General features: G+C 52.3%; 80 protein-coding genes. 41 read left to right on the top strand and 39 right to left on the bottom strand.

Translation table 11 applies throughout. The features are described 5' to 3' along the window. Positions 1 to 183 (bottom strand): transposase (locus K9N21_10000; protein ID MCF8144241.1); only part of this gene is annotated, 183 nt, incomplete at its 3' end. Positions 184 to 687: 504 nt separating this feature from the next. Here K9N21_10000 and K9N21_09995 point away from each other — a divergent pair. Both K9N21_09995 and K9N21_09990 read left to right on the top strand, forming a co-directional pair. Beyond that, on the top strand, positions 688 to 2,601 hold the full coding sequence (locus tag K9N21_09995) for a lysophospholipid acyltransferase family protein (GenBank protein MCF8144240.1): 1,914 nt from the start codon (positions 688 to 690) through the stop codon (positions 2,599 to 2,601). A gap of 94 nt (positions 2,602 to 2,695) precedes the next feature. Beyond that, positions 2,696 to 5,152 carry a glycosyltransferase gene (locus K9N21_09990; GenBank protein ID MCF8144239.1) on the top strand — a complete coding sequence of 819 codons (2,457 nt, stop codon included), beginning with the start codon at positions 2,696 to 2,698 and terminating at the stop codon, positions 5,150 to 5,152. A 46-nt stretch (positions 5,153 to 5,198) separates the two neighbouring features. Here K9N21_09990 and K9N21_09985 read toward each other — a convergent pair whose 3' ends face one another. Together K9N21_09985 and K9N21_09980 are read right to left on the bottom strand one after the other, a co-directional pair. Then, positions 5,199 to 5,483, bottom strand: a complete 285-nt coding sequence (locus tag K9N21_09985; protein MCF8144238.1) for a hypothetical protein — start codon at positions 5,481 to 5,483, stop codon at positions 5,199 to 5,201. A gap of 121 nt (positions 5,484 to 5,604) precedes the next feature. Then, the gene (locus tag K9N21_09980) at positions 5,605 to 5,796 is read right to left on the bottom strand and encodes a hypothetical protein (protein MCF8144237.1); all 192 of its coding nucleotides are present in this window, start codon (positions 5,794 to 5,796) and stop codon (positions 5,605 to 5,607) included. 503 nt (positions 5,797 to 6,299) lie between these two features. Between K9N21_09980 and K9N21_09975 the strand changes: the two genes are divergently transcribed. After that, positions 6,300 to 6,764 (top strand): arsenate reductase ArsC, encoded by a 465-nt coding sequence (locus K9N21_09975; GenBank protein ID MCF8144236.1) that lies wholly within the window; start codon positions 6,300 to 6,302, stop codon positions 6,762 to 6,764. 142 nt (positions 6,765 to 6,906) lie between these two features. Then, positions 6,907 to 7,743 (top strand): phosphate ABC transporter substrate-binding protein, encoded by an 837-nt coding sequence (locus K9N21_09970; protein MCF8144235.1) that lies wholly within the window; start codon positions 6,907 to 6,909, stop codon positions 7,741 to 7,743. A gap of 142 nt (positions 7,744 to 7,885) precedes the next feature. On the opposite strand, the gene K9N21_09965 is transcribed toward K9N21_09970, so the two are convergent. Next, positions 7,886 to 8,365: a DUF2057 domain-containing protein gene (locus tag K9N21_09965; GenBank protein MCF8144234.1), complete on the bottom strand. Its 480-nt coding sequence runs from the start codon at positions 8,363 to 8,365 to the stop codon at positions 7,886 to 7,888. A 389-nt stretch (positions 8,366 to 8,754) separates the two neighbouring features. Next, on the bottom strand, positions 8,755 to 10,221 hold the full coding sequence (locus K9N21_09960) for a DegQ family serine endoprotease (protein ID MCF8144233.1): 1,467 nt from the start codon (positions 10,219 to 10,221) through the stop codon (positions 8,755 to 8,757). A gap of 308 nt (positions 10,222 to 10,529) precedes the next feature. Between K9N21_09960 and K9N21_09955 the strand changes: the two genes are divergently transcribed. Then, entirely contained in the window at positions 10,530 to 12,941 is a 2,412-nt protein-coding gene (locus tag K9N21_09955) for a penicillin-binding protein 1A (GenBank protein ID MCF8144232.1), read from the top strand. An 82-nt stretch (positions 12,942 to 13,023) separates the two neighbouring features. On the opposite strand, the gene K9N21_09950 is transcribed toward K9N21_09955, so the two are convergent. Then, positions 13,024 to 13,848 (bottom strand): alpha/beta hydrolase, encoded by an 825-nt coding sequence (locus K9N21_09950; protein ID MCF8144231.1) that lies wholly within the window; start codon positions 13,846 to 13,848, stop codon positions 13,024 to 13,026. Between the two features lie 243 nt (positions 13,849 to 14,091). Here K9N21_09950 and K9N21_09945 point away from each other — a divergent pair, with 243 nt between their 5' ends. Next, the gene (locus tag K9N21_09945) at positions 14,092 to 15,825 is read left to right on the top strand and encodes a DUF6178 family protein (protein MCF8144230.1); all 1,734 of its coding nucleotides are present in this window, start codon (positions 14,092 to 14,094) and stop codon (positions 15,823 to 15,825) included. On the opposite strand, the gene K9N21_09940 is transcribed toward K9N21_09945, so the two are convergent. From K9N21_09940 to cysS, 6 genes are all read right to left on the bottom strand, one after another. After that, the gene (locus K9N21_09940) at positions 15,794 to 16,000 is read right to left on the bottom strand and encodes a hypothetical protein (GenBank protein MCF8144229.1); all 207 of its coding nucleotides are present in this window, start codon (positions 15,998 to 16,000) and stop codon (positions 15,794 to 15,796) included. The genes K9N21_09945 and K9N21_09940 overlap by 32 nt on opposite strands. Before the next feature lie 331 nt (positions 16,001 to 16,331). Beyond that, entirely contained in the window at positions 16,332 to 17,291 is a 960-nt protein-coding gene (locus K9N21_09935; GenBank protein ID MCF8144228.1) for an ABC transporter permease, read from the bottom strand. A 1-nt stretch (position 17,292) separates the two neighbouring features. Continuing rightward, positions 17,293 to 18,033, bottom strand: a complete 741-nt coding sequence (locus K9N21_09930; protein MCF8144227.1) for an ABC transporter ATP-binding protein — start codon at positions 18,031 to 18,033, stop codon at positions 17,293 to 17,295. A 66-nt stretch (positions 18,034 to 18,099) separates the two neighbouring features. Beyond that, positions 18,100 to 19,326, bottom strand: coding sequence for a hypothetical protein (locus tag K9N21_09925; protein ID MCF8144226.1), 1,227 nt, complete (start codon positions 19,324 to 19,326; stop codon positions 18,100 to 18,102). Positions 19,327 to 19,330: 4 nt separating this feature from the next. Then, a complete protein-coding gene (locus K9N21_09920; GenBank protein ID MCF8144225.1) occupies positions 19,331 to 19,714 on the bottom strand; it encodes a zinc ribbon domain-containing protein in 384 nt (127 codons plus the stop codon). Positions 19,715 to 19,849: 135 nt separating this feature from the next. Beyond that, positions 19,850 to 22,162: a cysteine--tRNA ligase gene (gene cysS / locus K9N21_09915; protein MCF8144224.1), complete on the bottom strand. Its 2,313-nt coding sequence runs from the start codon at positions 22,160 to 22,162 to the stop codon at positions 19,850 to 19,852. A 357-nt stretch (positions 22,163 to 22,519) separates the two neighbouring features. Between cysS and K9N21_09910 the strand changes: the two genes are divergently transcribed. From K9N21_09910 to K9N21_09895, 4 genes are all read left to right on the top strand, one after another. Beyond that, positions 22,520 to 23,476, top strand: coding sequence for an NAD-dependent epimerase/dehydratase family protein (locus K9N21_09910; GenBank protein MCF8144223.1), 957 nt, complete (start codon positions 22,520 to 22,522; stop codon positions 23,474 to 23,476). 393 nt (positions 23,477 to 23,869) lie between these two features. Then, positions 23,870 to 24,157 (top strand): co-chaperone GroES, encoded by a 288-nt coding sequence (gene groES / locus K9N21_09905; protein MCF8144222.1) that lies wholly within the window; start codon positions 23,870 to 23,872, stop codon positions 24,155 to 24,157. 63 nt (positions 24,158 to 24,220) lie between these two features. Further along, complete coding sequence (gene groL / locus K9N21_09900; protein ID MCF8144221.1) at positions 24,221 to 25,876, top strand: chaperonin GroEL; 1,656 nt, start codon at positions 24,221 to 24,223, stop codon at positions 25,874 to 25,876. Between the two features lie 267 nt (positions 25,877 to 26,143). After that, positions 26,144 to 27,112, top strand: coding sequence for an NAD-dependent epimerase/dehydratase family protein (locus K9N21_09895; GenBank protein ID MCF8144220.1), 969 nt, complete (start codon positions 26,144 to 26,146; stop codon positions 27,110 to 27,112). A 9-nt stretch (positions 27,113 to 27,121) separates the two neighbouring features. Here K9N21_09895 and K9N21_09890 read toward each other — a convergent pair whose 3' ends face one another. Beyond that, positions 27,122 to 28,282: a TraB/GumN family protein gene (locus tag K9N21_09890; protein MCF8144219.1), complete on the bottom strand. Its 1,161-nt coding sequence runs from the start codon at positions 28,280 to 28,282 to the stop codon at positions 27,122 to 27,124. 219 nt (positions 28,283 to 28,501) lie between these two features. Here K9N21_09890 and K9N21_09885 point away from each other — a divergent pair, with 219 nt between their 5' ends. From K9N21_09885 to K9N21_09855, 7 genes are all read left to right on the top strand, one after another. Next, positions 28,502 to 29,770, top strand: a complete 1,269-nt coding sequence (locus K9N21_09885; protein MCF8144218.1) for a trypsin-like peptidase domain-containing protein — start codon at positions 28,502 to 28,504, stop codon at positions 29,768 to 29,770. A gap of 123 nt (positions 29,771 to 29,893) precedes the next feature. Next, complete coding sequence (locus K9N21_09880; protein MCF8144217.1) at positions 29,894 to 31,684, top strand: thioredoxin family protein; 1,791 nt, start codon at positions 29,894 to 29,896, stop codon at positions 31,682 to 31,684. 80 nt (positions 31,685 to 31,764) lie between these two features. Beyond that, a complete protein-coding gene (locus K9N21_09875; GenBank protein ID MCF8144216.1) occupies positions 31,765 to 32,106 on the top strand; it encodes a carboxymuconolactone decarboxylase family protein in 342 nt (113 codons plus the stop codon). Between the two features lie 609 nt (positions 32,107 to 32,715). Beyond that, on the top strand, positions 32,716 to 33,198 hold the full coding sequence (nuoE, locus tag K9N21_09870) for an NADH-quinone oxidoreductase subunit NuoE (GenBank protein ID MCF8144215.1): 483 nt from the start codon (positions 32,716 to 32,718) through the stop codon (positions 33,196 to 33,198). After that, positions 33,188 to 35,032, top strand: a complete 1,845-nt coding sequence (nuoF, locus tag K9N21_09865; GenBank protein MCF8144214.1) for an NADH-quinone oxidoreductase subunit NuoF — start codon at positions 33,188 to 33,190, stop codon at positions 35,030 to 35,032. Before nuoE ends, nuoF begins: the two co-directional genes overlap by 11 nt. A 72-nt stretch (positions 35,033 to 35,104) precedes the next feature. Continuing rightward, on the top strand, positions 35,105 to 37,837 hold the full coding sequence (gene fdhF, locus K9N21_09860) for a formate dehydrogenase subunit alpha (GenBank protein ID MCF8144213.1): 2,733 nt from the start codon (positions 35,105 to 35,107) through the stop codon (positions 37,835 to 37,837). A 719-nt stretch (positions 37,838 to 38,556) separates the two neighbouring features. Beyond that, positions 38,557 to 39,801: a DEAD/DEAH box helicase gene (locus K9N21_09855; protein ID MCF8144212.1), complete on the top strand. Its 1,245-nt coding sequence runs from the start codon at positions 38,557 to 38,559 to the stop codon at positions 39,799 to 39,801. A gap of 209 nt (positions 39,802 to 40,010) precedes the next feature. On the opposite strand, the gene K9N21_09850 is transcribed toward K9N21_09855, so the two are convergent. After that, positions 40,011 to 40,493, bottom strand: a complete 483-nt coding sequence (locus tag K9N21_09850) for a C-GCAxxG-C-C family protein (protein MCF8144211.1) — start codon at positions 40,491 to 40,493, stop codon at positions 40,011 to 40,013. Positions 40,494 to 40,538: 45 nt separating this feature from the next. Next, on the bottom strand, positions 40,539 to 41,861 hold the full coding sequence (gene rmuC / locus K9N21_09845; GenBank protein ID MCF8144210.1) for a DNA recombination protein RmuC: 1,323 nt from the start codon (positions 41,859 to 41,861) through the stop codon (positions 40,539 to 40,541). Between the two features lie 325 nt (positions 41,862 to 42,186). Here rmuC and K9N21_09840 point away from each other — a divergent pair, with 325 nt between their 5' ends. Further along, entirely contained in the window at positions 42,187 to 43,914 is a 1,728-nt protein-coding gene (locus K9N21_09840) for a hypothetical protein (protein MCF8144209.1), read from the top strand. Positions 43,915 to 43,934: 20 nt separating this feature from the next. On the opposite strand, the gene K9N21_09835 is transcribed toward K9N21_09840, so the two are convergent. After that, the gene (locus K9N21_09835) at positions 43,935 to 44,717 is read right to left on the bottom strand and encodes an EcsC family protein (protein MCF8144208.1); all 783 of its coding nucleotides are present in this window, start codon (positions 44,715 to 44,717) and stop codon (positions 43,935 to 43,937) included. 411 nt (positions 44,718 to 45,128) lie between these two features. Here K9N21_09835 and K9N21_09830 point away from each other — a divergent pair, with 411 nt between their 5' ends. The 4 genes from K9N21_09830 (at position 45,129) to K9N21_09815 (ending at position 48,815) form a co-directional block, all read left to right on the top strand. Then, a complete protein-coding gene (locus K9N21_09830) occupies positions 45,129 to 46,328 on the top strand; it encodes a PLP-dependent aminotransferase family protein (protein MCF8144207.1) in 1,200 nt (399 codons plus the stop codon). A gap of 258 nt (positions 46,329 to 46,586) precedes the next feature. Further along, positions 46,587 to 47,144: a DNA-3-methyladenine glycosylase I gene (locus K9N21_09825; protein MCF8144206.1), complete on the top strand. Its 558-nt coding sequence runs from the start codon at positions 46,587 to 46,589 to the stop codon at positions 47,142 to 47,144. Positions 47,145 to 47,167: 23 nt separating this feature from the next. Continuing rightward, positions 47,168 to 48,409, top strand: coding sequence for an alpha/beta hydrolase (locus K9N21_09820; protein MCF8144205.1), 1,242 nt, complete (start codon positions 47,168 to 47,170; stop codon positions 48,407 to 48,409). 208 nt (positions 48,410 to 48,617) lie between these two features. Then, positions 48,618 to 48,815 carry a rubredoxin gene (locus tag K9N21_09815; protein MCF8144204.1) on the top strand — a complete coding sequence of 66 codons (198 nt, stop codon included), beginning with the start codon at positions 48,618 to 48,620 and terminating at the stop codon, positions 48,813 to 48,815. A 236-nt stretch (positions 48,816 to 49,051) separates the two neighbouring features. Here the strand turns inward: K9N21_09815 and K9N21_09810 are convergent, their stop codons facing one another. Next, positions 49,052 to 50,164 (bottom strand): NADH:flavin oxidoreductase, encoded by a 1,113-nt coding sequence (locus tag K9N21_09810; protein ID MCF8144203.1) that lies wholly within the window; start codon positions 50,162 to 50,164, stop codon positions 49,052 to 49,054. Between the two features lie 701 nt (positions 50,165 to 50,865). Here K9N21_09810 and K9N21_09805 point away from each other — a divergent pair. The 8 genes from K9N21_09805 to K9N21_09770 all read left to right on the top strand — a co-directional run bounded on the left by K9N21_09805 (position 50,866) and on the right by K9N21_09770 (position 55,885). Continuing rightward, complete coding sequence (locus K9N21_09805) at positions 50,866 to 51,378, top strand: SET domain-containing protein-lysine N-methyltransferase (GenBank protein MCF8144202.1); 513 nt, start codon at positions 50,866 to 50,868, stop codon at positions 51,376 to 51,378. A 26-nt stretch (positions 51,379 to 51,404) separates the two neighbouring features. Then, entirely contained in the window at positions 51,405 to 51,914 is a 510-nt protein-coding gene (locus K9N21_09800) for a hypothetical protein (GenBank protein MCF8144201.1), read from the top strand. 146 nt (positions 51,915 to 52,060) lie between these two features. After that, entirely contained in the window at positions 52,061 to 52,609 is a 549-nt protein-coding gene (locus K9N21_09795; protein MCF8144200.1) for an SRPBCC family protein, read from the top strand. Between the two features lie 390 nt (positions 52,610 to 52,999). After that, positions 53,000 to 54,046, top strand: coding sequence for a hypothetical protein (locus K9N21_09790; protein ID MCF8144199.1), 1,047 nt, complete (start codon positions 53,000 to 53,002; stop codon positions 54,044 to 54,046). Between the two features lie 61 nt (positions 54,047 to 54,107). Further along, positions 54,108 to 54,392, top strand: a complete 285-nt coding sequence (locus K9N21_09785) for a hypothetical protein (GenBank protein MCF8144198.1) — start codon at positions 54,108 to 54,110, stop codon at positions 54,390 to 54,392. 39 nt (positions 54,393 to 54,431) lie between these two features. After that, entirely contained in the window at positions 54,432 to 54,632 is a 201-nt protein-coding gene (locus tag K9N21_09780; GenBank protein ID MCF8144197.1) for a hypothetical protein, read from the top strand. Between the two features lie 273 nt (positions 54,633 to 54,905). Continuing rightward, positions 54,906 to 55,199, top strand: coding sequence for a penicillin acylase family protein (locus tag K9N21_09775; protein ID MCF8144196.1), 294 nt, complete (start codon positions 54,906 to 54,908; stop codon positions 55,197 to 55,199). 5 nt (positions 55,200 to 55,204) lie between these two features. Next, positions 55,205 to 55,885 (top strand): PAS domain S-box protein, encoded by a 681-nt coding sequence (locus K9N21_09770; protein MCF8144195.1) that lies wholly within the window; start codon positions 55,205 to 55,207, stop codon positions 55,883 to 55,885. Positions 55,886 to 55,929: 44 nt separating this feature from the next. On the opposite strand, the gene K9N21_09765 is transcribed toward K9N21_09770, so the two are convergent. The 3 genes from K9N21_09765 to K9N21_09755 form a co-directional block, all read right to left on the bottom strand. Beyond that, positions 55,930 to 56,298: a cyclic nucleotide-binding domain-containing protein gene (locus tag K9N21_09765; protein ID MCF8144194.1), complete on the bottom strand. Its 369-nt coding sequence runs from the start codon at positions 56,296 to 56,298 to the stop codon at positions 55,930 to 55,932. 128 nt (positions 56,299 to 56,426) lie between these two features. After that, on the bottom strand, positions 56,427 to 57,128 hold the full coding sequence (locus tag K9N21_09760; protein ID MCF8144193.1) for a response regulator: 702 nt from the start codon (positions 57,126 to 57,128) through the stop codon (positions 56,427 to 56,429). A gap of 63 nt (positions 57,129 to 57,191) precedes the next feature. After that, positions 57,192 to 58,187, bottom strand: coding sequence for a sigma-54 dependent transcriptional regulator (locus K9N21_09755; GenBank protein MCF8144192.1), 996 nt, complete (start codon positions 58,185 to 58,187; stop codon positions 57,192 to 57,194). A 612-nt stretch (positions 58,188 to 58,799) separates the two neighbouring features. Between K9N21_09755 and K9N21_09750 the strand changes: the two genes are divergently transcribed. Both K9N21_09750 and K9N21_09745 read left to right on the top strand, forming a co-directional pair. Continuing rightward, positions 58,800 to 59,579, top strand: a complete 780-nt coding sequence (locus K9N21_09750; GenBank protein MCF8144191.1) for a chemotaxis protein CheR — start codon at positions 58,800 to 58,802, stop codon at positions 59,577 to 59,579. Between the two features lie 27 nt (positions 59,580 to 59,606). Continuing rightward, entirely contained in the window at positions 59,607 to 60,656 is a 1,050-nt protein-coding gene (locus tag K9N21_09745; protein ID MCF8144190.1) for a chemotaxis response regulator protein-glutamate methylesterase, read from the top strand. Positions 60,657 to 60,669: 13 nt separating this feature from the next. Here K9N21_09745 and K9N21_09740 read toward each other — a convergent pair whose 3' ends face one another. The 4 genes from K9N21_09740 to K9N21_09725 form a co-directional block, all read right to left on the bottom strand. Continuing rightward, positions 60,670 to 62,631: a PAS domain S-box protein gene (locus K9N21_09740; protein ID MCF8144189.1), complete on the bottom strand. Its 1,962-nt coding sequence runs from the start codon at positions 62,629 to 62,631 to the stop codon at positions 60,670 to 60,672. Between the two features lie 342 nt (positions 62,632 to 62,973). Next, a complete protein-coding gene (locus tag K9N21_09735) occupies positions 62,974 to 65,229 on the bottom strand; it encodes an ATP-binding protein (protein ID MCF8144188.1) in 2,256 nt (751 codons plus the stop codon). After that, on the bottom strand, positions 65,219 to 66,424 hold the full coding sequence (locus K9N21_09730; GenBank protein MCF8144187.1) for a hypothetical protein: 1,206 nt from the start codon (positions 66,422 to 66,424) through the stop codon (positions 65,219 to 65,221). The genes K9N21_09735 and K9N21_09730 overlap by 11 nt, the downstream gene beginning before the upstream one ends. 291 nt (positions 66,425 to 66,715) lie before the next feature. Continuing rightward, positions 66,716 to 67,678: a LuxR C-terminal-related transcriptional regulator gene (locus K9N21_09725; GenBank protein ID MCF8144186.1), complete on the bottom strand. Its 963-nt coding sequence runs from the start codon at positions 67,676 to 67,678 to the stop codon at positions 66,716 to 66,718. Between the two features lie 76 nt (positions 67,679 to 67,754). Here K9N21_09725 and K9N21_09720 point away from each other — a divergent pair, with 76 nt between their 5' ends. Together K9N21_09720 and K9N21_09715 are read left to right on the top strand one after the other, a co-directional pair. Continuing rightward, positions 67,755 to 68,096, top strand: a complete 342-nt coding sequence (locus K9N21_09720) for a hypothetical protein (GenBank protein ID MCF8144185.1) — start codon at positions 67,755 to 67,757, stop codon at positions 68,094 to 68,096. A 49-nt stretch (positions 68,097 to 68,145) separates the two neighbouring features. Further along, positions 68,146 to 68,349: a hypothetical protein gene (locus tag K9N21_09715; protein MCF8144184.1), complete on the top strand. Its 204-nt coding sequence runs from the start codon at positions 68,146 to 68,148 to the stop codon at positions 68,347 to 68,349. 256 nt (positions 68,350 to 68,605) lie between these two features. Here K9N21_09715 and K9N21_09710 read toward each other — a convergent pair whose 3' ends face one another. The 6 genes from K9N21_09710 to K9N21_09685 form a co-directional block, all read right to left on the bottom strand. Beyond that, complete coding sequence (locus tag K9N21_09710) at positions 68,606 to 69,352, bottom strand: J domain-containing protein (protein MCF8144183.1); 747 nt, start codon at positions 69,350 to 69,352, stop codon at positions 68,606 to 68,608. A gap of 249 nt (positions 69,353 to 69,601) precedes the next feature. Continuing rightward, the gene (locus tag K9N21_09705; GenBank protein MCF8144182.1) at positions 69,602 to 70,321 is read right to left on the bottom strand and encodes a DnaJ domain-containing protein; all 720 of its coding nucleotides are present in this window, start codon (positions 70,319 to 70,321) and stop codon (positions 69,602 to 69,604) included. A gap of 51 nt (positions 70,322 to 70,372) precedes the next feature. Beyond that, positions 70,373 to 70,636, bottom strand: coding sequence for an EscU/YscU/HrcU family type III secretion system export apparatus switch protein (locus tag K9N21_09700; GenBank protein MCF8144181.1), 264 nt, complete (start codon positions 70,634 to 70,636; stop codon positions 70,373 to 70,375). A 1-nt stretch (position 70,637) separates the two neighbouring features. Then, positions 70,638 to 71,801, bottom strand: coding sequence for a hypothetical protein (locus K9N21_09695; GenBank protein MCF8144180.1), 1,164 nt, complete (start codon positions 71,799 to 71,801; stop codon positions 70,638 to 70,640). Positions 71,802 to 72,340: 539 nt separating this feature from the next. Next, on the bottom strand, positions 72,341 to 73,270 hold the full coding sequence (locus K9N21_09690; protein MCF8144179.1) for an HD domain-containing protein: 930 nt from the start codon (positions 73,268 to 73,270) through the stop codon (positions 72,341 to 72,343). A 30-nt stretch (positions 73,271 to 73,300) separates the two neighbouring features. Next, the gene (locus K9N21_09685; protein MCF8144178.1) at positions 73,301 to 74,254 is read right to left on the bottom strand and encodes an HDOD domain-containing protein; all 954 of its coding nucleotides are present in this window, start codon (positions 74,252 to 74,254) and stop codon (positions 73,301 to 73,303) included. 429 nt (positions 74,255 to 74,683) lie between these two features. On the opposite strand from K9N21_09685, the gene K9N21_09680 reads away from it, so the two are divergent. Beyond that, positions 74,684 to 75,925, top strand: a complete 1,242-nt coding sequence (locus K9N21_09680; GenBank protein MCF8144177.1) for a tetratricopeptide repeat protein — start codon at positions 74,684 to 74,686, stop codon at positions 75,923 to 75,925. 203 nt (positions 75,926 to 76,128) lie between these two features. Here K9N21_09680 and K9N21_09675 read toward each other — a convergent pair whose 3' ends face one another. Beyond that, the gene (locus K9N21_09675) at positions 76,129 to 77,097 is read right to left on the bottom strand and encodes an SH3 domain-containing protein (protein ID MCF8144176.1); all 969 of its coding nucleotides are present in this window, start codon (positions 77,095 to 77,097) and stop codon (positions 76,129 to 76,131) included. 452 nt (positions 77,098 to 77,549) lie between these two features. On the opposite strand from K9N21_09675, the gene K9N21_09670 reads away from it, so the two are divergent. After that, positions 77,550 to 77,711 carry a hypothetical protein gene (locus tag K9N21_09670; protein MCF8144175.1) on the top strand — a complete coding sequence of 54 codons (162 nt, stop codon included), beginning with the start codon at positions 77,550 to 77,552 and terminating at the stop codon, positions 77,709 to 77,711. A 50-nt stretch (positions 77,712 to 77,761) separates the two neighbouring features. Here K9N21_09670 and K9N21_09665 read toward each other — a convergent pair whose 3' ends face one another. Continuing rightward, on the bottom strand, positions 77,762 to 78,223 hold the full coding sequence (locus tag K9N21_09665) for a hypothetical protein (GenBank protein ID MCF8144174.1): 462 nt from the start codon (positions 78,221 to 78,223) through the stop codon (positions 77,762 to 77,764). Positions 78,224 to 78,855: 632 nt separating this feature from the next. Here K9N21_09665 and K9N21_09660 point away from each other — a divergent pair. Then, positions 78,856 to 79,182 carry a hypothetical protein gene (locus K9N21_09660; protein ID MCF8144173.1) on the top strand — a complete coding sequence of 109 codons (327 nt, stop codon included), beginning with the start codon at positions 78,856 to 78,858 and terminating at the stop codon, positions 79,180 to 79,182. A 138-nt stretch (positions 79,183 to 79,320) separates the two neighbouring features. On the opposite strand, the gene K9N21_09655 is transcribed toward K9N21_09660, so the two are convergent. Together K9N21_09655 and K9N21_09650 are read right to left on the bottom strand one after the other, a co-directional pair. Further along, complete coding sequence (locus K9N21_09655) at positions 79,321 to 80,061, bottom strand: response regulator (GenBank protein MCF8144172.1); 741 nt, start codon at positions 80,059 to 80,061, stop codon at positions 79,321 to 79,323. Positions 80,062 to 80,089: 28 nt separating this feature from the next. After that, a complete protein-coding gene (locus tag K9N21_09650; GenBank protein MCF8144171.1) occupies positions 80,090 to 80,572 on the bottom strand; it encodes a chemotaxis protein CheX in 483 nt (160 codons plus the stop codon). 552 nt (positions 80,573 to 81,124) lie between these two features. Between K9N21_09650 and K9N21_09645 the strand changes: the two genes are divergently transcribed. The 4 genes from K9N21_09645 (at position 81,125) to flaF (ending at position 84,483) form a co-directional block, all read left to right on the top strand. Then, the gene (locus K9N21_09645; GenBank protein ID MCF8144170.1) at positions 81,125 to 81,949 is read left to right on the top strand and encodes a flagellin; all 825 of its coding nucleotides are present in this window, start codon (positions 81,125 to 81,127) and stop codon (positions 81,947 to 81,949) included. Positions 81,950 to 82,764: 815 nt separating this feature from the next. Then, positions 82,765 to 83,595 carry a flagellin gene (locus K9N21_09640; GenBank protein ID MCF8144169.1) on the top strand — a complete coding sequence of 277 codons (831 nt, stop codon included), beginning with the start codon at positions 82,765 to 82,767 and terminating at the stop codon, positions 83,593 to 83,595. Positions 83,596 to 83,714: 119 nt separating this feature from the next. After that, on the top strand, positions 83,715 to 84,122 hold the full coding sequence (locus K9N21_09635) for a flagellar biosynthesis repressor FlbT (protein MCF8144168.1): 408 nt from the start codon (positions 83,715 to 83,717) through the stop codon (positions 84,120 to 84,122). Further along, positions 84,094 to 84,483 (top strand): flagellar biosynthesis regulator FlaF, encoded by a 390-nt coding sequence (flaF, locus tag K9N21_09630; GenBank protein ID MCF8144167.1) that lies wholly within the window; start codon positions 84,094 to 84,096, stop codon positions 84,481 to 84,483. The genes K9N21_09635 and flaF overlap by 29 nt, the downstream gene beginning before the upstream one ends. Positions 84,484 to 84,613: 130 nt before the next feature. On the opposite strand, the gene K9N21_09625 is transcribed toward flaF, so the two are convergent. The 5 genes from K9N21_09625 to K9N21_09605 all read right to left on the bottom strand — a co-directional run bounded on the left by K9N21_09625 (position 84,614) and on the right by K9N21_09605 (position 95,907). Beyond that, positions 84,614 to 84,829, bottom strand: coding sequence for a hypothetical protein (locus K9N21_09625; GenBank protein ID MCF8144166.1), 216 nt, complete (start codon positions 84,827 to 84,829; stop codon positions 84,614 to 84,616). Between the two features lie 280 nt (positions 84,830 to 85,109). Next, positions 85,110 to 89,564 carry a glycosyltransferase gene (locus K9N21_09620; GenBank protein ID MCF8144165.1) on the bottom strand — a complete coding sequence of 1,485 codons (4,455 nt, stop codon included), beginning with the start codon at positions 89,562 to 89,564 and terminating at the stop codon, positions 85,110 to 85,112. A 67-nt stretch (positions 89,565 to 89,631) separates the two neighbouring features. Continuing rightward, complete coding sequence (locus K9N21_09615; GenBank protein ID MCF8144164.1) at positions 89,632 to 90,645, bottom strand: tetratricopeptide repeat protein; 1,014 nt, start codon at positions 90,643 to 90,645, stop codon at positions 89,632 to 89,634. 287 nt (positions 90,646 to 90,932) lie between these two features. Beyond that, on the bottom strand, positions 90,933 to 94,031 hold the full coding sequence (locus K9N21_09610; GenBank protein MCF8144163.1) for a glycosyltransferase: 3,099 nt from the start codon (positions 94,029 to 94,031) through the stop codon (positions 90,933 to 90,935). A 1-nt stretch (position 94,032) separates the two neighbouring features. Continuing rightward, positions 94,033 to 95,907, bottom strand: a complete 1,875-nt coding sequence (locus K9N21_09605; protein ID MCF8144162.1) for a methyltransferase domain-containing protein — start codon at positions 95,905 to 95,907, stop codon at positions 94,033 to 94,035. Between the last annotated feature and the right edge of the window lie 359 nt (positions 95,908 to 96,266).

Raw genomic sequence — 96,266 nt, 5'->3', positions numbered from 1 at the left:
CCACCATATAGCCCTGAACCAAACGACCAGGGGTTTTCGTGTTCCCTCGAAGATGGTTCCCGCTGTGACCGACGTCTGATACCCACAGGTAGAGCATTGATAAAGAAGCCGCCTAACAGGCCAAGCTGTTGTCCCATTGCAACGAGGACACCGAAACCCGTCAGGCCATCGCAGATTAACCAAATATCTACGGCATTCCTCCTCGGAGGAAAAACGCGCTTCAAGTTCCGCCAGGGTACGGGGATAATCTTCCATGCCCTGAAATACTATATGTTGGGGTTACCTGAGTCAAGTGGATACCCCCAAAGGAGAATATCCCCTTGGTTTTGAAGTCTGAGGATCAAAGAACAGACTTTGAATGTCCTCCTGCGATTTTCGATCTTCGTCCGGGCTGAATTTTATGGCCAGGGTTCGAACGATGCCAAGGCACGTCACCACAAACCCAGGGCAACTCCTTTCATTCATGTGGGATTCTGTCGGAACATAGCCAGGAAAGACTGCTGTCGTATTAAGGGCATGTGAGAAAACGATTAGTCTCAGGGGACCCGGCGCCTGCTCTTTAGATTTTCCAACCTCTTCATTTCTTAATTCCACCTTAATCATCCTCTAACTCAACTATCCTACAAGTTCTCTCCATATCCTGATCAACAGGCTGAAAGCTCAAACAACCAGCAACGGAGGTTCGCAATGCCCCAAAGAGAAAGTCTGAAAACACTGATCCCATTGGAAAGACTGAGCGACCGACCTGTGAGGCGCGGCATCATGACCGGCTTCAACGGTTTGTTGGAGCGGGTTCTTTCGGTGGACAAGATCAGAAGCATTTACGATACGATCCCTGAATGCAGCGACCCCTTTCAATTTCTGAAATATACCCTGGATAGGCTTCATATCGATCATGCCCTCGATGAGGAGGGACGTCGGGCGATTCCTTTATCAGGCCCGGCCATTGTGGTCTCAAACCATCCCTTCGGCGGCATCGATGGAATGATCCTCGCGTCAGCGCTTTCCTCTGTTCGAAGGGACATCAAGATATTGGTCAACTACTTTCTTGAAAGCATTGAGGAGTTGAATCCGCTCTTTTTTCCTGTAGACCCCTTTAACCGGAAGGGCTCAGCCTCCAGAAACATGGGGGCCATCAGAAAGGCCATCCACTGGGTGAAGGCAGGGGGCCTCCTGGTGGTCCTGCCGGCCGGTGAGGTCTCCCATTTTTCCTTTAAACGGAGAAAGATCGAAGACCCCGCGTGGAATGTCACTGTCGGGCGACTTGTTCAATTGACGAAGGCCCCGGTGTTGCCTGTGTACTTCAGAGGCAGAAACAGTGCGCTGTTCCAGATAGCAGGCCTCGCCCATCCCCGCCTCCGCACGGCCATGCTACCCCGCGAGACGCTCAAGAAGGGGGGATCGCTGGTAGAATTCAAGATAGGCCGTGCCATCCCATTTAAAAGCCTCAGCCGATTTCAAGATGCAACCAGGCTGACCGAATATTTGAGCTTTCGCACCTATCTCCTGGGCACTGCCGAAGAGAAGGAAAGATCCGAAGCCCATGCAAAAGGGCGACCGATCCGGTTGAGAAAGATGGATCCCATCGCCCGTCCCGTCGATCCCGGGCTGGTGGCGAAGGAGGTGAACGATCTCCCGCCCGATCAGCAACTCCTCACAAGTAGTAACTTTTCCGTATATTATGCGCGCTCCAGCCAGATACCCCTGACCCTTCATGAGATCGGACGACTGCGGGAAGAGACCTTCAGAACGATCGGTGAAGGGACCGGGAATGCCATTGATCTGGACCGGTTCGATAACATCTACATCCACCTGTTCGTATGGAACAACCAACAGGAGGAACTGGTAGGCGCATACCGTCTCGGGCCAACCGCTGAGATCCTCCCACGACATGGAAAGAAGGGATTATACACCTATACACTCTTCAACTATCAGAGTCGATTGCTGGACAAAATCGGACCGGCCCTTGAACTGGGGCGGACATTCGTAAGAAGCGACTATCAGAGGGATTATTCCCCCCTCCTTCTTCTCTGGAAGGGGATTGGTCAATATATCGCACTCCATCCGTCTTATAAGACCCTCTTTGGTGCTGTCAGTATGTCTAACGATTACCGGCACTTTTCGCGCCAGCTACTGGCGGCCTTTCTCAGAGTGACCAACTTCTCATCGGATCTCTCGCGAATGATTAGACCCCGAAGGCCGCTTGGCCGGAACCGGGCGATTTCACTTATCCATGAAAAAGAAGACCTCCACCAAAATGATCTGAATGAGATCTCGTCTTGGATTTCCGACATTGAAGACGATGGAAAGGGGGTGCCGATTCTGCTGAAGCAGTATCTGAAGCTTGGCGGAAAGGTCCTCTGTTTTAATGTGGATGGAAAGTTCGGCGATACGCTGGACGGCTTGATCGTCGTGGATTTGACCCAGACGGACCATAAGGTCCTTAAACGGTACCTTGGGGAGGAAGGCCTTCAGAAATTTTCTGATTATCACGCAAGCACAACCCTTGATCCTCTAGTTATTAAAAGCAGGCCCTTTCCATCTTATGCGGATCCCTTTGAACGAAAATCTCTGAAAAGAGCAGGTCAGGGTCTGCTTTGATAGTAATCGAACGAAATTAAAACCCCGTCTTTTTAAAAGCGATTTCCTCTTAATGCTCTTTAATACTCCCATCATATACTATGAAAGGATTCATATGAAAATTGATCTCCACGTCCACTCCAAATTTTCCACCAGGCCATCGCAGTGGGTTCTCCAGAAGATCGGTTGTCCCGAGAGCTTCACTGATCCGTTGGAACTCCGCCGCATAGCCCTTGAGAAAGGCATGTCCATGGTCACCATAACCGACCATAACACCATCGAGGGGGCCTTAAAGATCGCCCATTCACCGGACACGTTTATCAGCGAGGAGGTGACCACCTATTTCCCCGAGGATGGGTGTAAGGTCCATGTGCTGGCTTTCAACATATCTGAGGGCCAGCACAGCGAAATCCAGAAGGTTAGGTCCAGCATTTTCGATCTTGCGGGGTTTTTGAAGACGGAAGGGATCGTCCATGTCATCGCCCATCCGCTCTACTCCACCAATGACCGCATGAACGCCGACCATTTTGAGCAACTCCTCCTCCTCTTTAAGAACTTTGAGCTGAACGGGGCCCGGGATGAAAGCCAGAACAGAATCCTCAAGGCCATCGTAACCGGGCTTCAGCCCAGGGACATTGAAAGACTTGTGGATAAGCACGGAATCGAACCGGGCTTTTCAGAGCCCTGGCGAAAGAACCTTACCGGGGGCTCCGACGATCACAGCTCTCTCAATATTGCACGCAGATATACGGAAGTCGAGGCCGTCCAAACCCTCGATGAGTTCCTGAAGGGGGTTTGCAGTGGCCAATGCCTCTCTCATGGGAGTGAAGCAACTCCCCTGACCCTTTCGTACATGCTCTACAGCATCGCCTACCAGTTTTACAGAAAAAAGTTCAGTCTGGATCGCTACGTTCATAAAGACATCCTGATGCGCCTTCTGGACGGCTTTCTGAGCAATAATCGTCACAGATCGGGATTCAAGTCCCGGCTCTATTTCTTTATAGGATCGCACAGACACCCTAAGGTTCCCCAGGGGGCCGCAGGCATCAAACACCTCCTGCGTCACGAAACGCAGAAACTCCTCTTGAGCGACCCGGCTCTCTTGAACATCGCCAAACTGGGAAACGGGAAACGGAACCACCTCGATGAAAAATGGTTTGAGTTTGTTCATCGCATCTCCGATGAGATGTTGCTCCATTCTTTGAATCGCTTCATGGATCATCTTTCAGGGGCCAACGTCTTCGATATTTTCAGTTCTCTCGGTTCTGCCGGGGCCTTGTATTCATTGCTGGCGCCCTATTTCCTCTCCTTTTCGCTCTTTGCAAGGGACAGGGAGGTGGCAGAAGAGATCGGCGCCCGGTTCCTCTCAATGAGGGTCCGGCGGCTGAAAGAGAGTCCCTTATTGAATGTCGGCCACTTTACAGATACTTTTTACGAAATCAACGGCGTCGCAACTACGCTGCAACAGCAGGTCCGGCTTGCAAAAAGGACAGGGAAACGCTTGACGATTATGACCTGTGAGGAGGAGAGGCATAGTGATGTGGACTGTGTAGAAAATTTTATACCCATCGGGGTCCACAGCCTTTCCGAATACCCCGAGCAAAAACTGTTTTATCCCCCGTTTCTGGAGATGCTCCGGTTCTGCTATGAAAAACGTTTCACCCATCTTCACACGGCCACACCCGGACCGATCGGACTGGCTGCCCTGGCCATCGCCCATATCCTCAAGCTACCGATCGTCGGCACCTATCACACGTCGCTTCCCCAATATGCCGGCTATCTCACGGACGACAGCGCCATTGAAGAGCTGACGTGGAAATACGTTCTCTGGTATTATAACCAGATGGACCTTGTTTACGTCCCCTCACAGAGCACGGGAGATGAGCTGGCCCATAAGGGGGTGTCGCCTTCCAAAATCCGCCTCTTCCCTCGTGGCGTGGACACAGAGCGGTTTCATCCAGCCAAACGAAATCTCAAATTCATGCAGCAATATACGGCCGCGGATGCCTTCAGTCTACTCTATGTGGGAAGGGTATCCAGAGAAAAGGACCTGCCCCTCCTGGCCGAGGTATTTAAACGAGTCTCTCACCCCATTCCCCGCATTTCCCTCGTAGTGGCGGGGGACGGCCCTTACTTGGAGGAGATGAAAAGAGAACTTCGGGGAACACGCGCCTGTTTTACCGGGTATTTGACCGGAGAGGCATTGTCCAAGCTATACGCCTCATGCGATCTATTCGTCTTCCCCAGCGCAACCGATACCTTCGGCAATGTGGTGCTGGAGGCGCAGGCCTCACAACTCCCCGTCATTGTTACGGACTCAGGAGGGCCTCACGAAAACGTGATACCGGGAAAGACGGGCGTGGTGGTCCCTGCCCACGATGGACCTTCACTGGCCGCAGCCATACGATCTTTGTTCAATGACCCTGAAAGGTTACGTCAGATGGGCAAGGCAGCCCGCCTGTATGCGGAAGGCCGTTCTTTTGAGAACGCATTTGAACAGACCTGGAAGATGTATGAAAAGTGGGATATGGAACCCTCGCCGCGTCAAACTATTTTGGCCAAGGCAGTCTGATGTCACCCTTTTATTCATCGGAAATATATCCCGGCAAGATGAGGCGTCAATTCAGGGATCGGGGATACGTCGCTAAGGAATGGTTGACTCTACAGACCGGCTGGCCTCTCTCTCGAAGCCGCCGGATCTGTCCCTGGCGCTTTTGAAGTTCCTTGTAGAGGGCCGCTTCATAGGCAACACTCCATTGATCGTAGTGTCCTGCGATCTTGTGTGCCGTGCAGATGGCACTCCGGTGGATCTCGTCCATGCGTTCGCGCGCCTCTTCAGTCAGATTGGAGCCGGGTATTGCATTCCTGACAAGCGCCTCGACCTTCTCTTTTCTTGATAACATGTGACCCTCCGAAAAAGCATGCCGATGACATGATCCCATCCGTAACGTAAAGCAGTCTCCTTTGCGAAAAGGGCGTAGCCCATTAGTTTGCACAGGGCAGTTCGTTGCGGCGCGATTAGATTCAATCTCCCAGGGCGACGGTTCTTCTAACACAGGAATCTGTCTCATTTCCAACCGTGACATGCATGGAAGAAAGCCCATCGCCAGTTTCTTTGATGATCTGAACCCAACATTCAGGAAATACGGTCCTAATCAAGGCGATCAACTGCTTATGGTTCTCAGGTTCTCGGGATACTACAACGATTTTTTTCATCGGAACCCCTCCGCCGGCTATCTCACCCCCTGCTTCAATTTAAAAATGCAGGAAGTCTCACCCGGCCTTTCCAATTTTCACCCAAAATTCATAATCAGAACTCCCCATCAGTTATGAAACCAATACAGCAGATTTGTTAAGTCTTCATTTGAAAAACATTATGAATCAGTTAAAATTAAGAATACTTCTCGAACAAAAAACCAGAGAAAAGATGGTTCGGATTTCCGTCCAGATATCGATCCGCATTCAAATCCTAATAATTCTCTAACAAAGCGTCCCTAATATGAAGACGCAGACTCCATACACAGCAATTCTCATTATGAAATCGATGGCGCCACATATCCCGTTCGTAGTGTCGCCGTCAGGGGATTTTTAGGGTCTAACGGCCCCACTACAAACGGATCGCATCAGTGCCAAAGGCAAAATGAGAATTGCTGCTCCATACACCGAATTGAGATAGCCAACGCATCAACAATCCATCATGAAGCACAGGGGGATAAGGGATGACCAATCAACATTCGGAAAAGATCAGGGTCCTTTTTATCTGCGTGCATAACAGCGGCCGGAGCCAGATGGCGGAGGCCTTCTTGAATACCTTGGCCGGAGATCGGTTCCAGGCGGAAAGCGCCGGCTTCGATCCAACCCGCATTTATCCCTTGGTCATCAAGGCGATGCAAGAGATCGGCATGGATCTTTCCAAGAAACAGACCCAAAGCGTCTTTAAACTGTATCAGGAGGGGAAGCTGTTTGATTACGTGATTACCGTCTGCGAGGAATCGGCCGAGGACCAGTGCCCGATGTTTCCAGGGGTTACCCGGAGACTGAACTGGCCCTTTGATAATCCCGAGGCGTTTGAAGGGTCCCATGAAGAAAAGTTGAACCATGTCAAGAGGGTAAGGGATGAGGTCAGGGCCAGGATTGAGTCCTGGGTTCAGCAATCAGATAGGGGGGAGGAATCGGTCGGTTGAAACGGCTCCTGTGGCTCAATTCTGCTTTCCTTGGAACGCAATTCCTGATAAAACAGGGTCAAGAAGTTGGAAAGTACCGTCAGAAGCTCAACATCACACCTGTCTGACCTGAAAGGCGTCAAAAAAACAAGGCGGAATATATATGTGCATTTTGAAAAGCGTGGTATCCACGATCCTCGTGATCTCTTTGTGCCTTGCCCCTTCGGGGTGCTTCAAAAAGGAGCAGCCCAAGATAAGGATCGCCGGATCAACCACCATCCACCCTTTTATGATCCGGGTTTCACAGCTTTATTCAGGGCAGGGGGAGGTTGAGATCCAGGTGGATTCATGCGGGTCTCTGAAGGGTGTGGAAGCCCTCCTTAATGGGGCGTGCGATGTGGCCATGTGTTCGTCCCCCATTCCGGCCGACATGCTGGCGAATGCCGCATCCAAGGGGATGCAGATCAAAGGGTTTTCCTTTGCCTACGACCTGATCGTCCCGATAGGTCATCCGTCCAACCCGATCAACAACCTGTCCCTGGATCAACTGGCGGGCATCTATCAAGGGACGATTGACTCTTGGGCCGCTGTGGGAGGCAACCCTGGCAAGATCGACGTAGTGGCCAGGGCCCCATCGTCAGGCACGCGCGAGGTGTGGAATCAGGTGGTCCTGAAATCGGCCAGAGGGAGAGAGGACTGGGTGATTCGGGATTCCAACAGCGGCGTTCTGGCCTACGTGGCAGAGCACCCGGAGGCCATCGGTTATGTCAGCCTCGCCATCGTGAATCACGAGATCAAGGTCCTCTCAGTCGGCGGCGTTGCGCCCACCATGGGCACTGCAAAAGCCAGGAAATATCCTGTATCCAGGCAGTTATATCTTTATGTAGATGAAAAGACCCTTTCCTATCCTGTAAAATCCCTAATTGTATTTGTCCTCAGCGACAAGGGGCAGCAGATCGTCACAGAAACCGGTTTTATCCCGCAAAATGCGCTGAAATAGCCAGATATGCATATCCCCGCTTATAAGCCTTACATGGTTTTCCATGTTTCTGGCACCCTTGATGGAGATCCACCCCCTGGTTCTCCACTCAGGGCGGCCCTCTACCCCCTTTGAGATGGAAATGCCCATGAAAAGCCAAATTCTAATTTGTTGTCGGGCCTTCGGCTAAGCGAGAGACTATTTTCTTTGTCCGCACATCAATGATCGCAGCCTTGAAATGGGAGGCCAGCGCATGGGCGCTTTGCCGGTCCTTGGGCCTGTCGACGCTGATCTCGTAGGCATTGCCGGGTCCGGCATCAAATTGAAGGGTGACATAGGGGGAGACGATGTTTTCGTGATCGTCGTCATCGATATCCCAGATATCCTTGTATCGCAGCTCCACAATATGGGTCCCGGCAGCGAAAACCAGTTCCTTTTTCCCTTCGTAGAGGATTCGGGTGAATATGTTTTCCACGCTGTCTCCGTCAAACCTGCCGATCTCAATGAAGTTGGGAAAGGTCAGACTCGCGGTCTGATCTCCAGGTTTGCCCACTGTGTAGGTCTTCTTCTGCGTACAGGCCAACAGTGTGAACAGGACGCTAAAAAACAAAGCAAAACCGATATTGATGCGTCTGTATTTCATAATTTCCCCTCATACAAGGCTTCTTTGGGTTATAGTATTCGCCTTCCGGTGTGTCGTGACGCCGTAAGGCATTATGTCAGGTCCCCGTGGCCTCATGGACACACCGCAAACCGAGATGATAATTGAAGCCTTCATCTCGATTTGACTGGCCGCCCGGAAGCAATGTTCGCTCAAACGCACATCAAGAAATCTATTATCTCAATGCGTCGCAGAAAAAACAGCCGTTTCGCAAAAATCAATTTGGCAATTTTCTGTTAAGATATTGTTAAGGCGAGATGAGTTTTCTATTATGTTAGCAGAAATACCGGAATAAGAACAGCCCGGACTCCGGCAGATCTTTAACGTCTCTCCTGCCGGAGACAGCCGGGCTTTCTTTTTTATGCGGGCGCTTACTTGGTGAATTTGATGACCATGAAACCTCTGTTAGGTCTCAGGATGTAGAGATAGACCGTTTCACCGGATTTGATCTTTCCGATTTCCGCTTCATACCCCTTTACATCATCCACTGATTTATGGTTGATCTCCCGGATGATGTCTCCCTCAAGAATGCCGGCCTTTTGCCCCTTGCTGTCCGGTTCCACGCCCACCACCAGAACTCCTCCGGCATCCTTCAGGTTGAACTGACGGGCGGTCTCGGGCGTGATATCGGCGACGACAATTCCGAAGTCATGCGTCTTATCGGGGGTGGCGCCGGCATCCGCACGTTCCGTGTCTTCTCTTTTGGAAAGCGCGACATTAAAGGTCTGGCTGCTCCCCTTGCGCAGAATCAGGATCTCCACCCCCCGGCCCACGGGGGTCTCGGCGATCATCCGGCTCAACTCCCTGCTGCTGTCAACCTTCTGGCCGTTCACCTTTTGGATGATATCCCCTACCTTCAGACCCGCCTTATCGGCCGGATCGCCCGGAAAGACCTGGGTGACCAGGACGCCCTCTCCATCCTTGATGCCGTAATATTCCTTCAGTTCCTGGGAGAGGTCCTGGATCCCTACCCCCAACCAGCCCCGGGTCACCTCGCCCTTGGTTTTGAGCTGGGTGATGATTCCCTTGGCCAGGTTCACGGGGATGGCGAAGCCGATCCCCTGTCCGCCGGCGATGATGGCGGTATTGATGCCCACCACCTTCCCCTCCATATTGATCAGCGGGCCGCCGCTGTTTCCGGGATTAATGGAGGCATCGGTCTGGATGAAATCGTCATATGGTCCCGATCCGATTACCCGTCCCTTGGCGCTGATGATGCCGGATGTTACCGTGTGCTCCAGACCGAAGGGATTGCCGATGGCCAGGACCCACTCCCCTATCTTCAGGGCATCCGAGTCACCCAACTGGATTACGGGGAGATCGTTGTCCGACGTTATCCTGATCAGGGCCAGATCCGTATTGGCATCACGGCCCTTTACCTCGGCGTCAAATTCCCTTCCATCCTTGAGAATCACCTTGATCTTGTCCGCCCCTTGCACCACATGGTTGTTGGTGACGATAAAACCCTCCTTATCGATAATGAACCCGGACCCGAGACTCCTCTGCCTGTATTCCCTTTGCGGAGCCCCGCCGAAAAATTTTTCGAAGAAGTCGTGCAGGGGATCCTGACCCTCGGGCATCGGCCCCCTTTTAAAATGCGGAATCATGGGGTTTCCGCCCTTACCGTTTCTCTCCGCCCGGATGTTTACCACGGCCGGGCTGTTTTTCTCGGCCAGGCTGGTGAAACTCTCCGGCGCAGCCCCTAAGTCCCTGGCCGCGGCCTGGGTCTCCGGCACCGTGTAAATGCCGGAAATAGTAAAAACCCCTGCCGTGAGAATAATAAGCGCCGCTGCCGCCTTTCCCAATAAAAATCGTCTGAACGTGTTTCTTGTTTTCATTCTGTGCCCTCCTTGAGAATCTCTCGTGTGAAATCCATGGACCTCAACAACACGCGCCGCTGAGGTTGAGAGGAACGTAACATGCAACCCTTGCCTCAACCTTTCCATATGATTACAAGTTGGTAATGAGGCTGAATTTACAGGATAATGAATCATGACTGACGGCTCATGAATGCCGCCATGATCCTTCCGCAGCACACCACACGCCTTGCGCCTCCCGATTATTTCCTTGATCCAGGACTGAAAGACAGCTATGTTTTAAATGTTCAAGAGTTATTTATGTGAAAGTGTCTATAAGGAAATGGCGGATGAAAACGTTTTTTAAAGCCCTGGGGTGGGGCCTTTTTGGAGTGGTCTTTGTCGCCCTCTGTACCGGGGCCTATTTTTGGTACATCTGGTCCAGTAACCTTCCGTACATCGGCTCGGTGAAAGAATACCGGCCCCCGATCATTACGGAGATCTTCAGCGATGACGGCGAGGTCATCGGCAGACTGTGGGAAGAAAAACGGACGGTTATCTCCCTGGACCAGGTGCCCGAACACCTGATCCAGGCCTTTGTAGCGGCAGAGGACTCCCGGTTTTTTCAACACGAAGGGGTAGACATCAAGGGCATTTTCAGGGCCTTTGTTAAGAACCTGACCAGCGGCAGGATTACGCAGGGGGGGAGCACCATAACCCAGCAGGTTACCAAGTCCCTCCTCCTCAAGAATGTGGAGCGGACCTACCGAAGAAAGGTCAGGGAGGCTATTTTGTCTCTCCAGGTGGAAAAGGAGTTTTCCAAGTCTCACATCCTGTATCTGTATCTCAACCAGATCTACCTGGGTCAGGGGGCATATGGCGTGGAGGCCGCTGCAAGGACCTATTTCGACAAGCCGGCCAAAGACCTGACCCTCGCTGAATCGGCACTCTTGGCCGGCCTGCCTCAAGCCCCTGCCAGATACTCGCCTGTTGCCCATTTTGAACGTGCCAAGGCCCGGCAGAATTATGTGCTGGAGAGAATGCAGGAGGACGGTCTGATCACCCGAGAAGAATGCGACAGGGCCTTACACACCCCTCTCGACATCCGTTCGGGAGGCGAAAACGTCTTCGAACGGGCCCCCTATTTTACCGAGCACGTCAGACAGTATCTTCTTGAAAAATATGGGAAAGACGCCCTCTACAGAGGGGGGCTGAAGGTGTATACCGCTCTGGACCTGAATATGCAGACCCAGGCCAGGGACGCCCTCAACAAGGGGCTGGCCGAGTTAGACAAGAGGGAAGGATACCGGGGACCGTTGCGGCATCTTTCGGACCAGGAGGCAGCAGACTTCAGACTACAGGCCGCCACGGAATTTCGATCGGCCCCCCCGGAAACAGGGAGTGTGGTCGAGGCGCTCGTGGGTAAGGTGGAGGACGAAAAAGGGACCGTGACCCTCCATATCGGTGAAGAAATGGCGCGGCTGTCCCTGAAAGAGATGAAATGGGCCAGGAAGCCTGACAAGGAGGTCCCTTATTATGAGGCCAGGGCCAGAAAGCCCTCTCAAGTGTTGACTCCCGGGGATGTTGTTCTGGTTCGCCTCTTGAAAAAGATTGGCGGAACCCCAGCCGACCTCAAGGTCAAAAAAGGAGAGCCAGGGCCTGCCGGACAGGAAGATTTTTCCTGGGAGGTTGCATTGGAGCAGGTCCCCCTTGCGCAGGGGGCAATCGTCTGCATGGCGCCTGAGACCGGGGAGGTGAAGACCCTGGTGGGCGGCCGGGACTTCAGCGCCAGCCAGTTCAACCGGGCGGTCCAGGCCCGGCGGCAGCCCGGATCCGCCTTCAAACCCTTGATCTACGCAGCGGCCCTCGATAAGGGGATGACGCCGGCCACCATTATCATGGATGCACCCTATATTTCTAAGCGAAACCCGGAAGGGGAAGCGTGGAAACCCAAAAATTACAAGGAGAAATTCTACGGGCCCACGCTGGTCAGGACCGGCCTTGCCAAATCCCGAAACGTCATTACCGTCAAGATCCTGAATAAAATCGGGATAGACTATGCCATCGACTATGCAAAGAACATGGGGATTGAGTCTGAACTGGCGCCCGATCTCTCCCTGGCCTTGGGATCTTCCGGCCTTTCTCTGCTGGAAATCACCCGGGCATATGCCGTATTTGCCAATGCCGGCATGCTGGTGAGGCCGATCTTTGTCAAGCGGGTAGTGGACCGTAACGGTTTGGTCCTGGAAGAGAATCAGCCTGAAACCCGACAGGTCATCTCCAGGGAGACCTCTTTTGTGATGACCGACCTCTTGAGGGCCGTTATCACCGAAGGGACGGGCTGGAGAATCCGGGCACTCAAGCGACCGGCTGCCGGAAAAACCGGGACCACCAATGATCTCAGAGACGCCTGGTTCCTGGGATATACGCCCGACCTTGTCACCGGCGTCTGGGTCGGTTATGACGATTCACGGGAGATGGGCGACGGTGAGACCGGTTCGAGGGCGGCAAGCCCCATATGGCTCGATTTCATGTCCGCCGTCCTTGAGGGAAAACCGGTCAGGGATTTTGAGGTCCCCGATGGGGTTGTTTTTGCCAAGATCGACACAGAGACGGGCCTGTTGGCCGGACGGCATTCCCGGAAGACCGTATTTCAATCCTTTGTCGAAGGGACGCAGCCGGAGGCCTATTCTCCAAAACCCGCGTCTGCCAGTCTGGGATCATTTTCACAATTTGACATGGACCTGGAGGCGAGAAATTAGTGACCGGGATTCAGGGATTGAGGGGATTGGGATAAATGGGTGGGGGACTGGCTGGGAAAAGGTGAGATGATGTCTATTCAGTCTAAAGACCTCTGATTCCTGTTTCAGGCGTGACCTTCCGGATGAGCGCGCCGATTGCGGCCATGTAGTCGGAAAGCCCCCGCATAAGGATATCATTATGATTCGCGCCGGCAATCTTGAGCAGGGTCTTGTCCTGCGCAGGGGAGGCGTCGAAGAGGGCCTGCCCGTCTGAAAAGGGAATGATGTGGTCCAGCTCTGCATGGATAATCAGGGTGGGTTTGTCAACCCTCCGGATCTTCTCTATATTCCCGAGACCGGCCTCTTCTTCAAAACCGATGGCCCTCAGGTCAACGCCCAGGAGCTGGAGAAGGGGCCCGGAAAAGGCGAACCCGCTCTCGACAATGAGGCCGTCGATCCGGTCTCTGTAATGGGAGGCAAGCTCAAGGGCGGATGCGCTGCCCAGGGACCTGCCCATTATAATGAACGGCCCGTGACAGCCTTTTTCCCGAAGCCAATTCTTTGCGAAATCAAAGATGATATGGCAGTCCCTCATCATGGCGGTAATGGTGGGCCGGCCGGTTGAGCGACCATATCCCCGATAATCGACCGGCAGGAAATTGACCCCGATCCGGTTGTAAACCGGGCCCATGTCGTTATAATCTGCCACGATTTCACCGTTTCCATGGAAAAAGAGGATAGTGGGCGCCCCCTTCTCACCCATATGGAACCGAGCGCCCACCGAAACATCCCCTTCAACCGGGATCACCAGGTCCTCTCCGCGGCGTCGGGTCCGGGAATCATCCCCTTCAGGCCGGGGATGAAACAGAAACATGAGGATCTCAGGCCGGTCCAGGACCGAGTAATCGATCGTCGAAATATCTATCATGGTGGGTGCCTCCAGCTTCATTATCCTTGCGGGTATTCTTGAATCTGATCCATAGCCTTGACACCCTCCTCCCTTTTTGTCAAGAATATAACAGAGGTGTGAGGCGCAAGGAGCAGGAAGTATGGAGTAAGCCGTAAGGCATGAAGCATCGAGTTTCTCTCCGCTCTACCCAACCCCATTACGGGGAATTTACGACTGCGGAGGAGGCAATAGTCAAATCAGAATACAGGTGAGGTTCATCCATTGACAAAATCGAAAAACAAGGCCCCATCAGATGCGGGCACGACGGGGAATAAAAGCATCCAGGCTTATGCCGGTTCCATCTTAAAGGATCTTCATACCCTTCCGGATAAAGTGGTCATTAACAGTATCCTGGAACACCCGGCCCCCCGGCAATTGATTCACCGCCTGCCGAGCGAGGATTTCTTCTGGCTGATAAAGAAGATGGGCGAAGAGGGGGCCCTCCAGTTATTGCGGCTGGCCTCCATTGAGCAGTGGCAGTACCTCCTGGATCTGGAATTATGGGACAGAGATCGTCTCGACATGGAAGAGACCTCTGAATGGCTCCGTCGCCTTCAGTTGGCCGATCCCGAGAGGTTAACCGGATGGCTCTTTACGGATGGCCAGTCCCTTGCCTATTACTATCTCTTCCGAAACATCCAGGTGGCGATCAGGGACGAAGATGAGGACAATGACTTCGAAGAGGGATTCGTCACCCTGGATGGGCTTTTTTACATAAGGGTAGCTGACCCGGACCGGATGGAAACCATCCAGGCCATGCTCCGGACCATGGCGGATGCGGATTTACTCAAGTACCAGGCTTTCCTTTCGGGACTGGCAGGGATCCTCCCCGCGGAACTGGAGGAGGATATGTACCGGATGAAAAATATCCGCCTGGCCGAACATGGGTTTCTTCCTCAAGAAGAGGCCATGGCCGTATACGCCCCGTTGCAGCCGGATGACTTGACGTCGGATACGCAGATAGCGCAAAGGGTCGGCCATGTGGATGAAGATGTCCTTGATATGGCGCCCTATTTGCCTTTGTTCTTTGTGGAGGGCCGGAGCCTCCTGACAAAAACCCTGTCCGGGATTACGGATGCCCGCTTTATCGACCGGGTCCGGCTGGAATTTGCCGGGCTCTGCAATCAGGTTCTCTCTGCAGACGGACTCCCGATCCATGACATGGATGTTCTCAAAAAGACCTGCAGGAAGTCTGCAGGATATATGAATGTCATTCTCGAAAGGATGTGTGGTGAGGACCTCGGGGCCGCAGAGGCCCTCCTGAGACACAACGCCTTGATGTCTCTTTTCAGGGCCGGGTTCGGGTTGGCTCAGGGAATGAAGTGGGAGGCGGAGCGCTGGCTCAAGAAAAGCTGGTTCAGACAAAAGGGGTTGGGCTTTGATTTCTGGGGAGAAGCGTGGGGCTACCCCCTCTCAGGTCTGGTGGCGAAGCGGCCCTTGTATTATGACATACAACAAAGGGATGGCGAGTACAGGGACTTTGAACACGATGCCGAATTGGCAGAGGTCGGCACCCTCCTTCACCGGGTGATGGCGATCGACGCATTGCTGGCGGACTTGACCACCCGATATTCCTTCAGTCAGGAGGCCGGCGGTCCCCCTGAGTTGATATTCCACTCCCTTCTCTTTACCCTATGGGCCAGGTGGATTCTCGACCTGACCCCCTCTTTTGAAGGCATCTCCCTGGATGAGGCGAAACAGTTCTTCCGGTTTCTCCGGTCAGGAGATGACCACGCCCCCTACCGGATGGCCGCTTTTGAAGACGTATTCGTAAATGACTTCATGGCCGTCGCCTCGGGATGGGATTCCGAGGCCGCTGCCATCCTCAAAGAGACGCTCCCAGTAATCTGGGAGGGGTTCTGCCGGGAATATGAACGGATGCAGGCGAATGCCCTGGATCGGCGGTTCAGCACCTACATCATCATCAGCCCCGATCCAGCACCTCCTGCTCGCTGAAACAGCCGGTGCAGGTCTTTCCCCACATGGAAAAGGTATGTTCCGATTCATAGGGTTTGATGTGAAGGTAACCGTCCCTGACGAATTTTTTCAGGGCAGAGACAGGGAGCGAGACTTTCCCCACAGGAACCTTTTCGCCATCGCCTTTTCCTGAAATCAGCTCTTCGATGTTCATACGCAAACCTCCCCGAAAAGTAAGTGTATATAAATAAGGTGCCTAACGCGGATAACCGCAACCAAAACGCCTGTGTGCTGTCCCGTCATTCCGGCATGCCCTTAGCCCGAATCCAGTCCGCCGTATTTCTGGATTCCGGCTGCAATCTTGCCGGAATGACGGAAGGGTAAGCGTGCAGTGCAAGGATGGCCATATTTTCTTGTTTTTCATGACAGAAGACCAGGTACTAACGCGGGCTGCGCCCGCAACCCAATGGGTCGCCAGGTTTGGGGTTCAGAGGTTCAGAGTTTTTTCAGCCACTTCAGACCTTAGCTCACTTTAGGCACTGCCCTTATGTCCTGACCTCCTGCAACATGAATACGGTGTATGAAATGGCAAAACAGATAACCGTGATGGCAATCAATGCAATAATATGGGGAAAGACAACCAGGAGACTCTGCCCTAAAGCCAGGGGATTCTGAAAACGGGCAGAGAGGAGTTCCTCCATCGGGCCCATGAGTATGATGGATCGGGTCGTTTTTCGCATAGGGTCGATAATGGTGGCCGTGGCATTGGAGTAGAGGATCATTGGAGAAAAGAGGGACACCGCTTCCTGGATATGGGCATGTTTCAGCACCGCCTCAGGCGACGACTCGTTCTGGCGATCGATCGGCGCAACCGTATTGGCAACGACCTCAGCCCCCAGGGATATGAAAAAAGAGAGGAAAATCCAGAGGGCAACAGAGGCCAGGGCCGAGGTGGCGATGCTCTTGAAGAGGATGGAGAAAAGGATGGAAAGGCCGAGCCAGAATGCAATGTAGAAGATGCTGATGAGGAGGTATATAATGAGCCGCCATATTTCTTCAATCCCGGGGACTACCCCGACCAGGGCCAGGCCGAATCCGGATATAACCAAGAGAATGGCCGTGAACATAATGGCGATGGTGGCCACGCCGGCCAGGAATTTACCGTTGATCACGGCATCGCGGTAGACAGGTTGGGATATAACCTTTATCAGGGTCCCCTGTGCCCTTTCCCGGTTAATGGCATCGAAGCCCGACACCAGGCCGATGAGAGGGCCGAAAAATGCCACGAACTGGACCATGGAAAACATGACGCCGGGGGTGCTGAAGAGCATCAGAAACGGAAATTGCGTGGTAGCCAGGGCCTCCAGATTTTCTCTCATGTGAACGGCCGCCATGTAGCTGGTGATGAAGCTCACCATGGCGATGAGCCCAAAGAGGATCACAAACCGGTAACTGCTCAGCTGATCCTGAAGCTCTTTCCTGAACACCGCATACAGACCCTGCATATCATACCTCCTGGAAGTACTTCAGATAGACCTCTTCCAAGGAATACTCCCTTTCACCGACCCCGAACGACTCCTTTGCCAGGGCGTCAATCGACCCCTCGGCGATCAGGCTGCCGGAGATCATGATCCCGACGCGATGGGATATCCGTTGTACCTGGCTGAGGTTGTGTGATGAAAGGAGCACGGTGATGTTTCTGGTCTGGTTTAATGACTGGATCAGGCCGACCATCTGAATGGCCCCTTCCGGATCCAAACCCAGGGTCGGCTCGTCAAGGAAGAGGACCGTCGGATCCTTCATAAGGACCTCTGCAATGCCCAGCCGCTGCTTCATTCCCCGGGAAAATGCCCCGGTCTTTTTGCGTGCATTTCCCTTGAGACCCACCAACTCCAACAGATCGTCGATCTTCTCACTTGCCTCCCTGCTTCCGATGCCGTTCAGGGCAGCCACATATTCAAGACTCTGCACCGCATCCATATCCCCGTAAAAACCGACATTCTCCGGGAGATATCCCACATGGCGCTTGACCTCCCTGGCCATCCTGAAGGGGCTGAGGCCGCATACCGTTGCAGAACCGCCCGAGGGGCGGGTCAGGCCCAGGAGCATCAGGAGGGTGGTGGTCTTACCTGCGCCGTTAGGCCCCAGGAATCCAAAGATCTCCCCATCCCTGATCCTGAGAGAGAGACGGTCCACGGCTGTCTGACGTCCGTATCGCTTGGTGAGGTCGATGGTCTCGATAATCATTTTACAGTCCAAACTAAACCACGGAGGTTTGGGAAGGCGACGTGGCGCCTTCCGTCCCTTCCCGATTTAGCGCCTTCCCAGACGGGTGAACAGAAATACAAGTCCGGCCATAACAAAGACAATGAGCCCGACGCCGATCCATCCCCATGCGGCGGAGGCAGTCACGCTCACCCGCATCTCGATGGTCTTGTCCGCCTTCGGTGGGCTCCCCGACTCCACACGGAGTCCGACCGAATAATCGCCCACCAGGGCCTGTCCCGCCGGGGTGATGGAGACCTCCACCTGCTTGAGTTCCTGAGGTGCCAGGGTGTCGATGGACTCGGGCGCAAAGGCCACCTTCCAGTTTTCGGGTTGAAAAGAGATAAACCTGACATTATTCAAGGGAGCGGATCCGGTATTCTTGACATAAAATGAGACCAGGGAAGTCTCTCCCCTGACAGCAGGGAGGGAGAGCAGCCCGTTGGCCGTGCCCGCATCCATTTTGAAGGTGCCAGTCAATATGACGGTGAGCGCCACCTGGCCCTCGGCCTCAGGGGAACTGATCTTGAGCAACACAGGGTATTCCCCCGGTTCTGACCAGGGGTTGGGGGTTGCTTCCACCGCCATGGTCTGGCTTTGACCCGCTTTCAATCTCAGGCTGGAGATAAATTTATCTTCGTAGGCCGGCTTGAAGTTGACCGTCCAGTTTTCAGGGGCCTGAGCGGCCAGATTAAAAATGCCCTCCTTGTCTGATTTGTTTTCCACCTCAACGGAAAACTCAAACTTGGCATCCGTCGGTCCGGTCAACACCGGATACGACGTGACGATATTCACCCCTTCAGGCCGCTTCTCTTCTTTTTTCTCCTGAACCGTGATCACCACCCGGCCCGTAGACGACAATTGGCGGTCCTCGGTCTGTCCCTGGACTTCCAATGCATAATCGCCCGGAGCCGCATCCTTGTCCGGCTGGACCCGGAGCGTCAGATTCTTCTCGGTATCGCTCTTGACATGAACCCCTGTGACACCGAACTCATAGGTCTTGATCCAGGCCTTCCACCCCTCCGGGATCGCGCTCAGGTGGAGATCGATATTTTCATCCTTCTGTCCCCCGTTGGACACCATAAGATTGATGCTCACGTCGTCCCCGCCGGGAACCACCACCCCTGTGAACTCGGGAGATACGGAGACGGCCCGTGGGGGAAGGTCTTTTTTTGCGGTCTCTCCAAATGTCGAGGTGGGGAGGGGGGACAACACAAATAGGGCAGCCACGAAACATCCCATGATAAGGGGCGAATGGTTGCGTTTCACTCTCATCACATCAATCCTCCTTCAAATCGCTTTTTGTCTGGGCGTGTTTTTCCAGGGTGCCGAGATCATACCCGGCCTTCTTGTAGTCATCAAGGGCCCTTATTTTCAAATCGTGGTTCCCGACCTTTTCCGAATGGGTATCTGCCAATTCGGCGGCATGGCTCCACATCCCGGCTTTTTCGTATTCAGAGATGCTCTTGTTTACCCGGCCATGCTCGTCAGACGTCTCGACGATCGCCGCACGACACCACGATATGACTTTCTTGACCCTTCGTCCGCAGGAAGGGCAGGTGGTAAGGGGGGGCTCATCCATCCCCTGGATGATCTCAAAGGGACCCGCACATGTCCGGCAGGCCTTCCGGGGGTCTACGGCCTCGTATTCGTAAATGGGCATTTTACCTTTGATCTAAAGTTTGACATCGGGTCTCGCGGTACGGGAGCCGGTGCGCGATGGTTGCTTTTGAAATTCCCGGTTCACGGAGCTTATTCAGAAACAAATAATAAATATTCAGCTGTCAATCGTCAATGGTCAATCCTTGCGCCAAACCGGCCCCTCCTTGGTGTCGATGACTTCCACGCCCATCCCCTTGAGTTGTTGTCTCAGGTCATCGGCCAGGGCCCATTCTTTTTTGGCTCTGGCGGCCTCGCGCCGCTGCACCAGTTCCTCCACTGCGGCGTCCTCTGCAGGAGGCTTTAATCTCATGATCCCCAGGACGGAATTGACACGCCCCAGGGCGGTCAGGACTTTCTCCCGGTCAGAAGGATCAAGGCCGCTCCGGTCCATCTTCTTATTGACCGTCCGGGTGAACTGAAACAGAGAGGCCAGTGCAGGCGCAACATTGAAATCATCATCCATCGACTCGATGAATTTTTGTCGCAGGGCATAGATCGTCTGATCCATTTCCGGATCGATTGGGCCGGGCCTGGCGGAATGAAGTTTCTGAACAAAGGTGTCGAGGTGGGACAGGGTATTCCTGACCCCATCGAGCTTGGCCCGGGAAAAAAATATCGGCTTGCGATAATGCCTGCTGAGAAGCCAGTATCGCACTTCCCTCCCTGAATAGCCCCGGGCCATGAGATCCCTCAGTGTCACACGCCCGTTTTCCGTGGCCTCTGCCGGACGGCTGTTGTCGTCCATTACCGGTTCGTTATGGAGCCAGTAATTGGCAAGGGGCTTGTCCGTGACGGCCTGGCTGATGGCGATGGAGTTCTCGTGATGGGGAAATATCAGGGCAACGCCGCTGGTATGGATATCGTGGGTGGGCCCGAGGTGTTTCAGGGCCATGGCCGCGCATTCAATGTGCCACCCCGGCCGGACATTTCCCCAGATTGTCTTGAAGAAAATTCCCCGCTTCAGCTCATTCAGTGTAGAGCGCTTCAACAGGGTGAAGTCCCGAGGGTTTTCCTTTTCGTATTGGTCCAGGTCAACGGTCTTACCTAACCTGATCTTGTCAAGGTCGATCCGCGACAGTTTGCCGTAGTCCTTGAACCGGGAGATGTCAAAGTAGATGGAGCGCAGCTTTTCATAGGCATATCCCTTTTCAAGGAGTTTCTGGGTGAAGGCGATCATGTCGTCCACATGTTCGCTGGGCCTGGGGTAGGCTGTCGCACGCTTGATGCCGAGGCTGTCAATGTCCGCCATCAGTACATCATAGAACCCGTCTGTAAATTCTCTCAAAGAAATACCGGCCTTTTCAGCCCCCTCGATAGTCCGGTCATCCAGGTCTGTGACATTCATGACCAAGGTCACATCATAGCCCTTCAGTTCCATATACCGCCGGATCAGGTCTGAGAAAAGAAGACGCCTGCAGTGGTTGAGATCGATCATCTGGCAGAGGGTCGGACCGCAGGCATATATGGAGACCCGATTCTCTTCCTGGGGAACAAACGACTCCTTTCTGCGGGTCAGGGTATTGTATAGACGCAGCCCGGACTTCTTCCTGGCGGTGAAGAGGGGAGTGCTCAGGTATTTATCGCCCCCGTCCGGCAGAATCACGACGATACGGCCCGAATCCATTTCGCCTGCGACCTTAAGTGCAACGGCGACGGCCGCGCCCGAGCTCATCCCCACAAAAAGCCCCTCTTTTCTGGCCAACAGGCGTGCGGTTTCAAATGCCTCTTCATCATCGATATTGATAATCCGGTCTGCCCGGGCCTTTTCAAAGATGCCGGGCCGGTATGACTCCTTCATATTCTTGAGGCCCTGGATCTTGTGGCCCAGATATGGTTCAACCCCGATGATCTGGATCCGGGGATTCATTTCGCGAAAGCGTCTGGATATTCCCATGAGGGTGCCGGTCGTTCCCATGGTTGCGATCACGGCATTGAAATCGCCCCCGGTCTGCTCCCAGATTTCCGTGGCCGTGCCATAATAATGGGCCATCCAGTTGGCCTCATTGTTGAATTGATCGGCGAGCCAGTAGGTTCCCGGATGTTCACGCAGCAACTGGTATCCATGCTCTATGGCCCCGTCCGTTCCCAGGTGAGCGGGCGTAAACGCGACTTCGGCCCCCAGGGCCTTGAGAATCTTTACCCGCTCTTCGCTCACGGCCTCGGACATGGTCAAAAGGATGCGATATCCTTTAACGGCAGCCACCAGGGCCAGGCCGATCCCCGTATTGCCGCTGGTAGCCTCCAGTATGATTTTATCCCTGGTCAACTCCCTGGATTTCTCGGCAGCTTCAATCATATAGAGGGCAGGCCGGTCTTTGATGGACCCCCCGGGGTTGAAACTCTCAAGCTTGGCCAGTATCTGGACATTCCTGTTTCGGTTCAGGGCGGTGATCGGAACCAGCGGTGTGCCGCCGATCTGGTCAAGGATATTTTTGGTTCCTTCAGTCATTCGCTTCTCATTCCGGTCCCATCTCTTCTGGACCGCATGAATATAATAAAAGGCGTCCCCTAATACAACAAATCGTTATCCGGTTTCAATGGGAACATCGGGACGGGACCTCTTTCAAGGGTTGACCTTTGACCGGACCCCTGGTATATCTTGCGCCTGCGGTTGACAATCAACTATGTTTGTCGAAAATCCGGGACTTGAAACCGGCAACCCGTGTCCAACCTGTCACTGGTTGCCGGTCATTTGTTGTTCGTTGCTGGATGAAATCCCTGGGCCCGACGCCTTGTGCACCGTGTCAGCGGCTGGGGTGGATTCATGGTCATCTGTTTCTCTAATTCTTTTATTTAAGGAGTTCCGGTGAAAATAATGGTAACCGGCGGGGCCGGATTCATCGGGTCCAATGTGGTGGACGGTTTCATCGATGCCGGACACCGGGTCGTGGTCGTGGACAATCTTTACACTGGAAAGCGATCCAACGTCAACCCCCAAGCGCAGTTTTATGAGCTGGATATCCGTTCGCCTCAAGTGGCGGAGGTGATGGAAAGGGAAAGACCGGATGTCCTGAATCATCATGCAGCCCAGATGAGCGTTCCGGATTCGGTCGCAGACCCCCTTTTCGACGCGGATGTGAATATCAAAGGCCTTCTCAATCTGCTGGAGGCCGCCAGAAAGCACGGGGTCGGCAAAGTGGTTTTTATCTCTTCGGGCGGAGCCATATATGGGGAGGCATCAGAATATCCCACGTCCGAGGCGTATCCGCCCAGGCCCCTTTCCCCCTATGCGGTCTCCAAATTTTCTTCGGAACACTATCTGGAATATTACCGCCATCAATACGGGCTCGATTACACCACCTTGCGCTATGCCAATATCTACGGCCCCCGCCAGGTTCCCCATGGCGAGGCCGGGGTTGTGGCCATCTTCATGAATAACCTCCTTCAGGGGAAACGTTCCGTCCTGAATCATTTTGCAGAGGACCAGGCCGGGATGGTGCGGGATTATTGTTATGTGAAAGATGTGGTCAGGGCCAATCTGGCCGCCCTGGAAAAAGGCTCGGGAGATTGTTTCAATATCGGGACAGGCGTCGGCACCCGGACCCTGGATCTCTATCAAACCATATTTGAGATCTTTCAGGGACATTCTTCCGACATGTCCGGAACACTCGCCGTACTGGATCGCCAGCTTGCCAGGCCAGGGGATTTGACAAAGAGCTGTCTGGTCATAGAAAAGGCCCGCCGCATCCTGGGCTGGGTTCCGGAGACCGGTCTGCGGGAAGGCATCCGCGAGACCGTGGAATGGCGCTTGCACCAAACGTAACGCGTGAACATAACAAACTTTTATTCTGAGTCAGGCGCAAACGTTTTTTGATCTCGCCCCTTGACAATTTATCCGTCGATCTTATTTTTTCTCAGATTAAAGTCGTGCGCGCTTGGATATTCTTGTGTTTTTAGGATGACATCAAGGACTTGCATTCATCCTCAAAACCCGGGTCTGATAAATAACCTGCCGCCGCATTTATTACGAAACGTATGTTTAAAACCGCGTTTCTCCATCACGACCTGCCGGTCATCAGCTGCCGGGCCGGGGCGACGGACAGGGGGACACACGTTGTTGAACTGATTCTTTTTAAGGGGAGGTGAGGCGCAGGTATTTTGAAGGCAATTTTGGATTTATGCAACAACTATACTATTTCGGGAGGAAGAAGACAAAATGAAAGTAAGACCATTGCATGATCGCGTAATCGTAAAAAGGGTGGAAGAGGAAGCAAAGACAAAGGGCGGCATTATCATCCCTGACACAGCCAAGGAAAAGCCGGTCGAGGGAAAAGTCATTGCAGTCGGAGACGGCAAGGTGGCGGATGACGGAAAGAAGATCGCTCTCGAGGTCAAGGCCGGGGACAAAATCCTCTTTGGAAAATATGCCGGAACTGAAATCCAAATCGATGGTGAAGAGCATCTCATCATGAGAGAAGATGATATCATCGCCATTATCGAATAGCTGCCTTTTTGAATCGCAATTTTCTGTTGACCAGGTCAAATAACCGTAAGGAGGAGATATAGAATGGCTAAAGAGATCAAGTATAATGTAAAGGCCAGGGAATCGATTCTCTTGGGAATCGACACCCTTGCCAATGCGGTAAAGGTTACATTGGGACCCAAGGGAAGAAATGTTATCCTGGACAAATCGTTCGGTGCGCCCAATATCACCAAAGACGGCGTCACGGTTGCCAAAGAGATTGAATTGGAAGATAAATTTGAAAATATGGGCGCCCAGATGGTGAAAGAGGTGGCCTCCAAGACCTCGGATATCGCCGGTGACGGCACCACCACGGCGACGGTGCTGGCCCAGTCCATATACAGAGAAGGATCCAAACTGGTCGCCGCAGGCGTCAACCCGATGGCCATCAAGCGGGGAATTGAAAAGGCCGTGGAGCGCGCGGTACAGGAATTGAAGAAGCTTTCCAAGCCGACCAAGGACCAGGATGAGATCTCCCAGGTGGGAACCATCTCAGCCAACAACGACAGCACCATCGGAAGCATCATTGCCGAGGCAATGAACAAGGTCGGAAAAGAAGGCGTCATTACCGTGGAAGAGGCCAAGAGTATGGACACCACCCTTGAGGTGGTTGAGGGCATGCAGTTTGATCGTGGATATCTCTCCCCTTACTTTGTCACCGATGCGGAAAAGATGGAGGTCTCTTTGAGTGAGGCCTATATCCTGTTGAACGAAAAAAAGGTCAGTTCCATGAAAGACCTCATCCCCATTCTGGAACAGATCGCCAAGATGGGAAAACCCCTTCTGATCATTGCCGAAGATGTGGAAGGTGAAGCCCTGGCCACGCTGGTAGTCAACCGGTTGAGAGGAACACTTCAGGTTGCCGCTGTCAAAGCCCCTGGGTTCGGCGACAGAAGGAAGGCCATGCTGGAAGATATCGCCATCCTGAGCGGCGGCAGGGTGATCTCGGAAGACCTGGGCCTGAAACTGGAAAATGTTACCCTTAATGACCTCGGAACGGCCAAGACGATCCGCATCGACAAGGATAACACGACCATCGTGGACGGCGGCGGAAAGCGGAGTGACCTGGAAGGGAGGGTCAAGCAGATCCGTGCCCAGATTGATGAGACCACATCTGATTATGATCGTGAAAAACTTCAGGAAAGGTTGGCCAAGCTGATCGGCGGCGTGGCCGTGATCAACGTGGGCGCTGCCACCGAGATCGAGATGAAAGAGAAAAAGGCCAGGGTAGAGGATGCACTGAACGCCACAAGGGCTGCCGTGGAAGAAGGCATCGTCCCCGGTGGTGGTGTTGCCCTGCTTCGCGCCATCCCTGCCCTCGCCGAGATGAAGCTGGAAGGCGAAGAGCAGACCGGCGTCAACTTGGTCATGCGGGCACTGGAAGAACCGATTCGCCAGATTGTAAATAATGCCGGGGCCGAGGGCTCGGTCGTGGTCGAAAAGGTCAAGAGCAAGAAGGGCAGCTTTGGCTACAATGCCGAGACCAATGAGTATGAAGACCTGATGAAGGCGGGCATCATCGATCCCACCAAGGTGACCCGGTTCGCCCTGCAGAATGCGGCATCTGTCTCTTCATTGCTTCTGACCACCGAAGCAATGATTGCTGAAAAGCCGGAAGAAAAATCAGACATGCCGGCCATGCCTCCTGGAGGCGGAATGGGCGGAATGGGTGGAATGGGCGGAATGGGCGGCATGATGTAATCAGGCCGTTTCAAACCTGAATAGGAGCGGGATTAATCCCGCTTGAGACACCCCTGGAAGAGATCGTATCGCGGAGCATGATGCACCGGGATGCGATCTCTTTTTTTGTGTCCCGCATGGATGCTCCGGGAAAGGCGGTCGGACGGCCGCAACTATGGGGAGTTCGCGAGGGTCCGAGCGCACAGGTCGAACAAATCAATGGATCTTCCCCCTCTTTTCTGGTAAAAACCAGCCGGACAGGCATTTCACTGACAGGGAGGCAACAAGGTGACGGATCATCAAGAAAGCATCCTGGTAACAGGATCAGCAGGCTTTATCGGATTTCATCTGACCAGAACCCTTCTGGAAAAGGGGTATGCGGTGACGGGGGTGGATAACCTGAATCCCTATTATGATGTAAACCTGAAACGGGCGCGACTGGGGGTTCTGAAACCCTATGAAAGTTTCAGTTTTTATCAGGCAGATATCCAGGACCTCGGGACATTGAAAACAATCTTCGAGGAACGCCGAATCACAAAAATCTGCAATCTGGCGGCCCAGGCCGGTGTCCGGCATTCGCTGAAAGATCCGTTCTCCTATCAGAAAAGCAACCTGGAGGGCTTCCTGAACCTCCTGGAACTGGCGCGTGAATACCGGATTCAAAATTTTGTGTATGCCTCATCTTCCTCTGTCTATGGGAACAACACCAAAAGCCCCTACAGCGTGGAAGACAGGGTGGATCATCCCATCTCTTTATATGCGGCGACAAAAAAGGCCAATGAACTCATGGCCCATGCCTACAGCCACCTCTTTCAGATCCCCTGCACCGGGCTAAGATATTTCACGGTGTATGGGCCGTGGGGCCGTCCGGACATGGCCCTCTTTCTGTTCACCGATGCGATTTTGAAAAAACGACCAATAAAGGTATATAATTACGGAAAAATGCGGCGGGATTTCACCTATATTGATGACATTGTCGATGGAACCGTCAGGGCCATTGAAAGACCCGTCCCTTATGATCTCTTCAATTTGGGCAACTCCGATTCCGTCGGTCTGATGGAGTTTATCCGGGTCATCGAAGAGGAACTGGGACAGGAAGCGGAAAAAGAGATGATGCCGCTTCAACCGGGAGATGTGCCCGAGACAGTGGCCGACATCGAACGGTCGCGGGAATGCCTGGGATTCAGCCCCCGGATGCCCCTGCGAGAGGGCATCCGGTTATTTCTGACGTGGTATCGGGAATACTATGGGATCTAGGATCGGCAACTAAAACGCCTTGGCCATGAGAGGGAGGGCGACAAACGCCCCGAGGGAACTCCCCATATTGGTGAGGACCACGATCAGCAGGACCCGGGTGATCTTGTTTTTCCAGAATCCCTTGAGAGATCCGATATCTTCAGGGAGCCGTTCAAAATCCTTCACTTTCGGCTTGCGCAGAAAAACTTCCACCAGCCCGGCCACCCAGCCTGCGGCGATCATCGGATTCAGGGAGGTGACGGGAGATGCCGCAATGGCCGTCAGGATCGTCAGGGGATGCGCCAGTGCCGCTGCCGCCCCGATGCCTGCAAAGATCCCGTTGGCCAGGACCCACCATTTGATCATGTGAGATCCCGCCTCAGCCCCTGCCAAAAAAAAGCCGACAATGATCAAACCGATAACGAACGTCGGAATCCCCCACTTCAAGAACCCCATGAGCTTCCCCTTGGGCGGAAGAACCTCCAGGGCCGCAATGTCCACCGGATCGCTCCAGCGCTTCCGGATTCCCGGCACATGGCCCGCCCCCACCACTGCAACGATCCGTTTTCCGGGAGCGGTTCGAAGCTTGGCCGTCAGATACAGATCTCTTTCGTCAATCAGGACCCGCCGCAGTTCGGGGAGGAGATCTCCGATCTCCGCAAGTAGGGCCTCGAGCACATCTTTTTCTTTCATTTTTTCGATATCTTCTTTTTCAATGCGCTCCACATCGCCCATGGAGGTAATCAACTGGAACAGCAGCTTCATCTTTGTCCAGAAACCCATCAACCGCCATGCCCTGGAAAGGGTAATGCGGATATCCCGGTCTGCAAGGAATATTTCGGCGCCTGCACTCTCTGCGGCCTGAATTGCACGCAGCATTTCCGCTCCCGGTTTGATCCCCAGTTTCTTTCCGATCTTTTTCTGGAATGACGCCAGCATCAGGTTGGAGAGGAGGAGAAAGGCCTTCTTTTCCCGGATAACCTTGATGAGGTCGGTCTCCTTCCAGCGATTCTCCTGGGTCAAGGCCTGGTATCTGGATTCACAGAGCTCCATACAGACCGTGTCGGGCCGCTCCTCTTCTATTACCGCTGCCACCAGTTCAGCGCTTTCTTCGGAGATGTGGGCGGTGCCCAGAAGTATGATCTCTTTGTCATCAACGGTCAATGAATGCCGGTTATCGCTTTGGATCATCATGGTCCCTCAATTCGAATGCTCGGTACACAGGTCTTGGCTCATACCACAAATCCCCCCGGTTTCCAAGGAGTTTGATTTCGGCCTGATCTAAAAGGCCCATCTGTGATGAAAATATGGTATATTCAGAAATGGAATTTGTTTGAGGTGCTGTTAAGCTGTTGAGAGGATCAGCCCACGGGCTCATCGGCTTATCAGCCTCTAAATGATGAGGCCCCTATGAAAACCATATTATTACCGCCATCCTGTGCATCCTGTTTCCTGAAAAGAATCGTCTTGACCCTCGTGATGGTCCTGGGTATCGGTTGCACCATCACCCCTAAATCCGGAAACATGGAAAAGGCTCTGGTCAGCAGTGAAGATCCGGTTTTTGATAAGCGCTTCCGGGACCTCTCTTTCCAGGATATTGATTTGGCGGGACTGTGGATTGAAAGGGATCAGGAGGGAGAGCGTGAAAACATACCGATTCATAACAATACCTTTGCCGAGATCACGGAGGCCACCCGGTACGGGGTCGTCAACATCTATACCAACCGTGTGGAAGAAAAGGAGGCAAGGTTCGGACTCTCTCCCAATGATATTCTGCCGTTCAGGATCCCGGGCATTTCAAACCTTTTTGACATCATTCCCTTCAAGGTTCCTGTCCCTTACAGGGATGAGGGCTTCAGCCTGGGTTCAGGATTCATTATCAGCGAGCAGGGATATATCCTGACCAATGCCCACGTCATCCACAACGCCACCGATATACGGGTAGTTCTCTCCGCCGCCAAAAAGGAATATCCGGCCAAAATCATCGGCGCGGACCGCGTTACCGATACGGCCCTCATCAAGATCGAGCCGGATCGCCTGCTGCCGGTCCTTCCTTTGGGAGACTCCGATGCCTTGCGGGTCGGTGAAATGGTCCTTGCCATCGGAAACCCCCTCGGGCTGAGGCACTCGGTTACCTTCGGGATCGTGAGCGCAAAGGAGAGGGTGTCTCCGGTGCTGAGTGAGGAATTCGTGGATTTCATTCAGACGGATTCGGCCATTAACCCGGGAAGCAGCGGCGGTCCCCTGATCGATTTTTACGGGGGAGTGGTCGGCATCAATACGGCCCTTGTCTCCCAGGCGCAGTCCATCGGGTTTGCCATCCCCATTAATACGGTAAAAGAGGTGATGCCGATGCTGGTCCTGGGCAAAACAGAACGGGGATGGTTCGGCGTGAGGGCCGTGCCTCTCACAGCAGCGACTGCCGCTGAGCTGGGGTATCCGACCGACGCGGGAGCGATCGTTACGGAGGTGGAAAAGGGAAGCCCGGCCGAGGCCGCGGGCATCCAGACGGATGATATCATCACGGCATTAAACGGGCAGCCACTGGAGAGTTTCCTCCTCTTCAGGCGAAAGCTCTTGACCCTGGCGCCCGGCCAGGAAATTCATCTCACCATTTTCAGGAGAGGCGAGACAAAGGACATATGGAGCACCTTAGGCAAGAAAGCGGCAGGCAAATAGAATTTGAAGCAGGGGTTCGGTGAATTGATTATTTCGCAATATTTTTTTGAGACCTTTTGCCCTCTGGACGGTTCTTAATAAGTTGGAGCTACGCCTGAAAAACGCCGGGAGGCAATGCGGACTGTGACGTCCAAGAATAATTCGAGGGCAATAAGAGGGTTGCGGGTCTTCTCCATTCTGCTGATCCTCTTTCTTTCCGGGTCTTTTCCCTCCTGGGCCGCAACGGTCAAGGTGGAGACGCTCCGGTCTATGGACGAATACCCTGCCGGCGGATCTTATCCTGTCCGTTTTCGGATCCGGGTCGCGCCCCCATGGTATATCCATGGTGCCGGATCGGGCCACGATGGGCTCATCCCCTCAAGGCTTTCCTTTCCCGATTCCTCTCAGTTTAAGGTAACAGACCTGGAGTTTCCGGCCCCTGAAAAAAAACAGTTTCCTTATGCAAAAGGGCCGATTGAGGTCCTTTCCGGGGAGTTCGAGGTTGCGGCGAGGGTCGTCATCAGCCCGGACGCGCCGGCCGGTCCGCAGGAGATAACAGGCAGGTTTTCATATCAGGCATGTTCCGCCATATCATGTCTCCCGCCCGAAACCGTGCCGGTCAGTCTCTCCCTGACCGTTGTGCCGCACGATGCAGGCACCGACATTGGAAGCGGGCGTCTTCCGGGTCCCGCAGGACAGGAAGCCGCTCCAGGCGAATTGCCTGCCGGTGGAACCGGGGCCGGTCTGTGGCTGACCCTGATCGGGCTTTTCTTAGGCGGCCTGGCCCTCAACCTGACCCCCTGCATCTATCCCCTGATCCCGATCACGGTCTCTTATTTCGGGGGGAGAAACCGGGAAGCCGGAAGCGGGATCGTTATTCAAGGAATCATCTATATCTGCGGGCTCGCCGTTACCAACTCCATCCTGGGTGTCACGGCCAGCCTTTCCGGGGCCATGTTGGGTTCGGTCCTCCAGAACCCGATCGTCCTGATCGCGGTGGCCGCAATACTTGTCGTCCTGGCCACGAGTTTTTTCGGTCTCTGGGAAATACGGATGCCGTCCGGGTTGACCCGTCTGGCATCGAGAAATTTCGGAGGATATTTCGGAACCTTTTTCATGGGCATGACCCTGGGCATTGTGGCGGCCCCGTGCCTCGGTCCCTTTATCCTGGGCCTCCTGACCTATGTGGGACAGAAGGGAGATCCTTTTCTGGGGTTTCTCTACTTCTTTGTCCTCAGCATCGGCATGGGGCTCCCGCTTGCCGTGCTCGCGGTGTTTTCAGGCGCACTGAAACGGCTCCCCATGGCCGGAGGATGGCTGGAATGGATCCGGAAAATCTTTGGGTGGGTCCTGGTGGGGATGGCAGGGTATCTCCTTCAACCCTTGATCCCTGATCCTTCGGCACGGATCATCCTCTTTGTTGCCATTGCCGTGGCCGCCGGCATCCATTTAGGCTGGCTCGACAGGACCCGCCACACATCCCCGACTTTTTCAAAGGTCAAGAAGGGCTTGGGCGTCGTCCTGATCGCCGGCGCAGTCGCCTTTTTCCTTCTCACCCCCCGGCACCTCGAAGGGGTTCCCTGGATTCCCTATACAAAGGGGGTTCTGGCTGACGCGGCCCGGGACAACAGGCCGGTGATCCTGGATTTCTATGCGGACTGGTGCGGCCCCTGTAAGGCGATGGAGAGAAATGTCTTCACCGCCCCAAAGGTTGTAGAACTGAGCAGGCATTTTCTGCCCATCCGGGTGGATCTGACCCAGCGGCATCCGCACCATGAGGCCCTTCTCAGAAAATATCAGATCCGGGGGGTTCCCACCATTTTATTTCTGAACCGCCTGGGCACGGAACAAAAGGAGTTGAGGATTGAATCCTATGTCAGTATAAATGAGGTGTTAACCAGGATGACCCAGGCGATGATCCCCGCGTCGCAATAAGTGAGGGACGCCCCTCTTGGTACACACAATCACAAACAAAGGGTTTCTAAATGTGAATCTTCGTTTAAAAGGAGGACATCATGGCGGAAAGTCAGAAGGACCTCAATGCAAATCGAGTGAAGAATCTGGGGAGGTTTGCGGAACTGCTCCCCGATGTACTGAAGGCGGTCAGGGATCAGGGTGCGATTACATACAAGGATGGGGCGCTCGATTCGAAGACAAAAAGGCTCATGGCGATGGCAATCGCCCTCGGGGCAGGATGCCGCAACTGCGTGCTGGGACAGGCCACATATGCCCTGGAGGGCGGGGCCACCAGGGAGGAGATCCTGGAAACCATTTCCGTCGTCGTGAGCATGCGGGGAACGACCGGGATCGCCGAGTCCCTGAGGGTCATACAGCTCCTGGATGAGCTGGAAAAGTAGTACAGTCAGGGCTGACACGCACCGATTTTGAAATCAGCCGGGGAGTTGACTTGAAACGTTTCCTGTTATTGCTGATTGTTTTCAGAGGCCACCGCAAGGACCGTTTGCCCGATGCAGCAAAGCAGTCGTATTGCCTCCATCGGTTTATTCTTGATGTGCGTAGCGTAGGAATAATGACTGTCATAAATCACGAAGACGCAGTCACGTAGCGGTAGCAAAAAGCAGATCAATACTTATATTGAATCATTTGGTTGTAACTCCTCTGCACCATGCGGAGAAGTCGGCGCCATATCGGTAAGCGCCCGGAAGACTTCCGGGAGTTTCACCCATACATTTTTGGTTGCGGCCGTCAGGCCGTCTTAGTACCTTATTTCCAATAACCCTGTAACAAAAAACAAGAAAATCTGTTTGTATCTCAGTACGCCTTATTTCATTGACTCACACGGAGCCACAAAGAACACAGAGAAAAGGGCATGTTCCCGTTTATTTACAAAAAAGACCTTTGTGTGCTTTGTGTCTCTGTGTGAGTCCCGCCTGGGCGGGATTGGTTGCGGGTATCCGCTTTAGATATTTTATCACATCGCGTAAATTCAATATCGGAGTTGTTATATGGAAAAGCAGTTGTCTGCGATTTTTTCCGGATTCCGGGGAACGGCAGGCGAAATCATTCCCCTGCTTCAGAAGACCCAGGAAGAACTCGGGTTCCTTCCCGAGGAGGCGTTGCGGAAGATCGGGGAGTTTGCAGGGGTCCCCTTCTCAAAGGTCTACGGCGTGGCCACCTTCTATACCATGTTCCGGTTTACGCCGGTGGGAAAATACCATGTGTGTGTTTGCCGGGGAACGGCCTGCCATGTACGGGGGGCCGACCAGATCCTCGAAAACGTCGAACGGGAACTGGGCATCTCGGAAAACGAGACCACAAGAGACGGTGAGTTTTCCCTGGAGACAGTGGCGTGCATCGGTTGCTGTGCCCTGGCCCCCTGCATCACTGTGAACTCCGATGTGCACGGCCGGCTCACGCCCAAAAAGGCGTCAAAGGTATTGAAAAAGGCGCGAGGCGCTTCTTTAAAGGAGGAGGCCGATGGGAAATAGAGAGCCGAAAACCATCATCGTATGCCAGGGGACCGGGTGCGTGTCATCAGGCGCCATTCCCACCTATAATGCGCTTGCGGCAGAGATCGAAAAGGCCGGTCTCACCGGCGTGCACATGAAACGTACCGGATGTCACGGTTTCTGCCAGCGCGGTCCCATCGTCATCATAGAGCCGGAAGGCATCTTCTACTCCGGGGTCCAAGAAACGGATTGTTCGGAGATCGTCGAATCCCATCTCAAAAACGGGCAGCCGGTGGAGCGACTCTTCTACAGGGACCCGGCAACGGACGCGCCCATCGCCACCTATGCGGAAATCCCGTTTTATGCAAACCAGGAGCGCATTATACTGGCACGGTGCGGCCACATCAATCCGGAAGTGATTGAGGATTCCATCCGCTCCGGTGTCTACATCGCGGCGCCCAAGGTCTTCGGGGGGATGTCCCCGGAGGACGTCATAGAAGAGATAAGAAAAGCCGGCCTTCGAGGACGGGGCGGCGCCGGATTTTCCACCGGGGTGAAATGGGGATTTTGCGCCCGGGTCGAGGCGGATCAGAAGTACATCATATGCAACGCGGACGAAGGCGATCCGGGCGCATTCATGGACCGCTCCATCCTGGAGGCCACTCCCCACCAGGTGATTGAGGGGATGATCATCGCAGGCTATGCCATCGGCGCCACAAAGGGATACGTCTATGCCCGCGCCGAGTACCCTCTGGCAATAAAGCGTCTCGGGATCGCCATTACACAGGCCCGTGAAAATGGATTTCTGGGCAACAGGGTGTTCGGCAGCGAGTTCGACTTCGACATCACCATCTTCCAGGGGGCCGGAGCCTTTGTCTGCGGCGAGGAGACCGCACTCATCGGCTCCATCGAAGGGGGTCGCGGCATGCCCAGGACCAGGCCCCCCTTCCCGGCGGTGAAGGGCCTATGGGGCATGCCCACCATCATCAACAACGTGAAAACCCTTGCCACGGTTCCCGAGATTATCAACCGGGGCGCCCGGTGGTTTGCCGGCATCGGCACTGAAAAGAGTCCCGGGACCGCCGTGTTTGCGCTCACCGGAAAGGTGGCCAACTGCGGCCTCATCGAAGTTCCGATGGGCACCCCGCTCAGGAAGATCATCTTCGACATCGGAGGCGGCATCATCGACGGGGGAAAGTTCAAGGCGGTGCAGACAGGGGGGCCCTCGGGAGGCTGTCTGCCCGAGGAGTTTCTGAACACCCCGGTGGATTTCGAAAACCTGGCAAAGGCGGGCTCCATCATGGGTTCGGGCGGGATGGTGGTGATGGACGAGTCCACCTGCATGGTTGACCTGGCCCGGTATTTTCTGGACTTCACCCAGAAGGAATCCTGCGGCAAGTGTACCCCCTGCCGGATGGGCACAAAACAGATGCTGGAAATCCTTGATGATATCTGCGAGGGCCGGGGCGAGCCGGACGACCTTTCAAAACTCATGGACCTGGCAGAGGCCGTCAAGGAGAGTTCCCTCTGCGGGCTCGGCCAGACAGCGCCCAATCCAGTGATAACGACCATGAAATATTTCCGTCATGAGTATGAGGCCCACGTTTACGAGAAGCGCTGCCCCGCACTCAAGTGCAAGGCACTGCTCCAATTTCATGTGGATCAGGAGGCCTGCAAACTCTGCGGGACCTGTAAGAAGAACTGCCCGGCAGATGCCATTACCGGTGACAAGAAAAAGGAGATTCCGTTCGAGATACATGGGGACAAATGCATCCGCTGCGGAATGTGCTATACGGTCTGTCCCTTCGACGCAATCGTGAAAAGCTCGCCCGGAATCGTAAATGAAGATAGGAAGGCGGCGGCCGGAACCTGATGAAAGACGGTTGGGAAAAAGAAACATCTGCAATTTCAGGAAGAGATCAGATACCCATTTTGGAGAAACACAATGGAAAATATTTCCTGCACGATTGACGGGAAAACGATAACGGCCGGCAGAGACCGGACGGTCCTGGAGCTGGCTCAAGAAAACGGGATTGAGATCCCCACACTGTGCCACACCGATGTGCTCGCGCCCACAGGGGCGTGCCGCATCTGCCTGGTGGAAGTGGAGGGCGCACGAGCGCTCATGCCGTCGTGCGCCACCCGGATCGGGGATCTTCCGGGGGAGAGGATCGTTCACACCAACAGCGAAAAAGTACGCCAGGCCAGACGCATCGTCCTGGAACTGCTCTGGTCCGCCCATCCTAACGACTGCACCGTCTGTGAAAAGTCGGGGGCATGCGATCTTCAGAAATACTCCTATGAGTACAATGTGGATATTGAAAGATACCGAAGTCGCGATCCCTACGACTTTCCGCCGGATTACAACAACCCCTACTATGTGCGCGACTACAACAAGTGCATACTCTGCGGTCGCTGTATCAGGGCATGCGCCGAACTCCAGGGCAACTACGTGTTCGACTTTGCCCGCCGGGGGTTCTCAACCATGGTATCGACCCCGATGGGCGCGGAACTCCGCGACTCCAACTGCGTGTTCTGCGGCAATTGCGTTGCCCTTTGCCCCACGGGGGCCCTCGTTGAAAGATCGCGGCTGGGCAAGGGCCGGGAATGGGAGTTTAAAAAAACGCACACCACGTGTCCCTACTGCGGATGCGGATGCACCTTCGATCTCTGCACCAGGAATAATGAGATTGTGAAGGTGGATTCCTCCGATGCGAAAAAGAATATCGTCAACCGCACAACCCTGTGTGTCAAAGGCCGTTTCGGTCTGGGCTTTGTCAATTCCGCTGATCGTCTGAACCACCCCCTGGTTCGACGGGTCCCCAAGAAGGAGGGGACCGGCACCCTGAAGGATTATGAGAGGGTGTCCTGGAAAGAGGCCCTCGACCTTGTGGAACAGCGACTTCTCAAGATCAGGTCCGAACACGGTCCGGATGCCATCGGCGGCTTCTCCTCCGCACGCACCACCAATGAAGAGAACTATCTGTTTCAGAAATTCATGCGGGCGGCCGTCGGCACCAACAATGTGGATCACTGCGCCCGCCTCTGCCATGCCTCCACCGTGGCAGGTCTGGCAAAGGCGTTCGGATCCGGTGCCATGACCAACTCCATTGACGAGATAATAGATTCGGATTGTATCCTTGTTACCGGATCTAACACCACCGAGACCCACCCCATTGTCTCCCTTGAGATCAAGAAGGCCGTGTTAAGGGGCGCCAGGCTTATGGTTATCGAACCGAGAAACATAGAACTCTGTGACATTGCTGAGATGAGCCTCCACCAGAGACCCGGAACGGACGTGGCCTGGCTGAACGGCATGATGCATGTCATCATCGCCGAAGGACTCGAAAACCGCGAATTCATCCACGAGAGATGTGAAAACTTCGAGGCCGTGAGGGAGGGGGTCAGGGAGTATACGCCGGAGAAGGTGGAGCGCATCACCGGCATCCCGGCCGATGATCTGCGCCGGGCCGCCCGTATCTATGCGAAGGCGGAACGCGCCACCATCCTGTATGCCATGGGCATCACCCAGCACACCAGCGGTACGGACAATGTGCTCTCCATAGCGAATCTTGCCATGCTCTGCGGCCAGATCGGCAGGAGATCCACGGGAGTAAATCCCCTGAGGGGTCAAAACAATGTCCAGGGGGCGTGCGATATGGGGGCGCTTCCCAATGTCTACCCCGGGTACCAAAAGGTGGACGATTTTTCGGTTCAGCAGAAGTTTGAAAAGGCATGGGGCGTCAAGCTGAATAACAGGATCGGCATGACGGTCACCCGGATGATGGAGGCGGCTCAAGAGGGCACGCTGAAGGCGCTTTACATCATGGGAGAAAACCCCATGCTCACGGATCCGGACATCAATCATGTGGAAAAGGCCCTCAAGAATCTGGATTTCCTTGTGGTACAAGACATTTTTCCCACAGAGACCGCGCTCCTTGCCGACGTCATTCTTCCGGGAGTCAGCTTTGCCGAGAAGACAGGCACGTTCACCAACACCGAGCGAAGGGTCCAGATGGTGCGAAAGGCCATTGATCCCCTTGAAGAGAGAAGACAGGATTTTCAAATTATCTGTGAGCTGTCGAGGCGCCTTGGCTATAAGATGAGTTATCGGGATCAGGCCGCCGTTATGAAGGAGATCGCAAAGCTCACGCCCAGCTACGGCGGCATCTCCCACAATCGCCTTGAAACAGGACCGGGATTACAGTGGCCCTGCATTGATTCGAGACATCCTGGAACGCTTTTCCTCCACGCGGGAGGGTTTGTCCGCGGGAAAGGCCTGTTCACCCCCTGCCAACACCGCGATCCTGCAGAGCTGCCTGATGAGGAGTTCCCGATCACGCTGACCACGGGGAGGGTATTGGAACACTATCATTCCGGCAGCATGAGCCGCAGGGCGGCACCCCTGAACGAGCACGTGCCCACCGCATGGGTGGAGATCAGCCCGGATCTGGCGCAAAAACTGGGCGTGGAACACGGCGACAGCGTCGCCGTTACATCTCGCCGGGGCAGGATTGAAACCGTTGCCCGCGTCACCGGAAAAGTCAACGGCGACGTGGTATTCATCCCCTTTCATTTTGCCGAGGCGGCCGCCAACCGGCTCACCAATTCGGCACTGGATCCCGTGGCCCAGATTCCCGAGTACAAGGTCTGTGCCGTCAGAATCGATAAAATCTGACGGGAATCGGAAAATTCGCGATATTTGAGGCTGTGATAGAGACCATACCATAAGGGGAAGTCCGGGGGGTCTCATTTAAAGAGTTCCAACCCCAAAGGGCCGTAACGCTCGACGACCGCCCCGCTGCCCCTGCCGGACCGTGCGCAATATTTATAACGCCGATATATTTCCGGGTTTCAGAATCCGGATTTTCCTGAATCACGTCGCCCGTGACCCTTGTTCAGGCCCCGGATGGGTATACCGGCCCCGGCCTGTTTCGTTTTTGCTTGACAACGGTGTACCCGATGGGATAGAAGGGATAAAGTAATTGCTGTTCCTGGATAAAAAGATGAAAAAGACGATATCGTAAGCTCCGGAATATGTTCGGGGCTTTTTAATTGAACAGATAGCCGATCTCAACACCTCCTTATCGATCCTATTCATTTTGCTCCTCTATTGAGGGGTTTGATCCTGCCACTCCCCCGCAACCCGCGGGACCAGCGAAAGTACAGGTTTCCAGTTTCAGAGAAGTGCCGTCGGAATATTCACCAAGAGAGGAATAAGGCTTCTCAGCAGGGTGACGTATATTCCCGAGGCCCAAACCAGCATCTGCCACGGCGGAATCCACTCCTTGAACCGATGCATCCCGAGGCCCAGCCTATGGCGATGTCTTTCGGGTCCTAAAGGAAAGGGGTAATCCAACCGGGCGTCTGAGATCGGCTCAACACAAGAGAGGAATTATGGATTTTAAAGAATTTAATCTGAACCCCAGCATCGCGGCAGGTGTTGCCGCCGCCGGGTTTGTTACACCGACACCCATCCAGACCGAGGCCATTCCTTCGGTCATGGAGGGACGAGACATCATGGGACTGGCCCAGACCGGTACCGGTAAGACGGCGGTCTTTGCACTGCCGATTTTACACCGGCTCATGAAGGGAAAACGGGGGGTTGTCAGGGCCCTGATTATCGCTCCCACTCGCGAACTGGCTGAACAGATTCATGAGGCGGTTATCAGCCTGGGAAGAGAGACCCGCATGAGAAGTGTTACCGTCTACGGCGGGGTGAACATCAACACTCAAATCAGAAATCTGAAACAGGGGGCGGAAATCGTGGTTGCCTGCCCCGGTCGGCTCCTTGATCACATGAACCGGGGAACCATAGATCTTTCCCGGGTAGAGGTGCTGGTCATTGACGAAGCGGATCATATGTTTGACATGGGATTTCTTCCGGATATCCGGCGAATACTGAAACATCTCCCGGCCGGGCGGCAGACGCTTCTGTTTTCAGCCACCATGCCCAATGAGATTCATCGGCTGGCCAAAGACATCCTCCTGGATCCGATCACCATAAAGGCGGGGGAAACCGCACCGGCAGAAACCGTCAGCCACGCCCACTACCCGGTGGCGCAGCACTTGAAAACAGCGTTCCTGCTGAGACTTCTGGCGCATATCAACTCCCGGTCCGTACTGGTGTTCACGCGCACCAAACACCGCGCCAAGCGCCTGGGAGAACAACTGACCAGGGCCGGATTCAATTCCGCCTCCCTGCAGGGAAATCTTTCCCAGGGACGTCGCCAGGCCGCGCTGGACGGATTCCGCAACGGAAAATTTCATGTACTGGTAGCCACGGATATTGCTGCACGCGGTATTGATATCCGTCAAATCTCTCACGTTATCAACTACGATATGCCGAACACCACGGATGCGTATATCCATCGGATCGGCCGGACCGGACGGGCCGACCACAGCGGAGATGCGTTCACGTTGATCACCAGTGATGACAAACAGATGGTCAACGCCATCGATCGTGTCATCGGCTCCAGGGTCGAGCGCCGCACCCTGGGGGACTTTGACTACAATGCGCCGGCCCCCGCAAAATATGCGCAACCCGTTCCAAAATCACATGGGCGCGGGGACACTGGAATGTTCGGTCTGAAAAAGACGAAGCATCTCCCAAAGGGCCGTATCGGGGTGAGACCCCACTAAATTCTCTTCCGCTGCAGCGACCGCCTGTGCACCCTCAGGCCTTTAGGGCCTGGCAATCTGCATCACAGATGCCATTCACTTGACGATTCTGAGGGTCATCCTATCTCACACCCCCCGGCCCACGATTCACATGCCGGATGGGTGGCTGGGAAATTCGGCGCAAGACAGACTGGATCGACCCCTGTTCTCTTCAGGTCCCTTTTGCTGTCTCAAGGCGTTGCGGCAGGGCCCGCGGCTTCATTGTGCTCGTAAATAATGCGCGCGGCGATTTCCGCTGCTTTGCCGGTGAATTCGGTGCAGCGCTGACTCAGCCCTTTTTCCTGATACATGGATTTGCCTTCCGGGGTAGCAATATCGCAGCCCAGCAGAACGTGACAATCGCGGGCCCCGAATGCCTGTTCGAACTCCCGGATAAGGCGATTCACCGCAGCGTATGACGGTTGAACAGACCTATCCGCTTCAGACCGCCCGAGAGCAAGACTTATGCCCATAATCGCGCCGGAGACTGCGCCGCAGGTGCCGCGCATTCGACCCATGCCGCTGCAAAACCCGGTGGCGATCCTGGGCAAAAGGTCGGATTCAACCCCCTGTGCCCCGGCAAGGGCAAGCACAACGCTTTCCGCACAATAGAGGCCCGAATCGAAAGAATTCTCGGCAGTCTTTCGAACATTTGAAACAAATTGTGATTCCAAAAGCGACTCCTTTACACAAGTTGGATTTTTTTGCCCGGATTCCGGTCAGACAGCCGGATCGGTTCCTTCTTTCTCTCTATCTTCCATTGCAATATCCTCGGCAGGCAGCGAAAGGAGATCCGATGCTTCGGCCTCTGGCAATTGCTCCACAGAACGGAGCTTACGTTCCATGGCCCGGCTGCGCACGCCGGTCTGTTCGATGGTACGGCTTGCGGTATTCAGCTGGCGCTTTACCGTCTCCAGTACCTCACCAAACTTTCCGAACTCGGTCTTGACCGCGCCCAGGACCCTCCACACCTCCGAGGTGCGCTGCTCAATCGCGAGGGTCTGGAACCCCATGCGAAGGCTGCTCAGAATCGCCACCAATGTTGTGGGACCGGCCAGCACGATCCGAAATCGCCGTTGCAGGTCGTCCACCAGGGCCGGTTGTCGCAAGACCTCTGCATACAATCCTTCGGTCGCGAGAAACATGATTGCAAAATCGGTGGTGCCGGGTGGATTCACATACTTGTCATGGATCTCCCTGGCAGCGGCCCGAACTGCTCGCACCAAGGCATCCGATGCCGTCTGAACCCCCTCCGGGTCGGCCCTGTCCGCAGCGTCCTGAAGGCGGATGTAATCCTCCTGAGGGAACTTCGAGTCAATCGGCAGCCACACACAGTTCTCCGGATCGTCCTTCGGACCCGGCAACCTGACAGCGTACTCGACCCTCTCGGCCGAGCGGCCGCTTACGCAGACGTTTTTCTGATACTGCTCCACTGAAAGAATTTGATCGAGTATGGCTCCGAGCTGCACCTCCGCCCATGTGCCGCGCGCCTTCACATTGGTCAACATTCGCTTGAGATCCCCCACACCCGTGGCCAGGGTCTGCATATCCCCAAGACCTTTATGGACCGCCTCAAGCCGGTCGCTCACCAGTTTGAATGACTCTCCAAGCCGTTTTTGTAGGGTGTCGTGCAATTTCTCGTCCACTGTCCTCCGCATCTCGTCGAGTTTCTTCTCATTCCCCTCCTGAAGCGCTCTTACCCGGGAGTCAAAAGTGGCACGGATACGATCCAGTCCGTTTTGGTTGGATTCGGTAATTTCCTTTAGCTGCCTGGTCATCCCTTCCAGCTGGGCATATTGGATCTGCACCATACTTTTTACTGTATGGGAAAGGGTTTCGCCGGTCGACTTGAGGCCGGCGGACACCTCTTCGCGGAGTTCCTTTCCGGCCCTTCGCGCTTCTTCCCGATCCGCACGAAACTCATCCCGAACTTCTTTTCCGGCATCCTGAAAGCCCCGGGAGAGGCGAACCAGCAACGCGATCGCCAGGACCGCAGTCAGGGAGACGACCGCCAGGACTATCCATAGAAGGGTCTCTGTCATTATTACCTCCATGCCGCATCATTGAACCTGCCGGGGCAAAGGCACACTCCAATACTTCCAGCCGATCCCCATTTTTTCAGCTGATCCGGAGTTTCAATATGGGTCCCTATATCACACTCCAAAAATGGAAGAAATGCAATTTTTCCATGGTATCCCCCCGAAGCATGTGAGACTATCCCCTTCTTTTCAAAAACACGGCGGCATGATAGACTATCTAAAAGAGATCCTCCCAACCCCACGGGGAGGGAACAAAAGGCAAATCCATGCGAAACTGCAGAACGGATAGTCCATCCGAATCATCTCCTGCGGATCCTGTTGAAAAGCCATGAGCCAAGACGCCCGGACAGACAAACTCCTCTTTGCACTGAACGAGTCCCCGCCTCTGTGGATGGCCATGATCCTGGGGGTTCAGCATGTGCTGGTCATGTACGGCGAGGTGGCCCTTTTTCCTGGGATAGCAGGGAGATTAGGGGGCGCCGCTCCGGACCATATCGCCTTTGCGACCTTCGCTGCCATAGCGGTCAGCGGACTCTGCACTCTGATTCAGGTGGTGCGCTTTGGAAAGATTGGGGCGGGGCTGGTGATCTTCATGGGGTCTTCTTCGGCCTATCTTGCCTGTACGATTCAGGCCCTGCAGCTGGGCGGGTTTGCCCTTGTGGCCACCATGGCCATTCTTTCCGCCCCCGTGGAGCTGTTGATCTCCTATTTTCTCAAATATCTGAGGCACATCATCACACCCGCGGTGGGGGGAACCATTATCCTCCTCATCGTGATCAGTTTCATGCCCGTAACCCTCGATGAATGGATGGGAGAAAAGGGGTCTTTTTATTACGGCACGGGTAAAAATCTCCTGGTGGGCCTCATCACCCTCGCCTCCCTTCTCGGGATCAATATCTTCGGCGGAAAGGCCTTAAAGATTTGGGCCCCGATCATCACCCTGGCATTCGGGTATTTCATTGCCTGGTGCTTTCAAATTCTGGAGTTTCATCACATGCATGCCTCCCCGTGGGTCGGCCTGCCAAAGGGCGCCTACCCTGGGGTTGCCCTGGATCTGGAACTGAAGCATCTTCCTGTTCTCCTGGCATTCATGGTGATCACCGTATTGAACGCGGTTCAGACCATCGGGAATTGCATGCTGGCGGAGGCCGTTTCCATCAGGAACTTCAAGAAAGTGGATTATGACCGGGTTCAAGGGGCGCTCTATGCGGACGGCGTAAGCAATATGATTGCCGGACTTGCCGGCACCCTCCCCAACGAGACCTACAGCGAGAACATCCCTGTTTTAAAGATGACGGGAGTTGCATCCAAATCCGTCGGCCTGTTCGCCGTGGCGCTGATTATGACCCTCGCGTTCATGCCCAAGGTGAGTGCCGTCATCCTGGACATGCCGGAGCCTGTGTTTGCTGGATTCCTGGTGGGGATTCTGGCCATGATGTTCCAGTCAGGACTCCAACTGATCCTGCAAAGCGGACTCAACAACCAGATAGGCCTGATGGTCGGCATCTCTGTCTGTGTGGGGATGATTGCGGAGAGCCAGGCCTTCTTTCCAGGCATTCTCCCCCCTTCCCTCTCTCCCTTGACCGACAACGGCATTGCAGCCGGGGGGTTGGCCGCGATTCTTCTCTCCACCGCCTTCCACCTGATGCCCAAGCCCCGCCTGACATTTGGCGTGCCCCCGTCAATAGCCCGGTTGCCCGTCCTTGTGGACAAGCTCAATGAGGGGGCGCAGACCCTGAAACTCACCCCGACGGAACTATCTACCCTCCACCTGGCCTGTGAGGAGGTGTTTATCCATGTTGTTTCTCATCTGGAGGGACAAGAGGATAGCGACATGGTTAAGTTCCGGGTGGTCAAGGACGACGACGGGGTCTTTGCAGAAATCCAGTCCGGAAGGAAACTGAGGGAGGTGAATGGCGCAGGTCCGCGCTTTTCATCCGGGTGGACCAAGGAGTCGGACCTGGAGACCTTAGGCCTCTATTTGCTCAGAAATATCGTTAAGGACATTAAACATATTCGCATATCGGGGTTTACCTACGTATCCTTCAGGATTTAGCCCCCGCCAGCCTTTCTGTATCAGAGCGCTTCGTACATCCGCCTCACCTCTTCCGGACCATGAAGGCGTTCCAGCCTCCGGACGATAAAGTGCCCTTTTCCCATGTCCTGGAAGTGATCGATGAACAACGTGTTGATTATGGCCCCGCCGAAGGCCCCGACAATCGGCACTGCCTGGGCTGCCGCCTTTTCAGACACCACCACGGAGAAGCGAGAGGCGATCTGGGCGATGAGTCGAACGATTGCAGGCGCCCCCCTATCGGAAAACCCCTTTTTTGTCAGATAGGCTGCGGCATCCGAGACAGCCTTGGCCATTGCGGCTCGAGCCGTAAAATATGCTGTCTCCGCCGCGTCATCGCTCTTTGAGCGACCCCCAAGGGCCAGGACCTGGATACATTGAAGCCTCGCATCCGGGGTTCCCAGATTCTCACCCTCGCTTCGGGCGATATCCGCAATCGATCTGAGCATAATGGTCGTGGACACAGGCAGCTCAATCGCGAGCGCGGCTATCCCGAAGGCGCCTCCGGCCGCTCCGGTGGTACCGGCCGCCAGTTTATGCCACCAGTTTGATGGCCGCGACTCCGGCTTGCTGTGATCCATGGTCCACAGGGCAACGTTGAGCGCCGTCTCGATTGATTTTCTTGCGGCGTCATTCACCACCAAATTCCACTTCTTGGGCAGCATTGAAAAACCCTTTTCAAGCGGTGAACCGACAATGGTGCTGATCTTCGCGGCAAGACCCGGATGTTCCAAAATATCCTTGGCTGTCTTAAGATCTTCAATTTCAGAGGATGAGAGTCCCATTTGAGTATCCCTTTGAATTAATGGAATTTACGAAATCCATATTATGTATTCTACACCAATTATTGTGACCCTGTCATATAAGAAATCTGCGCAACGCGCATAAAGGACAAATCCAGGTCTGACCCAAAGATCCACTTTCGTCCGCCCCTTTCACTTCAAAATTAAGCCTTTGACGATCAACCCGGGATCATGTAGATTTGTATTGGAAATTTACATCATAAGCGGCATTCGACCGATGATTGGCAAAGATTTCATCATCCGACCTCTGACCGCGCCGGGCAGATCAATCTTGCTGTGCGGCCCAGGTACCGATCTGACGGGATCATGGTATCAAACCGCAGGGGCTGTCCCCTTTTCATTCATCCAGTTTCCGTCCAGACCCGGCATCGGGAAAGGATTCAAGGACATATTATGGATTGGAATGCACTCTTTTCTGGCCGCATTGAATCAATGGGCCATTCAGATGTGGTTGCCATGTTGAAGCTGGCTGAACGGCCTGAGGTCATTTCCTTTGCCGGCGGACTCCCGGACCCGGATACCTTCCTCTTGGAAGAGACCCGTGAGATGTTCGAAAAGGTGCTCACCCGGATGGGCGCCGCCGCCCTCGGGTATGGGCCTACCCACGGGATCACGCCGTTGAGGGAATGGCTGGCCGGTCATATGACCCGGATGGGCAGGCCCGCCCAAACCGCGGAATGCCTGGTCACCACAGGCGGCATTGCAGCCCTGGACCTGATCTGCAGGGTCTTGCTGGATCCGGGGGACCATGTCATTGTGGGCGAACCTGCCTACTTGGCCGCGCTCCATGTCATTCGGAGTCACCAGGCGCAATTTGCCGGGGTGCCCCTGGACCATGAGGGGATGCGATCCGATCTGCTGGAAGAGCGGCTTCATGGACTCAGGCGCCGGTCCCTCAGGGCCAAATTCATCTACCTGGTGCCCTCGTTTCAGAATCCGGCCGGGGTGACGATTCCCGAAAACCGGCGAAAGGAGATCGTTGCCATAGCGGCCCGATACGGGGTCCCCATTGTGGAAGATGCAGCCTATCGCGATCTGAGATTCGAGGGCCAGGCCCCACCCTTGCTCGCCGCCCTGGACCCCCGGGTCATCCATATCAATACCCTTTCCAAGGTCTTCAACCCGGGCGTCCGCATCGGATGGGCCACAGCCCCCCGGCCTCTGATCGAGGCCATGGCCCTGGCCAAGCAGGGACAGGATCAGTGTTCCAGCACTATCGGCCAATATGTGGCGCATGCCTTTGCCTCCGAAGGCTTGATCGACCGACAGAGAGAGAGGGCCGTTGCGCTCTATCGCCGAAAGCGGGACGTGATGCTGGCCGCATTGGAACGGCATTTCCCTGCCGGCGCCCGCTGGACCCGGCCCGAGGGCGGGTTTTATACCTGGGTCACATTGTCCGAGGAAATGGATACTCAGGCACTCTTGCCCCGGGCTATTGACGAGGCGGCCGTTGCCTACGGGGCAGGCCCGGCGTTTTACCATCACCGGGGGGGAAAAAATCATATGCGCTTGAGCTACAGCTATGTATCCGAATCCCGGATCCAGGAAGGAATCCAAAGGCTGGGAGATCTCTTACGCAGATTGGACAGTTGACATCACGTGAGTTTATGGGATTGGGGTCATCTTGATTTGTGAATTGCACCGGGCATAGCCCCTCTACAGGAGTTGACAATGAGCACAGACGCATATATGGCAGCCGTGAACCGGTCACTGGCCTCTCCCAGCGTCTCAAGGAATATCTTTCGGTCGGTACCACCAGTGGATTCAGGCATCATCGGGCATAGGCAGGCAAGCTTGCCTATGCTCGATGATGGCTGATCCGCGGCGATTATGCAAAAGGGATGTATATGTATGAAGCGATGTGATTGGGCTAATTCAAACCCCTTGGAACATTATCATGATGAAGAATGGGGTGTGCCAGTACACGATGACCGAAAACATTTTGAAATGCTTATATTGGAGGGTACTCAGGCTGGATTGAGTTGGGAAACTGTTTTGCGCAAAAGGGAGGCATATCGTAAGGTATTCAAGGGATTTGATCCTGAAAAGGTCGCCCGTATGACTGATGCTGAACTCGAAGAACAGTTGAAAAATCCAGGGATTATTCGCAATCGCCTTAAGGTGTTTGCCACGAGAAAGAACGCGATTGTGTTCATAAATATACAGAAAGAATTCGGCAGTTTTGATGCTTTTGTTTGGGAGTTTGTGGGTGGAAAACCGATAAATGGCAAACGAGAGACGATCGAGGATGTTCCTGCAAAAACAGCCGAGAGCGAAGCACTTTCCAAAGACCTTAAAAAAAGAGGGATGTCCTTCGTTGGTTCAACCATCATATATGCATATATGCAGGCAGTTGGCCTTGCGAATGATCATTTAGTCTCGTGTTTTAGATACCCTGAATTCCGATAATCATGCATAAGAAGGCTTTTGCAGTGGATCGCGGCAAAAAACGACGCCCGCTGAAAGGCAGTGTTATGCCAAAAGAGAGAAATGGTATGGATAACATTAGCTCCGGCAGGTTTGAGTTCCCAGCTCAATACCACAAATTCCATAGGGATCAGGTCTTTAATTTCCAGCTCAACAGATGGTATTCCCTTGGCTACGCCAGATTTGAAGACATGCAGGAAGCTGGGCATAAAATAGCGTCCTTTGATGACTGGAAAACCGAGATGATCAGGCTTGGAGAAAAGGCGGTCACAGAAGAACGCTTTGTTAATGCCGCTTTTTATTTCAGGGCGGCTGAGTTTTATATTCTGACGGACAACGCCGAAAAAAATGCGCTGTATGATAAATTCAAAGATTGTTTCGACAGGGCCTTTGGAAAGGACGCAATCGAACGATCGAATGTTCCATACGGAGATAGCGCTCTGCCGGCAATGCGCGTACCCGCAAAAAGCCAGCCGAAAAAGGGCACAATAGTCCTCCATGGCGGATTCGATTCATTCATTGAGGAATTCTATTCAATGATGGTGGTTTTTTCGGAACACGGTTATGACGTTGTCGGCTTTGAAGGCCCAGGTCAAGGAGCGGCCCGCAGGAGGCACGGGATCGCCTTTGACTATGAATGGGAAAAGCCCGCTAAAGCCATATTGGATTATTTCAATCTCAACGCGGTGACGTGGCTCGGAATATCGATGGGAGGATACCTTTGTTTTAGAGCCGCAGCATTTGAACCGCGCATAGCCCGTGTGATCGCATCAAGCGTCGCCTTCGACTATGCCAAGTTCCATAATGTTGTTGCGGAAAAGGTGGGGAAATTTTTCTTTGCGCGCCTGAGAAAGCTATCGAACTACAAGATGAAGAGGATGATTGAGCGTGGCGGAATGCCTGCGTGGATGATCGGCAATTTGATGTATATCGCCAATGCACAGGAGCCGATAGAAGCGACCGATTTGATGCTAAATCTCAATGCAAATAACCTTCATTCCGATCTGGTGAAACAGGATGTACTGATTCTCACGGGGAAAGACGATCATTTCGTCCCGTTTAAGATGCACGACCTGCAGGTGAAAGCACTGACAAGTGCCAAGTCGGTAACCGCCAGGGTCTTCACAAAAGAGAATCAGGCCCATAATCATTGTCAGATCGGGAACATAGGTCTTGCCCTTGACGTCATGCTGAATTGGATTGAAGTAGTTTCATCGACACAAATGAAGGACGGCATAACGATGTGATTCGGCCGACTCGTTACACGCGCGGCTGATCACCGGCAGGGACATCCTTAACATTTTAAGTGTGTAAAAAAACGTTTACTGTTGCCCTTTGCCGAAATATATGGAGCCAACGGCAGATCCGATGACCGGTAGTCTTTAGGAATGTCAGAGAAGAGGTCCAAGTCTTCAGTCTGATACGCTCAATGTGTCACAGGGAGAAGGGGGAAAAATGGCCGATCAGAAATATAGGAAGGTTCACCGCTATCAGTGTCCCTGCGGTTATGAGTATGATCCTGAGAAGGGTTGCAAGGAAATAGGCTGCGATCCAGGGACCCCTTTTGAAGATCTTCGCGATCAGTTGACATGCCCTCGGTGCCAGAGGGCAAAGGTCCATTTCAGAGAGAAAAGATATTCAGTTCCCGCTTAAATGGGGAGGCAAAGCGGCATTTAGTTGTGAAATGGGCCGGACCAAGGCAACTGAAGACAACTGGCTGGCATATTGAGGCAACGCTGGTTTTAGGTTGGCTGACGACAGGGCCAACTGTAACGTTTGGGGAAATGGACAGCCGATCTCTTTTCTGATTCCTTTTCGCCGAGACGGGCGAAAACCGTGGAATCAAAATCAGCGCGCATCATGTGTGACCGTATTTACGATCAAGTGCACTAATCTTCGGATTTCGCCTTTTCCACCTCGGCAGTGACGCAGTAGATGCCCTTACCTTCCATGCCCGGTTTGAAGCAGGCGTTGTCCGACCTGCAAAGGGCCTTGCGGCGATCGCCGGACTTCCAACGGTTTACAAGGTCAGGCTCGCGAATAAAGGGACGGCTCATGGAAATAAAATCCACTGTCCCGTCATCCAATAGCTTTTCGGCCGTTTCGAAAGACCTTATGCCCCCCACCAGGATCAGAGGAATACCTAACTCCTCGCGGAAGGCCCGGGCTTCGTTCTTGAAATAGGCCTCCTGCTCCTCGCTTTTGACCACTCGGCTGGGGTTCATGCGGCCCCCCGTGAGCAGTCCGCCGCTGATCTCCAGGGCGTCCAGTCCTGCGTCCGCCAACATCCGGCCCACCTGGATCGCATCATCTGTATTCAGGCCACCCTCGACAAAGTCACCGCAATTGAGCTTTGCCAGAATCGGGAAAGCCTCGCCCACGGCGTTGCGGATGGCACGGAGCACCCCAAGAAGGAATCTGGCCCTGTTTTCGATGCTGCCGCCGTAATCATCCCTGCGTCGATTGTACAGAGGGGACAGGAATTGGCTGAGGAGGTATCCATGGGCGCTATGGATCTGCACTCCGTCGAATCCTGCCGTCTTGGCCCTCCTGGCCGCTTCGGCAAATGATAGTGTGACGCTCTGGATATCGTCGACGGTCATCTCATGGCGGGGCGTCTTTCCCAGGCCTTCGAAGTCCGAAGCCGCCCAGGCCGCGGTTCCCGTGACGCTTTGGGCGGCAAAACACCCTGCATGAGCGAGTTGCATGACGATCTTGCCCCCGTTTTCGTGGACGGCCGCGGCCATCTCTTTTAGTCCATGGATCAGTTCATCTTTGTACACACCGATCTGCCAGGGTCCGGCCTGGCCTTCCTCGCGAATGTAGGCGTGAGAGGAGATGATCATCCCCACTCGCCCCTTGACCAGCGCAACCATGGTTTGGATCAGTTTCGGGGTCACCGCACCGTCCTCGGCCGCCATGCCTTCCCAGGTGGCCGAACGGACGAATCGGTTCGACAGCACCATCCCTTGTATTGTTCCGGGTTCAAACAGCTTGCTCATGAAGAAAACGCCTCCCTTTAGCCGGTCCTTCCATTGTGGTGCGGACTGAATGCGTTATGTTAATGCTGACTTCTTTCGGGCCCGATGAGACCCACTTCGCCGGTTGTAATCAAGTCCGGATCATTCCCAATGCGCCGGACGGACCGGCGATGCCCCATTTGCCGGTCATGCCTCCGGTTGACCCTCATCCACCGTATGGCCGCCAAGCGCCTGCGCATGATCGGCGCGATCAGGACCGTTCTGCTCGACTCCTCAAATGATCATATGGCGAAGGACAAAAGGCGCATCTAAGGGTCCGTGGCGAGGCATACCTCCCGAATACCCGATTCACATAAACTTATCAACAAAGAAACGCCCTCCTCCTCACGTCAATTTTCCTTGACATCACTTAATTTTGCAATATGATACCCAGCAAATATCCTTTAACCGAAAGATATGAGCCACAAACCATGACCTCCGTCGCGAAAAACAGGGAACGCTGGTATTAGGTTGACTGCAGGGAACAGCGTCAGTTCATCATTGATAAAATGCACGAACTGATCCAAGGAGGTGAGAAGGTATATGGAACCGGAGCAACAAAGCACTGAATGGAGACGGCGCCACGGCCCTGACAGGGTATTCCCCGGCCTCGATAGCAGTCCTCGGCAGCAACCAACACAAGCAACGGCCTATGGTTGCCCTGATGGGAGTCAACTGAGGCCTTGAAAAGGATCAGGACATACCGCTCTCCCAAAAGCGAAGTCAGGACCAGCCCCTTAGGGGGACGGGGTCTGTTTGCACGCGAGGACATCCTCAAAGGGGATGTGGTAGCGGTAAAGGCGGGACACATCCTCAGGGCTGAGGAGGTGTCCGGGCTTACCAGATCTTTGGGGGACTATACGCTCCAGATCCACGATGATTTCTTTCTGGGCCCCCGAATTCTGGCGGAAGTGGAGGACATGGTGATCTTCATCAATCACTCCTGCGATCCCAATGTCGGTTTTGACGGTCAGATCACATATGTTGCCATGCGCGATATCCATGCAGGCGAGGAGCTCTGTCACGACTATGCCATGGCACGAAGCCTGAAGTATGAACTGAGGTGTCGGTGCGGGTCGCGCCTGTGCAGGGGGATCGTGACGGGAGAGGACTGGAAGATAAAAGCGCTTCAAGAAAGATACGGCGGCTATTTCAGCTCCTACCTGCTGAAAAGGATTGCAATGCGCAATTCATGACGGATTCATATCCAAAGGAGGCAATCATGATAACTTCCCGGGACCAAATGAGGACGCACTACCGTTTCAGGGACTTTCTGTACTACACATGCCTTTTGGCGGTCCCGGTCTTAACGGCAATCCTTGCGATCCTGAGACATTCCGTGTTCTGGGCTGTCCTCTTTGTGGGGGTCACTGCGGCCATGACCGTGCTCATCCTGAAATTTTATTGCACCCGCTGTCCCCATTACACGCGGGAGGATGGATACCTCAAGTGCATTTTTTTCTGGGGCCTTCCCAAGCTCTTCAGTCCAAGGCCCGGAGCGCTCAATTGGGTTGACAAGGCGGTGGTCTTCGGCGCGCCCGCGGTGCTGTTGATCTTCCCCTTATTCTGGTTATTCAGGGAACCCGGCCTCCTGATCCTCTACCTGCTGTCTCTGGCCGGGTTCGGCGCCACCATCTATCGCAATGAATGTGACCGCTGCATCTACCATGAATGCCCGGTGAACAGGGTCCCCGAGGCGGTTAAGAGCCAGTCTCAAGAACCTTTAAAATAGGCACAAAGGGAAGATCTTCGGGACTTCGGTCATTTCTTTGCGCAATAGAATGGCAGCCTTGAGGTAATTCTGGATAGCCGAACCGATCAAGTGAGGGAGAGACCCAATTGGGACGTTAAGACCGACAGACTGCTAGGATCACAACAATGAAAGTAATCAATGTTCACGAACGCGAACTCAAAGCCGGTCGCGAGCAGGTGGGGGCGCTCATTGACTCACTCGCCTCAGAGGATGACCGCCTGTGGCCGAACCATTCATGGCCCCGCATGAAACTCGATCGTCCGCTCAGCATCGGTGCAAAAGGCGGACATGGTCCCATCAAATATTATGTTGAGGAATACGACCCCGGACAATCCGTCAAATTTCGCTTCACCTACCCAAAAGGATTTAATGGATTTCACCGATACGAGGTTGTGAAGCGGACGCAACAGTCTGTGGTATTGCGGCACACCATAGAGATGTCATTGCACGGCTCCGCCTGTTTGACCTGGCCGCTATTTATCAGGTCTCTGCATGATGCATTGCTTGAGGACGCTCTTGCCACTGCTCAGGCGTCGCTTGGAATGATTCCGCAAATCCGGGCGTGGTCGCCCTGGGTAAAAGTGGTTCGATGGATAACTTCCGGTGGTAAAGCACCGTCACAGATTCCCCCCGACATCCTTTTTCACCGGAGCGCAAAATACCGCGCCCGCTGAAGATCACGGCCTGCTCTGATGGTGAGGTTTGCCGTGCCGCATTTTGTTTCGGGTATCCCAGGATACCGGCTGAAGATTTCAAAGACCATTGCAACGGCCGTGGGCACTGCAGGGTGAGATTAATCGCCTGCGTTGGAGTGATCATAGGGTGCTGAATGCAAGTCCATCCGTCTCCATATGATGCACGCCCTGGGAGAAAATGTTCTTGTATTATTCAAAGACCTCCTCTACATTATTGGTCACATCATAAAAACAGCATGCCCATCAGAGGAAACACACAAGCCGTCTGTTTCTGAGGATTGTAATGGAAGGATATGCCCGGATCCTTGATTATCAGGTACGGGAAGCGGCCGGAAACGCTGAATCATTTCATCGGAGAGGAATTGTTCCATGAAACAGGGTCTCGTATCCCAACCCATAGAGTGTGAAAGCCTTGATCACGCCATAGACATCTTTTTTCAAAAGGGATGGACAGACGGGCTCCCGGTGGTTCCTCCCACCAAAGACAAGGTGCTCCGGTTTCTTGACGCCGCCGGGCTGGAACCGGGGGACCTCCTGGGGGCCATTCCCGAGCGAAACAGGGTGTTTACTGCGGAAAAGGTCGCCATCAATGCAGTCATGGCCGGATGCCTTCCGGAGTACTTTCCCGTGGTGGTTGCGGCCGTACGCGGCATATCCCGTCCTGAATTCGGACTGCACGGGGTCACGGCGAGCACCGCCGGGGCGGGAATTCTGATGGTGGTCAATGGTCCAATCTCAGAGGAATTGGGCCTCAACAACGGTCAAAATCTCATGGCTCCCGGATATCGTGCCAACGCCACCATCGGGAGGGCCGTCAGACTCGCCCTGTACAACCTCGGAGGGAGAGAGTTCGACAGGACGACCCTTGGGCATCCGGGGAAGTACACCTTCTGTTTCAGCGAACAAGACAGCCAATGGGAACCGCTTCATGTGGTTCGGGGACTCCCGAGGGAAACGAGCGCCGTCACTGTTTTCGCTGCCGAGGGCCCCAACCAGATCCAGAACCACAGCGCATTGAAACCGGAAAACATCCTGAACACCATTGCCGACCGAATGCGGGCTCTGGGGAGTTTCAACATGGGGGGAGATGTTGAATGCGCGGTGATTATCTGTCCTGAACACTATCAAACCCTCATTAAGGGGGGCTGGACGAAAAAGGGGGTGCAGGAATATCTCTTTGAAAAGGCCTGCCGCCCCCTGGCGGACCTGAAAAGAGGGGGGCTGGATGAGACCCCCCTGACATCGGAAGATGAAGAAAAGATGGTCCGGGCCGTTTCCGCCCCGGACCGGATCCTGCTGATCATGGCCGGAGGAGTTGCTGGAAGGTTTTCAGCATGCATGTTCGGATGGTTCAACCGGAAGATGTCCAGGGCGGTTAGTGAATCGATCGGTCCGCCTTGCGCAGGCGACACCTGAACGGTCACCGGGATTCCGTTGGAATTCTTGAAACAGTGAAACAGAATAAGGGGAGATAGATATGTCCATTACAGTGCTGGATCCCACCAATGCGCCCGTCAAGACAGCCTTTGACACGGCGCCCCGGCCTGCGTCCCTGAAAGGACTTACGCTGGGGCTCATTGATAATGGGAAGCGGAATTCCGATTACCTGCTGAAAGGGATTGGGCGCCGGCTGAAACATCTGCACGGATTTGAAGGTGAGATCCTTCTCAAGAAGCCGTCCCCTTCCCATGGGGTTTCCGAGGATGCGGCACGGCAATTGGCGGAAAAGGCGCAAGTGGTGGTGGCCGGGATCGGGGACTGAGGTTCATGCAGTTCGGGCAGTGTGCTCGACGGAATCATCATGGAACAGTTTGGGATTCCGGCCGCCGTCATCTGCACGGAACCCTTCACCTCATCAGGAAAGGCCATGGCTGTAGCCCACGGGTTTCCCGATTATCCGTTTGTGGTCATTCCCCATCCCATAAACGCGACCCCCTATGAACTGCTTGATCAGTGGGTGGAAGATTGCCTGCCGCAGGTTGTCCGTCTCCTGCTCGGTTGACGCGTCGACTTGAAACTGAAACTGTCAAGAGCGTCCGGGCCGGGAGCCTGTTCTGTTGCCGGACCTTAGGCCCTTTGTCTGCAACTTCTCTGCAACGTGCGAAGAAGTTTGCCCGGGGGCGGCCGCCGGACGATACGAGCACATTTTATTGCAGCTCTTGGGCAGAGGCCCCCACGGGCGTCCTCGGGGGACTCGGGTGCAACCTGTTTGGTTGTGGCCGTGTGGCCGCCTTGGAAGAACTTGGCACCAGTGTTCCGGAAGTTGCGAGGAGGGTTGATTCGCGGAAGGGTCAAGGAGTGGGGCGGCACCACCATCAACGCCGGCATGTGGGCCCCCAAGAATCCGTTTCCTTTTGAATCCGGAGGGGTCATCCGCATGGTGGTTGATTTCCCAGACCCGGAGAATTCACCCATTATCAGCCCTCCGGGCCGGTCAGGACAATACAGGAGTCCCCATCACGGCGATCAGGCCGAGCCCTGGGCCCGGGGAAGACAGATTCCCATTCATTTTCATAAGACGGAAAAACTGGATAAACCCTTGATATTCAAGCCTGACCAAGTGAAGTGACGAAAATGCCAAAAAAGCCCACCTATGAAGAATTACAAAGGCAAGTTCTGGAGTTGCAGAGTGCTGAGCTTGATCGCCGGAGGATGGAAGCGCTCCTCAGGGATGAAGTCGTACGCTGGCGCCTTCTGTTTGACCAATCAAGAGATGGGATTGTTATCCTTGACCAAAATGGAAAGGTGTATGAGGCGAATAAGCGATATGCGGAGATCCTCGGTTACTCCTTGGAAGAAATGCATCAGCTTCATGTATGGAACTGGGACATTGTATTTACGCGGGAACAACTCATAGAAATGATCCGGGAAGTCGATGATTCAGGGGCTCACTTCGAGACGCAACAACGTCGCAAAGACGGCACCATCGTCGATATAGAACTCAGCAATAATGGGGCGGTTTACAGGGGCCGAAAGCTGGTATTCTGTATATGCAGGGACATCACGGATCGCAAACGAGCGGAGAATGAACGGATTAGACTCATTAAAGAGCTTCAGGAAGCTTTAGCAGAGATCAAAACGTTAAGAGGCATACTGCCCATTTGCTCTTATTGCAAGAAGATTAGAAATGATAAAGGGTACTGGGAGCAAATTGAAGTATATTTTAAAAAACATTCAAAAGCAGAATTCAGCCACGGCCTATGCCCGGCATGCGCTAAAAAATTTTACCCGGATTTCTTTGATCAGGAAGAATGATCGGATTCAAAGAAGATCCCCTGGGACGAGACTGACCGTATATTTCACTGAAATTCGGCAAGGGCGGAAGCGCTGTTGATCAGTTTATAGCACAGGGACTGTATCAGCTTGACGCCGAGGGTGGGGGATGCGCTGATGACCGCTTCTATCTCGATCCTGGGAAGACACAGGACCACGCAATCAGTGGCCGCCACAACCGTGGCTGTCCGGGGGGTGCCGAGGATAGCACCGATCTCGCCCACGAAATCCTGACCGGTCTTGGCCTCGATCGTGTTTATCTTCTTTCCCCGGACAAAGATATCCAAGGATCCCTTCTGAAGAAGAAAAAACCGGGTGTCAACGTCTCCTTCCCGAAGAAGGACATCCCCCTTTGCGATTTCCCGGCGGTAGTCCGCCATGTCCGGTTTGCTCATGCTCCGTCTCCCAGAAACCGATTGCAGTGGATTACCGCCCGGAAATGGGGCGATTCGCCTTTTTGGGCTGACCCCGAGCCCCTGTGTCAACACCGGGAACAGGGCAAAATACCGGAGGCCGCTTGTGGTTAGGTGTCCTGCCGAGCCGTAATTCGCTTGTTGGATGCTTCAATGATCTTATCGATCAATACATAATAAGGACTCTCAGTGGGAACAGCCTCTTTCAAGTGCTCTACATACTCCTGAATCTTTTCGAGTGCGTCCGCCTGGGCCTCTATGATGGTTTCATAATCCTTTTGGAGTCCAAACACCTGATCGATCCTCGCTCCCAGGGTTCTCAGTATCTTCTCCAGTTGATCCTCCGGAAGGTTATCCAGGTTCACCAGAGAACTCAAAAGCTGATTATGAAGTATTTTATAGGTCCGAAGGGTGTCTTCTGAATTGATGAAGCGTTTGTAATCCAATATTCTGTCGATTTTCAGTTTTACATCCTTGAGTGAGATCGGCTTTGTGATGTAATCAAATGCCCCGAGTTTCATGGCCTCCACTGCGCTTTCAACAGTGCCATACCCGGTCATCATAATGACTTCGGTCCCGGGCATATTCTCTTTGGCATATCTGAGGAGGCTCATTCCTCCTTCCTTATTATTTTTGTTGTCAGGCATATTCTTGTCGAGCAGGAAAACATCATATTCATTTTTCTTCATCAAGACCAATGCCGCGTCCACTGCGTCCGCAAAGTCCGCCTGGTACCCCAGATCCGCCATAAATTCGGCAAGCGTATCCAGAATCTCCTTTTCATCATCTACCACAAGTATTCTTGATTCCATCCAATGACCTCCTCGACAAGATTCATGCAGGTCCTTGCAGCACCCGACTCCCCGTCCGGACCCCTATCCCGCATGCCTGGTCCCCGCCAATTCATAGGAATCCAGGTGGTACCGCTTGATCTTTTCAACAAGCGTGGTCCGCTTCAGGTTCAATAGTTTGGCCGCCTCATTCTTTACCCCTTTGGCCTTCTGCAATGACTGGAGGATCAGTGCCTTTTCAAATTCGCTGACCGCCGTATTGAGGCATATCCCTTCATCTGAAATGCCGATTGGCGGTTCTTCCATCTGGATTTCAATAGACCCGCGTATCCTGCCGGGCAGATCGTATGCCTCTATTGTCCCCTCCTGCTTCAAGACCGCCAGCCTTTCGACCAGATTTTTGAGTTCCCTGACGTTTCCGGGCCACGGGTAGGCAGATAGAACATCTAAGGCCTGTTTGGAAAATCCTTCGAGCCTATATTCATTTTTTTCGTTGATGACCTGGAGAAAATGTTCGGCCAGAAGGGGAACGTCCTGCCTTCGGCACCGGAGCGGTGGCAGGGACAGCGGGATGACGCACAGTCTGTAGAAGAGATCTTCCCGAAACAGCCCTTTTTCCACCCGATCTTCAAGATTTCGATGGGTTGCGGCAATGATCCTGATGTCCACCCGCAGGGTGTCATTGCCTCCGACCCTTTCAAACTCGCTCTCTTCCAGGACCCTCAATATCTTGACCTGAAGATCAGGACTCATATCGCCGATTTCATCCAGAAAGATGGTCCCTTTGTCCGCCTGCTCGAACTTGCCGGTCTTATTCTTGAAGGCCCCGGTAAAAGCACCGCGGACGTGCCCGAACAGCTCACTTTCCAGAAGATTCGCCGGAATCGCCCCGCAATTGATGGAAACAAAGGCCTTGCGGGCCCTTTGAGAGTTTAGATGGATGGCCTTGGCCGTCAACCCTTTGCCTGTTCCGGTCTCCCCGTAAATCAAGATCGTACTGTCGCTGGCCGCCACCTTTTCAGCGACCTTTAGAACTTCCTGGATTTCGTTGCTTTCTCCAATAATCCCGTTAAGTTCCATTCAAAATACCATCTCTCTTTGTCAAAAGATCTTCCACGTTCCTGCGTTCCCGGAAAATTGACCGGAAGGATCCAGATCGTGTCAACTTCCTTTTTTTCTTTGTAAAAGACTTTAAAGAAAACAGGCGGAGGTGTCAACAGAGAATCTTCCGAAGGACACGTCCCGTATGACGCCGGTACTGGTCGAAGCGAAGCGTAGATCCCGCAGCATGCGGGAATGTGCATTAATGGATGCGTAGAAGACGCTGGAAGTCCAGCGCTAGACTCTTTATGTGTAACTTCTCTGCAACCTGCGAAGAAGTTTGCCCACGGGCGTTCAGAACGCTTCCGGGACTTGGGTGAAACCTGTTTGGTTTCGGCCGTCAGGCCGCCTTAGGAATGACAGCCCATAGCGCATCGGCCGTGGACGGATAGTGGATTTTCCGACCTCTGGCCTCCGGCCTCCATTGCGCTGGCTGTCTGGTACGAAACTTGCTTTCTCAAATTAGATCCGTCAGCTCATGGCGGCTCTCGATGCATTCGGGGGATAAACCAGGGAAATCGAGGCTGGCAAGCCGTTCCTGTCACCGGTGCTCCACACTCCCGTTAACTTCTAAGATTAAAGGCGCTGCTGTTGGGCAATAACACAGATATTACAATGAGCCAGTACAGAGAGTTGTCCCGGCTGGTATACACCGCATCAGGCATATACCTGCCGGAGAGCAAGCTTGGACTGCTCAAGGCCAGGATTGCCAAACGACTGAGAATCTTGCGTATCGATACCGCAAATGAATACATCTCGCTCGTCAGACAAGATGCTCATGAGTTTAGAAACTTCATTGACGCCATCACGACCAATCACACCTTTTTTTTCAGAGAAAACGGTCACTTCGAATTCATATTGAAGCATATTGACAAATCCAGGCACCTGAATATCTGGAGTGCGGCCTGCTCCACCGGGGAGGAGCCCTATTCACTGGCGGTTCAGCTGGTGGATAATGCATATGACTTTCATCTTTATGCCTCGGATATCTCCGACTCTGTCCTAAAGATTGCAAAAACCGGCATCTACCCTAAAGAAAGAGCACAAAGGGTCCCGCTGCCGATACTCCGCAAATATTTTCAACAGGGCCGCAATGAGTGGAAAGACTATGTGAAGGTGCGTGGTGAGGTGAAAAAATTTACAACATTCGGGAAGCATAATTTACTCAGCGATTCATCTCGCCAACAGTTCGACATCATATTCTGCAGAAACGTGATGATCTATTTTGACAATGAGACCCGGCAGAAGGTGGTGCTAAACCTTTGCCGGGCATTAAGAGCCAAAGGCTATCTTTTCGTCGGGATGTCTGAAAGCCTTCGAGGGATAGAACATGGGCTCAAACATGTGTCGCCGGGTGTTTATAGAAGCTGACGTCATCGTCGCTGGGCAGGGAAAAAGATGAAAAAAAACATCAGGGTATTGATTGTTGATGATTCAGCCGTTGTGAGAAAGGTATTATCGGAGACCCTGTCGCGCCAAAGGGGAATCGAGGTCATCGGCACGGCGCCCGATCCATATGTGGCCAGGGACAAGATTGTCACATTGAATCCGGATGTCATCACCTTAGATATCGAAATGCCGCGCATGGACGGGATCACCTTTCTCAAGAAATTAATGAAATTCTATCCGATTCCCGTCATTATCGTCAGCTCGCTTACCCCGAAAGGGGGAAGAGTGGCCATGGAGGCCCTCTCTATCGGCGCCCTTGAGGTGGTTTCAAAGCCGTCCACCGCCTATTCCGTGGGGGACATGGGTATTCAGTTATCCAATAAAATCCGGGCCGTGGCCAATGTCAACATGAAGGCGAAAATGGCTGAAAGGGCGTTCACCGCCCCCCCCAAAGCAGTGTTGGGTTCGCGCGCCATGACGGCCACGACCAATAAGATTATTGCCATAGGGGCGTCCACGGGCGGGACCGAGGCGATTAAGACCGTCCTGATGGGCCTCCCTTTCAACTCACCGGGAGTGGTCGTGGTTCAGCACATGCCGGCCAAGTTCACCACCTCTTTTGCTGAAAGGCTCAACTCCCTGTGCGACCTGTCGGTCAAGGAGGCTGGCGACGGAGACACCGTCACCAATGGGTGCGCCCTGATTGCACCGGGGAATTTTCACATGCTGCTCAAACGGAGCGGCGCCAGATATTATGTAAGGGTCAAGGAGGGCCCGATGATCCACCACCAGAGACCCTCGGTTGACGTCCTTTTCAATTCAGTGGCGGATTATGCCGGCGCAAACGCCCTCGGCATCATTCTTACAGGGATGGGGGCGGACGGTGCGGACGGGCTGTTGAAGATGAAACAGGCAGGGGCCAAGACCCTGGCCCAGGACGAAAAGAGCTGCGTCGTATTCGGCATGCCCAAGGAGGCTATTGAGCGCGGCGCCGTAGACAAGGTGATGGGGCTGGACAAAATTGCCCAGACAGCGCTCAATCTGATTCAATCACCTTAGCCATCCCGTCACCCTACTTTTTATCCAGCACCCTTCGAACGGTTTCGGCAACAGTACCGATGGTGGCCGGCTTTCGAAGAATCTCCCGTACGCCCATCTCCCTGGTCCGGGCTTCGCCGATAACCTCCCCGTATCCCGTGCAGATAATGATGGGGATATCAGCCCGGATATCGATCAATTTTCTGGCCAATACCTCCCCGGTCATACCGGGCATGGTCATATCCGTGATCACCAGACTAAATTCATCAGACCGCTTCCCGAACACCTTGAGTGCCTTCGCCGGATTGTTCTCCACATGTACGCGGTAGCCGAGGCTTTCCAGCACCTCCCGGGTAATATCGGCAATCTCCTTTTCGTCGTCCACAAAGAGAATTCGTTCCTTTCCGGTGGGAATCGGTCGGGGCCGCCGGGTCTCAGCCTCGGATTTCTCTTCGATAACAGGCAGAAAAACCTCAAAGACAGACCCCTCACCCGGCCTGCTGCCCACGGTCACCGCGCCATGATAGCTTTCAACAATCCCATACACCACCGACAGGCCCAAGCCAGCGCCCTCGCCAGGCTGTCTGGTGGTAAAAAACGGTTCAAACACACGCTTCATGACCTCCGGCTCCATGCCGATGCCCGTATCTTTGACCCGCAGTCTGACATATTTTCCCGGCGCCATGCCCACCGGAAAGGACGACGTTTCCCCTGCGTCTATATTATCAAGACTCACCTCAAGAATACCCCCTGCTTCCCGCATGGCATAAAACGCATTGGTGCACAGGTTCGTGACCACCTGATGCAGTTGTGTGGGATCGGCCATCACCATCCGGAGATCGCCGGCGATCTGAGGATTGATTTCAATGGTCTTCGGCAGGGAGGCCCTCATGAATTTCAAGGTCTCCTTAACAATAGCCCTCATATCCAGCGGCTTTGGGGCATGCTGTTGCTGGCGGCTGAAACTGAGGATCTGGCCCACCAGATCCGCTGCGCGGGAACAGGCCCTTTCTATTCTCTGCAGGTTGTTGATTACCGCGCCGCCGTCCTTGAGAATTTCGAGCGCGTATTCCGTATTGGCCGAGATAATCCAGAGAATATTGTTGAACTCATGGGCAATACCGCCTGCGAGGGTTCCGATGGCCTCCATCCGCTGAGTCTGTTGCAGAATTTTTTCAAGTTCTCTCTTTTCTTTTTCTATCTGTTTGAGTCCGGTGATGTCCCGAACCATAATGAGGGCGGCCCGCTGATTTTCGTGAAAGGTGGGAGAGATGCTTAACTCCACATCCAGGGGAGTCCCATTCGGGTTAAACAGCACGGTTTCAAATCTCTGATCTTCCTTTTCCCCCGAAACAAACCGCTCGTAGGATTCCACAACGCTGGTCAATTCATCCGGATGAACATGATCGAAAAAGGGGGTTTCAAGGATTTCCTCTCGCGCAAATCCGATCATGTCGGCCAATCGTTTATTGCTGAATCGGATGATATCATTCTGAATAATGCAAATGCCGTCGTTGGAGCTTTCAACGATATTGCGATATTTCTCCTCGCTTTGGATAAGCGCATTTTCTGAGAATTTATAATCTGAAATATCCCTATTGCTGTAATACCTTCCCAGCCACTTCCCTTCCCGGCTGTAAACCGGTCTGCAGATGTGCCTTATCCATCGCACGTCCCCATCTTTTCGGACAATCCGGAATTCCTTCTGAAACGCCTCCTTAATGGTGAAATCCTCATTAAAGTGATTAAGGATTTGTTCCCTGTCTTCCCTGTGAATGATATCGGTAATCAGATTCGGGTTCTCCAGGAACTCCCTGCGATCATATCCGGTGAGTTGCCTGCACGAAGGCGTGACATGTGCAGGTTTTCCATCAGATCCAAGCCACCCATTCCAATCACAGGCAAAATGGGCAAAAGGGCCGAATAGGTCTTCGCTCCAAGGGGTTACGTCGCCGGTCTCCTTTAGATCCAATCGGTCGTCTTTTTCTTTGGACATTCGGAATGGTCCTCAATGTTTGGGGGTATTTGTCATCTGTTTAGCTTCTTTCGGGAATTATAGAGTTATTCAACAGGAATGTTTTCTTGTCAAGGAATTCCTGACACAACCAGCCACTCTCATTCTGGGGCCTGAGAGCTGCAATGCCAAGTTCGTGGTGTCGCCGTAAGGCGATTTTTCAAGGCCTTACTGCCCCGCTGCAAAGTCATCTCATCGCTCTTAAAACTAAAATGAGAGTTGCTGTGACACAACGCGGGGCGGAGTCGTCTTCTCCGGAGATCGAATCCAGTGCAGGAGCGGATTCAGGTTCCTCCGGCCGACCATTTCAAATATGGGAAGGAATCAATGGTGCGTCATGGCCTGAGAGCATGCCCAGTCTCTCTTGCTGCGCTCTGCCATTCGCCTTTTCACCTCTTCCCTACCGAGACCCATCATGATCTGGTAGGCATTATATTTTGTCTTACAGAAATAGATGTCAAAAGGATGTTTATCCCCTTGGTTTCGGAAGATCCTGATCCCGGGAATCCCGCTCTCCCGAATAGACTCAAACCCGGTGTTGATCAAAAGCGGTTCCACGTCATGCCTGTTCTGCCAGGGGATACATGCCCCCTCCATGCCAAGGGATGGGTCCATAATGGACCGGATCTTTTCCGTTACCCCTCCTACGGCCAGGATGATTTCGCCGGTCAATGACCCGGTCACGCCGAATTTCTGATTCACGGGCTGGCCCAGATAATCTGAGATAAGGGCTATATCGATGGCAATGGATGCACTGTCACCTTCTACGCCGCCATGAGCTTGAATATAATCCACATACATTTCATATCCCACATAAGGGGCCCCTGCCTTTTCCAGCACCTTCTTGATGGAGGCCCGCACATTCTGGCATGCGGCCTTGGCAATATCGCCCAGATTTCCCGGGGCCACCATGGTATCGGCGGCCCCCCCATTGATCTGACAATGGATGGGCAGGGGCATACCGTGAGTCTCGCCGCTCGAAATGGAGCGTATGACGGCAAGGCCCACCACGTAACCAACGGCATCTGTCATGGAGGTAATATACTTTTTGAGATCTTTCCTGCTCTCAAAGATCTCTTTTGACAGGGCCCCTTCGAGACTCATGTGGGTGTTGAGAGCGGTTCTGACATGAGATGCCTCAACCAGGGGCGAATTCTTAAGGATGGCCTCGAATTCAGCGGTCTTGATGATACCGTTGATGGGTCTCAGTATAGCACTCAATTTCCTGTCCGAGGCCCTGGAGCGGAGTTCTTTGATGATCTCAAGAACAGCCCCCCTGGAGAAATCCCGCTGTTCCAGTCTGTAATCAGGAGGAAGGGATTTCCCGATAATCTTTTCGCACCGCTCCCGGACGCCGTCATGCCCCTCTTTCTTCAACACCTCCCCCCATGCGTTCTCAAATTCCCTGCCCAGATCAATTGTCTCCTGTTTGATGTACCTGGCCACCTGCATGATGTTTTCCGGGGTTTCGGGTACGGCGCTTTCCATTTGAATGACCTCCCCACGGTCCTCAATGCGGCTCATGAAAGCCCCATCGCCTTCTTTCCTCAGATAGGCCAGGGTATCGTGATTGCAACATGCAATAATAATGTTATCCGCCTTGAGGCTGTCCTCCGATCGGTCCGCTGCACCGCTTCCGGTAGATCTTCCACCTTCCAGAACAAACCGCTTGTTTTGCATGATTTCCAGGAGGTCAGACATGTACCCTGTCTTGATCAGGGTCTTGAGTTCGTCGATGTAGATGATGGGGGCCTTTGCGTGTGCCCCTAAAAACGCTCTTTTGTGAGCGGGCGTGTGGAGATGACCCGATTGATAGGGGTCATGACGGAACCCGCCCTTCATATTTCTGGCACTGGGTTCCGATATTCTTGCCATCAGGTCCTTATCTTTTGTAGGATCATATAAGACTTCAGGAACCATATCGAGGATGTGCTTCATCTCGTTCCGTTTGCCGAGCAGGTTTTCCCGTTGAATTTTTTCCTGAGCCCTATGGTTATTTTCCTGCATATACATAAATATGGCTCCAATGCCTGCAAGCCCGGCAGCAATAAACGCAGGCGGAAAAAAGAGCCCTGCCGCCACGCTCACGCCTGCCATGATGAGAAGCCCCCATCTCACTTTTCTCACAGAGCGGATCTGTTCCGACAGGCTGAATTCGCCCACGCTCTCCTGGGCAGATTCAATGGACGCATGTATTTCGGAGATATATGCATCTATCTTGTGAGGATTCTCATATGCAATCCGTATGTGATTTTTGTCTTTTCCAGGATAGGCGATGATCGAATCGCGCGGCCTCAGATAATCGCCCATGGACCTGTCCAGCACCTCGTTGAACATGTTGGCGATCATCGATTTTCCGGTCCCCGGCCGCCCGACCATCAGAACGTGGCCCTTGTTCTGAGCAATTTTTCGGACCGCGTCCTTTGCCCTGGTCTGAAAAATCACCTTCTCAATGGGGTCATCGGGCACGGATACCTCTGAGGTGTCCTCAAAAAACTGGAGGTGCTGATTTAGAACGGCCGGGTAGGCCATCAGCTCCTCAAGAGAGGCATCGTCGCTTACGGTGTAATCACTGGGCATTTTGGTAGCCTGCTGCAGAGTCGAGGAGATAAAACCTGCCGGATTCACACATAGAGGCCCTCTTGCTGATCTCTGAATAAAGTTGGGGCAAATCCGTTTTTATCGGCTCAAGGGCGCGCACATTGTGCATGACGGACAGGCAGATGTAGACCCTGCACTCTCCCGACTCCATGCCGGGGACATAGCTGAACGAAACCCCAATCTGATGACTGCTCAACGAACTAATGACCGCATCCTTTTCATCTGTGCCAAGTCGGCACGATTCAAAGACCTCTCTGTATATCTGAGGCGGATCTGCATGTGAATAATCGATCTCCATCTTCCTGTTAAAAAACAATCTGAACGGTCTGGCATGTCCCTCTGTACATTTCAGGAAGGCATTTCGCAATTCGGGGTTCCGCTCTATGGATTGTTCCAGAAGTTGCAGGTATCGTATCCGTTTTACGTCTGCAATCCAGAACTGGACGTCATCGTTTGCGTCAAGGACACAGGCCTTCACCTTGCCGTCTTGAATAAATCGGATCAGTCGGTGGGATCTTTTGGGGTCAAAGGCACGGAAGTCGAACCCCCTCATCTCAAAAAGGTCGTCCGCTATATATGCACCTCCAAGAATTACAGCCACTTCCTGATTGATGTTTTTCACCACATAGTCAACCTTTTCTTCAATGGCGCCTTCCAGTTTCAGAAGGGATCGTTCGTTTGCCAGGTCTTCGCATATCCCCACAATGTCCGCGACCTTACTCAAATCCAGCCCTCTCAGTCTTTTTGCAATGGGGGCATAGGGAGTTAGAAATCCCTCGATTTTTCTGAAGTGGGCCTTCAGGGCCGCATCTTCAAGATGAGGAGCTGACTTCCGGGGGGGGGCCATCAGAACCTCGCTGGACTGGATATCTTTTCGACGGGCGGAGCGACGAATCCATGCGGGAAGGCGATTGCGTATCTTTTCTTTCACCTGGGGAACAATAGGCGTGTAATAACGGATATCGCACCCCACAAGGGTCTTTAATACCTCTATCGGATCCGGGCTGAGCAGATACCTGCCAAGATCGGAAATGCAATATACCATTGGAGAAGCAGGCGTCGCCTCGACCCCAAACCGATTCACGTCCATGTCGGTGAATCTGCCTCTGGAAATGATCCACATATCATCCGGGCGAGCTGCACCGTCCCCGGAATGAGGTATAGATGCCACCATCTCAAACACCCTCCCGTCCCAGAATATGCATGACAGTATCTGAGGTCGACCTTTTTTTCGCCCTATCCGGGCTGGATAGAAACAGGGGATTCATTCCGGTGCAGGGTGAGGCACCTTTCTGATATCCATCTATGATAGAGGTTCACAGGTTCTACGTCTCCCTCTACGGGGTTCAGGGTTAAGGGGTACGCAAGTGAGGTGTAACTGGATATAAATAGACCCAATCTTGGAAAAAATTCAAGGAGGATTATAGGGGGGATGAAATAGGTATCCTGACTACCTCCTTTTCACCTATTCCAACCCCATATGGGAGGTCATGTAAACCTGGAGGCTCCTACCGGAATTTGTTAAGTTCAGTTTCCTTCTGATATTCTTGCGGTGGGTTTTGACCGTTGACAGAGAGATGTGAAGGTGTTTGGCGATTTCCTCGCTCCTCATGCCGTTTTTGATCATGGCGGCGATGCGCATCTCGCTGGCCGATAGCGGCTGGGCCGATGACGCGCCACTGTTGAAATCCAGGCTCAGGTTTTCGATATTCCACATCAACTGGTTAAGCTCCACATAGTATTTCCCTATCCCTTCATCACGGAGAAGCTTTTCCACGATAGGAAGGATAAGCGTCCTGGTTCGCTGAAGGACACGCCTTTCAGATTCCTTCCGGGTACCATCCAGGTTCCGTGCAAGCACCGACAGGGCGTGGTTGGTTTCCATTAACTGGTTATTCAAATTCTCGAGCTCCGATTTACTGTGAAGGAGGTTTTTCTCGCTGATCTTGAGTTGATTCACCCTTTGTTCCAACTCTGCGTTGGCTTTTCGAAGCAGCCGCTCCGAATGCCATTTGGCACCGAGGGCTGTTGCAAATTGCCTCAGTTCTGGCAGGTGAAACGGTTTCTGAACATAAAGCATCTTGTCTTCCGGCAGAATTCGTGAAACGATCTCCGACGGGTCGATATCGAAACATCCCGTTACAACCACAAAATTGACATCAGGATCGAGCTGCCGGATCTGCTCTCCGGTCCACAGCCCATCCGGGCCGGGCGGCATCTTCATATCGAGGAAAATGACGGCAAACGGTGCCTCGGCGTTCAGGGCCTCGCGTACCGCATCGACCGCCTGATCCCCCTGGGTCCTGAGGGTCACATCAAATTGAAACTCCGATCCGGAGGTGGCACTGACAGATGAAAAGGCATCGTGATAAATATCGAGCGCATCCGGTTCATCGTCAACAGCAAGTATTCGGACTTGTTTCAGCATGGGCGTCTCTTCGGTTGTCTCTTCCGCATATCCTTTGAATAGGTCGCAGACCGCCCAATAGCCGGTCCTGCAAAAAATGCTCGGTCGAGGGGGAGCATATCATCACCCCAAAAATCATGTCAAGGAATCCACCCCTGCAACAGCAATTCTCATTTTGCGATTGATGATGTCACATATCCCGTTCGTAGTGTCGCCGTCAGGCGATTTTTCAGGGCCTGAAGGCTTCACCACAAACGGATCGTATCGCTGCAAAAAGCAAAAAGAGAATTGCTGCCCCTTTAAACGCTTAACCATTTCAGATCATATGCGTTTTGGCGCCTGGCTGGCGGTCCGATCAAGTAGGGTTCCGGACGATTTTTTATTTGGTCGTTATTTTTGCTCTTTTAATGAACTTGTTTCATCTTTTGCCGTGGCCTGACCCGCTACGTTAAAATTGAGGCATCCGCGTCATTGAAAAGGGGAGAACCATGTCCCAGGGTCTGGATTTGATTATTGTGGATAATGATCCGGTGGACATCTGTGTGGCATCAGACATCACGTATCTTCTTCTAAAACCTGTCAGATTATACGCACTGCAGCTGGCTGTGAAAGCGATTGCGAGCAAATATATAAAGTTCGCGAAAAAGCTGATGGCGGAGCCTCACCTTACTGAAATCGTTCAAAGACTTTAGTCAATTGCAACGGGTATCATCATTCCAGGCCCCAAGAACGCCGGGGATGATTGCAGCGACTTGTAGGATTCCGGAAAGGTTATATAAAGGCAGGGTCCTCGAAATCTGCCCGACCACGGAAATATAAGCGGAAAGAGGGGATGTGAATAGTACCCGGCCGCCTTGGGTTAGGGTGTGCAGATTGAGAATGAAAGGTCTCACCAGAATAGCAGTGACGCAAACAAAGCATGTTTCCATAGGTATGGATCGCCAGCCCTTACAATCGGCCGCGGCCGGCAATACGCCCGTTATGGATGCGTTGCCGATTCACCATCTGTTCCAGTTCCTGATCCCGAAGAAGGTTTTGCCTCACCAAATATTCTCCGATGCGACGCTGGAGCCGGCGCTGACGCCCCAAAAGGGCCATCACCTCAAAACGGGTTAAATATCCTGCACGGATTGCACTCTCCCCGAATTTCTCACCGGATCGCCTTTTCATGAGGATCATCCGGATTTGCCGTTCAGAAAGTTTCTGCCAACTCAGTGCAATCTGTCCGATCGTGGGACGCTGTTTTCTCTGCCATACAATGGCGTCTATGAGCGTCTGCCACGATATGACGCCGGTGTAATAGAGAAACTGACCGATCAATAGGTTTCGACTGGGTGCATTTCCGGTGAAAAAATGATCCGAAGGCCTTTTGCGCCGATTTCCTTGGGCGTTCTTCTCCGCCCTTGTCTTGCTCGAATCCACCTCGTTACCCAAAAAGATCGCCCCATTGCTCGTAATAATGGGGAGGAGGCTATGGTAAGCGGATGTCGCCTCCACAAATCGTGCAGCCATTTTGGCGGAATCCTCTCCGATGCTGCCCGCCCTGTCCGGATGGGTTTCGAGGGCTCTTTTCCGATAGGCCGCCTTCAGACCCGATGGTTGAAGGTATTGGAAAAATTCCAGCGACGGTTGGATATGAGGACCAAAAAGAACGCCACACGCCTTGCTTGCCTCTGTCATTGTTAACGCTGTCATACGTCTCAGCCCCTGATCTTATCTTTATCTTTTAAAAAAACTATCAGATGGAACCGACGGAGGAATATAACCGACAAGATTATTAGTCCATATATTGGGTTTCTGTCAAGAGGAAAACCTCCATATGGTGATTTCCGGTTGAAAACTGCATCGCGGACCTACGGGTGCCGTTCTCTTCGCAATCCGGAGCCCAGACCGGATAAAAACCTTCCCAACGGCTCGTCAGATCCGAAGGAAGAGAGGTCTCCGTCATCTGGGTGACTCCCTCACCCTTTTTGATTCTGCCCGCCTCTCCTTCGCCACTTGATCAAAGACCGAAGAAAAATCCATCCCCTCCTGGAAACCGGTCGAATCCATATGCGCTCCTCTATTTTCAGAGGAATTTTCCACCGACGCCTTTTCAGAATCCGCAGACCCGGCCCTGTTTCCGGAATTGAACAAGGCCTGATATACCCGCCCCAACTCAATCCGGTTCAGCCTGAAACATACATGCTCATACACATCTCTGCTGATCCGTGCGGCGCCCGCGCCGATTCTTCGGGAATACCTGCGCCACCGTGGGGGGTCCAAATGGAGCTCTGCCTGAGGCCCCGGCCGCGTACGGTGGGAAAAAGAGGTCATCAGGTCCCCGTACGCCCTGTTGATCTCCTTTAATTTTTCCTCTGCCTTTTTTCTCAGTCTGGGGTCTTGGGTGAATCTGTCGGGATGCCAGACCCGAACCAGGTCTTTGTATCCCTGTTTGACCTCCTCTATAGAGGCGCCATGGCTGACTTCCAAGGTCTTATAGGAGTTGCGGATATTTATCACGATGTTTCTTGATCCCCGAACCGGAAAGATCTCACACGGAAACACTGAGCCATGGAGATTTTGTAAAACTACGCTTCTTGAAATTTCGCTTTTGTGCGTTCTACACGTTTCATGGTTCAGGGATTCTGCGTGCTCTTTGTGGCCTCGCCCCCCCTGCCTCATGGAATCTTCGTTCGGTTAGACCATCCTCTCCACCGCCCAACCTCGGCCTCTTTATTTGAGTTTTCCGTTGAGGCTATAAATAAACACCAAGACTTCGGCCACCGCCCGATACAGCTCAGGGGGAATTTCGTAATTTAGATCCAGCGTCTCCAAGACCTGGGCCAGGTCCTTGTCAGGATACACAGGCACATTGTTGTCTTTTGCCATCTCGATAATTTTTTCGGCAATGGCGTTTCTTCCCTTTGCCAGGACCCGGGGGGCGCGGTCCTTTTCCCGGTCGTATTTTATGGCCACGGCCTTTTTGGGATCATCCATTTTAAACCTTCAGGTCTATCAGACCGGTGCTCTCAGGAGGCAGGTCTTCGAATTCAAATTCAGATATCTTCTTCTCGGAGACAACGACATTGACGGCGACGCTTTTGAAAATATCCCCCAATATTGTTTTCAACCCATCAACATGACCATCCACAATTTCCTTTATGGGGAATTCACTCACAGAAAACTCTATGGTCAGGGACCTCCCGTTCAAGAACAAATCGCTCCTGATCCGACCGATCTTCTCCATATCCAACAGGAGGGAAACCCTGTAACCTTCCCCCTCTGTTGACCTCTTTTTCTTGGAGTAATAGACCTTTATTTTTCCATCCTTCTCCAGTTCTTTCATCGGAAGCAGATAGGTATACACCTGAACCGCTTCGGATCTCATGGACCGGGTTCCGGTGTCGTGCTGTTGCACAGTGATTTCCGTCAGGAGCTTACCCACTGTTTTGCGCAGTCCTTCCGGGTCTTTCATGTCGAGGATCTTCAAGGCAGGGTCTTTTCCGTCGAGAAATTCCCTCAGAACCAACAGGTTGGCCTTCAGGTCCTTGTTGATGACGTGCTTTATTCCGGAAATTTCGCTGGATTCTCGTGCGGGTATCTCGCTCTTCCCCTGAATGAACGGTTCAATGATCTTTTCAAGCTTTTTTTCATAAAAAATTCCTGTGTCCTCAATGAACTTCTTGAGCTGGGCGGCAATCCGGGGCACATCTTTCCCCATATCCATCGGCTCGAAATGAAACATGAGGGCCCTTACGGCATTGCCGAGTTCCGAATGTCCCGGCTTTTCAGGGCCAGCGGTCGGAAGCAGATCGCGAATCTGCGACTGAAATTCCTTCAGCAGGTGACGGGATGGAAACTCCCCCAAGATAAAATTCTTCTTTGCGGGTTCGGAAATTCCCGGTCCAGGGCCGCACAGCCCCAGCCTGAGCGACGCTCCTTTATGCATGACCTTTACATGGATCTCCTCTCCCAGTTTGACAGGGAACCTCACCTCGGCCATGGCGCGGAAGCGCCCAAAGTCCATGAAGGCCTTGCCGGCCCCCTTGAGTTCAAGGACCTTTCCGACCAATCTGTCCCCGACCCTGAGTTCTCCCTGCTCGGGGAGTGATTTTTCATTCCCCGATAATATGAGTGACTTCACAAGTGAAGCGATCTTCATCTGTCCGTATCTTAGGCCCTTATCGCCCGGTTTTCTGTCACAAAAAACAAGAAAATATGGCCATCCTTCCACTGCGAGCTTAGCCTTCCGTCATTCCGGCACGTTTCTAGCCGGAATCCAGAAACACGGCGGAGTGGATTCCGGCCAAGGGCATGCCGGAATGACGGGACAGCACACAGGCGTTTTGGTTGCGGGCATCCGCTTTAGTCCCACTATTGAAGGTAACACCACGAAAAGGCCGATAAGACATGGTGTGAAAAAAGAGTCCGCCTCACTCCCATATTAGCAAAAAGTGTTCCACATGCCTTCGCGATTCTCAGACCGGTTGGTGGGACTTTGAAGCCTTTATCCACAATATTCCCACCGGAAGTCGCCTCATGGAGGATGTCATTTTTTTGACATGATTTGGTGTCCGGGATGATAAACGTGGGCGGGATGAGGACCCGGTGGAGAGCGCGTGGAGGTGGGAAGATCTTAGCTGAAATGCTTTTATCGAATCCGTCAGGGGGGAGTTCTGTCGGGTCTGATTTCAAACCCATTCACAATTTCATACCCACCAGAGCCATTGCAAAATCCTGGAACATCTCCTCGTCAAGTCGTCCCTTCACCACATCCTTTTTTATGATGCCCAGGGCATTCAACGATCCGACCGGATCCTTGTATGGCCGCCAATTTGTCAACGCCTCATATACATCAATGATCGCCAGAATCTTTGATTCCGCCAACAGATCTTTCCCCTCCAGCTTCTTTGGATAACCTGAACCGTCGCATCTTTCATGGTGCTGCAGGGCGCCCAGCCTGACCCGCTTCTCCACTTTGGTCTGCACCAGCATATTGTACCCGTGCTTGGGGTGGGTCTTGATGAGATCAAACTCATCCGCAGTCAGTCTGCGGGGGGCCTTGAGAATGCTGTCAGGAATTTCGAGTTTTCCGATATCGTGAAACAGACCCATCAGACCGAATGACTTCAAATCATCGTACCCGTAGCCGGCCTGTCGTGAACAGGCCAGACAGTGCAACATCACGTTGACCGAGTGTACGGAGGTCGACGCATCCTTTAGGGTCACCTCCACCATCCTCTTTACAACCGCTTCATCTGCCAGATATTCTCTCAGGACGATGTCCACCGTCGCCCTCATATGAGGTACCACTTCGCCCACCGGCACGCTGACAGCCAAATCCAGTATCCTGGTCAGAAGCTGTTTTGACTCAAGAGGTTCCGTTTTCAGAATCGTCTTAAGCCGCTTATTATATTCCTGGTGCCGGGAAGATACGAAGTCGAGTTGGTCGTTTAAAGAAACATACAGGCGTTTAGGCACCATCCCCATTTTTACACGAATTTTATCAACATCCACTCCTCTCGGCTTATAGAGTACAAATCTTTCCGAGGTGGGATCCTGATAATATACATCGTAATTTCTATATCTCTCGACGTTTGTTGTTATCTCTACGGCCCTGGTCCTGTCCACAAGCGCGTCCTGTTCTTCGGGTTCCGAGGATTAAGTTTCAACAGCCTGAGATTTTCCGTTTTCAGGTGCTTCCTCTCCGCCCGTCCTCTCCTTCAAAAACACCTTTAAGTCCCTGCAGACCAGATCGGATGCCTGGGTCAGTAAGTCAACAAAAGTTTCCCGGTATCCCTTTTCCTGCATACTCTCCTCGATGATTTTGCGATATTTTTTCCGACCTTCGGAGACCGTTCCCCGCAATCGTTCCACGATTTCCAGAGGTTCCATCTCTTCAGGCAGTTGGAACCGTCCGACGATTCGGGTCGCCTCCCTTGCGATAAATTCCAGCTGGTAGTTGGGGCCTTCCGGAACCGTGCGTTCGTAGGTGTCGTGGTACATCACGGCATCGCAGATATCCTCGGGGATGTGAAATCGCTTCAAGACGAGCGCGCCGATCTCGGCATGGGTTGTTCCCACGATTCGTCGCTCCGCCTCCCGGGTCGGGATGCCTTCTGAAATCTTCAGGGCAATTATTTGGCGAAATTCCTCTTTAAAGTAAATCGCCAGGACCAGCTTTCCGATGTTCTGAAGTATGGCCACGGTAAAAAGGTCTTCCGGTCTCTCATAGCTCAGGATCTCTCCCATTACCCGGGAGACGGCCCCGCAAAACCGGGCCTGCCGCTGAAACTTTTCAAAATTAAACCCTTCAAAGTCGATGTGTTTTATAAAATGCGACATCAGGATGGATGAAGTGAGGATCTTTTTCATTTGGGCAAATCCCAATACCCTTACGGCAAATCCGATGGACCGGACTTCCCGTCCGTAATAGGCCGAATTGGCCATTTCAAGAAACCGGGTGGCCACATCCGGGGAGAGATTTCCCGCGATCTTTTCAAAATTGGCGTCAGGATCATCCAGCATGGAAATGACTTCAAAAACCGCCACATCCACCAGAGGGAGTTCCTGAATCTGCCTTTCAATGATTTCCTTTTGAATGGGTCCCTTCATATTGCTTCCTGAGAACTCCGATGATTATAGTTTTGAGGCCTATTTGGGATCATCCCGTTTCTAAGCTGCCCACTGGACTCGGTGTCTGTCACCTAATCTGCAGATTTTGTAGAAATTGGAGAGTTGGACGCACCATTTTCATGCCTTAACGCAAAACGCTCCTCAGCCCGCGACGTCCTGACCGATTGCGGTCACGTCTTCGCCAGGAGCCCTGCCTGAAAGATATCCCGTGAGACTGGAAACATGCACGTTTCATACCATCCGGATCATGAAAATTCTGTGTTACGAGAGGCGCCGTCTCGCTCCATGCATTGTTCTGTTTTTTTCGGCGAAAGATGCCCCGAGGCCATATTCATCGCGAGATGTCGGTTTTCTCTCAATAATGCTAAAGGAATCGGAGGATCCTGCCGATAAGATGGGTGGAGATAAATGACTCCTCGGAAAAGCGGATCAACAGGCAACCACCGGATAGAGAAACAGGCTATGATGGACAGTGTCAACACGGATAATCTCTTTGTTTATGCCTATCAACAACAACAGGCGTTGGAAAGCCTATCCAATAACGCCTTAAGCGCCGGTCTGGATTTATATAGAAAAGAGGACTACAAGGCCGCGGCCAAGGCGTTCCAGCGCGCAATCGATCTGGCGCCGCAATCCAATCTTGCCCCTGACGCCTGTAATTATCTTTCCATGTCGTATCTCAAACAAGGTGAGCCGGATAAGGCCATTGATGCCTACAAAAAATGGATTCAGTTAAACCCAGGCCAAGCCGACCCCCATCTTAAGCTCGGTAACCTCTATTTCTCCCAGAAACAACACGGCGAGGCGCTTGAAGAATTCTCTCAAGCGGTCAGCCTGGACCCGAGTGCAAAAAATAGGTACTCTCTGGGGCAGGCATATCTCTTCATGGATCGCTACAGTGAGGCTGAAACCCAATTCCGGCACGTTCAAAGACTCCAACCCAAGGATCCGGCCGGATATTACGGAATGGGGCTTGCCTACAGCAAACAGGGCCGGCATGAAAATGCCGTTAAGATGTTTGATCAGGCCATCAGATTGGACCGCGAGTTCTACGATGCCTACGCTGAGAAGGGGTATGCCTACGCTGATATGGGCAACATGGATGAGGCCCAGAAAATCTTTGAATTCCTTGAAGATGAAGATCCCGATCTGGCTGATATGCTCTCACGATACATCTACAAGGTGGATCCGCCAAAAATGGTATTTGCCTCTGCACTCGAAAGCACCTTCGCCTATCAGAGGCCGCGAAAAACCCTGGTCTCCGGCCTCGATTCCTATCTGGAAAATGCCAATGCTGAAAAGACATTCAAGATGGTCTTTAATTTTGACAAGGAAATGGACAGGGCTTCTGTTGAAGACCGTTTCAATTGGACGATCCAGAGGTCATTGATGGACGGCTCCGGTACTGCATATAATCTCGGGCTCTCCGTACCTGATACCGAGGTGGGGATCACCAGTTTTCCAGACTATGTCCTGTATGATGCAGACGCGCTGTCAGCCACCGTTCACTTCACGATTCAGCAAAACGAATCGGCTGACGGCACCATCGATCCTTCGCACATCGAGTTCAAATTCAGGGGCGAAGATAAGTGGGGCCTCTCCATGGATAAGGATGCCGACCAGTTTACAGGCTTTTCCGGGGTATTCTGATAGGATTTATGACCGACGATTTATCCTTGTCGATTGGATAACGGCCTGGAAACAGGAGGACGTGTACCGGTAACCGCAGAACGCTTCATCGAAGGCCATGAGAAGCCGCTCTTGGTTCAGTTTGCGCGTTGCGGGTTACGGGATGATTGAAACGCTGTTTTTGTGACTCTGATCTGCGACCTCTGACACCTGACTTCAGACCTCTACCCCTCGTTGCGAGCGGTTGTGGTCTGCCATGCCGCGTGGGCAAATAACAGGGCAAGGCACGAAAAGGCCACAACCACAAGTTTCACCACGACCCCTATCACCGCCCTCCATACCTGGTCCTCTTTTGAATCGTCCGCCCCCGTTGCCTTTGTTTCAGGGGTGCCGACAACGGGTGTGTTTTTTACGGATGGCGCATTCAATTCCTTCACAGGGGCAGATGCCGCATTCTCCAAATGTGTCCGAGGAGACATGGATACAGCGCTTAAAGACGAAACCGCTGAGACGTTGCCGTTTTCAATTTCTTGCGAGGCCTCCCGGAGGGCCGCTTCATCAGAATGGGCCTGCTCCTCTATCAGAGCCTTTCCACTTTCCGGCGGGTCCGTATTTTTCCTTTCTACGGATTCCCCCTGAGGAGCATGGTGGAAAACGTTTCCAGGCCTTTTAACTACGGACTCAGTAGTGCCCTCGTTCTGTCCCGGAGCGGAAGACACCTTGCTATCCGCAGGTCCGCTCTTCTCGACTGCTCCCCCGGATCCCGCCCCTTTTCCCGGGGGGGCCTTTGACGCTCCATCTGCAGGCGCCGCATGAGCCGCTACCGGGGTTGTGGATGTCGAAGGTAACCCCCCTGATTTTTTTTGGAGCTGCGGCGAAGGAGATGCCGTCGTGGACAGGGCGGTCGGATCCTTTACGTATTTTCCATAGACCCAGCCAATAAACCCGAAGGTATCTTCCTCCACAACCACCTTATACCACCCTTCCTTCTCATCACTGACAGTCACCTCAACGCCCTGATCAATCTGCGTTATGACAGGGTTTGTTTCCCCTGGTGCTTTTCTGACATTCACCCTCGCCGTGACTTCCCCGTTCCACGGGTCATAGGCCTCACAGCGGCCCGCCCAGCAAGCGATGACCCCTGCGCCCAAACATGCAAACCATTTCAACAGCCAAACGCGTCTTCTCAACATTTTTTCCGCCCGATCTTGATTTTCATCAGTTCACCATCGGCCCCTTTTGATTCATTGGGGATGTGCTTCAATCACTATTCCTGCCATAACAGCAACTACCATGCCATTTGTCTCTTATTCCTTAGGATTCTGGTTCAAAAAAATCAGAAAAATTCCTTTGTCCGTGGCTCTGTTCGAGGTGATTTTTGATTGTGTCCGTATGCGTTAGCCCCTTGATGGATGCCTCTCAACCGACCTCATGTTGTAGTAAAGGAGGATTTTACCGCTGTTGTTTCACTGGGGTATCTCCATGTGAACCCTTCTTTGGTTCCGACGCCGGACGTATGCGGCTTGGTTGTTAACGAAACTGAGAAGGGAGGGGATTATTTGATGTGTTGGGTGAGACAAGTCAAGTTTCTATTGAATTGTGTCGATAACAAAGAATAAGCGATTGTCATATAAAGGAGTTTAAGATGAAGATGTCAAGACCCATACTCGGACTTCAGCACACGCTGAACCCGCTTCATGTCTACTGTCGCCTTCTGGACGCCGGACTGAGCAGGGATTTTTCAGCGCAACTATGCCGATATTATGAAATATCCCTATTCAGGTGGATCGCACGGTTCACCCATTGATCCATCTCCCTCTTGTTCCTGGCCCAGGGCGAAGATCCTGAAACATGTTATTACGTGGCGCTATAATCGCCCCTGCTGAATTTCAGGACCTCAAGCGACGAAACGATGAGCGTCTGGTTCAGGATCTCTCTGAGCGGATCACCGTCAGGCAAGGCATCGGCCTTTGATGTCAAGCCTTCATATTGTTTTTTGATCTCATTGATCAACGGATCCATCTCACTCAGGCCGACCTCTCGATCACCCAACTTCTGGCGGTAGGCATCGAGCGTATCCAGAAGCCGCTCGGTCTGCTCCAGTACAGGAGTTGTGGTTGACAACGAAGAGGGATCGAAACATATCCCTCCAATCGGCTTCACCAACGAGGGGGCCTGTCCTGTTGATGTTGGGCTGGATACTGTCTCCATCGTTTCCTTCAATATCTCCCCAAATCGATTGTTCTGCGTTTGCTCGCCTTTCCGGAGCGCGGCACTACGGACAGGATCGAGAACTTCATTGATTGTTTCAACCTTCATTATATTTTCCTCCTTTGGGTTCTTATCGGCACCACTCGGGACCGGGAATGACCTGATGCTTCAACTTAAATCCTACTTCCCGGATCTTGTTGCAAGAACCATGCTACATCTGGGAATAAACCACAAAGCCCTTTGGTTTCAAATAGATGCATCCTTATACATAAGACTCAAGATCTGAGATAAGGGCTGCAACAGGGAAAATATTTCCCCTTCCCGTCGCCATCCAGCCATTCTTCAGGGGTGTTTGGCAGGCATCATCTTGATTTGGGCCGATCCTCAATCAAGCATTATCAAACAACAATCACAAACCCGGTTGATATCCACACCCCCATACAAACCATTTAAGTTTCTCCTCAGTCAACCGATATAAATACCTGAGGAGTTCAGCGGTTGAAAGTCGCTGATGATTTGAGGCAAAATAGTTGAGGACAAAATAATTAAATATTCCATAAATAATACAAATTACTTCAATTATAGATCCTTTGGCATCGGTTTTAAGGGAGATGGATCTGGAATGATGGAATGGTGGAATCAGTCCTCTTCATTCGGCTTATCCACATATTCCAAACTTGCACTATTCCGATTGGGGGGAAATCCTAAGTTGGATGACAATATATATAAGGAAGGAAAAGATGCACAGACTGAAAGAACTTATCCGTGACTTATTTGATGTAGAAATGGATTCCCTACACAATATCGAAATTCAGGATATTGACTTTGCCCCTATTGCAAGAAAAGAGATAGATAAGACGGTCGGAGAGATGTCATCTCTGGTGGAACTGTCGATCGATATTCCGGGGGGACGGGAGCTCTCTTTGGAAAACGCTGTCCAGTGCCAAGGCTTCTGGGTAGAAAGCACCAAAGATCTGGTCCTGTATCTGTGGGATGGCTATCAGTCCAAGATGATCCTCCTCGGCAGCAATAACTGGGCAGTCCGTAACGATATCACCATTCATTGAACAGCAGAAAAAGTGCCTAAAGTGTCTGAAGTTGAGAAGCAGCAATCCCTCCCCGGGGGGGACGGATCTTCGACCAGAGACGCGCAACGAGCAACCAGCATCCAGCAACCAGAAACCAGCATCCAGTATCCAACACCACTAAAATTTCGCCTTTGCATCATCAATGGAAAGGTCAATCGGGATTTCGCTGGTCTCTTGAAACTCCTTCAATTCTTCACTCAATCCTGAAGTTCCGACCACCCGGACGCGAATGCCGGCCTTCTGGCAGTTCTGAATGATTGTTATGATAAGCTTGATCAGGGATACATTTGTTCCCACCACCTTCTGCAGATTCAAGATCATTTTCCGAATGCCGGAGTCGACCATCGCCTCAATCTTGTTTTTGAAATGTCCCTCAATTTCCACACTGACCGGCCTGTCCACCTTCTGGGGAAGTGTAAGGATCTGGATATCTCCATCAATTGAAAAATACCTGGCAGAAGTATCTTCTGCCTCCACTCCCTTTTTCGATTCCAGCGTCAAAATTTTGGTAACCCGATCGATAAGCTGCTCTCCTTTAAAAGGCTTTACCATATAGTCGGTTACGCCCATCTTTACTATTTCAAGAACATTTTCCTTCCCTGATTCAGCCGTCAACATGATGACATAGGTATCCTTGAGATCGGGGTCCTTTTTCAGCTTATCGAGCATCTCCGTTCCGTTCATGACAGGCATGGTAATATCGAGAACAATCAAATCCGGCCGCTCCTTCCTGGCCACCTCCAGACCCTGGTGGCCGTTCTCCGCTTCAAAAAGCTTACATTCAAAGGGTTTGAATGCCTTTTTTACGATCATCCGAATCGTCTTGCTGTCGTCAACCGTCAACACCTTCAGCGCCATATCGTCTCTCCAGTCATTATAGTATTTGTTAGTTGTCTGTTTTAACAAAGACCTCAACCAGGGCCAGGTTCTCTTCATACTGGAATACAAAACTCTCGTTTCGCGTCCATCCCTTTGTTTCGGTCGTAAAATCCGAGCCGCTTGTGATAGAAGGAATCGACAGATCACATGCCAGATCAGCGTCACAAAAACGCGACTTCAAATCTCCTCCAATCATATTGCTCAATTCTCCGATCACATCGTAAACCTCTTCTTCTCCTTCGATTTCATTCGTCTCCATCCCCAGCATCGCAGCGGTAATCAGGCGGGCAAAATCCTCATTCACGTGAAGGCTGACGTTTCCCATGACTTTTCCCGCAAACCCAACGGACCCCACAATGCGTCTCCCCTCTCCATTCAAGGGAAAATCCTTCTCAGACACCTCCATGCTCATGGAAAGCATGGTATCAAATACCCCATACACTGAGTTCGTAATAAACGTCTTGAGATCTAATGTATCAATATCAGACATATCCACCCCCTTATCCTACCCGGTTGAAAATAAACATCATCTTGAGGCTTGGCTCTGGTTGCTTGTCACTGGTTGCGCGTTGCCGGGTGCTGGTTACCCCTGGGACCTGAATTCGGCTGTCCGAGGCAAAACCCGAACCCTCGCTTGAACAGTTTCCGCCTGTTCTGACTATTCTGACTGGGTACCGGCCGAAGACGACAAGCGTGTGTATCCCATCAGCCGTTGTCAACCCGAGCTCGGGCGTCAAGATAGCGTTGCCTTTTTGACTCCGCAATGATTTTTAGCAAAATCCATACCAACCCCTGCGACTCTCAACTTCCCAACCTTTGGACCCTTGGACCGCTACGACATTTTTTTATAAATTCCCTAAAGTTTCTAATCCATCGGTCGATAATAGAACCAAGAGCAAACAACTGTTTCAAATCTGTTCCAGAAAAGGAGGTGAAAAAGAAAGGGAATCAGTTTTTCCGATGCTGTCATCGGAAACTAACCGGAAACTAAACAGTCTGCCGGCAAGAATGCCGGGATGACACCTAGAAAAGGAGAACTATCATGGCAGATGTTTCATTAACCGCAGGAATGAGGGCAAATCTATTTCAATTGCAGTCAACCTCTAAGGCCATGGAAACGGCTCAGTCCAGGCTGTCCACTGGTCTGAGGGTCCAGAGCGCCCTGGATGATCCGGTAGCCTTTTTCAAGGCAGCGGAGCACACCCAAAGGGCCGGCGACCTTGCAGGCCGTAAGGACGAGATGAGTGAGGCCATTGGAACGGTCAACGCGGCCAACAACGGCATCGAGGCCATCACCGATCTGATCGATGCTGCCAAGTCCCTGGCCCAGTCGGCCCAGTCAGAGTCCAACACCAGTGACAGAGCCACGCTTCAAACCCAGTTCAACAGCATGCTGACCCAGATCAACAACCTGTCCAATGATTCCGGATACAAGGGGGTCAACCTCCTGAATGGAACCGGAGACACCCTGGTGGTGACCTTTGATGCCGATGGGACCAACAAGCTGACACTTCAGGGGTTCGATTCCGAGGTAGGAACCGGCGGGCTCAGCATCACCTCGGCTGCAAATTGGAGCGACAGCACGATCGGTAACGTATCAACGGTCATCTCGAACTTGGACACTGCCAAGAATACGCTGAGGACCGAAAGTCAGAAACTGTCCAACAACATGAGTATCATCACCGCAAGGCAGGATTTTACGGATAAGATGATCAACACCCTGGAAGACGGTGCGGCAGCCCTGACAAACGCCGACATGAATGAGGAAGGCGCCAACATGCTGATGCTTCAGACTCGGCAGTCATTAGGCACCACCTCATTGAGCCTGGCCTCTCAGGCCGCCCAGTCCGTCCTGAGGCTGTTCTAAACCACATCACCAATCCTCTAACCCGGGAGGGGGTATATACTTCCCCCTCCCGATCCCATAAAACATCAATCATCCCATAAGCATTCTGTTGCCCCCCAACCCCACGAAGTCAATGAACCCAGCCCCCATCAACGAGTAAAGATCACTCCCGTTGAAGACAGGACCTTCCCACTGCGATGCTGGATACCCTTTGCTCCCTGCCCCCTGCCCCTTGCTCCATGCCCTTTCCCCACATCGCTCATCCCTCAATTCCAAACTTCCTAACGCAGACTAACGGCCGCAACCAAAATTCTCAAACAAAGACACTAAGGCACAAAGCTTTTTTTGTCCAAAGGCTATTACCGAATAACGAACTACCGCCCGTCAGGGCTTGGTCTGTTCTGATCCTGGATCTGCCTCGTGAAATTCATGTAAATGACAGCGAAGCGCATTTCACTGGGGTCTTTCTTCCAGGATCAGAACGAACCCATCAAGACTTCTTCGCGCCCGCCCCGGCCGCCCCGTTAAACCCCTCTTCTTCTCTTGTTTAACCGGGGTAGCTCCGGTAGATGGTACTGGGGTCCTTCGCCCCGTTGAACCGGGGTCCCCTCAGGAATGTTCAACCGGGGCGCCTTGACGGTTCAACAAAACTTCTCCGCAAATTGCGTAGAAGTTGTAAACAAAGATTCCCCCAATTCTTAAATTCCCCATCAATTTCCCTAAAGTTTTCCGCCAATCTGACGATACATAAATCAAACGCAGAAAGCAGATTTCAAAAGCGATTCATCATCAACCACCCGGCAAGAATGCCGGGATAATATCCTAGAAAGGGAGGAATAAAAATGGCAGAGATTTCTTTGACCACGGGAATGAGGGCAAATCTGTTTCAGTTGCAGCAGACGACTAAAGGCATGGAAACGGCTCAGTCCAGGCTGTCCACCGGTCTGAGGGTCCAAAGTGCCCTGGATGATCCGGTGGCCTTTTTCAAGGCAGCGGAGCACACCCAAAGGGCCGGCGACCTTGCAGGCCGTAAGGACGAGATGACAGAGGCGGTTGGAACAGTTAACGCGGCCAACAACGGCATCGAGGCCATTACCAACCTGATCGAGGCTGCCAAGTCCCTGGCCCAGTCAGCCCAGTCAGAATCCAACACCACTGACAGGGCCACGCTTCAGACCCAGTTCAACAGCATGCTGACCCAGATCAACAACCTGGCCAACGATTCCACATACAAGGGGGTCAACCTCCTGAATGGAACCGGAGACACCCTGGTGGTGACCTTTGATGCCGATGGGACCAACAAGCTGACACTTACGGGATTTGATGCCGAGGTGGGAACCGGCGGCCTTAGCATCACCTCGGCTGAAAATTGGAGCGACAATACGGTCGGTAACGTATCAACGGTCATCTCGAACTTGGACACTGCCAAGAATACGCTGAGGACCGAAAGTCAGAAGCTGTCAAACAACATGAGTATCATCACTGCAAGGCAGGATTTTACGGATAAGATGATCAACACCCTGGAAGACGGTGCAGGGGCACTGACAAACGCCGATATGAATGAAGAAGGCGCCAACATGCTGATGCTCCAGACGCGTCAGTCATTAGGCACCACCTCGCTGAGCCTGGCGTCTCAGGCCGCCCAGTCCGTGCTCAGATTGTTCTAAACACCATCAACCCCTAACCACGGGAGGGGGAGATGCTGCCCCCTCCCGATCACATAAAAGACCATGACCAACCCGTAACGAGCAACCATTATCCAGCAACCCGTACCGGAGCATACAAAATGCCCTTAAAAATCACATTGAAACCCAAGGAACAGATGATCATCGATGGCGCGGTCGTGAGGAATGCCGGGTTGACAGCCAATCTCCTCATTGAAAACGATGTTCCCATCCTGCGCGAAAAGGACATTTTAACTGAAACCGATGCCCACTCACCCTGCCGGCAAGTCTATTTCGTCATCCAGTTGATGTATATCGATGAACAGAATCTGAGCACCTACTACGATGCCTACTGGAAGCTGGTGAAAGACATTGTGAAGGCGGCACCAACCCTGGTGGGATTCGTGGATCAAATAAATGAGCATATTCTATCGAGAAAATATTATCAGGCACTCAAATTGGCCAACCAGTTAATTAATTATGAAGAGGAGGTACTTCAGGATGTATGCAAATCCGTTGCAACGGTATGAGACTGCCAGCAAGACAACCCTGTCCGGTCGTGAAATAGAGGCTGAGGTTCTCACCAAAGGCGCACTCAAGCTCAGTCAATGTCAGGATACCTGGGAAGAAGATGGCCGGCAAACACGGCTTGACGAAGCCCTCAAATTCAACCAGCGCGTATGGAGCGTGTTTCAGGGAGAGCTTGGCAGAGAAGACAATCCGCTGCCAAAGGATCTGAGGCGGGATCTACTCAGGCTGAGCGCCTTTATCGACAAACGTATTTTCGAGACCATGGCCTATCCTTCTCCTGAAAAGCTGACCTCCATCATCCAGATCAACCGGAATATCGCCGCAGGACTTCGCACAAGTCCCGATATAAACGGCAACTAAACACCTGCACAAAAAATGCCCTGCTAAGACAATGTCTCAGCAGGGCATTGATACTGATACAATCCAAAAATACCTTAACTTCTTGTTTTAAAACCCTTCAATCCCTGAACTTTGACCTCGCGAACGGGTTCTAGATCTCAAATGACATATAGAGTCTTAAGTCCTTGATGGTCTCTTTGGCATATCGCTCCACTTTGGGCCGAACAGAATACGTCACCATAACTGGCATAACCTGCGCTTCCAGATACCTGGAAACCCTGGATAGAAACTTTTCGAAGTGATCCACATCCCGCTTACCCGGTTGAGCCTTGCTTTCACGGACAATAAAGACCGGATCTCCATCCAAGGAACCCTCGCCATATATATTGATCTCATCATCTCCGCTTCGGGGTATTCGATAAAGCGTCGGCTTAGCCTATGGATCTTCACCCCCAGATCCCTTTCGAGAAGGGGCGCGAGCCCTTTGATGGCCCTGTCTTCCAGGCCATAGCCGATAGTGTCCGTCAACCCCCCGAAATCCTTTCTTATCCCTCACAAACAGAACACCCCGCTGAAACGACGCCTCAGCGGGGTGTTTACATCCATAGTGCAAACTCAGTTTTTGAATATCTTGTGCCTTTTCGCGGCTACATCAGATCCCTTGCAACAAGTTCCTTAAATACCTTTCCGACTTTCTCCCCATAGGACCTGGGATCGAGGAAAGGAGGCCCCTGTGCCATTCTGTCACGAATCTCCATGGATTTGCACTTTCGGAAATCCTGGTCGGTTCCTAACCTCACCGCCAGTCTGATATAAGATTCCTCACTCTCTGCGATTAGATCGGGAACGCCTAATTCCTTCAGCATGGCAGCCCCCTGACAGAACCGCAATTCAGGCCCTTCGGTTACAACGGGAGGAACGCCCACTTCAAGGGGATCCAACAGAGATGTCGCGCCGCTGTAAGGCGTTGCGTCCAGATACACGTCCGCGATGCTCAAAAAAGATTTGATATAATCCCTGCTTTCAAACGGCTTCAAGATGATGAGACGCTTCTTGGCAATGCCGTACCGAGTGAAAACAGCCGTTATTTCTTCTGTAAACTGGCGCGCAGGGTACCTGCTGCTCCATGCCGGGCCAAAGGGGTACAGGGCCAGGACCGATTCAGGGACACCGGCAATAATCAAAGCCCATAATGCCCGCAGCTCAGGGGTAATCTTATAGAAGTTGGCCCCTGATACAAAAAGGGGGCGGTTTTCAGGCATCCCGAAGTCCCTACGCTTGGACCGGCGTGGAGGTACCTTGGATTGCGACCCCATGCTGAAACAGATTCCGCTCCCCGGCACCCTGAGAAGTTTTTCACTGTATTTCAACTCCGCCCTTCCCTCCGGATCAACGAGAGACCCCAGTAAGAAATAGTCAATGTGTTCTAAACCAGTAGTGACTGGAGAACAAAAGTGCACGCACTGGACACGTGCTAATCGATGAGCGCCTAGAATGGTTGGGTTGTTTACCCCTGCAGTCGAATTGTTGCCCAAGACCAAGATATCCAGATCATCGGATCGGATTGTCTTTGCCCACTCACGCACATCTTGGGGCATCACGACGAAACGGTCCACCATATCACGACAGTACTTTTCTTGCTCATTGTTACTCTGTTTGGAGACATACAGAAGGACCTCAAAACTCTCGCGGTCCAAGTATTCAAAAATGGGGAGTGTTGCGCGCATCTCCGTAACAGATCTAAGGTTTTCCAGATGAACACCGAGCCTGATTCTACTGCCTCCAGGGGGCCGAGGCGGGAAATGATAATCCAGATCAAATCCAGTCAACGATAATACATATTGCAGGATCCTGCCGCGCGAAATGTATATATCCCTTAATGGGTGTTGTGTAAAATACAGTGGAGTCATAAGAGAGGACTTGACAAAATGTGCTGCCGCCTTGGCCCATAGGTTGGAATCAGGATTTGCCTGAATACGTTCGGCAAGGATCTGAACTAGTTTCTTGAGATGCCGATAATATCCATCCGCATCCCCCGGCTTCAGAACGCCCAAAGGAGGCTCGATCAGGAACCTGAAATAGTCCATTTGAAACCATGATGGCACATTATCAAGATCAAGTGTTACAGGCATCTGGAACGGCCGAAGATACAGAATGGTCGCCAGGACATGTTGTAACACCACATCCTCCGAAAGATTCCTGGACAGGCATTGGACCTCTTGAGAAACAAACTCCTCTTCTTCCTGCGTCAAGCAATATGTCTTCAGTTCAGAACAGCAAAGGCTGCGGTGCCACTGCCCCAAGTTGTTTTGATATGAATCCTGAAAATGTTTCAGAGGGATATCCAGACATAACCGTGCAAGTTGCATTCGAACCGATCTCATTTCCTGAGTCTGATCCGATGTCTCGCCCAATTCTTCATCCAAGACGCAAGACTTATCTGTTTGTCCTGAGCTTTGCTCAACCTTCTCGTATGATTCATTCACGATTTGGAAAAGTACAGTCTCAAGCTTGTCCACGGATCGTTCAATATCAAACAGATCCATGGCACGCCGCCGGCCTGCAAGGGCGATATCCTCCCATCTCAAACGATCTGTTGTCAGGGCGAAAAGCTGATCAGCCAGATGGACGGGGTTCCCTGATTCGAAATAAAGACCGTTCTTGCCATTTTCTATGACCTCTCGGGCGCCCCCCGGTCCACTGGTTATCACCAGAAGCCCCGCAGCCATCGCCTCCACCTGACTGATGCCAAATGTCTCATTGGCCAATGAAGGGAAAACAAGGACATTGCTTTTAGCAAATAGGTTCTTGAGACCTTCGCGGTCGAGCTGGCCTGTAAAGCGAATTTTGTCCGCCAAGCCCAGGTCCTGCACAACGCCCGTCAGGCCGGCCAGGAATCGTTTGTTGATGGTCCCCCCAGCAATAAAACACACAAAATCAATCCCTTTTTTAGCAAGGATGTTGAGGGCGTTAACCAGCACCTGTGGACCCTTGGAGTCCATGACCAGGCCCGCATAGGCGATGCGCAACCTGTCGATATCAGGCGGGACGGGCATTTCAAACGATTGCACAAATGCCCCCGGATAGATTACATACGCATCCTGGAGGGGATAGCCCCGTCGGATCGCATCCTGCTTCAGCCAGTGACTGGCTGTTGCCACATGATAGTGAGGGACACCGGGATAATCCGGGGGGTTGTATGCCGGGAATTCGTTTCCCAAGTAATGGAGTATTGGAATCTGATATTCGAACAATGGTTCAAACACCGGAACCCCTAAAAGATCAATGTTCCCCGCCAGGCAGATGTCCGGATGGAATTCACTAAGGGTTCGTCGTACGGTCTCTTGATTGCTTCTGATAAATAAATTGATCTTTTCCTTTTCGAACAGACGCTGACCCCCATCATCCCATGCACCACACAGCTGGAGTTCTCGCTTCACATGGGGTTCGTCTTCGGCAGGTTCGCCAAAATAATGGGTATCGGATGTCAACACATGGGTCTCATGGCCTCTCTGTTCCAATAGGTAAGCGAAATCCGCGATGTTTTTCCCGTACCCTCCCAGTTCCTGGGGCGGATAAAGGTTGTTGATCACAAGGATCCTCATGGATCGGCCCTGCTGCGTCAATCGCCCGGGGGTACGCGATGAGGCATATGAAATCAGATGCGACCCCATTAGCTCCTCTACAGCAGGCTGCTTAGTCCTGTCTACCTCCAGAATATATCTTGAAAGTTCGTTCGCCTTCTGATATTCCTTTTTTGCCAAACAGATCCTGACCCTATTCATCAGAGCTGCAATGCATCTTCGGTCCAGCCGGGCGGCCTTAAGCGCAAACCCCTCGGCTTCACCCACAAACCCTTCTTCAAGGGCGATCCGAGTCAAGGTGTTGAGCAAATTTATGTCCGCGGGGTTCGAAGCAAGGGACTTCCCCAGAAAGGCCATCGCTTCCTGTACGCTTCCCTCCTGATACAGTTTCGTTCCGAATGCGATGGACTCCTTCCACTCAAAAACAGCGCCGCCAGAAAACACTTTCGTGCATCCTGACTGCAATAGGTCTTTCGCAATGCCTGCGCATGCCTCTCCCAGCCGGGCGACTTCCGCCAGACCGGCGATGCCAATATATCTAAGACGGAAACCGGACATGAGTTCATGTATTAAGCCGTTGTTTGCATCCAGCAAGCTAATCATCACGAGGTCCCATGGGCGAGAGCGACAATTTTCGCTAATACGGAAGATGTTCAGCCCCGGCAGCGTTGAAAGATCCTGCAAGAGGCATTCGGAAACCTGTGGACTGATGAGAATATTGACTTCCACTTTTTCCATATGAAGCCTATGCACGATCCGAAATAGATCCGCCTCTCCAGATTGCAAGTGAGGCATCGTGCTAAATCTCTTTAGGTAGGCTTCCTGAATCGCAGCCATTTCCTTCCTCGGCCGATCACCCTTCATGGAAACCCCATCTTTATTGGCCAGGTAGAGCCCCAGGTAGTCCCTGATATGAATAAGATTGTATTTCTCGGAAATGCGAAGCCAGAAGTCATAATCCGCCCCGCAGCGATATTTCTCATCAAAAAAGCCTATCTCATCGTGCAAGGAGCGACGCCAGACCGGTTGGGGACCCACGATACAGGAGGTCAGCAGGTTGTTTCGTGTAAAATCGGGCATTCGAAGCCTCCCTACGGGCGTACAGTCCTCAAACCGTTCATTCTCGGTTTCTGTTACAAGACAATCCCCGTAGGCCAGCGGAATTTCGGGGTGCGCTTCCAATGCCTTTACCAACCTCTCCAGTCCGTCTTTTCTGTGTCTGTCGTCCGTATTGGCAGTGGTGATATATTTGCCACACGCAAGCCTTATCGCACGATTCCAGGCCTGGTACACGGTCTCCCGCGTACGCGACCTGTAGTAACGAATGTTACCATATCTACCCTGAAACTCCTTGACAATTACCTGCTCATTCTCTTCGGAGGCAGCATCAACTACAATAATTTCAAGCCTATGGGCTATTGTCTGGGCCTCCAAATCTTCCAGACATCCCCGAATAAGCCGCTCGGCATTGTATGTAGAAACAATCGCCGAGATAATATATCTTTGATTATGCCCCAAAAAATCACCTTTCAATCATTTTATAGTGGATCATAGAGTGAAGAATCTCAATGGTCAGGACCTGCACTCAAAAACGTTTTTTGGACGATACCGTTTCCAGCTTCTTAAGTGCTTCCATATTCCATGGCTCAAGTTCAAGGACGCGGTCATAGAAAACCCTAGCATCTCCGCTTTTCTCCAATGATACACATATATCTCCAAGGGTGTTGAGTACCTCTATATCAGTGGGATTGTCCTCCAGCACTTTCAGATATATCTTAAGTCCCATTTGAAGTTCACCCATTTCAACGCAGCAGAAATCGGCCAGGTTCTTCTGAAAAGTAGCATTCTCAGGTTCCAGCCCTGCGGCCTTTTCATAATGCGTAAGCGCCTTCTGCTTCTCTCCTTGTCCATAATAGAGAACTCCCAGATCATTATGCGCAAGAGCATGATCCGGAGATTTCTCCACTATTTTTTCTAATTCCTGAATCGCCTCCGCCTGCTGCCCTTCATTCACCAAATCCTGAACATGCGAATATGCCTCTTCAGCCGATTGGGCACCCGGCTTCCTGCCCCACGGATCTCCGATCTCTGATGCCCGATCCCTGACCTCCGGACTCTGTCCTCCGAACTCTGTCCTCTGTCGTGCATCTTCCGTCCCCTGTCCTCTGACTTCCGAATTCTGTCCATTCTCTATCGCTTCGAGCTTCCCCTGAGCATCCATGTTCCAGGGCTCAAATTCTAAAACCCGATTGTAGAAAATCTTGGCATCCTCATTTTTCCCTAACGAAACGCAGACATCCCCTATGGTAAGCAGTGTTTCTAAGTCCGTCGGGTTGGCCTCCAAGACCTTCAGATATATCTTGAGCGCTCCTTCCAGATCGCCTATTTCAACACAACAAAAATCAGCCAGATTTTTCTGATATGTCGCGTTTTCAGGCTCAAGCCGCGCAGCCTCTTCATAGTGCTCAAGCGCTCTGTCTTTCTCTCCCTCATTATAATAAAGGACGCCCAAATCATTATGTGCCAGCGCATAATCCGGATATACAGCCAACAACATCCTCAACCCCCCGATCGCCTCCCGTTTTTCGTTCGTCTCCATCAGCCGCTGAACCTCTTCGTATAACGCATCAGGCGATTTCCCGGCCCCCGGCGGATGATCTATTTTTTCAGCCCCAATTTGATATCCCATCGTGTCTCTCCCTGTTTTGGGTGTTTTCTGTTTTTGTTTATCAATTGAACCAAGACGGACTCAAAATCCCTGTTTTGATTCGGATATTGGAATTCACTGTACCCTAAGAATATGTCTAATCTGCGGAATCTTTGGACAACTAATCAGTCGACGCCCTCATTCATCCTCATGCACGTCAAACCCAAAAACATCCTATCTCACTCCTGAATCCTGCCATTTGAGTTACGTGCCTCCTTGATCGCTTCCAATTTATTACGTGTATCCGTATTCCATGGATCGATTTCCAAAACTTTGGTATAGAACTCTTCAGCCGAATCTAATCTCTTTTTAGATACGCTGATATGCCCCAGCATGAGGAGAGTATGAACGTCCTTCGGATTTGCGCTCAAAGCCCATGCGTAGTGCTCCAATGCATCCTCTACCCGGCCCAGTACTGCGTAGTAAAAATCCGCCAGATCTTTTTGGAATATGGGGCTATTGGGTCCGAGTTCCGCGGCCTTCTTATAACACGCCAAGGCCTTATCCCTGTTCCCTTGATCAAAATGCAAGGCCCCCAGGTCGTGATAGGCCGGTGCAACTTCGGGATAGGCCTTCACCAGTTCCTCCAATATCTTTATCCCCTGGATTGGGTTCCCCTGCGCCACTGCGTCATGAGCGCTCTGATACAGTTTCTCCTGCAATATCCTGCCCCCGTGTCCCTGCAACTCCCCCCGCCGATCTTCGCCTTTGGTTTTCCTATCTCCGATTTCAGACGTGTGCATCGAGGGTCCTGTTTTCATTTCGGCATACAGCTCCCTGTAGGCATTTGCCTGTATTTCAAGACCATACTCCCGTTCCACCTTTTCCCTGCACGCTTTCCGGAAATCTCTCCCCCGGTCCGCGGATGACAACGTCCAATCCATCCCATCGCTTAGCCCCTTGATATCCCTGGCTTTCGCCAGATATCCGGTGCTTTTGTGCTTTACCATATCCGACATGCCGCCGATGTCAAAACCGACCACGGGCACCCCGCATGCCATTGCCTCAATTACGGTATTCGGGAGGTTGTCCTCAAGAGAGGGAAGGACGAAGACATCCGCCACGCTGTAGGCCATGGCCAGTTGTTTCTCATCGGAAATCATACCGAGATTCACAACGGAATATTTTGACGGAATGTTGACGCCTTTCGGCAAATTCCCGAATGTGAGAAGGATAACATCACTTCCATCTTTAAGGGAGAGCTGGTTCAAAGACTCAATCAGGTATGCAAAGCCCTTTCTCCTATTCAGAACAGAATCGGCCCCAAAAAGAACGATCTTCTTTGATTCAGGCAGACCCAATTTCCTACGACCCTCAATTCTCGGATACGGCTCAAAAGTGTCCAGTGGACATCCATTTGGAATAACAGAAACAGGCACCTTCCCCAATAGTCTGCTTTGACCCACGCACTTCCCAAGCCAACGGCTTGGCGTTACCACTGAAACAATATTCAATGACTCAAAAGCCCGCCGCTTTTTCATCCACTCCTGATAAGAAAGATCATCCTCATTATTCGACCCCAACTGAGGACAGGCTCCACACCCTTCCCGATATTTATCACAGTCTTCGGCATAGTGGCACCCACCCGTAAAAGCATTCATATCGTGAAGTGTCCAGACAATTGGCTTATCTCCAAAAGCTGTCTTGGCATTGGGCCAATTTACCATCCCGGCAACCCAGTGCAAGTTGATAATGTCGGCTTCCTGAATCTCCTGAATGCAATCCAGCCTGACATCCGACATCGCGTCTGTAAAAATCTCCAATCCCCTTGGCCTTTCCTGATACTGCGATAATTGACTCTGCCACCTCGCATTCTGTCGATTCCAAACCGGAGACATATAACCCGGTGCACCCATGCATCGAACGCTCTCTCCCGTATATCCGTCAGGCACCACCCTTACGCTTGAATCACCACTTCTCTTGTTCAGCACGACCATTGTCGAGTTGACACCGATCTTCTGAAGGCCCCTATGCAACCTGTAAGCAGCATTTCCTGCCCCCCCAAAATCCTGCATACAGAGATGGGCGACATTTACGCTCCGCAAAGGCAGCTTTCTGACGTAATGAGTTACCTCTGGCCCTTGTAAATTCACATTCACCCTTTTTGCTCCATTGAACGGCTTGATCGCCTCCATGAACAGAGAATCAGGCTTACGGACCAAGTTATCCTCATCAATATCCAACAAATATGAATTGAACTTCGGTATTCGCGATTCATCCGCACTGACAAGCGTTATCTCTTCGAAACCTGCCTCTCTCAATAATTTTGCCAGTGAATAGCGATCATACATCCATTGATGAGCTTCCCCGCTTAACCGGAAACTTCCTATTTCTAATGCTCCTGTCGGCTTTTTTGCCTTATTTTGCATAGCTTGGCCTCGGTTCCGGCGTCCGCTCAATGCTTTTGAGATCCGCCTTCTCCCTACGGCCCCTTTCCCGCACCTCTCCCTGACAAAATCTTCAGCAGGAATCCGGGTCTGTTCTAAGTATCTTTGCATCTCACCGCCAGAAACATTCCTCACCATTTGATCCAACATTTCCAACATGATCCAATCGTACCGCTCCTGAGCTACTTTATCACCTCTCGCTGCTTCATTAAGTAAACTCACATACAGCGCTGCGATGGCTTCCAAATCAGGCACCACCACACGGAGGATACCGCCAGGCTTTATGACGCGAAAGCACTCCTTGAGAAATTCATCGGCATGGTCCTTTGGCAAATGCTCAAGGAGGTGAGAGTGGTAGACAGCATCAAAAACCCCATCGGGAAATGGTATTCCTTGCAATAAGTCATATTGCATGACATTTCTACTTAAAGCCTTGAAGTCAACATTGGTCCAAGCAGCGTGAAATCGACTACCACAGCCCAGGTTAAGATATTTCAATTGACTTTTCTTTTTGTCCACAATTATGCTATCCCCATGATTTAAAGCAGCAGAGGTCATCTCCGGGGAGTGCTGTTCAATCCCAGCCCTGTATTTCTTCTTATCTTCTGATCCATTCAGCCTCTCTCTTGCAGTTGTACTAGGCCTGCATAAAGGCTCTGAAATTAGCGTCTTTAGAACTCTTGCCTGATCATTCTCGGGAAACCACTTTAATTCCGAATCAAGTGCCAAATTGGCCGATCGAAAATCGTTTCGCTTTACGGCCAAAATCGATCTATAATAATTCAGGTTTAAAATTTTATCATGTGGCTCAACAAGCTTCATTAATTTGACAGCTTCCCCAATGTTATCTTCGGCCAGTAGCTTTTTGATTTTCTCTAAGTGCCTAAGCATCTTATCCCCTCATAAATTCAGCCAGAATCGAAAATCCTTTGATCCGTTCACTATACTTCTTAGCATATTGAATTATATTCGGCGCAATGTTAAAAACGTCGGAATATCTTCTATTCATTAAACTTTCGTAATAATCCATATGATAAGATTGCAGCGGCTCAATATGTATTGAATTTATCCTCATTTTAAAGATCCCTTCGAGCGCAATAAGCGCTTTTTCACCCCACATTCCCATGTGATGCGGGGGCAAATCCAGGGCATTCCTGTCATCTAAGCCCATGAATGAATCGTGATTTGGCACACTGAGTATTAGCTTACCCCCTTTTCTCAACATCTTTAAAGATGTTTCAATAAAACGTTTAACATCAGAAATGTGTTCCATCACTTGAAAGGCACAAACTACATCAAAATATTCACTAAACTCATCTCCAATGTCTATCAGTTCTTTATTGAGTACCCTATAGCCGTCTGCCCAAAGCCGTTCGCATTGGAACTTATTTATTTCCAAGCCATACATATCAAATCCCAGTTTCTTACCTTTTTTCAAAAATGCGCCCGCACCACAACCGATCTCCAAAATGCAATCTCGAGGTGAAATTAACTCTAGCCCTTTCTCAAATTCCCACTTGTCGTCCATGTAATACCAAGGAAACCTCTGAAGCTGTGAATAAAATTCTCCATCCCCCTCCAGGCACAATGGATAGAAGAACCTGTAACCGCTCTTTTTGCATTCATATATAGAAATCTTATCTAGATTAGCGAAATACTTCGAAACATCAATAGAGTATTTCTGGTATTCAGCAATGATGCCATTAGCCTCCAAGTTTCGAACAAAAGATACACCCTTGCTATGCGTAACAGGTGAATATATCTTATTAATGCTTTCGTTGTGGTTATTATCAATATCTTTTTCATTAGTTTCTCCTAAATTAAGCCTCTGGTTTTTACAATAGCTTTGTTTTACATTTGCTTTACTATTTTTGTAAGATTCAATGAAACTATAGACCTCAGCTTTTAATTTTTCGTCTATCCTAAAAAATTCATAAAGCTTCTTGTAAACACCAGGATCAGGCTGAATATAGGGATCGAAACTTATTTTCTTTTCACCAGTATCGATAATTTGACTGGTATACCTGCCGTCTACATTACAATTCATACCTTTTCCGTCATATCCTATGTTCCTTACTTTTGAAACAGTTGGATATAATTGATATTTCTTGTTCATGAATAAGTTATAGCTTAGCACTGCATCAGCATAAATTACTCCCTTACTTAAGCCAGAAATTGCAATTGGCAATATATGTTCAGCAATATTCATAAATGCAGAAACCATTTCCGCATTATGCAAAAAGGCCATGAAATTGTTATAATTCCAGTAGGTTTCACTTAGTTTTTCCCTCCACCACCCAACCCCATATGCGTTAACTCCGGTCCAAACATAAACATCCCCCTTATATTCAGAGGGTATTTCAATTGGAAAATTGTATCCACAGACACAGACTACATTTTCATATTTTCCATAAAAACTAAGTGCACCGTTCATATAGTGGAGGAAATTTGGTGAAACGACGTTATCATCCTCAAGAGTTATTAAGCTTACATGCTCTTTAAGCAATCTGTGCCTCGCCTCCCGCATATTTCTGTTGGGGCCAAGATTTTTCTCTCTCTCAATGATTTGAACAGTGTTAAAACCTTTGATATTCTTGCAAAACCTAATTACATTTTGAATTCTTTTTGCGTCCTCATTTTTTGAAGCATGATCGACCGCAATATACAGGTCCGTCTTACTCGCTTCTTCATTTGCCTTTAGAGAGTTAGTACACGCTTCCAAACAATCAACCCTGTCATACACGGAAATTAAAACTGGTGTATACACTTTAGACGCTCCTCATTTAACTTTCGCACTCGCGATCTACAATGAGCTTGGATGATTCTATCTGCACAAATTCTCTGAAAACAGAGACGATGTTCTCTATATCAGATCTGGAGACAGTCGTAACAGTCGTACCACCAATGCGGAATCTGTCATGGGTGATTGTCTCAATGCGAAATTCCGCTACTGAAGAAACTTTCACTACAGCGAGTTGTTATAGACCCCAAGAAATGCGCACTCACGCATGTGCAGTCACAGAAAAACACTTGGCAACTGTTTGACATCATTAATGTTTACCCAGTGAACCCGGGATAGGGGATAAAAAGAGCGGGCAAAAAATGTAGGCTATAAGAAATAGCAGT

Source organism: Deltaproteobacteria bacterium, assembly GCA_021737785.1.
GTDB lineage: Bacteria > Desulfobacterota > DSM-4660 > Desulfatiglandales > Desulfatiglandaceae > AUK324.
Note: the sequence above shows the minus strand (reverse complement) of the source record. Positions and strands in the feature narration are given on the sequence as shown.

Coding starts and splice junctions, on each gene's coding strand:
- K9N21_09995 (MCF8144240.1), top strand. CDS start 688: ATGCCCCAAAGAGAAAGTCTGAAAACACTGATCCCATTGGAAAGACTG.
- K9N21_09990 (MCF8144239.1), top strand. CDS start 2,696: ATGAAAATTGATCTCCACGTCCACTCCAAATTTTCCACCAGGCCATCG.
- K9N21_09985 (MCF8144238.1), bottom strand. CDS start 5,483: ATGTTATCAAGAAAAGAGAAGGTCGAGGCGCTTGTCAGGAATGCAATA.
- K9N21_09980 (MCF8144237.1), bottom strand. CDS start 5,796: ATGAAAAAAATCGTTGTAGTATCCCGAGAACCTGAGAACCATAAGCAG.
- K9N21_09975 (MCF8144236.1), top strand. CDS start 6,300: ATGACCAATCAACATTCGGAAAAGATCAGGGTCCTTTTTATCTGCGTG.
- K9N21_09970 (MCF8144235.1), top strand. CDS start 6,907: ATGTGCATTTTGAAAAGCGTGGTATCCACGATCCTCGTGATCTCTTTG.
- K9N21_09965 (MCF8144234.1), bottom strand. CDS start 8,365: ATGAAATACAGACGCATCAATATCGGTTTTGCTTTGTTTTTTAGCGTC.
- K9N21_09960 (MCF8144233.1), bottom strand. CDS start 10,221: ATGAAAACAAGAAACACGTTCAGACGATTTTTATTGGGAAAGGCGGCA.
- K9N21_09955 (MCF8144232.1), top strand. CDS start 10,530: ATGAAAACGTTTTTTAAAGCCCTGGGGTGGGGCCTTTTTGGAGTGGTC.
- K9N21_09950 (MCF8144231.1), bottom strand. CDS start 13,848: ATGATAGATATTTCGACGATCGATTACTCGGTCCTGGACCGGCCTGAG.
- K9N21_09940 (MCF8144229.1), bottom strand. CDS start 16,000: ATGAACATCGAAGAGCTGATTTCAGGAAAAGGCGATGGCGAAAAGGTT.
- K9N21_09935 (MCF8144228.1), bottom strand. CDS start 17,291: ATGCAGGGTCTGTATGCGGTGTTCAGGAAAGAGCTTCAGGATCAGCTG.
- K9N21_09930 (MCF8144227.1), bottom strand. CDS start 18,033: ATGATTATCGAGACCATCGACCTCACCAAGCGATACGGACGTCAGACA.
- K9N21_09925 (MCF8144226.1), bottom strand. CDS start 19,326: ATGAGAGTGAAACGCAACCATTCGCCCCTTATCATGGGATGTTTCGTG.
- K9N21_09920 (MCF8144225.1), bottom strand. CDS start 19,714: ATGCCCATTTACGAATACGAGGCCGTAGACCCCCGGAAGGCCTGCCGG.
- cysS (MCF8144224.1), bottom strand. CDS start 22,162: ATGACTGAAGGAACCAAAAATATCCTTGACCAGATCGGCGGCACACCG.
- groES (MCF8144222.1), top strand. CDS start 23,870: ATGAAAGTAAGACCATTGCATGATCGCGTAATCGTAAAAAGGGTGGAA.
- groL (MCF8144221.1), top strand. CDS start 24,221: ATGGCTAAAGAGATCAAGTATAATGTAAAGGCCAGGGAATCGATTCTC.
- K9N21_09890 (MCF8144219.1), bottom strand. CDS start 28,282: ATGATCCAAAGCGATAACCGGCATTCATTGACCGTTGATGACAAAGAG.
- K9N21_09885 (MCF8144218.1), top strand. CDS start 28,502: ATGAAAACCATATTATTACCGCCATCCTGTGCATCCTGTTTCCTGAAA.
- K9N21_09875 (MCF8144216.1), top strand. CDS start 31,765: ATGGCGGAAAGTCAGAAGGACCTCAATGCAAATCGAGTGAAGAATCTG.
- nuoE (MCF8144215.1), top strand. CDS start 32,716: ATGGAAAAGCAGTTGTCTGCGATTTTTTCCGGATTCCGGGGAACGGCA.
- nuoF (MCF8144214.1), top strand. CDS start 33,188: ATGGGAAATAGAGAGCCGAAAACCATCATCGTATGCCAGGGGACCGGG.
- fdhF (MCF8144213.1), top strand. CDS start 35,105: ATGGAAAATATTTCCTGCACGATTGACGGGAAAACGATAACGGCCGGC.
- K9N21_09855 (MCF8144212.1), top strand. CDS start 38,557: ATGGATTTTAAAGAATTTAATCTGAACCCCAGCATCGCGGCAGGTGTT.
- rmuC (MCF8144210.1), bottom strand. CDS start 41,861: ATGACAGAGACCCTTCTATGGATAGTCCTGGCGGTCGTCTCCCTGACT.
- K9N21_09840 (MCF8144209.1), top strand. CDS start 42,187: ATGAGCCAAGACGCCCGGACAGACAAACTCCTCTTTGCACTGAACGAG.
- K9N21_09835 (MCF8144208.1), bottom strand. CDS start 44,717: ATGGGACTCTCATCCTCTGAAATTGAAGATCTTAAGACAGCCAAGGAT.
- K9N21_09830 (MCF8144207.1), top strand. CDS start 45,129: ATGGATTGGAATGCACTCTTTTCTGGCCGCATTGAATCAATGGGCCAT.
- K9N21_09825 (MCF8144206.1), top strand. CDS start 46,587: ATGAAGCGATGTGATTGGGCTAATTCAAACCCCTTGGAACATTATCAT.
- K9N21_09815 (MCF8144204.1), top strand. CDS start 48,618: ATGGCCGATCAGAAATATAGGAAGGTTCACCGCTATCAGTGTCCCTGC.
- K9N21_09810 (MCF8144203.1), bottom strand. CDS start 50,164: ATGAGCAAGCTGTTTGAACCCGGAACAATACAAGGGATGGTGCTGTCG.
- K9N21_09800 (MCF8144201.1), top strand. CDS start 51,405: ATGATAACTTCCCGGGACCAAATGAGGACGCACTACCGTTTCAGGGAC.
- K9N21_09795 (MCF8144200.1), top strand. CDS start 52,061: ATGAAAGTAATCAATGTTCACGAACGCGAACTCAAAGCCGGTCGCGAG.
- K9N21_09790 (MCF8144199.1), top strand. CDS start 53,000: ATGAAACAGGGTCTCGTATCCCAACCCATAGAGTGTGAAAGCCTTGAT.
- K9N21_09785 (MCF8144198.1), top strand. CDS start 54,108: ATGTCCATTACAGTGCTGGATCCCACCAATGCGCCCGTCAAGACAGCC.
- K9N21_09780 (MCF8144197.1), top strand. CDS start 54,432: ATGGAACAGTTTGGGATTCCGGCCGCCGTCATCTGCACGGAACCCTTC.
- K9N21_09770 (MCF8144195.1), top strand. CDS start 55,205: ATGCCAAAAAAGCCCACCTATGAAGAATTACAAAGGCAAGTTCTGGAG.
- K9N21_09765 (MCF8144194.1), bottom strand. CDS start 56,298: ATGAGCAAACCGGACATGGCGGACTACCGCCGGGAAATCGCAAAGGGG.
- K9N21_09760 (MCF8144193.1), bottom strand. CDS start 57,128: ATGGAATCAAGAATACTTGTGGTAGATGATGAAAAGGAGATTCTGGAT.
- K9N21_09755 (MCF8144192.1), bottom strand. CDS start 58,187: ATGGAACTTAACGGGATTATTGGAGAAAGCAACGAAATCCAGGAAGTT.
- K9N21_09745 (MCF8144190.1), top strand. CDS start 59,607: ATGAAAAAAAACATCAGGGTATTGATTGTTGATGATTCAGCCGTTGTG.
- K9N21_09740 (MCF8144189.1), bottom strand. CDS start 62,631: ATGTCCAAAGAAAAAGACGACCGATTGGATCTAAAGGAGACCGGCGAC.
- K9N21_09735 (MCF8144188.1), bottom strand. CDS start 65,229: ATGCCCAGTGATTACACCGTAAGCGACGATGCCTCTCTTGAGGAGCTG.
- K9N21_09730 (MCF8144187.1), bottom strand. CDS start 66,424: ATGGTGGCATCTATACCTCATTCCGGGGACGGTGCAGCTCGCCCGGAT.
- K9N21_09725 (MCF8144186.1), bottom strand. CDS start 67,678: ATGCTGAAACAAGTCCGAATACTTGCTGTTGACGATGAACCGGATGCG.
- K9N21_09720 (MCF8144185.1), top strand. CDS start 67,755: ATGCTCGGTCGAGGGGGAGCATATCATCACCCCAAAAATCATGTCAAG.
- K9N21_09715 (MCF8144184.1), top strand. CDS start 68,146: ATGTCCCAGGGTCTGGATTTGATTATTGTGGATAATGATCCGGTGGAC.
- K9N21_09710 (MCF8144183.1), bottom strand. CDS start 69,352: ATGACAGCGTTAACAATGACAGAGGCAAGCAAGGCGTGTGGCGTTCTT.
- K9N21_09705 (MCF8144182.1), bottom strand. CDS start 70,321: ATGAGGCAGGGGGGGCGAGGCCACAAAGAGCACGCAGAATCCCTGAAC.
- K9N21_09700 (MCF8144181.1), bottom strand. CDS start 70,636: ATGGATGATCCCAAAAAGGCCGTGGCCATAAAATACGACCGGGAAAAG.
- K9N21_09695 (MCF8144180.1), bottom strand. CDS start 71,801: ATGAAGATCGCTTCACTTGTGAAGTCACTCATATTATCGGGGAATGAA.
- K9N21_09685 (MCF8144178.1), bottom strand. CDS start 74,254: ATGAAGGGACCCATTCAAAAGGAAATCATTGAAAGGCAGATTCAGGAA.
- K9N21_09680 (MCF8144177.1), top strand. CDS start 74,684: ATGACTCCTCGGAAAAGCGGATCAACAGGCAACCACCGGATAGAGAAA.
- K9N21_09675 (MCF8144176.1), bottom strand. CDS start 77,097: ATGTTGAGAAGACGCGTTTGGCTGTTGAAATGGTTTGCATGTTTGGGC.
- K9N21_09670 (MCF8144175.1), top strand. CDS start 77,550: ATGAAGATGTCAAGACCCATACTCGGACTTCAGCACACGCTGAACCCG.
- K9N21_09665 (MCF8144174.1), bottom strand. CDS start 78,223: ATGAAGGTTGAAACAATCAATGAAGTTCTCGATCCTGTCCGTAGTGCC.
- K9N21_09660 (MCF8144173.1), top strand. CDS start 78,856: ATGCACAGACTGAAAGAACTTATCCGTGACTTATTTGATGTAGAAATG.
- K9N21_09655 (MCF8144172.1), bottom strand. CDS start 80,061: ATGGCGCTGAAGGTGTTGACGGTTGACGACAGCAAGACGATTCGGATG.
- K9N21_09650 (MCF8144171.1), bottom strand. CDS start 80,572: ATGTCTGATATTGATACATTAGATCTCAAGACGTTTATTACGAACTCA.
- K9N21_09645 (MCF8144170.1), top strand. CDS start 81,125: ATGGCAGATGTTTCATTAACCGCAGGAATGAGGGCAAATCTATTTCAA.
- K9N21_09635 (MCF8144168.1), top strand. CDS start 83,715: ATGCCCTTAAAAATCACATTGAAACCCAAGGAACAGATGATCATCGAT.
- flaF (MCF8144167.1), top strand. CDS start 84,094: ATGTATGCAAATCCGTTGCAACGGTATGAGACTGCCAGCAAGACAACC.
- K9N21_09615 (MCF8144164.1), bottom strand. CDS start 90,645: ATGGAGACGAACGAAAAACGGGAGGCGATCGGGGGGTTGAGGATGTTG.
- K9N21_09610 (MCF8144163.1), bottom strand. CDS start 94,031: ATGCTTAGGCACTTAGAGAAAATCAAAAAGCTACTGGCCGAAGATAAC.